This is a genomic window from Bradyrhizobium lablabi (assembly GCF_900141755.1).
Lineage (GTDB): Bacteria > Pseudomonadota > Alphaproteobacteria > Rhizobiales > Xanthobacteraceae > Bradyrhizobium > Bradyrhizobium lablabi_A.
Map to the genome: position 1 here is coordinate 5919391 of NZ_LT670844.1, position 115343 is coordinate 6034733.

General features: G+C 62.0%; 73 protein-coding genes and 1 tRNA gene (2 of these 74 only partly in view). 40 read left to right on the forward strand and 34 right to left on the reverse strand.

The window, feature by feature from the left end:
* The 3 genes in view from B5526_RS27695 to B5526_RS27705 are tightly spaced (each overlapping or abutting the next) and all read right to left on the reverse strand, a layout consistent with a single transcriptional unit that may run on beyond the window.
* Positions 1-380: the 5' portion of an HD family hydrolase gene (locus tag B5526_RS27695; RefSeq protein WP_079542967.1), read on the reverse strand. It extends 238 nt beyond the left edge of the window; only the first 380 of its 618 coding nucleotides appear in the window; the start codon lies at positions 378-380; the stop codon falls past the left edge of the window.
* Entirely contained in the window at positions 377-1003 is a 627-nt protein-coding gene (locus tag B5526_RS27700) for a DNA-3-methyladenine glycosylase I (RefSeq protein ID WP_079542968.1), read from the reverse strand. The genes B5526_RS27695 and B5526_RS27700 overlap by 4 nt, the downstream gene beginning before the upstream one ends.
* Positions 1000-1881: a YgfZ/GcvT domain-containing protein gene (locus B5526_RS27705; RefSeq protein WP_079542969.1), complete on the reverse strand. Its 882-nt coding sequence runs from the start codon at positions 1879-1881 to the stop codon at positions 1000-1002. Before B5526_RS27705 ends, B5526_RS27700 begins: the two co-directional genes overlap by 4 nt.
* A 267-nt stretch (positions 1882-2148) precedes the next feature.
* Here B5526_RS27705 and B5526_RS27710 point away from each other — a divergent pair, with 267 nt between their 5' ends.
* Positions 2149-3483, forward strand: a complete 1335-nt coding sequence (locus B5526_RS27710) for a dihydroorotase (protein ID WP_079545494.1) — start codon at positions 2149-2151, stop codon at positions 3481-3483.
* A 165-nt stretch (positions 3484-3648) separates the two neighbouring features.
* On the opposite strand, the gene B5526_RS27715 is transcribed toward B5526_RS27710, so the two are convergent.
* The 4 genes from B5526_RS27715 to B5526_RS27730 all read right to left on the reverse strand — a co-directional run bounded on the left by B5526_RS27715 (position 3649) and on the right by B5526_RS27730 (position 5472).
* On the reverse strand, positions 3649-3915 hold the full coding sequence (locus tag B5526_RS27715) for a hypothetical protein (RefSeq protein WP_079542970.1): 267 nt from the start codon (positions 3913-3915) through the stop codon (positions 3649-3651).
* A gap of 152 nt (positions 3916-4067) precedes the next feature.
* Entirely contained in the window at positions 4068-4445 is a 378-nt protein-coding gene (locus B5526_RS27720) for a TIGR02301 family protein (protein ID WP_079542971.1), read from the reverse strand.
* Between the two features lie 82 nt (positions 4446-4527).
* Positions 4528-4932, reverse strand: coding sequence for an NUDIX hydrolase (locus B5526_RS27725; RefSeq protein WP_433994666.1), 405 nt, complete (start codon positions 4930-4932; stop codon positions 4528-4530).
* 27 nt (positions 4933-4959) lie between these two features.
* Complete coding sequence (locus B5526_RS27730; protein WP_079542973.1) at positions 4960-5472, reverse strand: hypothetical protein; 513 nt, start codon at positions 5470-5472, stop codon at positions 4960-4962.
* A gap of 62 nt (positions 5473-5534) precedes the next feature.
* Between B5526_RS27730 and B5526_RS27735 the strand changes: the two genes are divergently transcribed.
* Positions 5535-6302 carry an SOS response-associated peptidase gene (locus tag B5526_RS27735; RefSeq protein ID WP_079542974.1) on the forward strand — a complete coding sequence of 256 codons (768 nt, stop codon included), beginning with the start codon at positions 5535-5537 and terminating at the stop codon, positions 6300-6302.
* A gap of 25 nt (positions 6303-6327) precedes the next feature.
* On the opposite strand, the gene B5526_RS27740 is transcribed toward B5526_RS27735, so the two are convergent.
* The 6 genes from B5526_RS27740 to B5526_RS27765 all read right to left on the reverse strand — a co-directional run bounded on the left by B5526_RS27740 (position 6328) and on the right by B5526_RS27765 (position 12008).
* Positions 6328-6966 carry an aspartate/glutamate racemase family protein gene (locus B5526_RS27740; protein WP_079542975.1) on the reverse strand — a complete coding sequence of 213 codons (639 nt, stop codon included), beginning with the start codon at positions 6964-6966 and terminating at the stop codon, positions 6328-6330.
* Positions 6967-7032: 66 nt separating this feature from the next.
* Positions 7033-7614, reverse strand: a complete 582-nt coding sequence (locus B5526_RS27745; protein ID WP_079542976.1) for a GDP-mannose pyrophosphatase — start codon at positions 7612-7614, stop codon at positions 7033-7035.
* A 121-nt stretch (positions 7615-7735) separates the two neighbouring features.
* Complete coding sequence (locus tag B5526_RS27750) at positions 7736-8845, reverse strand: hypothetical protein (RefSeq protein WP_154071487.1); 1110 nt, start codon at positions 8843-8845, stop codon at positions 7736-7738.
* A 253-nt stretch (positions 8846-9098) separates the two neighbouring features.
* Positions 9099-9554, reverse strand: coding sequence for a GNAT family acetyltransferase (locus tag B5526_RS27755; protein WP_079542978.1), 456 nt, complete (start codon positions 9552-9554; stop codon positions 9099-9101).
* The gene (locus B5526_RS27760; RefSeq protein ID WP_079542979.1) at positions 9551-10978 is read right to left on the reverse strand and encodes an FAD-binding oxidoreductase; all 1428 of its coding nucleotides are present in this window, start codon (positions 10976-10978) and stop codon (positions 9551-9553) included. The genes B5526_RS27755 and B5526_RS27760 overlap by 4 nt, the downstream gene beginning before the upstream one ends.
* 37 nt (positions 10979-11015) lie before the next feature.
* A complete protein-coding gene (locus tag B5526_RS27765; protein ID WP_079542980.1) occupies positions 11016-12008 on the reverse strand; it encodes an L-threonylcarbamoyladenylate synthase in 993 nt (330 codons plus the stop codon).
* Positions 12009-12077: 69 nt separating this feature from the next.
* Between B5526_RS27765 and B5526_RS27770 the strand changes: the two genes are divergently transcribed.
* Positions 12078-12154 (forward strand) — tRNA-Pro (locus tag B5526_RS27770).
* 210 nt (positions 12155-12364) lie between these two features.
* Here the strand turns inward: B5526_RS27770 and B5526_RS27775 are convergent.
* Complete coding sequence (locus B5526_RS27775; RefSeq protein WP_349642748.1) at positions 12365-13369, reverse strand: tyrosine-type recombinase/integrase; 1005 nt, start codon at positions 13367-13369, stop codon at positions 12365-12367.
* 1008 nt (positions 13370-14377) lie between these two features.
* Between B5526_RS27775 and B5526_RS38520 the strand changes: the two genes are divergently transcribed.
* Positions 14378-14545, forward strand: a complete 168-nt coding sequence (locus B5526_RS38520) for a hypothetical protein (RefSeq protein ID WP_172842119.1) — start codon at positions 14378-14380, stop codon at positions 14543-14545.
* 385 nt (positions 14546-14930) lie between these two features.
* Here the strand turns inward: B5526_RS38520 and B5526_RS27795 are convergent, their stop codons facing one another.
* Both B5526_RS27795 and B5526_RS27800 read right to left on the reverse strand, forming a co-directional pair.
* Positions 14931-16205, reverse strand: a complete 1275-nt coding sequence (locus B5526_RS27795; protein WP_079542983.1) for a M28 family peptidase — start codon at positions 16203-16205, stop codon at positions 14931-14933.
* Positions 16202-17098, reverse strand: coding sequence for a LysR family transcriptional regulator (locus B5526_RS27800; protein ID WP_172842120.1), 897 nt, complete (start codon positions 17096-17098; stop codon positions 16202-16204). The genes B5526_RS27795 and B5526_RS27800 overlap by 4 nt, the downstream gene beginning before the upstream one ends.
* A gap of 135 nt (positions 17099-17233) precedes the next feature.
* Here B5526_RS27800 and B5526_RS27805 point away from each other — a divergent pair, with 135 nt between their 5' ends.
* The 5 genes from B5526_RS27805 to B5526_RS27825 are packed head-to-tail and all read left to right on the forward strand — an operon-like array spanning position 17234 to position 21737.
* A complete protein-coding gene (locus tag B5526_RS27805; RefSeq protein WP_283807570.1) occupies positions 17234-17995 on the forward strand; it encodes an amino acid ABC transporter ATP-binding protein in 762 nt (253 codons plus the stop codon).
* 17 nt (positions 17996-18012) lie between these two features.
* Positions 18013-18843: an ABC transporter substrate-binding protein gene (locus B5526_RS27810; RefSeq protein WP_079542985.1), complete on the forward strand. Its 831-nt coding sequence runs from the start codon at positions 18013-18015 to the stop codon at positions 18841-18843.
* 29 nt (positions 18844-18872) lie between these two features.
* Positions 18873-19538, forward strand: coding sequence for an amino acid ABC transporter permease (locus B5526_RS27815; RefSeq protein ID WP_079542986.1), 666 nt, complete (start codon positions 18873-18875; stop codon positions 19536-19538).
* On the forward strand, positions 19525-20808 hold the full coding sequence (locus tag B5526_RS27820; protein ID WP_244562071.1) for a M20/M25/M40 family metallo-hydrolase: 1284 nt from the start codon (positions 19525-19527) through the stop codon (positions 20806-20808). The genes B5526_RS27815 and B5526_RS27820 overlap by 14 nt, the downstream gene beginning before the upstream one ends.
* Positions 20805-21737 (forward strand): arginase family protein, encoded by a 933-nt coding sequence (locus B5526_RS27825; RefSeq protein ID WP_079542987.1) that lies wholly within the window; start codon positions 20805-20807, stop codon positions 21735-21737. Before B5526_RS27820 ends, B5526_RS27825 begins: the two co-directional genes overlap by 4 nt.
* Before the next feature lie 308 nt (positions 21738-22045).
* Here the strand turns inward: B5526_RS27825 and B5526_RS27830 are convergent, their stop codons facing one another.
* The 3 genes from B5526_RS27830 to B5526_RS27840 form a co-directional block, all read right to left on the reverse strand.
* The gene (locus B5526_RS27830; RefSeq protein WP_079542988.1) at positions 22046-22846 is read right to left on the reverse strand and encodes an ABC transporter permease; all 801 of its coding nucleotides are present in this window, start codon (positions 22844-22846) and stop codon (positions 22046-22048) included.
* Positions 22843-23448: an ABC transporter ATP-binding protein gene (locus tag B5526_RS27835; protein WP_079542989.1), complete on the reverse strand. Its 606-nt coding sequence runs from the start codon at positions 23446-23448 to the stop codon at positions 22843-22845. The genes B5526_RS27830 and B5526_RS27835 overlap by 4 nt, the downstream gene beginning before the upstream one ends.
* 150 nt (positions 23449-23598) lie before the next feature.
* Positions 23599-25095, reverse strand: coding sequence for a flavin-containing monooxygenase (locus tag B5526_RS27840; protein ID WP_079542990.1), 1497 nt, complete (start codon positions 25093-25095; stop codon positions 23599-23601).
* Between the two features lie 369 nt (positions 25096-25464).
* On the opposite strand from B5526_RS27840, the gene B5526_RS27845 reads away from it, so the two are divergent.
* Positions 25465-25764 (forward strand): HU family DNA-binding protein, encoded by a 300-nt coding sequence (locus B5526_RS27845; protein WP_079542991.1) that lies wholly within the window; start codon positions 25465-25467, stop codon positions 25762-25764.
* A 499-nt stretch (positions 25765-26263) separates the two neighbouring features.
* Here B5526_RS27845 and B5526_RS27850 read toward each other — a convergent pair whose 3' ends face one another.
* The 7 genes from B5526_RS27850 to B5526_RS27880 form a co-directional block, all read right to left on the reverse strand.
* Positions 26264-26506, reverse strand: coding sequence for a DUF2934 domain-containing protein (locus B5526_RS27850; protein ID WP_079542992.1), 243 nt, complete (start codon positions 26504-26506; stop codon positions 26264-26266).
* A 498-nt stretch (positions 26507-27004) separates the two neighbouring features.
* Positions 27005-28018, reverse strand: coding sequence for an alpha/beta fold hydrolase (locus tag B5526_RS27855; RefSeq protein ID WP_079542993.1), 1014 nt, complete (start codon positions 28016-28018; stop codon positions 27005-27007).
* Positions 28019-28040: 22 nt separating this feature from the next.
* Positions 28041-29225, reverse strand: a complete 1185-nt coding sequence (locus tag B5526_RS27860) for an amidase (protein ID WP_079542994.1) — start codon at positions 29223-29225, stop codon at positions 28041-28043.
* Positions 29222-30838 carry an ABC transporter ATP-binding protein gene (locus B5526_RS27865; protein ID WP_079542995.1) on the reverse strand — a complete coding sequence of 539 codons (1617 nt, stop codon included), beginning with the start codon at positions 30836-30838 and terminating at the stop codon, positions 29222-29224. Before B5526_RS27865 ends, B5526_RS27860 begins: the two co-directional genes overlap by 4 nt.
* Positions 30835-31662, reverse strand: a complete 828-nt coding sequence (locus tag B5526_RS27870; RefSeq protein WP_079542996.1) for an ABC transporter permease — start codon at positions 31660-31662, stop codon at positions 30835-30837. Before B5526_RS27870 ends, B5526_RS27865 begins: the two co-directional genes overlap by 4 nt.
* 1 nt (position 31663) lies before the next feature.
* On the reverse strand, positions 31664-32635 hold the full coding sequence (locus tag B5526_RS27875) for an ABC transporter permease (RefSeq protein WP_433994601.1): 972 nt from the start codon (positions 32633-32635) through the stop codon (positions 31664-31666).
* A gap of 3 nt (positions 32636-32638) precedes the next feature.
* Positions 32639-34255 (reverse strand): ABC transporter substrate-binding protein, encoded by a 1617-nt coding sequence (locus B5526_RS27880; RefSeq protein WP_154071488.1) that lies wholly within the window; start codon positions 34253-34255, stop codon positions 32639-32641.
* On the opposite strand from B5526_RS27880, the gene B5526_RS37985 reads away from it, so the two are divergent.
* The 9 genes from B5526_RS37985 (at position 34240) to B5526_RS27920 (ending at position 69430) form a co-directional block, all read left to right on the forward strand.
* Positions 34240-34581 carry a hypothetical protein gene (locus tag B5526_RS37985; protein ID WP_154071489.1) on the forward strand — a complete coding sequence of 114 codons (342 nt, stop codon included), beginning with the start codon at positions 34240-34242 and terminating at the stop codon, positions 34579-34581. The genes B5526_RS27880 and B5526_RS37985 overlap by 16 nt on opposite strands.
* A 74-nt stretch (positions 34582-34655) precedes the next feature.
* Positions 34656-35384, forward strand: coding sequence for a SapC family protein (locus B5526_RS27885; protein ID WP_154071490.1), 729 nt, complete (start codon positions 34656-34658; stop codon positions 35382-35384).
* 255 nt (positions 35385-35639) lie between these two features.
* A complete protein-coding gene (locus B5526_RS27890; protein WP_172842121.1) occupies positions 35640-62234 on the forward strand; it encodes a leukotoxin LktA family filamentous adhesin in 26595 nt (8864 codons plus the stop codon).
* Positions 62231-63877 (forward strand): ShlB/FhaC/HecB family hemolysin secretion/activation protein, encoded by a 1647-nt coding sequence (locus tag B5526_RS27895; protein WP_172842122.1) that lies wholly within the window; start codon positions 62231-62233, stop codon positions 63875-63877. Before B5526_RS27890 ends, B5526_RS27895 begins: the two co-directional genes overlap by 4 nt.
* Positions 63878-64207: 330 nt before the next feature.
* Positions 64208-65524, forward strand: coding sequence for an NtaA/DmoA family FMN-dependent monooxygenase (locus B5526_RS27900; protein WP_079543002.1), 1317 nt, complete (start codon positions 64208-64210; stop codon positions 65522-65524).
* A gap of 31 nt (positions 65525-65555) precedes the next feature.
* The gene (locus tag B5526_RS27905; protein ID WP_079543003.1) at positions 65556-66668 is read left to right on the forward strand and encodes an ABC transporter substrate-binding protein; all 1113 of its coding nucleotides are present in this window, start codon (positions 65556-65558) and stop codon (positions 66666-66668) included.
* Positions 66669-66673: 5 nt separating this feature from the next.
* The gene (locus tag B5526_RS27910) at positions 66674-67765 is read left to right on the forward strand and encodes an ABC transporter ATP-binding protein (protein ID WP_079545501.1); all 1092 of its coding nucleotides are present in this window, start codon (positions 66674-66676) and stop codon (positions 67763-67765) included.
* A gap of 1 nt (position 67766) precedes the next feature.
* On the forward strand, positions 67767-68654 hold the full coding sequence (locus tag B5526_RS27915) for an ABC transporter permease (protein WP_244562406.1): 888 nt from the start codon (positions 67767-67769) through the stop codon (positions 68652-68654).
* Entirely contained in the window at positions 68651-69430 is a 780-nt protein-coding gene (locus B5526_RS27920) for an ABC transporter permease (RefSeq protein ID WP_079543005.1), read from the forward strand. The genes B5526_RS27915 and B5526_RS27920 overlap by 4 nt, the downstream gene beginning before the upstream one ends.
* 653 nt (positions 69431-70083) lie before the next feature.
* Here B5526_RS27920 and B5526_RS27925 read toward each other — a convergent pair.
* The gene (locus B5526_RS27925) at positions 70084-70467 is read right to left on the reverse strand and encodes a DUF1330 domain-containing protein (protein WP_172842123.1); all 384 of its coding nucleotides are present in this window, start codon (positions 70465-70467) and stop codon (positions 70084-70086) included.
* 736 nt (positions 70468-71203) lie between these two features.
* Here B5526_RS27925 and B5526_RS27930 point away from each other — a divergent pair.
* Positions 71204-72178: a Bug family tripartite tricarboxylate transporter substrate binding protein gene (locus tag B5526_RS27930; protein WP_079543007.1), complete on the forward strand. Its 975-nt coding sequence runs from the start codon at positions 71204-71206 to the stop codon at positions 72176-72178.
* 195 nt (positions 72179-72373) lie between these two features.
* Here the strand turns inward: B5526_RS27930 and B5526_RS37990 are convergent, their stop codons facing one another.
* Entirely contained in the window at positions 72374-72514 is a 141-nt protein-coding gene (locus tag B5526_RS37990; protein ID WP_154071491.1) for a hypothetical protein, read from the reverse strand.
* Positions 72515-72876: 362 nt separating this feature from the next.
* Between B5526_RS37990 and B5526_RS27935 the strand changes: the two genes are divergently transcribed.
* Positions 72877-74076 carry an adenylate/guanylate cyclase domain-containing protein gene (locus B5526_RS27935; protein ID WP_079543008.1) on the forward strand — a complete coding sequence of 400 codons (1200 nt, stop codon included), beginning with the start codon at positions 72877-72879 and terminating at the stop codon, positions 74074-74076.
* Between the two features lie 258 nt (positions 74077-74334).
* Positions 74335-75582: a DNA polymerase IV gene (dinB, locus tag B5526_RS27940; RefSeq protein ID WP_079537870.1), complete on the forward strand. Its 1248-nt coding sequence runs from the start codon at positions 74335-74337 to the stop codon at positions 75580-75582.
* Positions 75583-76203: 621 nt separating this feature from the next.
* Here the strand turns inward: dinB and B5526_RS27945 are convergent.
* On the reverse strand, positions 76204-76395 hold the full coding sequence (locus B5526_RS27945) for a hypothetical protein (RefSeq protein WP_154071493.1): 192 nt from the start codon (positions 76393-76395) through the stop codon (positions 76204-76206).
* 180 nt (positions 76396-76575) lie between these two features.
* Here B5526_RS27945 and B5526_RS27950 point away from each other — a divergent pair, with 180 nt between their 5' ends.
* The 3 genes from B5526_RS27950 to B5526_RS27960 all read left to right on the forward strand — a co-directional run bounded on the left by B5526_RS27950 (position 76576) and on the right by B5526_RS27960 (position 85136).
* Positions 76576-78213 carry a recombinase family protein gene (locus B5526_RS27950; protein WP_079543010.1) on the forward strand — a complete coding sequence of 546 codons (1638 nt, stop codon included), beginning with the start codon at positions 76576-76578 and terminating at the stop codon, positions 78211-78213.
* 123 nt (positions 78214-78336) lie between these two features.
* A complete protein-coding gene (locus B5526_RS27955) occupies positions 78337-81648 on the forward strand; it encodes a PD-(D/E)XK nuclease family protein (protein ID WP_079543011.1) in 3312 nt (1103 codons plus the stop codon).
* Complete coding sequence (locus B5526_RS27960) at positions 81645-85136, forward strand: UvrD-helicase domain-containing protein (protein WP_079543012.1); 3492 nt, start codon at positions 81645-81647, stop codon at positions 85134-85136. Before B5526_RS27955 ends, B5526_RS27960 begins: the two co-directional genes overlap by 4 nt.
* Before the next feature lie 38 nt (positions 85137-85174).
* Here B5526_RS27960 and B5526_RS27965 read toward each other — a convergent pair whose 3' ends face one another.
* Positions 85175-86548, reverse strand: a complete 1374-nt coding sequence (locus tag B5526_RS27965) for a tyrosine-type recombinase/integrase (RefSeq protein WP_079543013.1) — start codon at positions 86546-86548, stop codon at positions 85175-85177.
* Between the two features lie 592 nt (positions 86549-87140).
* Positions 87141-87788, reverse strand: coding sequence for a DedA family protein (locus B5526_RS27970; protein WP_079545503.1), 648 nt, complete (start codon positions 87786-87788; stop codon positions 87141-87143).
* 229 nt (positions 87789-88017) lie between these two features.
* On the opposite strand from B5526_RS27970, the gene B5526_RS27975 reads away from it, so the two are divergent.
* From B5526_RS27975 to B5526_RS28000, 6 genes are all read left to right on the forward strand, one after another.
* Positions 88018-88971: a hydrogen peroxide-inducible genes activator gene (locus B5526_RS27975; protein ID WP_079543014.1), complete on the forward strand. Its 954-nt coding sequence runs from the start codon at positions 88018-88020 to the stop codon at positions 88969-88971.
* 158 nt (positions 88972-89129) lie between these two features.
* The gene (locus tag B5526_RS38675; RefSeq protein ID WP_197688370.1) at positions 89130-89588 is read left to right on the forward strand and encodes a hypothetical protein; all 459 of its coding nucleotides are present in this window, start codon (positions 89130-89132) and stop codon (positions 89586-89588) included.
* 213 nt (positions 89589-89801) lie between these two features.
* Positions 89802-90716 (forward strand): ABC transporter permease, encoded by a 915-nt coding sequence (locus tag B5526_RS27985; RefSeq protein ID WP_079543016.1) that lies wholly within the window; start codon positions 89802-89804, stop codon positions 90714-90716.
* A complete protein-coding gene (locus B5526_RS27990; RefSeq protein ID WP_079543017.1) occupies positions 90713-91591 on the forward strand; it encodes an ABC transporter permease in 879 nt (292 codons plus the stop codon). The genes B5526_RS27985 and B5526_RS27990 overlap by 4 nt, the downstream gene beginning before the upstream one ends.
* The gene (locus tag B5526_RS27995; protein ID WP_079543018.1) at positions 91588-92580 is read left to right on the forward strand and encodes an ABC transporter ATP-binding protein; all 993 of its coding nucleotides are present in this window, start codon (positions 91588-91590) and stop codon (positions 92578-92580) included. Before B5526_RS27990 ends, B5526_RS27995 begins: the two co-directional genes overlap by 4 nt.
* Positions 92577-93530 (forward strand): ABC transporter ATP-binding protein, encoded by a 954-nt coding sequence (locus B5526_RS28000; RefSeq protein ID WP_079543019.1) that lies wholly within the window; start codon positions 92577-92579, stop codon positions 93528-93530. The genes B5526_RS27995 and B5526_RS28000 overlap by 4 nt, the downstream gene beginning before the upstream one ends.
* A 66-nt stretch (positions 93531-93596) precedes the next feature.
* Here B5526_RS28000 and B5526_RS28005 read toward each other — a convergent pair whose 3' ends face one another.
* On the reverse strand, positions 93597-95123 hold the full coding sequence (locus tag B5526_RS28005; RefSeq protein ID WP_079543020.1) for an ABC transporter substrate-binding protein: 1527 nt from the start codon (positions 95121-95123) through the stop codon (positions 93597-93599).
* Positions 95124-95272: 149 nt separating this feature from the next.
* Complete coding sequence (locus tag B5526_RS28010) at positions 95273-96295, reverse strand: serine hydrolase domain-containing protein (protein ID WP_197688371.1); 1023 nt, start codon at positions 96293-96295, stop codon at positions 95273-95275.
* Between the two features lie 1330 nt (positions 96296-97625).
* Here B5526_RS28010 and B5526_RS39145 point away from each other — a divergent pair.
* The 4 genes from B5526_RS39145 (at position 97626) to B5526_RS28030 (ending at position 102820) form a co-directional block, all read left to right on the forward strand.
* Positions 97626-98000 (forward strand): helix-turn-helix transcriptional regulator, encoded by a 375-nt coding sequence (locus B5526_RS39145; protein WP_244562073.1) that lies wholly within the window; start codon positions 97626-97628, stop codon positions 97998-98000.
* 150 nt (positions 98001-98150) lie between these two features.
* On the forward strand, positions 98151-100310 hold the full coding sequence (locus B5526_RS28020; RefSeq protein ID WP_079543022.1) for a type I secretion system permease/ATPase: 2160 nt from the start codon (positions 98151-98153) through the stop codon (positions 100308-100310).
* A 5-nt stretch (positions 100311-100315) separates the two neighbouring features.
* Positions 100316-101800 (forward strand): HlyD family type I secretion periplasmic adaptor subunit, encoded by a 1485-nt coding sequence (locus B5526_RS28025; RefSeq protein ID WP_154071494.1) that lies wholly within the window; start codon positions 100316-100318, stop codon positions 101798-101800.
* Between the two features lie 249 nt (positions 101801-102049).
* Entirely contained in the window at positions 102050-102820 is a 771-nt protein-coding gene (locus tag B5526_RS28030) for a helix-turn-helix transcriptional regulator (protein ID WP_244562074.1), read from the forward strand.
* A gap of 634 nt (positions 102821-103454) precedes the next feature.
* On the opposite strand, the gene B5526_RS28035 is transcribed toward B5526_RS28030, so the two are convergent.
* On the reverse strand, positions 103455-104153 hold the full coding sequence (locus B5526_RS28035) for a hypothetical protein (RefSeq protein WP_154071495.1): 699 nt from the start codon (positions 104151-104153) through the stop codon (positions 103455-103457).
* Positions 104154-104240: 87 nt separating this feature from the next.
* On the opposite strand from B5526_RS28035, the gene B5526_RS28040 reads away from it, so the two are divergent.
* The 5 genes from B5526_RS28040 to B5526_RS28060 form a co-directional block, all read left to right on the forward strand.
* Positions 104241-106874 carry a hypothetical protein gene (locus B5526_RS28040; RefSeq protein WP_154071496.1) on the forward strand — a complete coding sequence of 878 codons (2634 nt, stop codon included), beginning with the start codon at positions 104241-104243 and terminating at the stop codon, positions 106872-106874.
* A 144-nt stretch (positions 106875-107018) separates the two neighbouring features.
* A complete protein-coding gene (locus tag B5526_RS38000) occupies positions 107019-107180 on the forward strand; it encodes a hypothetical protein (RefSeq protein WP_154071497.1) in 162 nt (53 codons plus the stop codon).
* Positions 107181-107415: 235 nt separating this feature from the next.
* Positions 107416-108210, forward strand: a complete 795-nt coding sequence (locus B5526_RS28045; protein ID WP_154071498.1) for a hypothetical protein — start codon at positions 107416-107418, stop codon at positions 108208-108210.
* Positions 108211-108717: 507 nt separating this feature from the next.
* A complete protein-coding gene (locus tag B5526_RS28050; protein ID WP_154071499.1) occupies positions 108718-109509 on the forward strand; it encodes a hypothetical protein in 792 nt (263 codons plus the stop codon).
* Positions 109502-115343: the beginning of a hypothetical protein gene (locus B5526_RS28060; RefSeq protein WP_154071500.1), read on the forward strand. Its footprint extends 8684 nt past the window's final position; 5842 of the gene's 14526 nt are visible here — the first part of the coding sequence; the start codon lies at positions 109502-109504; its stop codon lies beyond the right edge, outside the window. Before B5526_RS28050 ends, B5526_RS28060 begins: the two co-directional genes overlap by 8 nt.

Genomic DNA, 115343 nt, shown 5'->3' on the forward strand with positions numbered 1-115343 from the left:
CGGATGTGGATCGCAGACAATAGCCGCTTTTCCACCGTCTTATAGTCGCCGCCCAGCACCGCCTTGAACGGCGAGATCATGTCGCCAATAACATATTCCGGCGCGTCATGCAGCAGCGCGGCAAGACGGAAGGGGACGTCGACGCGCGGCATCTGCTCTCGCATCACGGCTTCGACCAGTAGCGTATGCTGCGCAACCGAGAAAATATGCGCGCCGCTGGTCTGGCCGTTCCAGCGCGCGACGCGGGCGAGCCCATGGGCGATATCGGCGATTTCGATATCGAGCGGCGAGGGGTCCAAAAGGTCGAGCCGGCGCCCCGACAACATCCGCTGCCAGACGCGGGTGGTTGTTGCGGTCTCGGAAAATCGTCGCGCCGTCATTTGGCTTTGAGGCGGGGGCTGCGGTGGTTTTTGGTGCAGGCCTCGTGGCAAAAGCAATTGACCAGATGGTCGTTGACCATGCCGGTCGCCTGCATGAAGGCGTAGACGATGGTTGGGCCGACGAATTTGAAGCCGCGGCCAGCGAGCTCCTTCGAAATCTTGATCGACAGCGGCGTCGATGCCGGCACGCTGGCGGTAGTCTTGAATTGATTGACCTTTGGCTTGCCGTCGACGAAGTCCCACAAATATTTCGAAAAGCCGGGGCCGTCTTCCATGATCTTCAGATAAGATTTCGCGCTTGCGACCGTGCCTTCGATCTTGGCGCGGTTGCGGACGATGCCGACATCGTTCATCAGCGCGTGAAGTTTCTTAGCGTTATATCGCGCGATCTTCTCGGGCTGGAAATCGTCGAAAGCCTTGCGGAAGTTTTCGCGCTTGCGCAAAATCGTGATCCACGACAGCCCGGCCTGAAAACCGTCGAGGATGAGTTTTTCATAGAGCGCGCGGTCGTCATATTCCGGCACGCCCCATTCTGTATCGTGATAGGTCATGTAAAACGGGTCTTCGCCCGGCCATGGACACCGCGTCAGCCCATCTTCATGCAGGCGCGCCGACCGGCTCATGCGACCGTCTGCTTCGGTGCGGCGAGGAGCTGATCGGCTTCGGCGAGGCGGATCGCGATGCCGCCGGCCGTCAGCGGCACGCCGGCGGCGACCGCATCGGCGGCACGGTCGACCCTGATCAGCGCGAGGCCCTCGTCGCCCGCCGTCGAACCCATGGTGCCGACCGATTTGTCGCCGGCGAGGATGACGGCGCCCGGTTCAGGCGCCGGACCGTCGACCATGACGCGAACGGTCCGCGTGCGCGCGGTGCCGCGGTGCTGCATCCGCGACACCACCTCCTGTCCGACATAGCAGCCCTTGTCGAAATCGACGCCGTTGAGCCGGTCCATATTGGTTTCGTGAGGGAACGCATCGCCATACATGAAGTCGAGGCCGCCGCGCGGAACGACGGATGCGATGCGGTGGGCGTCATAGGCGGCGCTTTCGACCAAATCCGCGCCGATCAAATCGGCGACCTTTTGCGCGAGTTCGGACGGAATCAGGATCCGCCAGCCGAGTGTTGCGTTACGCGGATCGGCGAAGGCCAGATCGGGTTTTATCGCGAAATCGCCGTCCCATGCGGCGAGCACGCCGAGATTATCAGACAGATTTTCGATCCCCACCTTGGCGCGTAGCTTGTAGAAACCGAGCTTGTCGGCGAGCGACTGCGCCAGCGCGCGCGGGCAATCGATCAAAAAGCCGCCGCCATGGCCGGCAGGCGCCTCGGTGATCAGGAAATCCACAATTATCTTGCCCTGCGGTGTCAGCAGCGCCCCGAACCGCCCGAGATGAGGGCGAAGCAGCGCAACATCCGTGGTGACGAGGCCATTGAGAAAGTCGCGGGCGCCGTCACCGCTGACCTTGACCACGCCCCGGTCGGGAAGAAACGCCGCTTTCATGCAAAAATCTCTTGTGACATGTTGCTGCGGAACGTAAGCCGCCAAGTCACAAACGACAAGGCCCGCGCGGCCCTGCGGACCTGCTCAGGATGAGGTCTTGCCGGACCCTTATGGTGAGGAGCGCGGCAACGCCGCGCGTCTCGAACCATGTGGCCCTGGGACTCGCGGCCATCCTTCGAGACGCGCGCCAAAGCGCGCTCCTCAGGATGAGGTCGGAGATAGACTCACAAGCCTCTCGGCATGAGGGGCAACCGAATGCGAGGAATGATGAGCCAGAGTTTTGATCTGATTCTAAAGTCCGGCAGCGTCGTCAATCAGGACGGCGAGGGCGTCCGCGACATCGCCATCCGTGGCGGCCGCATCGCCGCGATCGGCTCGCTTGGCCAGGCCTCGGCCGCCGAGGTGATCGACTGCAAGGGGCTGCATATCCTGCCGGGGGTGATCGACACGCAAGTTCACTTTCGCGAACCGGGGCTAACGCAGAAGGAAGATCTCGAAACCGGTTCGCGCAGCGCCGTGATGGGCGGCGTGACGGCGGTGTTCGAAATGCCGAACACCGATCCCTTGACCGTCACCGCGGAGACCTTTGCCGACAAGGTAAAGCGCGGCCATCACCGCATGCATTGCGATTTTGCCTTCTTCATCGGCGGTACCCGCGACAATGTCGCGGATTTGCCGGAACTCGAACGCGCACCGGGCTGTGCCGGCGTCAAAGTGTTCATCGGCTCCTCCACGGGCGCACTTCTGGTCGAGGACGACGAAAGCCTGCGCCGGATTTTCAAGGTGATCCAGCGGCGCGCCGCGTTCCATGCCGAGGACGAGTACCGCCTCAACGAGCGCAAGCATCTGCGCGTCGAGGGCGATCCGCGCTCGCACCCGGTATGGCGCGACGAGACGACGGCGCTGATGGCGACGCAGCGTCTTGTCAAGCTCGCCCATGAAACCGGAAAGCGGATTCATGTGCTGCACATCACGACCAAGCAGGAGATCGAGTTCCTGCGCGACCACAAGGACGTCGCCTCCTGCGAGGCGACGCCGCATCACCTGACGCTGGCCGCGCCCGAATGCTACGAGCGGCTCGGCACCCGTGCGCAGATGAATCCGCCGGTGCGCTCGGCTGATCACCGCGAGGGTATCTGGAATGGCATCGCGCAGGGCATCATCGACGTGCTCGGCTCCGATCACGCGCCGCATACGCTCGAAGAAAAAGCAAAAACCTATCCGGCCTCGCCCTCGGGCATGACCGGGGTGCAGACGCTGGTGCCGTTGATGCTCGATCACGTCAACGCCGGGCGGTTGTCATTGGCAAGATTTGTCGATCTCACCAGCGCCGGCCCGGCGCGGCTCTACAACATCGCCCGCAAGGGCCGCATCGCGGCCGGCTACGACGCGGATTTTACGGTGGTCGATCTCAAGCGCAGCGAGACCATCACCAACCAATGGGTGGCCTCGCGTGCGGGCTGGACGCCCTATGACGGCGTGCGCGTCACCGGCTGGCCGGTCGGCACTTTTGTCAGAGGCCGCCGCGTGATGTGGCAGGGTGACCTCGTGACGCCGTCGGGCGGCGAGCCGGTGCGGTTTCTGGAGACACTGAGGGAGTAGTTCTTTTCGCTCTATGTGAAAAGGCGTCGCACCAACTTCAGCTGTCATCACCCGGCTTGACCGGGTGATCCAGTACGCCGTGGCCCCTCGATTCTCTCGTTGGCGCCTCTGGAATACTGGGTCGCCCGGTCAAGCCGGGCGATGACAGTTTTGGGTGAGGCGAATCTACTGCTTCGCGCGCGTCGTCGAAAACTCGCCATTGCGAACGCGCAGCGGAAGGCCTTCGACGAATTTCGCCACCGCGTCTTCGCCGTAGGTCGCGACCAGTTCGGCGAAGGCCGCGAACAGGCTCGCCTGTGCCAGGCAGTCGCCGTCGACGCCATCGTGCCGCGCCTCCGCCCAGGCCTCGTTGAGATAGCTCAGCGCGGCCTGTTTCTGCTCGTGATCGGGCAGCGGGTCGCGGGCGATGGTGAAAGACGCTGGACGGGTCATGAAACTCTGGCAGGCTTGGCGCGGGTCCAGGGCGGACGCGTCGAATGCGCGAGGTTTAGCATGAGTTAACGGGCCGCCTAGAGCAGTTCTTTAGGAAGGGTTAATGGCGCTGAATAAGATCGGGCCGTATTGGTCCGAACCGGCCGCCGCGCCTAGTTCGCGTAGCGTGCCGTCAGATCCCGCGAAATCTTCGAGCCTTCCTCGATATAACGGCGGATCGCGACGGTGGCCGCCGGCGTGCAGGTCCGGTAGGTCTGCTGAAAACCGTTATAGCCGCGATTAAAACCCGCGATCATGCGGGCTCGGCGGTCGCCCGAGGGGGTTTCGGCATCAATCAGCGCCTGCATTTGGTTGCGCCATTTTGGGCCCTCATTGGTTCCGCAGATGCCCCTGAGGTAATGCAGGGTACCGAGGATTTCGGCGAGCCGCTGCAAATCGCCGTCGAACGGCGCAGCCGCATCCTGGGCCCGCGCGGGGCCGGAAATGCACAGCGAAATGAGGATCAGGGCGGCCAGAAAATGCTTTGACATGAATGGGTCCGGGAACAACCGTGATATGCCTTTTCAATGCGCTGGAAGCAAGGCGCGAGGAGGCCTACGGATATCGACCAGATCAGGGCCGGAGCAGGCGCCGAGCCGCCTCTATGACCTCCGGCAGGCCGCTGGTCAGCTTGAGGTCACCAAGTGCGTCGGGGGCCAGCCATTTGAAATCGTCAAGTTCGTCGTTCAGGACCACCTCACCGGATACCCAGCGCGCCGCGAACGACATGATCAGATAATGTCCGCCGCCTGAGGTTTCCGGCAGCACCTCGCGCCAACCGGCGAGGCCGACAATCTCGATTTTGAGCGCGGTCTCCTCGTCGACCTCACGATGGAGCGCGGCATGCAGGGTTTCGCCGAATTCGACCCTCCCGCCGGGCAGCGAATAAAATCCTTCTGCCGGCGACCGCGCGCGCCGCACCACAAGGATCTTATCGTCGCGAAAGATCGCCGCGCTAACGGCAAGCTGGGGATGCATCGGCTGCAGGGGGGATCCCACGGCGGCTCATTGCGCCATGATGGAGTCGACGTCGGCTTCCCTGGCGCCATTGATGATGCCGCCGGCCAGCGCGACCAGCGGCTTGACCCAGCCGGTGGCCTGTTCGGCGAGGGTTGCGCGGGTCTTGTCCTGCCGGGCCTCGCGCATCGCCGCGCCGACCGCCACAAGGATCGAGGTCATGGCGCTGGTGATATTCTCGAACTCGGAGCGGATGATCTGGTCCGCCGCATCGTAAGCCTCGATCGCGAGGTCGCGCGCCTTGAAATTCGACGCCATGAAATGCTCGCGATAGGACAGCGGCTGCCAGCCCAGGAAATCCTCGGCGCATTCGGGCATGTCCGGAACCATCTCGAGCAGCATGATGGCTTCATTGAAATGGTTCAGATAGTCGGTGGCAAGGCCGGTGCGGGGATTGATATTGGCAGCCTTCAATTGGGCGGCGCGCGCGTCATCGATGCCGCCAACCTTACCAGGTGCCGGGTGATCGGGCGGCGCGGTTCTGGCGGCCGTGGATGTCATCTTCCGCACTCTTAACGGTCGGGGTTAAAAGGTGCTGAACGGATCCCTATCTGGACGACAGAATGTGTGGACGCTTCGTAATCACTTCGCCGCCGGAGGCCGTGAGGCAATTTTTTGGCTATTTCGAGCAGCCCAATTTCCCGCCAAGGCATAATATTGCGCCGACGCAACCGATACCTGTGATTATCGTCGAGAACGGTTCCAGGCATTTCCGCCTGATGCGCTGGGGCCTGATACCCGCCTGGGTAGTAGACCCCCGTAAATTCACGTTGTTGATCAATGCGCGTAGCGAGACGGTTTTGGAAAAACCCGCCTTCAAGAACGCGATGAAACGGCGGCGCTGCCTGATCCCGGCCGATGGCTATTATGAATGGCAGGCCTCCGGGGGGCGCAAGCAGCCTTATTTCATTCATCGCCGCGATGGAACTCCGATGGGGCTGGCGGGGCTCGCCGAGACCTGGATCGGCCCCAACGGCGAGGAACTCGATACGGTCGCGATCGTCACCGCGCCCGCAAGCGCCGATCTCGCGGTGCTGCATGACCGCGTGCCGGTAACGATCTCGCCCGGCGATTTCGACCGCTGGCTCGATTGCCGCGCTGACGATGCGGAGAACGTGATGGCGCTGCTCGGCCCGCCCGGCGAAGGCGAATTCGTCTGGCATGAGGTGTCAAAGAGGGTCAACCGCGCCGAGAATGACGACGCGCAGCTCATCCTGCCGATCACTGACGAACAGCGCGCGGCGGAAGAACCGAAGCCCGCGAAGAAAGCCGCGGCGCGAAAACCGGCGCCGGAGGCGTCGGAGGATGACGGGCAGGGGTCGTTGTTCTGAAACAGGACGCAAGCTTCTTTCGTCGTCAACCGGTGACGGCGAGCAAATCCTTCAGCTTCAGCACGGCGCTATCCGGCGTCGTGAGCACCGGCCGACCCGACGCCTCGGCGACCAGCGCCGCCGCCGGCGCCATGCTGTACTGGGCGAGCGCAATCAGGTCGCAATCCCGCAAATCGCGCGAGGCTTCCGCGACCAGGCGATCGTGTTCTGCGCGTTCACCGCGATCGAGCGCAGCCAGCGCGCCGGTCGCCAGTTTCGGCACGATTTCGACGGAAGCGGGAAATTCCCGTGGCATCGAAGCCAGTGTTGGCGGAAACGTCGAGAGCAAGCCGATCCTGTAACCCCGTGCGGCGGCCTGCTCGATCATCGCTGCATTGGGTTTGAGCACCGGCATCGGCGCGTGCTCGCGCGCGACGGCCTCGATGCAAGGGCCGAACGCCGAACAGGTGAAGAGGATTGCGTCGGCGCCGGTAGAAGCCACATAACGTCCGAGCGACAGGAAACGCTCGGTCATCGCGACCGTGAGGCGGCCATCGCGCGCCAGGTCGGCCGACAGGCTGTCATCGAGCAAATTCATCAAGGTTGCGTCCGGCCAAAGCCGGGCGAATGAGGCCTCGATCGGCACAATCGAATGTTTCAGGGCGTGGATCAGAGCGATGCGCATGTTGTTCAATCTGGCCGCAGCCCGGCGGGGTGTCAACGTGCATCGTTGGCCGCGGCGTCCTTGGTATTACCGGAAAATATTCAGCGCCGCATATTGCAAGAGCATGATGGTCTTGGCGTCGACGATGCGGCCGTCGCCGATCATCGTCATGGCCTGGTCGATCGACAGTTCCAAGACCTCGATGTCCTCGCCTTCGTCGGGCAGGCCGCCGCCGCTTCCGACCCGCATGTCCGGCTGATATTCCGCAACAAAGAAGTGCAGCTTTTCGGTGACCGCGCCCGGGCTCATGAAGGCTTCGAAAATTTTTCGGATGTCGCCGAGCCGGTAGCCGATTTCCTCTTCGGCTTCGGCGCGGATGCGTACCTCCGGCGCCGCGTTGTCCAACAGGCCGGCCGCGGCCTCGATCAGGAGATCGTCGTAGCCGTTGACATAGGCGGGAAGACGAAATTGCCGCACCAGCACCACGGTCCGCTGCGCCAGATTGTACGGCAGCACGGTTGCGGCGTTGCCGCGGTCATAGACCTCGCGCTGCATGGTCTGCCACTCGCCATTGCTGCGCCGCCATTCAAAGGTGAAGTTCTTCAGCGTGTAGTGATTTTGGGAGAGCACGCGGACGTCTTTGATGCGAACGCGGTCGGAGACGGTCATTGTGATTCCTTGCTTCGCAGGGCAACCCGCTTTCATAGCGGTCGCAGTCACTGGCACGGGCTACAGCATCCGGCGATAGGCGACAAGGTTTTGCCGCGCCCAATCGTGCCAGTCCGGCGCCTCAAGTGCACCATACATCCCATGCGAACGCGGTGTAGGGATCGCCGGCGATTTGATCGAGAATGAAGCGTGTCGAAGCGGTATCGAGCGCCAACGCCGTCGCCAAAGCCTCCAACTGTGCCTGGGCAGCGGTCTGAGCGGAATTTCGCGCAGGTGCGGCCGTCCCTGCAGGGGTTGCATCGACTAGTTGATCGTAGCTAAGCAAGGCGTCGTTGAGGGTTTTGATTTCAACGCCGGTACGCAACCCGAATTTCCGGACGGCTTTCATCTGATCGTCATTGAAATACATGCGCACCAGCGCCTGGCCGCAGCAGTCCAAGATAAAGGCGAAATCCATCCCGGACTTGATCGTGAGCGTGACTGGGTCCGCATAGGCGAGCTGTAAATTGGTCTTCACGCCTTCGTCGATGAATCGTTCCGCGATCGGCACGCTGATGCCACAGATTTTCTTGAGCTGCTGAACGCTGTCATCATTGGTGTCGGCATCGAGCTTGAGCGGAACTGCCGCGGTGCGGCGCATGAATTTGAGAACCGTGTCGGTCGGAAAGGCGCCGACGAAAAATGCCAGCGCACCCGAGGTCACCGTGACCCCGGAACCGGGCAGCACGCCGGCGAACGCCGAAACGGCGAACCCAAATGGCAGCGATACCAATAGCCGCAACGTGGCCCGGTTGATATCGGACGTGACGACGTCGTTTTGCCGGGCACGACTAATCAAGTCGAATGTGATCCAGACATAGGCGCCGGCCAGCGCCAAAATCGCGATTTTTGCGGTGCCCTCGCTCGCGACGGCCCAATCGTACGAGAGTACCCAGCTGACACTCAGATAGGTCAGGAAAAACACCGCCACACAGAACGAGATGACCGGAGCCCAGAACAGATGCCGGCCGTAGCGAAGGTCATATTCTTTGGCAAACCCCGCGCCATCGCTGAAATCGGCCCTTGGACAAAACGTCTCCTTGTAGTGAACGATCGATTGGTCGGACAGCCGCGAGACGATCTGTTGCTTTCTCGCCCGCCAACCGAAACACAGGTAATGGCCGACCGGAATCACCGGCAGTGATGCAGCGATCGCAGTGCCGATCAACGTCGTGTTGTACATATTGCTCACCGGAAAAATCCTCTCGCAAATTCGTTTCAGGTAGATCCATTGCTTGATGAACTTGAATCGCTCCGGTAGCGCCGAAGCGGCCGCGGCGATTTGTGTTGGCAATGGATCGCTTGCGCAGAATGGCCGCCGGACGGTCCCGGCCGGCACCTACCCAGAAATATCTGATAATTTAACAACTACAGGGAGAGTGCAAGAAGTTTTCGCCGCCTCGGGCGGGCGCGACCTCAGCGGCAACACCGCCAGCCGGGTTCGGCTACGGCGTCGGATCCCGCCCGTCGAGCCATTTGGCGAACACCACGCGTTCCTGATCGTAGTAGCCGAGCTGTTCGTAGAAGGCGTGGACTTTGGCGTTGTCGCCCCGGACCATGAGCTGAAGCTTTTTAATGCCGCGCGCATGGAGCCAGTTCTCCGCTGCGGTCATGATCGCTCGACCGTAGCCCTTGAAACGATGATCGGGATCGACGGTCACGTAATAGACCCAGCCGCGATGGCCGTCATGGCCGACCAGCACCGACGCCACCACGGTGCCGTCGTGGCGGCCCAGCAACACCGTCGCGTTCGCCTCCTTGCGGGCCAGTGCGATATCGGCGGCGGGATCGTTCCATGGGCGTGACGAGCCGCAACGCTGCCACAGCGCGATCACCTCGGTGATATCGCCGTCTTCGATGGCCGTGACGGTAAGGCCCTGGGCAGGATTTTCCGAATTCACAGCACCTTGCCGGGGTTCATGATGCCAAGCGGGTCGAGCATCGCCTTGATCGACCTCATCAGTTCGATCGCGACCTTGTCCTTGACCTCGGGCAGTTCGTCGCGCTTGAGCACGCCGATGCCGTGCTCGGCGGAGATCGAGCCGCCCATTCGCAGCACGATGGCGAACACCACCGCATTGACCTCGTGCCAGCGGCTCATGAAATCGGCCGTGTCGCCGCCAACGGGCTGGCTGACATTGTAATGGATATTGCCGTCGCCGAGATGGCCGAACGGCACTGGCCGCGCGCCGGGAATAAGTTTCACCACGGCCGCATTGGCCTGTTCGATGAAATCGGGCACCGCGACCACCGGCACCGAAATGTCGTGCTTGATCGAGCCGCCCTCCGGCTTCTGCGCCGCCGACATTTCGTCGCGCAATTTCCAGAACGCCGAGCGCTGGCTCAAATTCGCCGCGATCGCGGCGTCACCGACGATGTCGCCCTCCAGGCCCTGCGCCAGGATCGCTTCCAGCGTGGCGCGGGCGTCATCGCGCGGGGACGACAGCTCCATCAGAACGTACCAGGGATGCTTGGCCGCGAGCGGATCGCGGACATCGATGCCGTGCCGCACGCTGAAATCCACCGCAATGTCGGACAGCAGCTCAAAGCTCGTCAGCGTGCCCGCGGCCTCGTTCTGCGCGATCGACAGCAGTTTTAGGGCTTGCGCTGGCGATTTGAGGCCGACGAAGGCGGTTTCGATCGCGCGCGGCTTTGGAAACAGTTTCAAGGTCGCGGCGGTGATGATGCCGAGCGTGCCCTCGGCGCCGATGAAGAGGTTGCGCAGATCGTAGCCGGTATTGTCCTTTTTCAATTTCGACAGCGTGTTCAATATGCGCCCGTCGGCCAGCACCACTTCGAGCCCGAGCGCCATCTCGCGCGCCACCCCATAGGCCAGCGCCGTAGTGCCGCCGGCATTGGTGGAGAGATTGCCGCCGATGGTGCAGCTTCCCTCCGCGCCGAGCGACAGCGGAAACAACCGGTCGACTTCAGCGGCGCGCTGCTGGGCGATCTGCAGGATCACGCCGGCCGCGCAGGTCATGGTGTTCGACGCGGTGTCGACGTCGCGAATTTTGTCCATCCGCCGCATCGAAATGACGACTTCGCCATGGTGCGGCGTCTGCCCGCCGACCAGGCCGGTATTGCCGCCCTGCGGCACCAGCGCGATTTTGTGTTCGCTCGCGAGCCTGCAGATGGCGGAGACTTCCGCGGTCGAACCCGGCCGCAGCACCAGCGGCGAGTGACCGTGAAACAGGTCGCGCTCTTCGGTGACGTAGGGCGCGATATCAGCCGCATCGGTGACCGCATATTTGTCGCCGACGATCTTGCGAAACCGCGCAATCAGTTCGGACGAAAGCGGTGGCGTTGCAGGCTTTACGATATTCATATGGGTCACTTAAGTTTACGTCAGTCCCGCGTCTACTCTAGTCCCGGCCCGCCGCGGCGCGGCGCAGCCGGTCGTTGATGGCTTCGCCGAGCCCGTGATGCGGCACCGGCATCACCGCGATGGCGCGCGCGCCGATCGCGTCAAGCGCGCGAAGATAACCGAAAAGATTGGCGGCGGCCTCGCCAAGATCGGCTTGCGCGGACAGATTCATCACCGCGACCGCCGCGTCAACTCCCGTGACCGCATTAGAGCCAAACGCCAGCAGCGCTTCGCCGGGCGCGACGCTGGCGGCATCGAGCCGCACCCGGGTTCGCGGCGCGTAATGCGAGGCCAGCATGCCCGGCGCCAGCGGCTGGCCGCTGCCGCTATCCGGATCCTGCGGCGGCTGCTTGAGCGGCCGGCCGAGCAGGCGCTCGATCTCGCCGCGGGGCAGCCCGCCGGGCCGCAGCAGCATCGGCGCATCGAAACATCCGACAATGGTGGATTCGACGCCGACGTCGACCGCGCCGCCGTCGACGATCAGGTCGATGCGCCCGGCAAGGTCGCTTTGCACATGGGCGGCCGTGGTCGGCGAGACATGGCCCGACAAATTCGCCGATGGCGCCACCACCGGACCGCCGAATGCATGCAAGATCTCCCGCGCCAAAGGGTGCGCGGGAAGCCGGATCGCGATGGTGTCGAGGCCGGCAGTGGCGAGATCGGCCACCGCACAGTCCTTTGTCTTCGGCAGCACCAGCGTCAGCGGGCCCGGCCAGAACGCCTCGGCAAGCGCCATAGCGGTCGCGTCGAAGCGGGCGATCTGCCGGGCGGCTGCGATATCCCTGACATGGGCGATCAGCGGATTGAACGAGGGCCGGCCCTTGGCCTCATAGAGCCGGGCGACCGCGGCCGCGTTGGTGGCGTCAGCCCCCAGGCCATAAACGGTCTCGGTCGGGAACGCGACCAGCCCGCCGGCCGCAAGATAGCGCGCTGCGGTTGCCACACTAGCCGCTCCAGCGGGGAGAATCTGCGTTTTCAGGCCTACATTCACAGGCGTTTAAATCCTTAGATTCGGCTTCTTGCGGTGTGCGAAACCCAAGGCTATAAGCCGCGTTCTTGTCGGAGTGTGGCTCAGCCCGGTAGAGCACTGCGTTCGGGACGCAGGGGTCGCAGGTTCGAATCCTGCCACTCCGACCAGAATTCCCTAGGTTTTTTCTTCTGATTTCGATCCTCGGTCAAGTTGACCACCGTTTCGACCACCGAAACGTACCGGCCTTTTTGGCCGATAGCGGTTGGCGCCCCCTGCAGGTAGTCGGGGTGGTGGTGGCCATAGGTGTCCTGTAGCACCTCCGGGGACATGCCCAGGAACCCGGCGGCTTCCCAGATCGGCACGCCGCGCTGCATCAGCTAGGTCGCGGCGGTGTGGCGCAAGGTGTGTGGGGTGACCTTACCCGGCAGACGGGCGAGCCCTACCGCCGTTTTGAAGCCCTTCTTCACTGATGCAACCGGCTTGCCGTTGAACTCAACAAAGCAGGTGGCGATCAGCTTGCGATCCCTCCAGCAAGGCAGGTGAGCAAGCAGCCGCGGCGGTATGGGCGCTGGCGTCTGGCGTTTCTTGGTGACCCGCTTGCCGATCGGCTTGCGATAGAAGATGCCGCGCTCAAGATCGACGTGAGATCGGCCGGGCTCGGCATGGGGCGACGCTGAGGCAATCGCGCCAGCCCGAGTGCCGGTATAGAGGCCGATCAGAATAAATCTGGCGATATGTCTCAGGGGCCGACGGTTTGTGCTTACCGGATCACCCTTTGACGTCCCCGAATGGATCGTCTGCCTCTCCCGATGGCGCCAACAGTGCCAGAGCAGCGCTGCTGCTTCCTTTCGCGTGAGCCACCTGTCGCGGGCCTCGCCCCTAGGCGGTAGCGATACGCGCACCACGCCCCGGTGAAAGCCTTCCTTTGCATGATGGTTGATTGCGGCTCGGAACGTCTCGAGGTCGCGGCGCGCACCGCCACGGTTGCCGCGAAGTTTGACGTAAGCCGTACAGGTCTGAGCATTGACCGCCGACAATTTCTTGCCGCCCCAAAATTCGTTAAGGCGTTCAATCCTGGCCTCGATCTCGAACTGGTCGCCTGGCTCGCCGATATCGGTCAAATAAATCGACAGCACGTCAGCGCAGTCGATGTCCTCGATATCCTGCCGGCGTCGTTCGGGTTGATACTTTCGAGCGATGTAGTCCGCTAAGGTTTGCTCTGCTTCTGCAGGCGGCTTTTTTTCAGACGGGCTCGCAACGCACCCTGTGGCGATATGGCGGTCTCCATCCTTGATGATCCAGACGGCCTGGTGAACGAGTTTTCCATCGTGGAATCTTGCTTTTCGTTTGTACAGCCGAGCTCCTTTGCTTGGACGCGGCATAGTTCCCTCATTCGTTTGATCTCTGCTAGTGTCACAAGATCTTTGTTGGCAATGCGCTCTATTTGTAGCCGGCCGCGCGCGGCTTCGCGCCGCAGCCCCGATGCGGTCATGGACCCATCGGGGAACGCTAACTTCGCTGCTACGGAAAGACGGAGAGGTGCGTCAGGCTCTACGTTCCCGAGTTTCGAATCCATTTAGACCAGTCGTTCGCCGTTACCAGCGGCGAGTGTTTCACGTGACTCGTCTAAAAGACTGAGTGGGGGGAAGCGATCGGCACCTGATGGGGGAGTGGCCCTCGCCTTTTCTCTGTCGCACAATGAGGGGCTATGGAATGACCGCTGTTGGCGCAAAGCGGACACAGCCGAATTCCAAGGGTTAGCGAAGCGCTAGTAGACAGCAAGCCAGAGGGAAATCCCACTCAAGGCCGAGCTTACACAAGACCCAAGCGCTACAATGATTGGTGTCCACGCGGCTGGCGACGGGAAGCACAGAAGATTTTTTATCGGCGCGCAAAGGCAGACCAATTCCCGCCGTAATGTTGTTCAACTTTAGTACGATCGGTAATCGCAGAGTGGGGACTCAGATGCGAATACCCTTAGTGGGGTGCGTTCTCTTGGCGGCCATTCAGCCGTCATTTGCGAAAAAAGCTTCTAACGACTGAGCCATTGATACTCGACGCGTATGTGGTCGTGTTCGTCAATGACGGTTCGTGTTCGGAGGGAAAAATACTCAAGGTCACAGGTGCTATTCGCGGCTTGCACCGCAAAAAGCCCTGCGTACCTGCGAGCAAAGTATCCGAATCATAAGAAGCTGAAGTCTAGGGAGTAAAAATGAAATCAGCCGCCAATTGGCGGCCTCGGAAGCGCGTGCGCAGATGGTGGCCATCACCGTCATGCTGGTGGTCGCGGGCTTCTTTTTTTATTCCCGTTAAGTATCGGCTGACCAACCACCTCCAGCGCATAGCCATTTGCCGCTGTATTTGGACGTTGATTGTTGAGGGGACACAAGATGAAGCAGACTGACTATGTACGCATGGCAGAGAAGTGCGCGCGCGAAGCTGACCGCCTGCCTCCTGGCCCTGAGAGAGACGAACTTCTGAGAAAAGTTAAGCTGTTCGAGTCCTACGCAAAGATAGAAAACTGGATTGCATCGCCGGGCCTGCAGCCGCCAAATTAGGAGTTGGTTATGGGATTGCGGGTGCTCGTTGCAGTATTGCCGGTATGACGCGCGGCCGAACCAAGTTTCCTAGCATCGAATTGGGGCCAGTGCTTTGACTCTGCGGGGAGTCATGGCCCGTATTTGGAAAATCCCCGTTTAGTGCTCGCCACGGCGCATTTCCTGATTGACGTCCTGTTCTAGTACGTCACGCGACCCTATGGTATGACCGCTTGTGGCGCAAAGCGGCCATTAGTGGCCTGGGAACGAAAAAAGCGGTTCTTAAACGGTAGGTCGGAAGTTCGAGTCTTCCTGGGATCGCGACTGCATAAGCCTTACAAGTTCTGCTTGAGAACGCCCGACTGCGAAAATCGTACGCCATGAAGCAGATTCCGTTAGCGTGCCATCACCCCGCGCGCCAACTGGAGGCGGTCGGCCCGTCCACCTGGCATGCGGCAGCGGTGAGGCAGGCGGCGAGTTGAGCGGCGGCCGCGAGTTCGGGTCTAGCCACCTTGTCACGGGTGTCGGCGGCGGTGAGAACGAGCCGCACGAGCGCCGAGGGATCATCATAGCCCGCGACCATGCGGAAAGCAGGGATGCCTGCGATCGCAAAATTGGCGTGATCCGAATTCGTCATCAAGGGGCGCACGCAGCGGAGACGATGACCGTATGCATCGGCCACTGAGAGCAGAAAAGGCTCGAGCGCCGCAAAGCCGCTGGTCAAGGTGGCGAGTCGTAAGCCGCCGGCGACGCTGTCGAGATTGATGTTCAACGCAATACTGCTCCGCTCGCGTTCGCTCAATTGCGCGACATAACGTGCCGAGCCGATCAACCCCCATTCCTCGGCGCTGAAAAAGGCCAGCCGGAGGCCGACGCGCCAGTCGGCGACCAGAGGCGCGAGGGCGCGAACCACGGCGAGAGCCGCGGCCACACCGGACGCATTATCGATAGCGCTTTCGCTCAGGTCATGGCCATCGACATGGGCGCTAAGCACCACCCATTCCTCTTCGCGGCCTGGCATATCGAACAGAAGCGTTCGGGTCTCGGCGTCCTTCTCCTCCGTGTCGAGCAGAAGCGTCGCGCGCGCCCAGCCGCTGGCGGTCCGTGCGAGACGCGCGGCGGTTTCGGGCGCGATGCCGGCCGCTGGAATGCCCGCCGCGCCCTCTTCGCGTCCGGTCGATCCGGCGACAAGACCGCTAGGCAGCGGCCCCGCAATCAAGAAGCCCACGGCACCAGCCTCGCGCGCCATGTCGTATTTGCGCCGCCGGTGAATCGTGCCGGCCGCGAACATCAGTTCATGTCGCACCAGCACGAAGCGCCCGGCGATCTCCGCCCGATGGGCGGCGAATTCCTCCGGTGTGCCGCGGCCGAGGTCGACGACCTCCGCCGTCAGCCCTCCCGATGGGGTTGCGACGGAGCGCACGAGGGGGTGGCAGGCAGCGCGGCTGCCATCGGCGAGCCGCAACTCGGCTCGCAGGGCACGCCAGCCGCCGTAGTTCACTGGAAGGGTTTGGCAGGAAACGCCGCTGGCCCGGGCACCGCGCTCGCCCACGAAGTCCATGGCAAGGCGCTCGCTTTCTGTCCCGGCCAGCCTTCCGCCAAACGAGCACAGCGTCTCGAAGTCCCGCGTCAAATCCGGATCCGCCGCGATGCGTCCCATGAGGTCCGACGAAAGGATCATCGATCAGTCTCCGTGGCTGGCGCGATGAGGCCCTGCAGATGGGCATCGAACGCCTCGAGGAAGGTGCGGCCGATCAGCGACAAATCCTGCTCCGCCGAATGAAAGATCGCGATGTCGTAGGGGACGAGCGGGCGAAACGGACGAATCGCAAGGCCAGCCGCCTGGAACTGCCGCGCAGAGGCTGGATCGACGATCGAGACGCCGACGCCGTTAGCGACTAGCTCACAGATCATCGCGAACAGTTCCGACGCCACCACTACGTTGAGATGGGCCGCCGCCTCCGCGAACACGCTGTTGACGAGATGATGTGCCGCCCACTCCCGAGACATGCCGACAAATGGCAGCCCGGACATCAGTGTCGGCGTGATGATTTCGTGGGCACACAGAGCGTGATCCTTGGGCAGGACGGCCACGCACTCCATGCGATAGCGGGTGACGTTGAGCCCCGTCGGATCGATCGGCAGCTCGGCGATGCCGATGTCGATGGTGCGGGAGGGGAACATGCCGCGCACCAGATCCGAATTGCGAGTGAAGAGCTGGACCCGCACATTCGGCCGCTGCTGAACAAAGGCGGCGATCACCGGCGGCAGCAATGCCACACCCGCCATCGGATGACTCGCCACAGTCAACGAGCCGACTTGTCCCTGTCGGATATGCTCTGCCGCACGGCCGAGATCGTCGATGCGGTCGAGTGTGCGTTCGACTTCGGCCCGGAACGTGACGGCCTCGGACGTCAGGCGCAGGCGATTGCCCGTGCGAGTGAATAGCGAAAAGCCGAGCTCGCTTTCGAGTCGGGCGATCTGCGCGCTGACGGCGGGCTGGGTGATGCCAAGGGAGGAAGCCGCGTGCGTCACCGATCCAGACTCAACCACCGCACGGAATGCTTCAAGCAACCGAATATCCATCTCTGCATAAAATTTGGTTATTGTCTTTTTTGCAAGCCTGTAATGTAATTCAATCCGTCGCTATTCTGTTGATGTTCTAGGCATAACCAATTTTTTTGGTTCTGCCTTAGGCGGGAGTGCTAGGTGCCGTCCACGGGGCCGATCATCGCGGCGAACCAGGTTTCCAAGAGCTTCGGCCCCAATGAGGTGCTGCGGCGCGTGAGTCTGCCGGTCGCGGAAAAGGACATGGTCTGCGTGATTGGGCCGTCGGGCTCAGGCAAGACCACCCTGCTGCGCTGTCTCGCGCTGCTCGAGCAGCCGAGCACCGGCCGCGTCATCATGCGCGGCACCACGATCGCCTCGCCCAAGCCGGATTCAGCCGAGCGGCGTGCGGCTCGGGCGGTGCGGCCCGAAATCGGGATGGTGTTCCAGCACTTTAACCTTTGGCCGCACATGAGTGTCCTGGAGAACCTCATCGAGGCGCCGCTGCGCGTGAAGCGGATGGCTCGCCACGCTGCGGTTGCCATGGCAGAGCAACTGCTCGCCAAGGTCGGCCTCGCCGACAAGCGCGACGTCTATCCGATGCGCCTTTCGGGCGGCCAGCAGCAGCGCGTCGCGATAGCCCGCGCGCTCGCTATGTCGCCTCAGGTCATGCTGTTCGACGAGCCGACCTCGGCGCTCGACCCGGAATTGCGGCGCGAGGTGCTGATCGTCATGCGCCAGCTCGCAGCCGAGGGCATGACCATGCTTGTCGTCACCCACGAAATGGGGTTCGCGCGCCAGGTCGGCACGCGCATCATCTTCATGGATCACGGCGAGATCGTCGAGGAAGCCGCGCCGGACGCCTTCTTCACGGCGCCGAAGACCGACCGCGCGCAACGCTTCCTGTCCCTGTTTGCAGAATAACGAGAGGGGTACCAGACATGCAGAGCCTTGTTCCGATGGGCTTGCCATTTCGCCTTTCGCCCATGCTGTGCGCCGCCGCGCTCGCGGTCGCTCTCGTCGCGCCGTCCGCTGCCGGCGCCCAGGCACTCCAGTCGCGCCTCTTCGAAGTGACGAAATCGAAGAAGCTCCGGGTGTGCCAGTTCCCGCTCTACTACTCAATCTCGTTCCGCAACCCAAAGACCGGCGAGATCGAAGGCATTGACGCGGATCTCTCCAAGGAACTCGCCAAGGAGCTTGGTGCCGAGCTGGAGATCGTCGAATCGAGCTTCGGCACGTTTATCGCCGATCTCCAGGCCAACAAATGCGAGATCGGCATGTTCGGCGTCGGCGCCTCGTTGAAGCGGGCCCAGGCGGTGGAATTCTCCAAGCCCTATCTGATCACCAACATTTACGCCGTCACCCGCAAGGACGGGCCGATCAAGAGCTGGGCCGACGTCGACAAGAAGGGCGTCAAGGCGGCCGTTACGCTCGGCAGCTATATCGAGCCGTTCATGAAATCCTATCTCAAGAACGCCGAACTGGTCTCAGTCGCCCCACCCAATACCCGCGAAGGCGAGCTGGTCGCCCAGCGCGTCGACGTGATTATCACCGACTATCCAACCGCCATCAAAGTCACCGACGAGTTCGACTGGGCAAAGACTATCGTACCGGAAGAGAAGCTGGCGGTGACACCTTACGCCTACGTCGTGCCACAGGGCGATCAGATCTGGCTCAACTACATCAACCTGTTCATCGACACGATCAAGCTTGATGGACGGCTGATGAAATACGCCAAGAAGAACAAACTCGACCCGATCGTCGCGCCCTGAGGCAGACCTGACAGGTCCGGGGGGCGAGCATGCAGACTTACCAATTCCGATGGGACGTCATCCCGAATAACATCGACTTCCTGATGTCGGGGTTGCAGATGACGCTGATCATTTCGGCGACCGCCTTGGTCTTCGCGATGATCGGCGGGTTGCTGCTCGCGCTCGTCGACATGTCGCGCTACCTGGCGGTGAGGGCGATCGGACTGGCGATCGGCGAGGTGATCCGTAATACACCGATCCTGGTGCAGCTCCTATGGGTCTACTACGTGCTGCCGATCGTCTTTAACATCCGCATCTCCTCGTTCGCCGCGATCCTGATCGGCCTGTCGGTCTACATGGCCGCCTTCATGTCGGAGGTCTATCGGAGCGGCATCCAGGCGGTGCCGAAGGGCCATCGCGAAGCCGCGCAAGTCCTCGGCTTAACGCCGTTCCAGAGCTTCCGCCGCATCGTCCTACCGCAGGCGATCCGCTTCACGCTGCCGCCGCTCGCCTCCAATTTTGTGCAACTGATCAAGTTCTCATCGCTCGGCGCGGTGATCTCGGTCACCGAGATCACGCGGCGGGGGATGGAGCTGTCGTCCTCGACGTTTCGGCCGCTTGAAATCTTCTCGTTCATCGCGGTCGTCTACTTCCTTATCTGCTGGCCGCTGTCGATGACAATCCGTATCTGGGAGCATCGCCTTGCGCAACGCTGAGCCAGCCCCGGACGCACGTCACAACATCGCCAACGAGGTCGCCGCCGGTCGCGATGCGCTGATTGCCATGACGCAGCGTCTCGTCGCAGCGTCTTCGCCCAATCCGCCCGGCGACGTGACCCAGGCCGCCGACGTCGCCGCCACGCTACTGGCGGAGATCGACGGAGCGCGCGTCGAGTGGTTCGAGACCGCACCCGGCATCGTCAATCTGGTGGCGATGATCGACAGCGGACGTCCCGGCAAGCGTCTCGTCTTTAATGGCCATCTCGACACGTTCCCGCTCGGCGAGGACCTCGGCTGGACGGTATCGCCGCTAGGGGGAACCTTGCGCGACGGCAAACTCTACGGACGCGGCGTGTCGGACATGAAGGGCGGCATCGCCGCCTCGCTTGTTGCCACACAGGTGCTCGCGCGCCATCGCAACGCCTGGAGCGGTGAGATCGTCGTCACGCTCGCGGGCGATGAGGAGAACATGGGCTCGCTCGGATCGCGCTGGCTGCTGGAGAACATCTCCCACGCCAAGGGCGACGCGATGATCAGCGGCGACGTCGGCTCCCCGCTCGTGGTCCGATTCGGCGAGAAGGGCCTGTGCTGGATCGAGATCGATGCAACCGGCCAGCCCGCACATGGCGCGCACGTCCACAAGGGCGTCAACGCAATAGACCGGCTGCGCACCGCGCTCGAAGGGCTCAAGCGTCTGGAGGCGCTTCCGGTCAATGCCCCCCCGGCCGTCACCGCAGCGATCATGGCCGCAAAGTCCGTATCGGAACCCTTGTCGGGGGCTGGCGAGGCCGACACGCTGCAACGCATAACGGTGAACATCGGCACGATCTCGGGCGGTGTCTCGCCCAACCTCGTGCCGTCCCACGCGCGGGCCGCGGCGGATATCCGCCTGCCGGTCGGCGTCACGCTGGATGAGGTCGAGGCGGCGTTGCGGCGTGAACTCGGCGCAATCGACGGCGTCACCTGGCGCGTCATCGAGAAGTATCCGCCGGGATTCACCCCACCACACCATGAGATCGTGCGCCACACGGTCGCGGCCGCGACCGAGATCCTCGGCCGCGCTCCTGTCGTCAACATGCGCGTCGGCGCATCGGATGCGCGGCTCTATCGCATGTTCGGTGTGCCCAGCGTGGTGTTCGGCTGCACACCATTCGGCATGGGCGGACCGGACGAGTACATTCTGGTTGATGAGCTCGTGCGGGTGGCGCAGGTGCATGCATTGGCCGCGCTCGCATTTCTGAGCGACTCTGAAGAAGGAACGACATGACGGAAGCCCAACTGCTCGCCACGACGTCCGGATTCATGGGCGTACCGTGGGCCACCTCCGCGGCCGGTGCCAAGGCGGCAATCCTCGGCGTGCCATTCGATTGCGGCACGCATGCGTTCCGTATCGGCTCGCGGCAGGGGCCCGCGTCGATCCGTGAACAATCGCGACTGGTGCGCGCCTACGAGTCGGAGGTTGCAGACTACGACGTCCGGGCACAGCTCAAGCTGGTCGATTGCGGCGACGTGGTGCTGACGCCGAGCCGGATCCAGGACGCCTTCGCGCGCATCGAGGAAGCTTCATGGCGGATCGTCGAGGCCGACACGACTCCGATCGGGTTCGGTGGTGACGGCTCGATCTCGGTGCCGCTGGTTCGCGCCGCCGCGCGCAAATGGCCCGACCTGTGCGTGCTGCATATCGACAGCCATACTGACTGCCATCCGGTCAATCCCGATCATCCCTATGACGCGGCGAGCCAGTTCAGCCATGCGGCGCTCGAGCAGCGCATCTCGCCGAGCGCGTCCTATTACGTCGGCATCCGTGGCCCGACCTATCGGTCGGGCGTGATGGATCACACCCGCTCGCTCGGCTACAACGTGATTACGATGCGCGACTACGTGCGGCGCGGCGAGGCAGACGTGCTGGCGGAGCTGCATGATGCGATGAAGGGCCGCCCGGTCTATCTCTCCTGGGACATGGATTCGTTCGATCCCTCCGTGGCACCCGGCGTGTGCACTCCGACCTGGGGCGGATTCACCGCTCGCGAGGGATTGCAATTGCTGCGCGGCCTCGCCGGTCTCGACATCGTCGCGATCGACATCAATACCGTCAGCCCGCCGCACGACGTTAACGGAATGACGGCGCATCTCGCTGCCTATGTAGCTTACGAGACGCTGCTCCTGCTAGAACACCGCGCCGCTCGCGAGTCATGATAAGCGACCGAGTGTGGCGCTTTCATCTCGCATCGATCGGCAAATTCTCCGTTATGCAGTGCATAGTGTGTACCGCCGCAAAGCGTCGCAAGAATTCGCACCCGCGGCGCGGGCGGCTTCCTAAACCGTGGGTGAAGCTTGAGTCTCCCCGGGATGGCAACGCGCCGTCGACGAGAAACGCGCAACGTTGCCGGCAATCTAAGTATGGAACGTCCGCATCTGGCGCGAAGCGGACATTCGCGGAATGTTTGATTTGGAATGTCCGCCCATGGTGGCGAAGCAAAGCAGAACGGGCAATCGCGCCTTGATTAGGATCTATTACTCAGCCGGTCCAGACGTAATCGCTGGCGCTGGTCTGTCAGACGCCACGCCGCCAGATAGGATACGACCAACGCGGACAGTCCGCTGCCACCGGACAACAGGAACATTAGCAAGATTTGATATTTGACAGCCTCGAGAGGATCGAGACCCGCTAGAATTTGTCCCGTCATGATTCCCGGCAGCGTCACAATTCCTGCTGCCGACATTTGATTGATGATGGGTAACAGGCCTCGCCGGATGGCTTCGCGCACCAGCGGCGCGATCGCTTGGCGATAGGCTTCACCGAGCGACAGTCGTGCTTCTATTGCCTGTCGCTCGCGGTGGACCGACCCTAGAAAACTATCCAGCGACAAACTGGCGGAATTCAGAACGTTGCCGAGAATGATGCCCGCCAGCGGGATCGCATAGTGTGGATCGAACCATGGCTGCGGCCGGATCGCCGTCGTCAAGGCAAGGATCGCCGTGACGAAGGTGGCAAAGCCGACACTGACAAACCCGATCACGAGGTTTGTATGGCCCCTGAACCGGCGCTCCGGTCGGGCCGCCACCTCGCGCGCGGCGACGAGCATCATGACGACAACAAGGAGCAGGGTGGCTGCCGGGTTGTTCAGGGAAAAGATGAAACGCAGCACATAGCCTATTGCAACGAGTTGCACGACCATTCTCGCCGCGGCGATAGCGATTTGGCGATGCAGCCGAAGCCTGAGCCAGATTGAAAGCGCCGCATCGAGGATAATCAAGGAGGCGGCGATCGAGATGTCCAGCGGCGTTAGCAGAATTGGATTCATGGCATTTCCAGATGTCCTGCAGCCATTCGATAGTGCTGATTGCCCAAGCGCTCGGCCTGGTTTGGATCGTGAGTGACCAGCAGGATGGATGCTCCCGTTGCCATTCGCTCCCGAAGGAGCGCCTCGACCCGAACGACCGATTCCTCATCTAATGGGCCGGTCGGTTCGTCCAGGAGCAAAACAGGTGGATCTGGCAGTACGGCCCTTATCAGCGAGAAGCGTTGCTTCTCACCGGTAGAGAGCTGCGCAATCGGGGCGTCCAGAAGATCGACGCGAAGCCCAAGACGAGCCGCCAGGCCTTCGACCTCGCTTCGTCTGTTTACGGCGAAGTGTTCGATCACTCTGTCGGTCCACCACCCCGACTCCGCGGACACGTACGTGACCTGCTTTCGCCACGCCGGGGCGGACATCGAAGCGCGTTCCCTTTCATTCAGCCAAACCTCACCTTCGTTGGGGTCGAGGTCGGCGATCATGCGAAGAAAGAGACTTTTGCCAGATCCCGATGAACCGGTAATCACGGCACACGTACCTATGCCGAGACTCAACTCGAACGGCCCGGCGAACTCGCTGCGGAGCTTTTTCACACGGAGTGCCGCTTCCATCGAATTTCCTTGTCTTTCAGCGGCCCTACCTGTGTCGCCAAAATTGCTGCACCTACAATCAAGACTATCCCTCTGTCGAATCAGTTGATGCCACCCGAGCTGCTGTTACGCCGCCGCGGCGATGAGCGCCCTTGACGGCGTGATGCGAAGTTACGACGCGAAAACCCTATAGTCGGGAGCCGACGCCAGGAATCGGGCGTAGGCGTCGGCATCGGGCGGAGTGAATTTTTCTGCCAATGGTTTGCGGCGGCGCAAAGTCGCTCCCATGTCATCCAGAAGCTCATCGAAATGCTTGAAGTGATAGGGCGCGACGCAAAGTCCGCCGTAAACGCCTGCCGCCGGCCTCTCCACGCGTTTAAAGTGCAGCATCATGTCGATATTTTTGTGCATCTCGTCGTCGGTCGGTTGTTTTGCTAATTGACTGTCGGCGTAACGCACGAGCCAGTTGGCGGCCATCTCGGCACAGAGGACCGTGCAGAAGCTCGAATTGAAGCCCACAAAACCCATGTCGGGAAGATCGGGATTGGCGATGAAACGATAGAGCCGATACTGGCCATCGGCTTCTACAAGCTTGGCGCGATAGACGTCCGGTAAGAACGGGACGCCAAGCTTGAAGCCGATAGCGAGGATCGCAACGTCGGCATCAACACGTTCACCACCGGTCATGACGATTGTTTTGCCATCATAGCGTTGGAATGTGCCGCGGATGGCCTTAATCCGGCCATCGGCCACCATCGGAAAGAAGCCGGGCGTTGCGATCGGAACCGAACAATTGACTCCATCCTCGATGCGTCCCGTGGGGACCATGTCGCATTTTTTCAGCTTCAACTGAAACTTCAGGAGGGCCTCAAGCCCACGCCAATTTGCCCACACCAGGGGCTTGGCGATCGCATGGGCCACGCGTGACGCAGCGCTTAGGCCCCAGGCGCGGAACATTTCTTCCTGAGCGCGGATGTAGAGAATACGTTTGAAATTGATTAGCCCGCCGATGAAGTAGGGAATTCGCCAGACCGGTTCGAGGTACACCATCATCACTTCGCTCGCGCCGGCGTTGACCGAGTTGACGGCTATGTCCGTTGCCGATTTCGAGCCCCCGAGCACGACGACCTTCTTGCCTTTGACCAGCATTGAATCGGTATGTTGTGCCGAATGAAGTATTTCCCCGCCTGCGGCCTTGAAATCGTCTTCGCCAGAAATGCTTAGGGTCCGTCGTTCGTTGAACTGGCCTGTGCAAACCGCGACGAAATCGAAGTCTTCCTGGGCGGTGCTGGAATCGGGATTTCGAATCTTCAGCGTCCAGCCGGGCAAACCGGAGTCGCGACGCGCCATGCCAACTACCGTGGTGTTGAAGCGCATACGCGGCATCAGTCCATGGTCTTTGGCGTAGTCGGTCAGATAAGCATGAACTTGAGGCCCATTCGGCCATTCCGGGTAGGAGTTAGGCATTGGCTTGTCGGTATATCGATAGAGATCTTTGGGGCTTTGGGTCTGCACTTCGGGATAGGAACGTGCGGGCTCCCAGACACCACCAAGATCGCGGCTACATTCGAGTATAGTTACATTGTGCCCGCGCGCTTTGAATACCTTTGCTGTGGTAAGGCCTGCAACGCCTGCGCCGATGACGCAAATATTCTTCTGCTTGACCATGACCCCCTCCTAATTCGAATGCAGCGGAACAGATTGCCCGCGTGAGATTTTTTGAAAGATACATCGAAGCTAACCTAACCGGTAAAGGTTACTGTGCGCATCGACTGGTTGCGCCAGTTTTCGGTCACCATCCAGTCGGCGAAAGCAACCCTTGGAGCGAAGCGGCAAGAATCGCTTCCGTGGTTCCCTGGTGCTTCCCCGCCACTATTTGGGAGGGTCAGCCCAAGGGCAGGGGCTGGAAAAGAGGCGGGGCGGTTCGACTTACTTGAGCGACGAAAAACTCGTCAAAGCTCAACAAATCTGTGCAGAAGGCTCTAGGTCTTCTGCCGTTCGTTTATTGTCTCCTCGGTACGAATCAAAGGAGACACGATGCCTACTCAAATGTCCAAATCACAGTTGATTGACAAGATCGCGACCACCACGGAGCTTGCCAAGCGCGACGTAAAGCACGTCATGGATACTCTGACTGATGTCGGTCACAAGGAGCTGAAGAAAAACGGGATCTTTCTCGTTCCAGGTTTTGCAAAGTTCGTCGTCATCAAGAAACCGGCCACCAAGGCGAGGAAGGGCACCAACCCGTTCACGGGTGAGGAAATGATGTTCAAGGCCAAGCCGGCACGGAAGATCGTAAGGGCGAGGCCCGTCAAAGCCGCAAAGGATGCTGTCTAAAGTAAAGGCCCCCTAACGGGGGCCTTTTTGTTCGAGCGTCTTAGTTCCTGAGGAGGAATCAACTCGAACCTGGCAAGTATGCTTTGAGCTCTAAGCATTTTACAAGTCGCCAATGAAGGTTCAAGGTCCTTTCGTCGCTCTTCTTATTCGCTGGTTTACTTTGAGCCAAATCGAACCTCTGTCGGGCTGCATCACCCGATCGTCAGTCGTTCGCTTGATCCACTCCGGGGATTTCAGTGAAGCTTGTTGCGAAGAACTGAGCGCCATCTAGAGTTCTTGCGTGTCAATTGCAGCCTTTCGCAAGTCTGTTACGTCAGTACGGCAAGCGCAGAAACAACAAGTGATCGCACGTCGCTCGTGCCATTATCTTGTAACCTGGAAGTCTCGTTGTACGACCGCTTATGGCGCGAAGCAGTCACTCACCCCGATCGACAGTTTTGAGACGGCGCTGAAGCGTTAGTCGAGCATACCTTCTGCGGCAGCGGGCTGGACCTTTCCTTTAAGCCGCGCGTCGTTTTCCTTTTGCCTTTGAAACAGCTTTAGCCTTCCGCGGCTTTTTGTCAGATGGGGTGGATACGGCGGGTGTCTCCGCAATCGTCACACGGGCGATACCTCCAAGAGATCTCGCCAAGACTTCGCGCTGTGCAGCCAGCCAGTGTGTGTCGGCCCGTCCATCGCGACAACCATCAGCGATCCACAGATGGTACGCACGTTCGCGAATGGACTGTTCCAGATCCTGCATGTGCAGCTCCTACGTTTTCGATGGGAGCAATTTTGGCGGCACACGTTTAACAAAAGGAAAACACGCGAACAGATGGAACGGGCAATCCCGTTCGGGACCAAGATCGGCTACGACAGGGCGTCTTACCTTCATAGGCATCTAAGATGATCTTGAATATTTGCTTGGCAGAATCTTCTGGCCAACCGCGCTGATGTACATCCTTGACACTCGTGCCAATAGCCTCATTCTGATCACGGCCTTGCGCTTTGGCCTGATACGCTGATCGATATATTGGCTCCCAAGCGTGACAATCACTGAGGGGGCCCGTGTCGGCCAAACCGAATGTGGTCACTAGGGCAGGCGCTGATCGACCGGCGGCTCTACCTGCCGGAAAGCTGGGCGCGGGACGCCGAGCGCCGGGCCAAGGCGCAGGTGGGAGCTTTATTGGGGTTCAAACCAAAGCCAAAGCAGGCTGCGTTTGCGGCTCGCGCGTTTCGCTGCTTGCCCAAGAGCCGGGCTTTACCCCAGCAGCAAATCCGCGACCCTCGCCTTGAGAAAGGCGGCATCTGCCGGATTGGCGCTCGGATTGCCCGCGCGATGACCCCACACACTCGGGATTGACCGCAGGGTCCCGGTTGCAAGATGGGGAAGCTCGGCCGCATTATCCGCAACGCGGAAATAGAGATCCGTCTCGCTCGGCATCAGGAGCATTTGCGCCTTTATGGACTGGAGCGCTTGCGTGAGATCGCCGTTGTAAAGAGTGTTGCCGCTGATATCGCCGTGAAACCAAGCGAGTGCCTGCGCATAGAGGTTCGCCGCGCGGCATTGCGAAAACCGCTCGGCCCAATTGGTGCGGACGAAGGTTTCGAGATCTGGCGCGCCAAGCGCGCTTTTGTAGAGGCCGGCACGGTAGAAATCCTGGCTCAGGCCCCAGGCGGCATAAATGTGGCCAAAGGCCTTGAGCGCCAGCACCGGCTCGCTCGAAAAGCGGCCATTGCCGGTATGCTCGGGCGCGGCTTCGAGCGTGCGCAACAGGCCGGACAGAAAAACTTTGTTGTGATCGGCTGTGCGGGCGCTGCCGCAGACGACGAAGGCGCGTTTCACCATTTCGGGGTAGAGCGCCGCCCAATGATAGGCCTGCATACCGCCCATCGAAAATCCATAAACGGCGGCGAGTTTGTCCACGCCGCACATTTCCGTGACGAGACGCTTTTGCGCCCGAACATTGTCGGCGACGGTGACGAGCGCGGGATAATCCGGCGTCTCCGCCGCGCCGGACGATTCCCCGTTCGAGAACATGCCCACGGCGATGATGCACCAGCGCGTGGGATCGAGAATGCCCTCCGGCCCGATCAGCCAGGACATATCCGCGAGACGCGCGGAATAGCTGCTGGGGTAGAGAATGAGATTGTCGCGCTTGTCGTTGAGCGTGCCAAAGCGCTGCCAGGCGAGCGAGGCCTCGCGGATCACGCCGCCTTTTTCCACGGCAAAATCGCCGAGTGCAAAGGTGCCCGTCTCATTCTCCCAATTCAAGGCTCTTCTCCCGGATATCCGTCTACGCCTTTTCGGCGGCCTGCTCCTCGAAAGCAACAGCGACACGCAGAAGATCGAGGTCCGACCCGCGAGCGCCGATGATCGAAAGCCCCACCGGCGCGCCACCGGCCGTTGCGCCCGGAAGATTGACCTGCGGGACGCCGGTGAGGCCGCCCTGGCTGGTCAGGCAGCCGATGCGTTCGCGCAAGGGGTCCAATTGGTGAAGCGGAAGACCTTTTTGGGGCGCCGGAAACGGTGTCGTCGGCAGGCAGAGGATCGTGCCGGGCGGCAGCAGCAGGCGGAGCCGGGCGCGGGCTTCCATCCGCATCAGGCTCGCGGCATTGCGCTCCGCATCGGTCATCATCGAGCCTTGCAACAAGGCCCGCGCCACGCTGAAGGCGAGACGCGGATTATGGCCGTCGAGCCAGGGCTGGAACGTGCGCCAGGCCTCGCTCCCTTGCAAAACACGTTGCGCGCGCTGCCAGATCGAAAGGCCCTGCGGCGCCAATGTGACATCGCGCCTTTGGCCAATCAGCGCCGCGAGACGGCTGACGGCTGGGGCGAGCGCCTGCTGCACATTCTCATCCGCGAAGCCGAAGGCATCCTCGGCCACCAAAAGCGTCGTGGGCAGCGTGACGGGCAAGTCGCTTCCGAACAAAACCTCGCCAACACGCGCGAACGTCGCGGCATCGCGCGCGAACCAACCGCAGGTATCACTGCCTGGTGCCTGCACGGCAATGCCGGTGAAATCGATCCGCCCATGCGTCGGCCGGATGCCGTAAAGGCCGCAAAAGCTCGACGGCACGCGCACCGAGCCGCCCGAATCGGTGCCAAGCGCGAAATCGCAGGCCTTGGCGGCCACGGCCGAGGCCGATCCGCTCGACGAGCCGCCCGGCACGCGGCCGGGCGCCGCCGGGTTCAACGGCGTGCCGTCATGCGCGTTCTCGCCGAGAATGCCGAGCGACACTTCGTCGGTGATCGTCTTGCCCGCGACCGAGGCGCCGGCATCGAGCAGGGTCTGCACGGCCCATGCGTGACGGGCCGGCGTTGGGGCGAAGCGCGGCCAGTCGGGATTGCCGCCGCCGGTCGGCACGCCGGCGACATCGATCAGATCTTTGACCGCGAAACTGAGGCCGGCGAGCGGCCCCGCCGCCGCACCCGGCACATGCGTGCGCGGGCCGGGCACAAAAGCTCCGGTCAAGGTCATGACGCTTTCCGGTCTTGCCAGGTGCCCCCAGGCACGGCGGCGAACAAGGCCTTGGTATAGGAATGCTGAGGATTAAAAAAGATCTCTGCGGTCGGCGCCACTTCGACCACCTCGCCTTGTTTCATCACGGCGATGCGGTCGCAGACTTGCAGCGCGACGCGCAAATCATGCGTCACGAAGAGCATGCTGAGATGCAGCCGCGACTTGATATCAGCGAGAAGAGCCAGCACCTGCGCTTGCACCGACACGTCGAGCGCCGAGACCGGCTCGTCCGCGACGAGCACTTCTGGATGCAGCGCGAGCGCGCGGGCAATGCCGATCCGCTGGCGCTGGCCGCCGCTGAACTCATGCGGAAAACGCTGTGCGGCGGAGGGGTCGAGCCCGACGAGGCCGAGCAGTGCTTGCGCCTCCTTGCGGGCTTTGGCGGGCGGGGTGCCGTGGATGATGGGGCCTTCCGCGATAATGTCGATGATGCGCTGCCGCGGATCGAGCGAAGCGTAGGGATCCTGAAACACCATTTGCACGCGTTTGCGGACCGGGCGGAGCTGGCGGCGCGAGAGCTGGGCGATATCCGCGCCGCCAAGCAGAATTTCGCCGCCGTCAATCGGCATGAGCCGCGTGATGGCGCGCGCCAAAGTGCTCTTACCTGAGCCGCTTTCCCCGACGAGGCCGAGCGTCTCACCGCGGCGCAGTTCCATCGTCACGCCGGCCAGAGCACGCGTGACACGCCCGCCGAACAGGCCTCGCGCGCCATAGGTCTTGGCGACATCGCGCGCCTCGACGATGAACGGTTGCGTATTCGCCGGCCGCGCCGGCGGCGGCACGCGCTTTGGCACAGCGGCGATCAAGGCCTTGGTATAGGGATGGCCGGGCGCGCCGAGCACGGCGGCGGCCGTGCCGCGTTCGACCAAAGTGCCACGCTGCAGCACCGCGACCTCATCGGCAATATCGGCGACGACGCCGAAATCATGCGTGATGAAGAGAACAGATGTGCCGTGCTCGCGCTGCAGCTCGCGGATCAGATAGAGGATTTGCGCCTGGGTCGTGACGTCGAGCGCCGTCGTCGGCTCGTCGGCGATCAACAGGCGCGGATTGAGCAGCAAAGCCATGGCGATCATCGCGCGCTGGCGTTGACCGCCGCTCAATTGGTGGGGAAACGAACGGATGATGCGGCCGGGTTCCGGCAGATGAACGCTGTCGATCAATTCGAGCACGCGGGCGCGGCGTGCGGCTTTCCCGAGCGGCGTATGGATGCGCAGCACTTCATCGAGTTGGCGGCCGATCGTGTGCAGCGGGTTCAGCGCCGTCATCGGCTCTTGGAAGATCATGCCGATTTTTGCGCCACGAATGTCGCGCATCTTGTCTTGCGGCGCGACGGCGAGATCTTGGTCTTCGAACAGGATGCGGCCGCTCCCGACGCGCACATGCGGGCGAGGCAGCAGGCCAAGGATCGAACGCGCAACGAGCGATTTGCCCGATCCGCTCTCGCCGATCAGGCATGTCACTTTGCCGGCGCGCAACACGAGATCGACATCGCTCACCGCATTGGCCCGGTCGGCGCCGGGCGGCAAAGCGATCGTGAGCTTTTCAAGTTCGAGAACAGTCTCGTTCATCGCTCACGCAGCCTCGGATTGAGGGCTTCGTTGAGCCCGTCGCCAATGAGATTGATGCCGAGCACCGTGAGCAGGATCGCGATGCCCGGAAAGGTGCAGATCCACCAGGCGGAGCGCAGCACCGCGCGTCCGGCGCTGATGATCAACCCCCAGCTCATGACATTGGGGTCGCCGAGGCCCAGAAACGCCAATCCGGCTTCGAGCAGGATAGCGGTGCCGATCAGCAGCGAACCGACCGCGATGATGGAGGAGGCGCAGTTCGGCAGCATATGATTGAAGATGATGCGCGCATCGCTGGCGCCGAGGCCGGCGCAGGCCTGCACGAATTCGCGGCCGCCGAGCGAGACGAATTCCCCGCGCACGAGCCGCGCGATGCTTGGCCAAGAGACGGCGGCGATGGCGATGATTTCGCTAGAGACCGAGGGTGAGAGAATCGCGACGATCAACAGAGCGAAAATGAAGGCCGGGATGGTCTGGAAGAATTCCGTGATGCGCATTAGCACGGTCTCGGTCCGCCCGCGATAATAGCCGGCCACCCCTCCGGCCACCGCGCCGAACACAATTGCGGCAAGGGTCGCGCCGACACCGATGATGAGCGAGGTGCGCGCGCCGTATGCGATTTCCGCCGCGACGTCGCGGCCGAGCGTGTCGGTGCCGAGCAGAAAGCGGCCGCCCGGCGGCTGCAAGGCGGGTCCGGCGAGTTTGAACGGATCGTCGGGGTAGATCACCGGCGTGAACACGACGAGCAGGAGCAGGCACAGCAGCACGGCCGCGCCGAACAGTGCCATCCGGTTGCGCGCGAACCGCGCCAAGCCCTGCCCCATGTCAAATCTCCATGCGCGGGTCGAGCATGACGTAGATCACGTCGACGGCGAGGTTGATGACCACGATCAGACAGGCCGACATAAAGAAGATTGCGAGAAGCAAATTGAGGTCGCGCGATTGCAGCGCGTTGAAGGCAAGCGTGCCGATGCCGGGCCAGCCGAATACGGTTTCCACCACGATGGAGCCGCCGATCAGATTGCCGGCCTGAACGCCGGCAATCGTCACGACAGGTAGCAGAGCATTGCGTAGGACATGACCTGTCATGATGCGGCGCTCGGTCTGGCCCTTGGCGCGCGCCGTCGTCACGTAGTCCATGCCAGTTTGCTCTAAAACGGAGGCTCGCATGAGGCGCGCATAAAGCGCGAGGTAAAACAGCGCGAGCGAGACGGCGGGCATCACGAGATGGCGAGCGACGTCCCAAACCTCGGCCCAGCCCTCGTGACCGGCGCCGACCGTGTCGAACCCGCTCGTCGGCAGCCAGCCGAGGCCAATCGAAAAGATCACGATCATCATGAGCCCGAGCCAGAATCCGGGCGTCGCATAGGCGACGAGGCTGATCAGCGAGATGATATTGTCGCGCCAGGAATTGCGCCCTGTCGCGGCAACGAGACCGAGGATGATGCCGAGCGCCACAGCGGTGCCGAAGGCCGTCAACATCAGCAGGCTGGTTGGCCCGAGCCGTTCGAAAATCAGGCTGCTGACATCGGCATCGTTACGGTAGGAATAGCCGAGGTTGAAATGCGCCATGTTCGAGACATAGGTCAGGAACTGCATGCCGAGCGACTGGTCGAGGCCGAATTTATGGCGCAGCGCATCCATATATTCGGGCGTCGCAGCACCACTCTCGCCGGCGAGCACGGAGGCCGCGTCGCCCGGCGCGAGATGGATCAACAGGAAGTTGAGCACAATGATGCCGAAGATCACCGGCAGCGCGGTGACGAGCCGGTATCCCATATAGCGGGCAAATCGCACGGCTTACGTTTCCAGCCAGGCCCGTTCGAAAGCTTGCTGCGTGCCGAGCGGCCCCGTCGTGTGATCGTGAAGCTTTCGATTGAAGACCGAGACATATTGCACGTCGATGAGCCAGACCAGCGGGCAATCCTCGGCAAGGATCTGCTGCGCCTTTTTGTACAGTACGGCGCGCTTGTCGTGGTCCGGCTCGCGCATGGCCTCGTTGAGAATGCCGTCGAATTCCGGATTGGCGTAAAAGCTGTCGTTGACGAAGGTCACACCCTTGCGGATCTGCGACGTGAGATATTGCTTGTTTAGACCGTAGACCGGATCGACGCCCTGGCTCAGGAAGGGCTCGTTAATGTCGTAATCGTAATCGGTATAGACGCGCCGCAACCAGGTGGCGGTGTCTTCCGAGCGTAGCGTCAGATCGATCCCGACGATCGCGAGCGCCTGTTTCAGATATTCGGCCTGGCGCAGCCATTGCTCGCCGAATGAATTGACTTCGAGATGCATGCCGAAGCGCATGCCGTTTGCGCCGCGCGGCAGGCCCGCGCCGTCGAGCAGCTTGTTGGCAATGTCGAGACGGTCGGGCACGTCGTATTTGCGCACATCGTCGGTATAGAACCCGACGGTCTTGAACAGACTGCTGAGCGGGCCTGTGGCCGGCTTGCCGTAGCCATACATGACATCGCGCAGGATCACCTTGCGATCGATCGCATAGGCGATGGCCTGGCGCACTTCTTTCTTGTCGAGCGGCGGGTGTTTGGCATTGAGTTCGAGCACGCTCAAGGCGGGCGTCATCTCATAGCCTTTCATCGTCGTATCGAGCATCGGGTTGGTCTTCATCCGCGCGAGATCGGCGTAATTGACGGCGCTGTACCCGGCGAAATGCGCCTCGCCGGTCTCAAGCGCGGCAGAGCGCGTCGCGGCATCGGGGATGAAACGCGCGATGATATGGTCGAGATAGGGCAGCCCCGGCTTCCAGTATTTTTCGTTGCGGTCGAGCCGCACGAACTGTCCGCGGTCCCATTGCCCGAATTTGAACGGCCCCGTGCCGATCGGCTTGTTGGCCGACGGATTCTGCAGGATCTGCGTTCCCTCGAAAACCGATTTGCACATGATCGGGAGATCGCGCCCAGCGAGTGCCTTCATGAGATAGGGCGCGGGATTGGCGAGAAGCAGAACCGCAGTCTTTTCGTCCGGCGTGTCGACGCCGGTCAGCTCGGCGAGCAGGAGCGGCGCGAAGGGATGATATTTCTTCAATATCTCCATGAAGGAGAATTGGACGTCGGCGCTCGTGAAAGGCTTGCCGTTGTGAAAGACAACGCCTTCGCGCAACTTGAAGGTAATGGACTTGCCGTCGGGCGCGATCTCCCAAGAGGTCGCGAGATTGGGTTGAGGATTCTGATCCCAGTCGTATGTCACAAGACCTTCATAGATCTGCGTGGCGATAGGCGGGATATTGCCGGCGGTCACGGCATAATGGGCAAGCGTCGAGGGCTCGGGCTGCACGATCATGACCATCGTGCCGCCCCGCACCGGCTCATCGGCCTTGGCGAAACCGTTGTAGATCGTGCCGGACGATGCGGCCAACCCGAGGGGCAAAGCCAGAGCGGTACGGCGTGAGATTTTTTTCAAAAGCGGATCGTCAACCAAAATGCGAGCTCCTCGATGGTGCCCGGGATGAAGCAATTGGCGTGCCACTTTTGCCGCTGCGGCAACCGGGCCACGGCAAAGTGAAGCATAGTGATGGCTATTTGGTTCAAGTGGCGAATAGACAGTGCGTCGAATATGTCGAGCCACATCGCAAGGCCATGATTGAGGTGGATTTCGGAAATTCGGTTGCCCGCGTTCCGGTTAGAAGGCCGTTTTTCGCGGAGGGCGAACTATGTGTTAGATTCAATCACGCGTTGCAACCGGAAAATATCGGGTTGATCGATCGTCGCGAAGTTCTTCATGTTTAGCTAGTTGCGGTCATGACAGAAAGAGTGTTTAACTCTTTATAGTCGAAGCAACCAATAGTTGAAGCGACAAACGCTTGTGGGGTGGCGTGCGTATGGTTGATAGCGTTATTTTCTATGGGAATATTATTCCGTTAGATCGCGATAATCATAGAGATTTCGTACTCGATATCGATGATGACCGGTTTGGATTTTCTGCGGGATCTCATCTCGTTCCGGCTGTTTTCGACGAGTTCGTTGCGGCGGCCCCTCATATTCCCGTCGTTTTTCTGCCTGGAGTCAACGCTCCCGTGCCGGTGTTCCTGGTGGGCTTGCGCGCGGGCAAGAATGTGCTGGTGAGCGCCGAGGGTCGCTGGCTCGGGAACTACATCCCGGCTTACGTGCGCCGCTATCCGTTAATGTTCGGCGAGATCGAGGGTCGCGCTCCGATCACCTGCATCGATTCGGCCTATACGCTGCCGAAGGGCAAGTCGGGCGCGCGTATCTTCACCGACGAAGGCGAGGAGATGCCGATTCTCGTCGAGCGCATTCGCCTCATGAACGAGTTCTTCCTCGCGGCCAAGCGCGGCGAGTCGCTCGTCAAGACATTGATCGATCTGGATCTGCTGCGGCCCGTCACGATCGACGCGAAATTCGAGTCGGGCGAGACTCTCGCTCTGCACGGCATGCTGACGGTCGATCCCGGCAGGCTCGACGAGCTTTCGGACGAAGACTTTCTTCGCTTGCGCAGGGAAAGCCTGCTGCCGGCGATCTATGCGCATATTTCGAGTCTTTCCTGCATCGACGCGATTAGAAAACTGAGCTGAACGACGTCGCTACAGCATGGGGCGGGGGAACAGTCCTTGAGGTGGCGAGCCCAAGTAAATCTGGGAACAAATGATTATTCCCCATAAGGGCTGATTATGCTTGCCACCGTCCAACGCGCCAGCAATGCCTCTCGGGGGGGCCGGCGTTCGCTGATGCGAAGCGTCTCGTGGCTTCCTCTCGCGGCAGCAGCTCTGGTTTCGAACACGATTGATGCACACGCTCAGGCGGTGAACATCGGCGGGATGCAGCCGCGGATGCAGGCACGGGTCCGCAGTTTCGATACTACGGTGCCGGCCGGCGTACAGCGGCAATCTCCCGGCAACAACATCGTCACCGACGGCCAGACTGCGACGACCCTGCACGTGCACGGACGCACGACGACAATCACCACGTCGACGATGAGCGGCGGCAACGCGTTCAATTCCTTCAAGACCTTCTCGGAAGGCGAAGGAAACACCGTCAATCTTATCGTGCCGAATGCCGCGGGAAAGCTCGTCAACATCGTCCGCGAAGGCCCGGTCAATATCCAGGGCATCCTCAATTCGTACCAGAACGGAAAGATCGGCGGCAACGTTGTCTTCGCTGACTCCTACGGTTTCGTGGTCGGTGCCTCCGGCAGTATCAATGTCGGCGGCCTGACTGTCGTCACACCGACGAAAGCTGTCATCGACAGGATGATTTCCGGCGGAGCCGTCAACAACGCCCTCGTGGCGCGCGTTGTGACGGGCGACGTTCCGCTATCGCCTGACGGTTCGGTCGTTATCAACGGCCGCGTCAACGCCACGCACTTCATCAAGATCACAGCAACCGATGTGCGCGTCGCTGGCTCGCTGCAAGCGGCTCGCCAAGTTGCCGAGCAGAAGGCCCAATTCGCGGCCACCGTAAACACGCGCGGATGGCAGGGCAGCGGTACGCTCGTCTCGCATAACGGCAGCATATCGATCAGCGGCGCCAACACTGTCGCGATCGATGGCTCGGTCCGTGCCGGTTCGGCGCGGCGTGCCGGTGCTGTCTCGGTGGCGGCCGGCAAGTCGGTTCGGATTGCGGGCAGCCTGACCGCAGAGGGCGCCCCCGGACAGAGCGGCGGCAAGATCAATGTCTCTTCGGGTGGTGAGATCGCCATCGGCTCGACGGCGAAATTCAACGTCGCGGGCGCCGGCCAGGGTTCGAACGCCGGCTCGATCTCCGTAAAGGCCGGCTCAAACCTTTCGGTTGCCGACGGGGCCATATTCAATGCACATGGCGGAACCACGGGAGATGGCGGCTTCGTCGAACTGAGTACCTTAAAGGTCGAAACTCTCGGCAAGATCACTTTCGATCTCGGGTCAACGGCGGGACGGGCCGGCAGCCTGCTGCTCGATCCGGCAGATCTCGTGATCGGCGCCGTCGATCATGGCTATTCAAGCTTCACCCCGAATATCACGACCAACGGCGGCAGCGTCAATTTGCTCGCCGACAATTCCATCACGCTGGCTTCCGACGGCGTCATCGACACCACGTCGAGCAGCGGATCCGGCGCCGTCAGCCTTACCGCCCCACACATCGCCCTGCTCGGTGGGTCCCAGGTCCTGGCAAACGCTGTGGCAGGTGGGGCCGCCGGAAACGTCACGCTGACGTCCGTTGCCCCCGCATCGGGTGATGCAAGCATCGTGATCGGCGATACCTCCGGATCGCGCGCCACGATCACCGGCAAGGATCTGATATTCCACGCCACGGCGAATCCTGGCGGCAGCACCGCGCACGCGACGGTGCTGCTGACTAATTCCGATGTGACCGCGACTGGCACGCTCGACGTCACTGCCCTCGCCAGTGTTAACAAGACGGTCAACTCGGTGGGAGCTCTTGCAACCACCGACGTGCTCGCAGCGGTCGACATCCTGGCCGGCGCCAAGCTTGTCGTTGGCGGCGCTGCAACCCTGCAGGCGACCGCTTCCACCACGGTCAACGCGACAGCCGCACCGAATGCGCTATCTTCCCTGGTGGCCGATGCCTCGGCCGCCGTGGTCAATGTGGGCAGCACGGCTCGCGTTCACATCGGTGGCTCCGCCGACGTCCAGGTCACGGGCGCACTCAACTTGACCGCGAACAATACAGTCTCGAGCACGAGCAGGGCTGACGCCAGCGGTTCGTCGGCCGCAGGTACCAGCGTCGCGGTCAACATTCTGGATGTCGAGACCTCAGCGCTCATTGATGGCGCGGCCAAGATCAAGTCCGGTGCGTTGGCCCTCGCGGCGACTTCCCAGGTTACCGCCATCACCGTCTCCAAGGCAGCGGCGCAAGGTGCCGGGGCACCAGGCAGCGGCAGCACCGCGGGGCAGTATCTTTCCAACACGACGTCGGACCCGGGCAAGAAATATGCCCCCTACGAATCGACAAGTGATGGGGCCGTGAAGGCCGCCGGCGCGCTCTCGATCGCGGACGTCACGTCGAAAACGCTCGCTCAAATGTCATCGTCCGTGAATGCCGTGGTCACCGGCGCGACCAGTCTGACGAGCACGACTGGCAACTCTTCCAACGTCTTGGCGGACGGGTCGAGCGCTTCCGGATCGACCGGCGTCGGGGTCGGGGTGGCTGTCGGTCTGTCGCAAGTCTCGAACAAGGCTTTGCTGCAGCAGCGGATCCAGACGTCCGGCCTGACGCTCTCGGCCACGATGATGGGTACGGCCGCCGATAATAGCTTCGCCGTTAAGGCGACCTCTGGCGCCGCTGCCACCAATGTCGGCGTCGCCGGCGCTTTGGCGACAAATCTACTCGATTCGGAAAGCCTGGCCCAGTTCGGTTCGCCGCTGGCTATTCTCTCACGCGGTTCAGTGTCGCTGACCGCGGCCGACCTTTCGACCGCGACGTCGCTGGCGGGTCCCTCGGGCTCCGGGGCGTCGGGCGGCAAGGTCGGGGTTGGCGCCTCGGTTGCGCTGAACCTGGTGGCGACGCGTTCGACGGCGGAGCTTGCGGACGGCGCGTCGCTGTCGGGTGCCGGCGCTGTGACGCTGCAGGCGAGCGGGGTGCATGGCATCGTGACCCAGGCCGAGCAGGGATCGGCGGGCGGGGTGGCGGTGACGCCGGTGCTTGCGCTGACGCTGGCGTCGGACCGGACGCGGGCGTCGATCGGGGCGCTGGCGTCGATCGGGGCGCTGTCGGGCGGGCTGGACGCGACCGGCAATGTCGAGGTGGATGCGACGCATTTGTCGAGTGCGCTGACGGAAGCGAGCGGGTCGGCGGCGGGCGGCAAGGCGGCGGTGGGGGCGGCGCTGGCGATCGCGGTGCTGGACGAGGAGGCGATCGCGACGACGTCGTCGAGCCTCCGCACCCCGGGTTCGGTGAGCTTCGCGGCCAAGGGCGCGGCGCTGGCGGCGACCGCGGCGGTGGCCAGTGCTTCCGGCGGCAATGGCACCGACAGCGGAGGCAACTCGACCGACAAGGACAGCTCGGCAGACGCCAAGATCAGCAAGGAGACCCAGGGCGCGGGGGCGCGGGAGAGTTCGGCCGGGGTCGGCGACGCCGACCAGCAGGCGACGACGGGGAGCGCGGCCCAGAGCGAGAATGGCCAGGGCAAGACCAGCGACGGTTCGGTGGCGGTGGCGGCCGCGATCGGGGTGACGGTGCTGCAGTCGAAGGTGGAAGCCTATGTGCCGGCGTCGGTTGGCGTGAGCAGCGGCGCGCTGTCGGTGACGGCGGCGAGCAACGCCGATGCCAAGACCAGCGCCGACGGTTCGGCGGTGGGCAGTGATGCCGCGGCGGCGAAGATCGGCATTGGCGCCGGGCTGTCGCTGAACCTGGTGCGGGTCGCGAGCAATGCGCTGCTCGGCGGCGGCACGGCGTGGTCGACGGCGCCGGCCGGGGCGATCCTCGGGGTGACGGCGGATCATTACACGGCCTCGTCGCTTTTGCTGAAGGCGGTGCAGGACGATCTCGGGGTGGTGTCGCCGGTGGTGACGGTGGTGAGCCCGAACCCGGTCGATCCGGCGCGGCTGGCGCAGGCCTCGATCGTGGGTACCGGCGGGCAGCATCTGGACGTGTTCGAGGCCGACGCCTCGGCGGGGGCGGGCGGCTCCAGCGTCGGGGTGGCGGGCGCGGTGGCGCTGAACCTGGTCGATGCGCAGAGCCTGGCGCAGGTCACGGGCGGCGCCACGGTGACGGTGACGGGCAGCGGCGCGGTGGCGGCCACGAGCGACAACGAGACCTCGACGATTGCGCGGGCGATGCCGGCGGGCACCGGGGCGTCGGGCGGCAAGGTCGGGGTTGGCGCCTCGGTTGCGCTGAACCTGGTGGCGACGCGTTCGACGGCGGAGCTTGCGGACGGCGCGTCGCTGTCGGGTGCCGGCGCTGTGACGCTGCAGGCGAGCGGGGTGCATGGCATCGTGACCCAGGCCGAGCAGGGATCGGCGGGCGGGGTGGCGGTGACGCCGGTGCTCGCGCTGACGCTGGCGTCGGACCGGACGCGGGCGTCGATCGGGGCGCTGGCGGGCGGGCTGGACGCGACCGGCAATGTCGAGGTGGATGCGACGCATTTGTCGAGTGCGCTGACGGAAGCGAGCGGGTCGGCGGCGGGCGGCAAGGCGGCGGTGGGGGCGGCGCTGGCGATCGCGGTGCTGGACGAGGAGGCGATCGCGACGACGTCGTCGAGCCTCCGCACCCCGGGTTCGGTGAGCTTCGCGGCCAAGGGCGCGGCGCTGGCGGCGACCGCGGCGGTGGCCAGTGCTTCCGGCGGCAATGGCACCGACAGCGGAGGCAACTCGACCGACAAGGACAGCTCGGCAGACGCCAAGATCAGCAAGGAGACCCAGGGCGCGGGGGCGCGGGAGAGTTCGGCCGGGGTCGGCGACGCCGACCAGCAGGCGACGACGGGGAGCGCGGCCCAGAGCGAGAATGGCCAGGGCAAGACCAGCGACGGTTCGGTGGCGGTGGCGGCCGCGATCGGGGTGACGGTGCTGCAGTCGAAGGTGGAAGCCTATGTGCCGGCGTCGGTTGGCGTGAGCAGCGGCGCGCTGTCGGTGACGGCGGCGAGCAACGCCGATGCCAAGACCAGCGCCGACGGTTCGGCGGTGGGCAGTGATGCCGCGGCGGCGAAGATCGGCATTGGCGCCGGGCTGTCGCTGAACCTGGTGCGGGTCGCGAGCAATGCGCTGCTCGGCGGCGGCACGGCGTGGTCGACGGCGCCGGCCGGGGCGATCCTCGGGGTGACGGCGGATCATTACACGGCCTCGTCGCTTTTGCTGAAGGCGGTGCAGGACGATCTCGGGGTGGTGTCGCCGGTGGTGACGGTGGTGAGCCCGAACCCGGTCGATCCGGCGCGGCTGGCGCAGGCCTCGATCGTGGGTACCGGCGGGCAGCATCTGGACGTGTTCGAGGCCGACGCCTCGGCGGGGGCGGGCGGCTCCAGCGTCGGGGTGGCGGGTGCGGTGGCGCTGAACCTGGTCGATGCGCAGAGCCTGGCGCAGGTCACGGGCGGCGCCACGGTGACGGTGACGGGCAGCGGCGCGGTGGCGGCCACGAGCGACAACGAGACCTCGACGATTGCGCGGGCGATGCCGGCGGGCACCGGGGCGTCGGGCGGCAAGGTCGGGGTTGGGGCCTCGGTTGCGCTGAACCTGGTGGCGACGCGTTCGACGGCGGAGCTTGCGGACGGCGCGTCGCTGTCGGGTGCCGGCGCTGTGACGCTGCAGGCGAGCGGGGTGCATGGCATCGTGACCCAGGCCGAGCAGGGATCGGCGGGCGGGGTGGCGGTGACGCCGGTGCTCGCGCTGACGCTGGCGTCGGACCGGACGCGGGCGTCGATCGGGGCGCTGTCGGGCGGGCTGGACGCGACCGGCAATGTCGAGGTGGATGCGACGCATTTGTCGAGTGCGCTGACGGAAGCGAGCGGGTCGGCGGCGGGCGGCAAGGCGGCGGTGGGGGCGGCGCTGGCGATCGCGGTGCTGGACGAGGAGGCGATCGCGACGACGTCGTCGAGCCTCCGCACCCCGGGTTCGGTGAGCTTCGCGGCCAAGGGCGCGGCGCTGGCGGCGACCGCGGCGGTGGCCAGTGCTTCCGGCGGCAATGGCACCGACAGCGGAGGCAACTCGACCGACAAGGACAGCTCGGCAGACGCCAAGATCAGCAAGGAGACCCAGGGCGCGGGGGCGCGGGAGAGTTCGGCCGGGGTCGGCGACGCCGACCAGCAGGCGACGACGGGGAGCGCGGCCCAGAGCGAGAATGGCCAGGGCAAGACCAGCGACGGTTCGGTGGCGGTGGCGGCCGCGATCGGGGTGACGGTGCTGCAGTCGAAGGTGGAAGCCTATGTGCCGGCGTCGGTTGGCGTGAGCAGCGGCGCGCTGTCGGTGACGGCGGCGAGCAACGCCGATGCCAAGACCAGCGCCGACGGTTCGGCGGTGGGCAGTGATGCCGCGGCGGCGAAGATCGGCATTGGCGCCGGGCTGTCGCTGAACCTGGTGCGGGTCGCGAGCAATGCGCTGCTCGGCGGCGGCACGGCGTGGTCGACGGCGCCGGCCGGGGCGATCCTCGGGGTGACGGCGGATCATTACACGGCCTCGTCGCTTTTGCTGAAGGCGGTGCAGGACGATCTCGGGGTGGTGTCGCCGGTGGTGACGGTGGTGAGCCCGAACCCGGTCGATCCGGCGCGGCTGGCGCAGGCCTCGATCGTGGGTACCGGCGGGCAGCATCTGGACGTGTTCGAGGCCGACGCCTCGGCGGGGGCGGGCGGCTCCAGCGTCGGGGTGGCGGGTGCGGTGGCGCTGAACCTGGTCGATGCGCAGAGCCTGGCGCAGGTCACGGGCGGCGCCACGGTGACGGTGACGGGCAGCGGCGCGGTGGCGGCCACGAGCGACAACGAGACCTCGACGATTGCGCGGGCGATGCCGGCGGGCACCGGGGCGTCGGGCGGCAAGGTCGGGGTTGGGGCCTCGGTTGCGCTGAACCTGGTGGCGACGCGTTCGACGGCGGAGCTTGCGGACGGCGCGTCGCTGTCGGGTGCCGGCGCTGTGACGCTGCAGGCGAGCGGGGTGCATGGCATCGTGACCCAGGCCGAGCAGGGATCGGCGGGCGGGGTGGCGGTGACGCCGGTGCTCGCGCTGACGCTGGCGTCGGACCGGACGCGGGCGTCGATCGGGGCGCTGGCGGGCGGGCTGGACGCGACCGGCAATGTCGAGGTGGATGCGACGCATTTGTCGAGTGCGCTGACGGAAGCGAGCGGGTCGGCGGCGGGCGGCAAGGCGGCGGTGGGGGCGGCGCTGGCGATCGCGGTGCTGGACGAGGAGGCGATCGCGACGACGTCGTCGAGCCTCCGCACCCCGGGTTCGGTGAGCTTCGCGGCCAAGGGCGCGGCGCTGGCGGCGACCGCGGCGGTGGCCAGTGCTTCCGGCGGCAATGGCACCGACAGCGGAGGCAACTCGACCGACAAGGACAGCTCGGCAGACGCCAAGATCAGCAAGGAGACCCAGGGCGCGGGGGCGCGGGAGAGTTCGGCCGGGGTCGGCGACGCCGACCAGCAGGCGACGACGGGGAGCGCGGCCCAGAGCGAGAATGGCCAGGGCAAGACCAGCGACGGTTCGGTGGCGGTGGCGGCCGCGATCGGGGTGACGGTGCTGCAGTCGAAGGTGGAAGCCTATGTGCCGGCGTCGGTTGGCGTGAGCAGCGGCGCGCTGTCGGTGACGGCGGCGAGCAACGCCGATGCCAAGACCAGCGCCGACGGTTCGGCGGTGGGCAGTGATGCCGCGGCGGCGAAGATCGGCATTGGCGCCGGGCTGTCGCTGAACCTGGTGCGGGTCGCGAGCAATGCGCTGCTCGGCGGCGGCACGGCGTGGTCGACGGCGCCGGCCGGGGCGATCCTCGGGGTGACGGCGGATCATTACACGGCCTCGTCGCTTTTGCTGAAGGCGGTGCAGGACGATCTCGGGGTGGTGTCGCCGGTGGTGACGGTGGTGAGCCCGAACCCGGTCGATCCGGCGCGGCTGGCGCAGGCCTCGATCGTGGGTACCGGCGGGCAGCATCTGGACGTGTTCGAGGCCGACGCCTCGGCGGGGGCGGGCGGCTCCAGCGTCGGGGTGGCGGGTGCGGTGGCGCTGAACCTGGTCGATGCGCAGAGCCTGGCGCAGGTCACGGGCGGCGCCACGGTGACGGTGACGGGCAGCGGCGCGGTGGCGGCCACGAGCGACAACGAGACCTCGACGATTGCGCGGGCGATGCCGGCGGGCACCGGGGCGTCGGGCGGCAAGGTCGGGGTTGGGGCCTCGGTTGCGCTGAACCTGGTGGCGACGCGTTCGACGGCGGAGCTTGCGGACGGCGCGTCGCTGTCGGGTGCCGGCGCTGTGACGCTGCAGGCGAGCGGGGTGCATGGCATCGTGACCCAGGCCGAGCAGGGATCGGCGGGCGGGGTGGCGGTGACGCCGGTGCTCGCGCTGACGCTGGCGTCGGACCGGACGCGGGCGTCGATCGGGGCGCTGGCGGGCGGGCTGGACGCGACCGGCAATGTCGAGGTGGATGCGACGCATTTGTCGAGTGCGCTGACGGAAGCGAGCGGGTCGGCGGCGGGCGGCAAGGCGGCGGTGGGGGCGGCGCTGGCGATCGCGGTGCTGGACGAGGAGGCGATCGCGACGACGTCGTCGAGCCTCCGCACCCCGGGTTCGGTGAGCTTCGCGGCCAAGGGCGCGGCGCTGGCGGCGACCGCGGCGGTGGCCAGTGCTTCCGGCGGCAATGGCACCGACAGCGGCGGCAACTCGACCGACAAGGACGGCTCGGCAGACGCCAAGGTGCAGAAGCAGTCGACCGACAGCAACCAGCGCCTGAGCGACGCCAAGATCGGCGACAGCGATCAGCAGAGCACGGTCGGCTCCGAAGGAGCGAGTGCGAACGGCAAGGCGTCGACAAGCGAGGGCGGCGTCGCCGTAGCCGCGGCGATTGCGGTCGACGTATCGACGGTAAAAGTAAAGGCCTATGTGCCGGTATCCGTCGGGGTAAAGGCCGGTCAGGCGCTCTTGGTGACGTCGGTCTCCAACGTTGATGCGAAGACGAGTGCGGATGGATCGACCACGGCTGGCTCAGGCAGCGGTTCGTCGTCGACAAAGGTAGGCGTGGGCGCGGCTGTCGCGGTGAACGTCATCACCGTCGACAATCGCGCTGAATTGGGTACCGCCGCGACTGCGAACAGCGCCGTGCAGATTGTGGGCGTCACGGCGGGGCACTATGACGGTTCTGCACTGAACATATCGGCGCTGAAGACGGATCTCGGCGTTGCCTCACCGACCGCTGTCGGCGGGGCAGACCTGCCTCACGCACCCTCTGCCACCACAGCGCTGGGGCGGCTCGACCAGATTGTCGCTTATGCGAAGTCAGGTTCGAGCGGCGCCAATATCGGCATCGCCGGTTCGGTGGCCGTCAATGCGCTCACCAGCAACAGCGTCGCAGACATCGACTCCGGCGCCATCGTCAACATTGTCCCGACGGGTCCGAGCGGCGGTGGCGTGACCCTCGCGTCGGACAACGAGGCCTATGTGGCGGGGTCGGCGATTCCGGCACAAGACGGTGTGAGCGGTGCGAAGGTCGGAGCGGGCGCGTCCGTCGTTCTCAACACGGTGCTGAATACGAGCGAAGCCTCGCTGGCGCAGAATGCCGGATTGACGGGCGCGAGTTCGCTGGCGGTCACGGCGGATTCGCATTTGGATACCGATGCGCTGGCGCAGGCCGGCGCCAAGGGGGGCACCGCGCTCGACGCCGTGGTCGCGTTCACAATCCTGTCGGAGAAGACCAAGGCCTCGATCGAGTCCGGTGGACTTGTATCGGTGGGCGGTGACGTCACGGTCCGCGCCACCAGCGCGGGTGCGCACAGCGCGATCGCGTCCGGCTCGGCCGCAAGCTCGGGAAGCGGCGGCGTTGCGGTCGGCGGTTCGGTCGCGTTGATCACCGGCACCGGATTGTTCAACGCCATCTCCGGGGCAGGCGGCCCCATTACCACCGACACCGAGGCCAGGATCGCACGAGATGTGACCTCGGCGCACGATCTCATGGTCTCCGCATCGGGCACGCACACCTATGCCGCATCCTCGACCGCGACGGCGGGTGGCGGATCCAGCGAGGACAAGGGCGCGGCCGGCGGTAGCAAATCCGTCAGCTCGAAAACGCTCGGTTCGGCGCCAGCCACCGATTCAATGAACCAGGAGCAATCCGGGTTGAGTTCTAACGGCGGCGGCAGCAGTGGCGGCAAGCTGTCGGTCGCGGCGGCACTCGGCGCGGCGATCGTCGGGGACAGCGTGAAGGCGGGCCTTGGCGACTCGCTGAAGCTGACCGCAACCCGCAATGTCCTGGTCTCCGCGACCAGCACCGACCAGGTCCAGACGCTTGGCAGTGCGGCGGCGGCGTCGAGCAATCAGGACAACGGCATCGGTATCGGTGCCGCCTTGAGTGTCATCGATAACGCCACCAAGGCAAGCATCGGCGATTCCGTGCACATTGTATCCGGCGGCTCGGTCACCGTTCAGGCGACGTCGACCGTGAACAAGGACCTCGGCGGCCTGACCGCGGAGGCGATGTCCGGCGCCTCCGGCAAGAAACTCTCGGTAGCGGGCTCGCTCGCGATCGGCATTTCCACATCGACCACGAGCGCCACCATCGGCAACAATCTCGGGATTGACGTGGTGGGCGATGCGGTGAGCCGGGTTGGCGCGGTATCGGTCACGGCGGACAACACCAGTTCGCTCACCGCGAAAGCCTGGTCGGGCAGCTATTCCTCCCAGGGCACCGGCGTCGGCGCCTCGATCGCGGCGGCGATTTCCAACGACAGCTACACCGCCTCGATCGGCAATTCGTCGACCATCAACGCTGCGAGCGTCGACGTTCACGCCACCAATGAGCGCGTCGACGACATCTTCTCGACCATCAATACGCTCGCCCAGCCGGTATCGACGACCCTGTCGGATATCAACGCCGGTCTCACGGCCAACGCCAACAATGCAAAATCGCTCGTCAGCGATGTCGACAGCGCCTCGGCCGCGTCCGATGCCGTCAGCAGTTTCAAGTCCGGCTTCGCCGACCAGATTACCAGCGACAAGAAAAAGATCCTCGACAGCCTGAAGACGACCGCGGCGCTGGCGCGCGACCTGCCGCTGCTCGGTAGCAACAATTTCTACACCGAAGTGGTTGCGGGTGCGGCCTCGGGCTCGAAGCTTGCCGTCTCCGGCGGTCTGGCGCTGCAGATCATGCTGGAGCACACGACTGCCTCGATCGGCACCAGCGCCCACATCGATGCGACCGGCGCGGTGACCCTGGATGCGCATGACAATGCGGTTTCGCGGACGCTGGTTGGGACGCTCAGCGCCTCCGGCGGTTCGAGCGCGGCGGGCATTTCGCTGGGCATTATTGTCAATTCAGGCGGCGTCGACGCCCATATCGGGTCCAACAGCACGATCTCGCAGTCGGCTTCGATCGGTGTCACCGCCGGTGCACAGCACGAGATCGACCTGTTCGAGGTCAGCGCGGCGGCGGCTGACGCGAACGGCATCGCGGGCATTCTCGGCGTGGTCTATTCGCAGGCCTCGGTTAGCGCTCAGACCGGCGCCGGTAGTTCGCTCACGTCGTCCGGCGCGGTCAATGTGGCTGCGACCAATTCGATCAGCGCCCTCAATCTGGCGGGTGGCATCGCGGTCGGCGGCAACAACGGGATCGGCGGCGTCGCCATTTCGACCACCGTCAAAAATAGCGCGACCGCTACGATCGATTCGAACTCCGGCTCGGCGACGACCGTCGACGCCGGATCGGTTTCGGTGTCGGCCCACACGGCCGAAAAGCTTATCAACGTCGGCGTTGCCGGGGCTGCTGCCGGCTCCAATGCCATTGCGGGCGTGGCAACCCCGCTGATCCAGTTACTCGACACCGAAGCCAGTATCGGCGCCAACGCGACCATCAAGGCCACCGCCGGCGACGTGTCCGTCACCGCGGCCGACGCCACCCTTCTCATCAATGTCGGAGGTGTCATCGCCATCGGCGGCAGCAATGGTGTAGGCGGCGCTGCCGCCGTTGGCGTGCTCACAGATACGATCAAGGCCGGAATCGGCGACGCCGCGACCGTCGACGCCACGGGGGCGGTGATCGTCACGGCCAACGCGAAGGAGACCGTCAGCGACGATGTCGTGTCGGGAGCCGGCGGAGGCAATGTCGGGGTCGCCGTCGCGATCGCATCGTCGGTCATCGTCGACACGACCAGTGCGACGATCGGCCTGGGCGCCAAAGTCGGTACGATCATTCGACCCAATGGGGTGCGGGTAGCGGCCGACGACACCAGCCTCGTCGTCGACCTCGCGGGTACGATCGGTGCCGGCGGAGGGACTGGCGTTGGCGCCGGCGTCGATGCCAACGTCCTCACCAAGACCACGACAGCGACGATCGACAGCAATGCGGTTGTCAAGTCGAGCGGCGATGTGGTTGTGCAGGCAACCAGTGCCGAGACCGTGTTCTCCCTGGTCGCGGGCTTCGCGGCGGGCGGCGACGCCGGTGTCGCAGGGTCGGTCGGCGCATTCGTGCTGACGGGCAACACTCTTGCGACGATCGCAAGCGGCGCCGACGTCCGCGCGGACGGCAATGTCGGCGTGATCGCCAACGATGCCGATGAACTCGACCGACTGGTCGGCAGCGGCGCCGTTGGTGGTACCGCCGGCGTTGGCGGCGCCATCGGCGTATCGGTCGCGCTGCAGAACACCAAGGCGAGCATCGGCGACACCGCCTCGGTCGAAGGCCGGGGCCTGGGCGGGACGCTCGGCGTCACCACCGGCGTTACCGGCTCGTTCTCGAACTATGGCGCGGATACACTCTCGGTGACACCGGCGACGTCCAATCTCTCCGGCACGCTCGGCAGTGATGTCAACGCGGTGACCGTGATGGACGGGAAGGCCGAAGGCGGATCGCTGTTCGTGCTCCAGCGCAAGACCACGCCCGTGGTCCAGCAGGTGCGCGGCGTCGCGGTCGCGGCCTCGGCGACAAGCTTGCTGCGCTCGCTCGCGGTCAGCGGTTCGGTGGGCGGAACCGCGGGCATTTCGATTTCCGGAGATGTGCCTGTCGTGGTCAGCGACACCGAGGCCACGATCGGGGCGGGCGCCCAGGTCAACGCATCATCCGGGTCGGCGCCGGGTGCGAACCAGTCGGTCACCGTCGCGGCCAGCAGCGATCTTTATCACCTCGGTATCGCCGGGTCGGTTGCGGTGGGCGGAACGGCCGGTGTCGGCGCCGGCGCGGAAACCACGGTGTTCAAGAACACCACGATTGCCGCAATCGGCGCAGGGTCGACGGTGAACGCCGCGCGTGACGTCGCCGTCACCGCCAAGGCGAGCGAGAATTTCGCCGGCGCCGCTGTGAGTGCGGCGGTGGGCGGAACGGTCGGTGTCGCCGGCGGCATCTCCGGCTTCGTCTCCGTCAACACGACCAAGGCCACCATCGACAGCAGCGCAGCGAGCGTGACCCACGTGTCGGCGGGCGGCAACGTTGTGGTCGACGCCGAGGACCAGACGCGGGCCATCGTCACCGGCGGCACCGTCGCAATTGGCGGCGCCGCGGCAGGCGTCGGCATCGGCATCGGGCTCGCCGTCGTCATCAAGGACACCGAGGCCGAGATCGGCGCGTTTGCCGATGTGAGGGGACTAGGCAACGGGATCGGGAACGACCTCAGCGAGTACACCGGCGCTGACTTCAGCAGCAGCCAGACTGGTCGCGGCGTCCTGGTACAGGCGAATTCGGGCGAAAGCGTTACTGGCATTGTCATCGCCGGTGCGGGCGGCCTTTATGCAGGCGTGGCCGGAGCGGTGGCCGCGGAAGTGTTTGTCGACCAGACCCGCGCCTTCATCGACCAGGGTGCTACCATCAATGGCAGCAATGGCGGCGCGAACGCCAATCAGGACGTCACCGTTACGGCCCGTGACAGCACCGTGGTGTCGATGACGGAAGGAACGGTCGCGGCGGGCCTGGCCGGAATCGGCGGCGCGGTCGACGTCGCTGTGATCACGGACGCGACCAGCGCCTTTGTCGGCGATAGCACGACCATCAACTCCGCCCGCTACGTGACCGTCGACGCGCTCACCAACCGCCAGACCTCATCGACTGTGGCAAGCGTTGCGGGCGGTCTTGCCGGCGTCGGCGCGGCGATCTCGGTTCTCGCCGTGGCGAACGGTCCGAACGCGGATCAAACATCAAAGACCGACAGCAACGGCTCCTTCACGGATTCGGCGAACCAGAAGCTTTCCGACAACACCATCGACAGCCAGTTCCTGTCCTCCTCCACCAACAGCAACGTGCGCGGGGCCAGCACCCAGGCGCAGAGCTACAAGAGCAAGCTCAATCTGCAGCCGACGCTGCCGACCGGAATCGCCCCGGGCAACTCGGCAACCATAGGCCACGCCACGGTCACCGCCGGAAGCGACGTCAACGTCCGGGCGCGCGACGTCGTCAATGCGGCGATCGCGGACGGCGCCGTGACGCTCGGGGCTGGTGGCGGAGCCGGTATTGGCGTCGCCGTGGTGAACGTCAACAACACCGCGACCGTAACCAACGGCGCCAACATCACCGCCGGGGCGCTCGACGTATCGGCGGTGTCGGACCGGAACTTGAATGGCGATGGCGTCGCGGCCACGGCCGTCGGCGTCGCGGCGGCCCTGATGAGCCTGACCGATACGACATCGACGACGGCTTCGATCGGAGGTTCGACGGTCAGCACCGGCGGCAGCGCGCAGGTCCACGCCACCAATAACGAGCAGATCACCATCGCGACCGCGACACTGGCATCCGGCGCCGCTGGCGGACTGAGTTTGGTGATCGTGAACCCCGATACCGAAGCCAGGATCGACGGCGCGTCGACGATTACGGCTGCCACCGCGGCGAATGGTGACGTCGAGGTTACCTCGAACAACATCATCAACATCAATAGTGGCGCGGCGGGGGTCGCAGTCGGCGGCGGCGGCGTCGGGCTGACCATTGTCGTCGAATTGCCGACGGCCATAGCTATGGTCGGCGCCGGCGACACGATCACCTCCGGTGTCACCGGCGCGAGTGCGACGGCAGGCGATGTGCTCGTCAGCGCGTCCACCCAGGAATCCATGCTCAGCCTCGGCGCCGGCGCCTCGCTGGGCAACGGCATCGGCGGGGCGCTCAGCATCGTCACGCGCACCGAGACCACAAATGCGGAAGTCGAAGCCGCCACGATTACGGCGACAGGCAACGTCGGTGTGGTCGCGACCTCGACAAGCGCCGACGATCTCGCGATCGGCGGTGCCGCGGTCGGCGGCGGCGCGGGCATCGGCGGGTCACTCGGCGTGACGGTGCTATCCTCGACCGTGACGGCCTCGATCGACGCCAATGCCGACGTGACCGCGCTCGGCCTTGGCGCCGATCTGACCTACATCAAGGCCTACCAGACCAACTTCAGCGCCTACGGGTCCGGCGATACGATCAAGGCGGCCACCGTGGAGGGCGTGTCGGGCGGTGCCGACGTTCAGATGCCGGTGACGACCGGCGATGTGCGCCAGATCGGCGCCGACCTGCTGCTGAAAAAAGGGACGGTCAGCGCCACCACGGCCACCGGCCGGGGCGTCGTGGTGAATGCCGCGAAAGCGCAATCGATCCGCTCGATTGCGGTCAGTGGCGGCCTTGGCGGGCTTGCCGGCGTTGGCCTTTCCGGTGACGTCCCGGTGATTTCGGACACAACAACCGCGACCATCGGAGCCAATGCGCAGATCAATCAGCGCCAAACCGGTTCAGCGGGTGCGTTGCAGTCGGCCATCGTCGCGGCGACCAGCGATACTTACTCGCTGAACATTGTCGGCGCGATTGCCGGCGGCGGCACGGCCGGCATCGGGGCCAGCGTCTCGACGGCGATCGTCTCGAACACCACCAATGCCACGATCGGTCAAAATGCGCTTGTATCGGCAAAGAACAACGTCGCCGTCACCGCGCTCGCCGCCGAGGATTTCGCGATGGTCGCCGCGGCCGGCGCCGCGGGTGGCATTGCCGGCATCGCCGGCGGTCTGTCGCTGATCTCGATCGACGACCACACCAAGGCGCTGATCGACCAGGGTGCAATCGTCAAGGCCGATAACGACGTCATTGTAGCCGCGAACGACCTCACCCGCGAGGCGACCTTCGCGGGTAGCATCGTTCTGTCCGGCGGTGCGGGTATCGGCGCAGCGGTGAGCGTGGGGCTCATCAGCAAGCACACCGACGCGGTCATCGATCAGAATGCGCGGGTCTCTGGCCTCGCCAAAGGCTCGGACACCTTCAACGAACTGACGGGATCCGACGCCACCACCACCCGTAACGGACAGGGCGTGCTGGTCGATGCCGAATCGGCCGAGAGCGCCTATATTTTCGCGCTCGGTGCCGGCGGCGCCGGGGTTGTTGCGGCGGCGGGTGCAATCGCTGTCGATGTGTTCAACACCAACACCTTTGCCACCATCAACAGCGGCGCGGTCATCAACGGGGCTGCCGGCGGGACGGCGCAGCAGGACGTCGCCGTCACGGCACGCGACCTGACCGGCATCGTCAGCATGAATCACGGCATCGCGATTTCCGGCGTGGCGAGCCTCGCCGGCGGCGTCGACGTTGGCGTGCTGAACAGCAATGTCGGAGCTTCGATCGGCGACGCGACGGTCAGCGCGGGCCGTGACGTCCTCGTCAACGCGGTGGCCAGCAAGGCCATCGACTCGACCGCCGTCAGCGCCGCCGCCTCCACGATCGCTTTGTCGGCGGGCGTCTCCGTCTATTCGATCGGTAACGGCGTCGATCCGAACGGCAAGGCGACCGACGAACTCAAGACCTCGGATTCCTCCGGCAGCGTCACCAATTTCGCAGGCAGCAGCCTGTCCGTCGGCGGCAAGCTCGGCAGCTCGGCGACCAGCACGACCTCCGCCTCGAACGGCAAGAACTCCGGTTCTTCGACCGCGACGTCGAGCGCCGGCAGCGCCAGCGCAACGCTCAACGCCAAGCTCGGCTCGATCGACGTCTCCGGTAAGATGACCGCGCAGAACGCCGCCGTCGCGGGCACCTCGGCCACCATCGGCAACGCCAAAATTACCGCCGGAGGTGCGGTCAAGCTGAACGGCACCGATCAGGTCGGATACGCCGCACAAACCGGCGCACTGTCCGTCGGCGGTTTCGGGGTCGGCGCCGGCGTCGGCATCTTCACCGACAGCGCCACCACCACGGCGACCATCACCGGCACCGGCACCGGGAATCTCAGTGCCGCCTCGATTTCAGTCCTGGCCAACACCGGCCGTACCGCGAACCTGACCTCCTATGCCGGCTCCGTCGCGCTGCTTGGGGCGCTCGAAGCCGACGTGGCGCTGGTGACTGACAACTCGATCACGCGAGCCGGTGTCACGGGCTACTCGATCACCGACACAGGCGGCTTGACGGTCGAAGCGACATCGAGCCGTCACCTGAACGCGACCGCGTCCGGCGTCGCTGCAGCGCTCGGGGCTGGCGTCGGCGTGTCCGAGGCCAAGGCCGAGATCGGCGGCTCGGTCACAACGACCTTGCAGGCTCTCGCGGTTGGCAACTCAACGACTTCGTCCGGCCTGGTCACGGCGGAAGCACTCTCCAACGATTCCGCCAACGCGACCGCGTCTTCGGCCGCCGGCGGCCTCGGCGGCGCGGGCAGCGGCGCGGAATCCACCGCGACGGTCAATCCGCAAGTGACACTGACCCTGAGCGGCGACACCATCTACTCGAACGATGCGGTGACGTTGTTATCCAGGGCCACGGATTCCGCGAACGCGCACTCCGAAGGCATCGCGGTCGCCGGAGGCCTTTCGGTCGGTGCCTCGATCGCCAACGCCAGCCTGGGGCCGCAGGTGCAAATCACGATCACGGGCGGGGACATCGAGGCCGCCTCGCTGCAATCCGATGCACAAGCCCTTTCAGGCGGCGCGACCGCCTTTGCGTCCGGTGCTTCCGGTGCCTTCATCGGCGTCAATGCGACCGAGGCATCGGCGAGCGATTCGTCGACAGCGAATGCGAACGGCGGTGGCGGCATCATCAACACGACCGGTGCGCTGAACTTCAACGCGAAGACGGACGAAAACAACAATTCCAACGCCACGGGTCTGGCCGTCGGGATTGTTGCGATCGGCGCCAACATCTCGACCGCATCCACGAACACGCAGACCAAGGCGACGTTTACCAACATGTCGAAGCTTTCCGGCGGGTCCATTTCGCTGGATGCGGAGAGCTCGGACAACAATGTTGCGACTTCTACCTCAGGCAGCGGCGGGGTGATCTCGGGTGCCTCCTCGACCGCGAAGACGATCTCGAACAATCTCACCGTCGCCCAGATTTCCGGTACGCTTGGAACGGGCGGGGTCAGGACGATCGTCGATGCCACCGGCGGGACGCTGTCGCTGATTGCGCATCACACCGATGTATTCTCGGGAAGCGTCGACAGCACCCAGGCCGCGGTGGTGGGGGCCAGCGGTGCCAGGCTCTCGCACAGTGTCGGCAGCACGGTCGCTGCCGGCTTCGGCGACAATGTGGATGCCAGCGCCCGTGACCTGACGATCGACGCGGCTAACACGGTTCGGCGGTACTTCATATGCGAAACCGGTTGCGGCATTGCGCCGGGCTCGGTCGATCTGATGGGCTGGGACGTCCAATCGGGCTCGGGTGGCTTTGTGGATGCTCCCGCAGCTACCGGCACGACGACGGTGCAGGTTATCACCTCGGCAAATCTCGGCCAGAGCACGAACGTGCATCTGATCGCGCCGGCCAGCGGCACCGGCCTCGCCAGCATCAGCGCCTCCAACGACGTCCTGGTTCACCAGAAGACCAAGGTCGATTCCGGCGGCGCGATCTCGATCGCCAGCGGCGAGGCGAATGTGACAGTGGCAGCGACGGCGACCGTCGCGTTCGGCGAGTCCAGCAGCCTGGTCGTCGACGTCGGCGATATCCGGGCGGCCGCCTGGAGCAATGTCACCGTCGATGCGCGCACCTCGGTTTCGAGCTATGGGGTCGCCGGCGCCCCGACCGGATCGGCCAAGGCCAACGTGACTGTCAACAACCTGCTTTCGACGGCCAAGAACGTTCGCGTCGAAGCCAGCAACGGGGTGTTCCCGCTTGACGGGACGGTGCCGACCAACGGCACAGTCACCCTGAATGCCGGGCGCAATCTCAGTAACCAGCCCGGGTCGCTGTCGCTCAATACCATCGTCGATCTCTACAACAACACGGTTATCCCGATCCCGACGGCGCCTGACGCCCAGTCGAACCTGACCAGCAATTCGATCATTTCGATCGCGCAATCCGACGCGCCGCCCTCGGGCGGACCGGATCCGCACTACGGCGTCAATGCCGCCGGCGACATCAACGTTTTCGCCGATCAGGGCACCATGTCGACCCGTGCCGACGGCACCGGCACCAACATTTATCTGAAAGCCCTGTCCAAGGTGGCCTCCGCCATCAGCAACCTGTTCGGCGGTGGGGATGTCAGCTTCGACATCAAGGGCGGCTCGACGCAGCAGAACGGCACCAGCGCGCTGGTGATTGACGGTCTGGTCGATACCGGAATCCGCCGGACCAAGTCACTGACCATCACCTACGGACCCGGCAATTGCGATCCCTCGAGCGCCAGCTGCATCCTGCGAACCGGCGATATCGGTTCGACAATCGGCACCTACCAGGCGGGTGGCGCAATTCTCGACCGACTCGGTCAGATTGACGCCCTGCTTACCCAATATTCCAGCGACGTCATCGCCAAGGCGGCGTACCAGAGCGAGAAGACGTTCTTGCAGGCCAAGCTGGTCGCCCTCGGCCTCGCCACCGGGAGCGGCGCGACGTTTGCTCTCAACCCCGGTGTAACGGAAGGCGCGCCGTCGACGAGCGCGGTCCAGAATCTGGCGGCGCTGACGGATGCGCTGAACACGTTCCAGGGCGAGGTGACGACGACGATCGGGACGGTCCTGAACACCGGCCTGACCAACATCTCGTTCGCCTGGAACGGAAAGGACTTGAACGGGAATTCCGATCCCAACGCCGCGGGGCAATCCTACGATGTGAAGACGAATGCTAGTTCGGCGCTGGCCAGTTACGCGAATCTAAGCAACTACTCCGCCATCAACAGCGACGGCGGGGCGGGTGGCAAGGCATTCCAGGACACGGTGCGCGACGTTAACGCCCAGATCGGCGATGGCGACACCGCGCTTACAAGCGCAGTGAGCAAGCTCGCCGATATCAAATCTTCAGCCGCTGATATCACGACACAGGTGTCGGCCATCATCAGCACGGAGCAAGACGTCGCGCAGGGCAAACAGCAATTCTCGGCGGTCCAGTCGACGCTGGCGACCTCATTTGCTTCTATCTCGACCGACCAATCCACCATCGTCAACAAGAATTCGTCGTTGCTGGCATCGGTGCAGGCGATCAAAACGGCCGCCGACACGATCAGCAGCGATCTGTCGTACATTCAGTCCGCGGCAACGCCCGGCAGCCCAACGTCCGGCGACAAGAATATTAACAATGCTGCGACCAGGACCGATTCCAATGCCGCGAACACGGGTTCGATCACCCGGATCAATAACAGTCGCCAGTTCATCAATCTGCAGATCAACGGCGGAACCGTCCCCTCCGGAACCTCCACTCCCACGACCATCATCGGCTTGTCCTCGGCAATCAGCAGCTATGCGACGCAGGTCTCGGCGCCGCCCTCCGGAAAGTCGGTTTCTGCATGGCAGACCGATCTCAACACCAAGGCGCAGGCCGTGTCTTCGTCCGGCACGTCGAGCGCGGTGGGGAACAGTCTCTATGTGCAGCTCGATAACGTCTCCGTTCAGCTCGGCAACGTCTTCCTCGGCGGGCGTTCGGTCACGACCAGCACCGGTACCGGCAAGATCTATGCGCCGGCTGATGCAAGGATCGATATCGTCAACGAAACGGCGGCGACGCTGAAAATCCAGAATCTCAACATCCCGACCAACGACGCCGGTCATATCACCCTCAACAGTGCCGCGGTCTATTCGGTCGCCGATATCGACCATATCACCGGGGTCTCGTCCGGCTTTGGCGCCGGCAACATCCTGACCGCGGCATCCACCGGCCAGCCACAGATCAACATTACCAGCAACTATAATCCGGGGAGTCTTACCTACTACAATCCAGCGAGCCCCAATCTGTACGTCAGCAGATTGCAGATCGCCCCCGACATCATCCTGATGACCGGCAAGGCGATCAACAACCTGAACGGCTCGGTCGCAATTACCAGCCAGGCCGGCAACATCTACATTCAGGGCGGCATCAACGCCGGTTCGGTCTCCGTCGTCGCCCGTAACGGCGACCTGGTGACAAGCTTCGTCAACGGTTTTGACCATGTCGGGGGCGATCCTGCGAGCCAGACGCAGGTCCCAGGATCGGCGGTAACGCCCGCCGATCCGGTGGTGACCGGGCTTGGCATCATTGCCAACGGCCAGATCTTCCTTGCCGCGCGCTACCTCAACATCAACAGTACCGTGCAGAGCGGCATCGCCAGCTGGAACTTGACGCTCAATTCAACGACGCAGCTGGTAACGACCGATGCGACCCGCGTCGCGCAGAGCGCCGCCGACGTGGCCCAAAGGGTCAGCGACTACCGCTTGGCGCCAAACAAGACAATTATTCCAAGCACCTTCAGCTACGCCAATGGGGTGACGCTGAACCTTGCTACGGGCGAGTTGACCTTCTCGATCGCGACCGCCGATTCACAGAATTTCACCGGCGCCTTTAAATTCGTCGACAGCGGCAGCGGGATGTCGAGCGGGATCTACAGTGCCCAGGCGGGAGCCAGCTACGATGCAACCGCCAAGCAGGTAGTGATTGACGGCACCTCGGTGCACGGCGGTTACATCCAGATCTTCGGCCAGATCATCAACACATCGGCCACCGGCGCCGGCAAGCTGAACGTGCTCGACGGCTTCGGCACCATCAACATCACCAACAACATCAATGTTCCCGTGGTGCTGTCGACCCTCAACACCGGCGCGGATCCGACCGGCACGGGACGGGGTACGGCCGGTGTCATCGACATCACCGATGTGCACATCGACAGCATGAACCCCAATGTTGTGGACGCGACCAAGACCATCTTCACCCGCGATCTCGACCCGGTTTCCGGGACCCGCAAGGTAAAAGTCACCCAGCAGCAGGGCATACTCGATCCGAAGACGGGTGTATTCGAGCAGGGCACACTCGATCCGGTGACGGGTCTATTCGTGCCGAATGATCATCTGCCTCTGACGAGCACGGCGTCCTCGACCGGCGATCGAACCGGCACCTACAATCCGATGCTGTATCAGCGTTATGTCTGGACCACGGCCAACGACTATACGGTCACCGACGACTTCCACCTCACGTCCGACAATATCTTCCACAGCGATGATCTGGCCGTGAACAAGTACTCGGCGTTGCAGGACGTGACTTCCTCCCGATCGGTGCCGATCCGCCTGCTGGACGGCACCTACGTATCGGCTACGACCGACACGACATTCCAGTCGATCGACGGCCGAACCCAGATCGTCACCTCGACAACCAACCAATCCGTCTCAAATTCGACGCTCGAAAGCACACTTTTCTCTACCAACCCCGTCAAGTATCAGAAGGGCCCTGCGTCACTCACACAGACGGGCAGGGAGGAGCACTGCAACTGGTACACGCTGTGTATCGCCACAAAGGTGACCGTCTATTATGAATTCGTGGTGAAATATCGCGAGATCACGACCAATTCGATGAAGGCGGATAACCCGATTGCCGTGAACTTCATCGGCGCGGATGCCGGTAGCATCAACGTGACATCCGGCAGCAACATCATCCTCAAGGGCAATATCAACAACGTCGCGGGAACGACAGCCATCACCGCGCAGAACGGCGCGTCGATCATTCAATCCTCGCTCAATCCGGTGATCACCTCGAAATCGGTCAATCTCACCGCCGGCGGATCGGTCGGCGGCGTTCCCAATCCGGGCGACACGTTCATCGGAGTGCCGGTTTCCGTCGCGCTCACCACTATCAATGGCTTGCGCGGTCAACTCGACGCGCATGCCGGCAATGGCGTCGTCTCGATCAGCTCCGCCGCGTATCTGATCATCGGACAGGTGACGGCCGCGGGCAGCGTCACGGCCGGCATGGGAAGTGTCACGCTCTCCGCCGGAACCAACATCATTGGGGCCTCTGCCAGCTCTCTGATCCAGGCCGACCAGGTTTCACTGACCGCGCTGACGGGCTCGCTCGGGTCGGTCGCCGGCGGTACCGAACTGACCGTCAATACCGGCTTCACGACCGACCAGACGTTACGGCCGTTCGGCGATCCGGCCACCACGTCCGGCATCACGGCCTATTATGGCCTCAGCGCCAGCGCCGCCGGCGACATCAATATCCACGCCAAGAGCTGGGCCGACAACGCCAGCGCCACGATCCTGGCCAATTCGATCGTCTCCAAGGGCGGCGACGTGAAGCTGACGACGGCGGGCCAAGTGCTGGACGGCAATCCCCTTCAGCAGTTCGACAAGCGAACCTATCAGCAACTCGTCGACTATTGGAACGCGCTCGGGCTGACCGCGGGCACCACCAACGCCGCGCGTCAGGCGGCATCCATCAAGGCCTTCGAGCAGAGCCAGACCCAGGCCTATAGGCAATATTGGCAGATCCGCGACAGCCAGCCCAACAAGGGCGCTGCCTTCGATCCCACCTTCCAGGTCACCTACACCAAGGGGACGGCTCAGTACCAGAATCTGGACACTTATTATCGCAACCTCGAGATCGCCAATAATGCCGGCGTGGTGCCGGTCGACATCGAAACCCGTGTGGCCAACGATATTTCCAATCAGGCTGCCGCCGACACGGCGCGTTATAGGGCGCTGAATACGCAGGTCGGGTCACTGACCAGCGCCTTTGATACGAACTTCTCTTACACGGCGACCTCCGCCGAACAGGCCAACCTCACGCAGGGAGCGGTGTGGAGCAAGACGGCGCTCGGCTTCTCGCTCTCGGCCGGTGCGCTGAAGACCGTTACCGACACCAACCCGGTGATCAAGGCTCCGAACGTGTCCGGCCGCACCGTGACGATCCTTGCAGATGCCGGCATCGGCGAGTCCGTCGTGATCGCCGGCAACCCGAAGCCGGGCATCACGATCAATCCGACCAACGATCCGGTGAAGGATCTGACCGATGCCCAGAAGGTCGCGCTCGCCACGGCGGAGCGGTCGGATCTTTTGCTCACCATTGGCGGCGTCCAGCTTCCGGCCAACGCGACGGCTCAGCAGACTGCGGCCTACAACGCAGCGGTAGCGCTCGGTATCGCCACCACGTCGACCGACATACATCTCGGCACCGACGAAGCCAACATGACCGCGGTTGAGCGCGCTGCCCTCGATGCGGCGGCGGCGGGCATTGCCACCAACGCCGGGACGCACCTCACGGTGCTGTCGAAGCGTCCCCTCAATGTCGCGGCGTCCCAGACCTTCAACGCGACCGTTACCGATCAGACTTCGATAACGAATATCGATCAGGGCAAGGCCTTCGTGGCCTCGCGCGGCGATCTGGCGCTGGGTCAGGTGGCCGTCACGGACGAAACCAGGATCAAGGTAATCGGGTCGCTGACCAACGCGGCGACGTCGTCGATCCAGACCGGCAACATCGTTCTGGAGGCGGCAACCGGTTCGATTGGCGGCGTCTCGCCGCTCGTTTTGAACCTGCTGCCGAACGCCACCATCACCGCGCGCGCGCTCAATTCCGTGAACCTGTCCGAACTGCCGGGGAGCGTGAACGGGTCGGCGGATGCGATCATCGACACGGCGTACTCGCCGAATTTGGTTACGATCCGGGCGGCTGGTTCGATCCTGAACGCCAACAACGATCTGTTCGTGAACGTGTTGGGCGGCAACGTCGTGCTCACGGCTGATGCCGGCTCGATCGGCTCTCTGGCGAACAGCCTGAATGTCGGCACTTCCCCGGGTGGTAACATCAACGCGACGGCAAGCCATGGGTTGGTGGATCTCTATGGTGTCGCGGGTCTCGACTTCACCATCGGCTCGGATCTCGCGGGCACCTCGACCAAGCTGGTCGCGGCGGTTGACGGCACCATCGATGGGCCGGTCACGGCTGGTACCGATATCGCAATGTCGGCCGGCGGGCGGCTGGTGCTGACGGCGAGCGCCAATGTTATCTCGGGCGCCGGACAGGTGCTGGTCGGCGCCGACACGCTGAAGATGCTCAACGGCTCCAGGATCACCGCCAGCCTGGGATCCGTCCAGATCAACACCGTCAATGATGCGCTGGTGACTGGGATCATTTCCGGCAACGCCGACATCAATGCGATTTCGATCAATGCAGGTGGTCATCTGTTGGCCGGCACCGACCCTGCCCGGCCTTATGATCTAAGCGCTATGACGACGGGCGCCGGCATCAGGTTGTTGGCCGGTCTCGGTATCGGCGACGAGACCGAGGCCGACAGTTTCGCGGTCGACCCGAAGGGCAGTCCGGCCGGCAGCGCCAACCTGATCACCGCGGTCGCCAATCCGCTGATCCTCCGTACCCACGCGATCGACGTCACGGCGACCAAGGGCGATGCCGACCTCGTCACCGCAACGATGATCAGCTCGGGATCGGTCGTGGCGGGTGCCGGCAGTATCAACATCGTCGCCAACCAGGACTTCAACGTGTCCAATCTGTCGGCGACGCAGGGCAACGTCGTGGTGACCGGCGCCGGCTCCATTGCGGTCGCAAACGTCTCAGCGATCAGCGATCCGGCAAAAGGCGGTGGCCAGATTGCCTTGACCGCGAACAACGGCACGCTGGCCGTGGGCACTTCAACATCCTCCGGTTCCGACAGGTTCACGGCCACGGGCGATGTGACTTACACCACCATCACGACGACCGGCACGACAGCCGATCCGGGCAACGTATCGATCACCTCTTTGAACGGTGCTATTGATGGCATGACGCTGACGAGCGCTGGTTCGGCGAGCTTGACCGCGAATAACATCACCTTCGGCACCATCTCCGCCGGGGGGCGCGCCGATCTGCGGTCGTCGGGCTTCATCCATGGCAACAGCATCACGACCGCAGGCGCGCTGACCGAAACGGCCGGCGCCGACATCGATGTGGCCCATACCCGGGCCGCGAGCCTGCAGGTTCAGACGCCGACCAGCATCACCTTTGGTGATGTGACCGTGGACAGCCCCGCCATCATCGCGGCGCAAATAGTTGACATCGGCACGCTCCACGCGGCGCCGGGCCGCAATGCGCCATTCACCTTCACGCTCACCGGCTATCAGGGTGGGCAGGGGCTGCGGGCGAATGTCTATGTCGACGCACCCAATGGGGTTCTGATGCCACTGCTGCGTGAAGGGCAGGCGGACATCAAGACCAATGCGCTGGATTTTGGCATCGCAGATGCCACGATAAACCAGTGGTTGAAGTTAACGACGCCTGATGCGGTCATTTGGGACGATAATCGATCGCCCCGTCCCGTCCTCGGCTTCGATGTCCAGCTGTTCCAGCCGTCTCAGTCGTTCTTCCTCTATCAGAATGGCTTCCGGACCGACACCAATGCAGTCGTTATCCAATACGACGAACGGGCTCAGGTCGTGGAGGAGCGCAACGGCTATGTCATGGCGGGAGGAAGCTTGGTTCGCGATATCGACCGGTTGAATGCGATCAATAATTTTGCGTCGGTCCTGCTGCAGGACGATCCGACGAATTCAAGCGGGCCGTTCTTCCGGGCGGATGCCTTCGAACGCTTTCTGGATTTGTTACGCCAGCGCGGCGTCCATGGGCCAAGCAGCAGTCCCGCTGTGAACCTGAAAGGGCTTGCCTTGGGCGGGTCGATCGGCAAAGGATACCAAATAGTAGTCAGGGGCGGGCCGTGATTCGCAGGTGGAGCCGATGTCCGGCGATCCTACTGTGGATCGTCGCGGGCTGGTCGAGCGTTGATTCTGCGCGGGCGCAGGCGATTCCACCGCCGCCGGATCCGGGCCGCATCTCGAACGAGAATCTGCGCAACCAGAGACAGATCCAGCGTGAGACCGAGCCCCAGTTCGAGGGGCCGCCCGTGGTCGGGCCGGCCGCGCCCCCGGCCGTTATCGGCCCGAGCGGCGGCCCTACTTTTGTTTTGAAGAAGGTCGTGTTTGACCATTCCGAGTTCCTCTCGCCGGCGGAGCTGAATGCGCTGGCGGCGCCCTTCATCGGACGCAAAATCGACAACGCCGATCTGCAGCGGCTCTTGAAGTCGATCAACGATCGCTATGCCGAACGTCACCAGATTACCGCGATCGCCTACCTGCCCAAACAGAACCTCAACAAAGGCGTACTGCATATTGGCATCGTCGAAGGCCGGGTCGGCGACGTGAATATTCGTGGCAGCAGGCAGGTTAAGCCGGAAACAGTGACGGGCGCGGTGCGGCTACTTCCCGGTGAAGTGATCGACGTTCCCAAGCTCGAGCGCGACGTCGCCTGGTTCAACAAAGGACGCCTTGCGCAGATCCAGGCGTCGCTTCAGCCGGGCGTTAGCTTCGGCCTGACCAACATCGATCTCTCCGTCATCGAGCCGCCGGCCAATTTGCTTCAGCTTTTCCTCGACAATCAAGGCGTTTACTCCGTCGGCGCATTCGAAGGCGGATTGAATTTTCAGCACTACGGGTTGCTTGGTATCGACGACAGGTTCACCGCCTATGGCATCGCCGCGCACGGCAATCGCAATATCAATCTCGCCTACGACATTCCTGTCAATCCATGGAGTGGGCGCGGCGGCGTGAGCTTCTCGCTCGGCACGATCGCCGTGTATAAGGGTGCCTATCGCGATCTCAACATAGATGGTCGGTCGCAAAATCTGGCTTTCAACTATAGTCAGCCGATCGTTGTGACTCCCGCCTTTGCCTTTCTGCTCAACGGAGCAGTTTCGGACTCGGTCTCGGCTTCGGACCAGAGCCATATCCCTATCACCGACAACGACACGCAGAAAAAGACTGCTGGCTTCTCGGTCAGTTACACAAGCGAGAAATTCTCCGCGACGCTTTCGCCGAATTACTCATTCGCGCACACCAGCTTCCGGGTTGTCGACACGACGCAGGAGTTTCAGGAGGTCAACGCAACCTATTTCGCGGTTTTGAAGCTACCCTTTGAATTCGTGGTGACCGCGATTGATGTTGGTCAGTGGGCGAATCAGAAACTGCTGGCAGGTGACCAGTTGATCCAGATTGGCGGTCCGACCACCGTGCGCGGCTATCCAACCAGCGGCGTGGCCGGTTACGCCGGCTACTACGGCAACATGGAACTGCATCATAACGTCAATGCGCTGATCAATGGTCTTGATGCCTTCGGCTTCGTCGACTACGGGGCAGTCTACAGCACGTTCCCGAAATCGGTTTACCTGACTTCGGTCGGTCTCGGCCTGAGCTACGATACCAAGAAATATCTGGTGGCCGATATTTCGGCTGGAACGCCGCTCACTCAGGCAATCCCGGACCACCCCAACTATTTCGTTTATTTCCGTGTCACAGCGAAGTTTCAGTAGCTAAGCACGGTGAGCGAGGCCTTCCGCTGCCAGGCGCCGACCAAGCGTTGGCGCCGGCCGGTCACGGGTTACGCAGCGGCACTCAAGAGCATTTCAGTTGGCGCCTCCTCGATTGAGCGAATGGGGATTTGGCAGGAAGCGTGAGCTCGGGTTGTGAGGAATCCAAGCCGACCTGATGCGATTGGGCCGGACCGTCGCCACCACAGACTCCGACCGGAGTGCCGTTTGCGTGCCTCCAGGACTACAACGCATAGGCGGTCGGCACAGTATTTGCTTTTTGCCAGTTCATTAAGTCGATCCCGCCAACTTAATCGCGGTCATGGAGCCCAGATGCCCACCAAACCATTTCACTTGGCCTGGTTCCTTCAGGGATCGAGCGTGCAGGCCTGGGGCGAAGCATGGACCGGTCACATCGGTCAGACCTGGATGGAACCTGAGCTTTTCCTGGACATGGCACGCGCGCTCGAGCGTGCATGCTTCGACTACATATTGCTCGAAGATTCATCCTATGTCGGCGAGAGCTTCGGCGGCTCGACCGAGATCTACCTCAAGAACGGCATTGCCGTGCCGCGGCAGGATCCGTCAGTGGTGGCGGCGTTGATGACGCAGGTGACATCGCGCATCGGCATCGTGCCCACTTTCGGAACATACGCCTATCACCCCTACCTCCTCGCCCGCCTGGTGGCGACGCTCGACCAGGTGTCGGGCGGGCGGATCGGCTGGAACGCCGTCACCGGCAGTTCGGACTTCGCGGCCATGAACTTCGGCATGCAGGGCATGCCGGAGCACGATCTGCGCTACGACATGGCGGACGAATACATGGAGGTCTGCCGCGGCCTGTGGGGCTCTTGGGAGCCAGGCGCTATCGTCGCTGACCGCAAGGGTGGTGTGCTCGTCGACCACACCAAGGTCCACGCCGTCAACTACAGTGGCAAGTATTTCAGCACGCGCGGGCCGCTCAACTGCGGGCCGGCGCCGCAGGGCCAGCCTGTCATCGCCCAGGCTGGCGGCTCGCCGCGTGGGCGCAAGTTCGCCGCGGCTTATGCCGACACGATCGTCGTCAACGCCAAGGGCATCGAGGCCATGCGGGCCTACCGTGAGGACGTCCACAAGCACATGGTCGCGCAAGGCCGCAAGCCTTCCGACTGCAAGGTCCTCTATCTTATCAATCCGATCCTCGGCGAGACCATGCAGGAGGCCGAGGAGCGCAAGAAGAAGCGGGCCGCCATCGCGATGGAACGCATCAACGAGCGGCTCGCGCATTTTGGCAAGGTGACCAACATCGACTTCGGCAAGTTCGATCTCGACAAGCCGCTGCCCGACGAGGTTACCACCAATGGCCACCAGCAGAACCTCGAGCAATTCCGCAAAATGGCGAACGGGCGCTCGATCCGGCAGACGATGGCGAGCTTCAATGCGGTCGACTTGTCGGTCGAGCTCTGCGGCACGCCCGATGCCGTGGCTGCACGCATGGGCGAGGTGATGCAGGAGGTGGGCGGCGACGGCTTCCTGTTCTCGATGCCCAACGTCAATCGGCGCACGCTCGCCGAGATCGAGGACGGGCTGGTGCCGGCGCTGCAGGATCGCGGCCTGATGCGCACCGCTTACGAGCACAAGCATTTCCGCGACAATCTTCTGGCGTACTGATCAACTCGACCTGAAAGGCAGGCAAGCCGTCATGAGCGATCATCGTGCTCCGATAAAGTTCAGCCGCCGCACCGCCGTCGGCCTGCTGAGCGCAGCCGTTGCCGCGCCATTCATCCGCTCGAGCCATGCCGAGACGGCTTGGCCGGAGCAGACGATGATTCCCGACATCTTGAAGGGCAGCGGCGAGGTCCGTATCGCGGGCTTCGGCGGCACGATGCAGGAGACACAGCAAAAGGCCTACTTCGAGCCCTTCGAGAAGATCTCCGGCATCAAGGTGCGTGCGTTTCCCGGCTCGAACCCGACCACGATCAAGGCCATGGTCGAGACCGGCAACGTCGAATGGGACATGGCCCAGCTCAGCCGCGGCTCGATCATGAACCTGCAAAAGCACGGCGAGTACTTCGAGAAGATCGACTACTCTCTGGTAGACGACGGAGTGGGCCCTGCGTACCGGTTCGAATACGGCGTCGAGATGCTGGTGTGGGCGCAGGTGATGGCCTATCGGACCGACGCCTTCAAGGGCGCCGCGCCCAAAGGCTGGGCGGACTTCTGGAACACCAAGACGTTTCCTGGCGACCGGGCCATGATCGGCACTGGCGCCGGCAACTGGCCCGAGCTGGAATTTGCGCTGATGGCGGCCGGCGTGCCGGCCGACAAGCTCTATCCCCTCGATATCGACAAGGCTTTCGCGAGCTACGACGAGATCAAGAAGGCTGTCGTCAAATGGTGGGACACCGGCGCCGTGCCGATCCAGCTCCTGACAGACCGTGAGGTCGCCATGACAACCGTCTGGAATGGCCGCATAGCAGCGCTGCAGGCGGCGGGCGTTCCGGCTGCCATAAGCTGGGATCAGGGGCTGATGAAGCGCGACGCCTGGGGCATCGTCAAGGGCGCCAAGAACGCAGTGAATGCCATGAAGTTCGCCGCATACTCGACCATGGCGATCCCGCAGGCACGCGTCTCTTTCGGAATTCCGTACGGCTCGGTCAACAGTAAATCGAACCAATACATTCCGCCCGAACGGCTTGCCGTCCTGCCGAGCGCCCCCGACATCAAAACTCAGCTCGTGAGCTACAATTACGATTGGTGGATCGAGAATCGCGACACGGTCGTCGGCCGCTTCAACAAATGGCTGCTGACCTAATGGTGATGAACGCAGCTGGCCGCGGCGCGTCGGTATCGCTCAACGACCTGGAAAAGAGCTACGATCGCGCGGCCGCGGTGGCCGGGGTTTCGCTCGACATCGATTCGGGCGAATTCCTGACGCTGCTTGGACCGAGCGGGTCGGGCAAGACGACGACCTTGATGATGATCGCGGGCTTCGAGACGCCGACCCGCGGCGACATCGCCATCGACGGGAAGTCGGTCGTCGCGATGCCGCCGTATCGCCGCAACATCGGCATGGTATTCCAGAACTACGCTCTGTTTCCTCATCTCACCGCGGCTGACAATATCGGATTCCCGCTGAAACAGCGGGGCGTCGGCCAGGCAGAGCGGGCAAAGCTAGTCAGCGAGGCGCTTGAGCTGGTGCACTTGCCAGGCTATGATGAGCGCTATCCGCGCCAACTTTCCGGTGGCCAGCAACAGCGTGTCGCATTTGCACGCGCTATCGTGTTCAAGCCGCGCCTCCTCCTGATGGACGAGCCTCTAGGGGCGCTCGACAAGCAGCTCCGCGAGAACCTACAGCTTGAGATGCGCCGCCTTCATGCCGATCTCGGCATCACATTCATCTACGTGACGCACGACCAGGAAGAAGCCCTCATCATGTCCGACCGCATCGCCGTCATGAACGAGGGGTTGATTGCTCAGGTCGGGCGGCCCGAAGATCTCTACGACCGACCGAGCAGCCGCTTCGTTGCCGCCTTCCTTGGCGAGTCGAATTTCCTGCCGGCCATAGTGCGCGGCATCGAACACGATGTCGTTGTGGTGGAGTGCGAAGGCGCGATCATCCGCGCCCTGTCTCCCAGTCCGCCCGCCACGGGCGAGAAGGTCACGCTCACGACGCGTCCGGAGCGTATCCGCTTCGCCGACGGCGCCTGGAGTTCGACTGCGCTGCAGAACCGCCTCAGCGTCACCGTGACCGAGGCGCTCTTTGCGGGCGAACGCTGCCGCTACATGCTTCAGGCGAGCGACGGTACCGCCATGGTGCTGAAGGAGCCGTCGAGTGCGGCGATCCGCCGTCGCGCGGTCGGCGAGCGGGCAGAGATCGCGTGGTCGGTCGCGGATACGATCCTTGTCTGAGATGGTCGAAGTCCGATCAATCGGACCGGCCGCCACGCGGCAAGTCGGCGTGCGGCGGTCGTGGCAGCCGTCCGTGCCACTGCTGCTTGCGGTACCGCTTCTGCTCTTCATGTTGGCGTTCTACGTAGTGCCGGTGCTGTCGATGTTGATGCGCAGCGTCAACGATCCGGCCTGGACGCTGTCGCATTATGCATCCCTGACAGGCGACACAGTCTTCCTGAAGGTCCTCTCGAACACGCTCTACACCTCGTTGATCGTCACCCTGGGGGCCCTGGTACTGGGTTATCCCGTAGCCCTCTCGCTGGTGCGCGCGCCGCGTTTCGCGCCGGTGATCCTGATCCTGATCCTGCTGCCGTTCTGGACCAGCGTGCTGGTCCGCAGCTACGCCTGGATGGTGCTGATGGGCCGGCATGGCCTCATCAATGAGGCGCTGCTCGCGGTGAACATGATCGACCGGCCGTTGCGCATCCTAAACACGCCGCTGGCGACGCGGATCGCGATGATTCACATCCTACTGCCTTACATGGTTCTGCCGATCGCCAATGCGCTTCGGCAGATCGATCCGTCGTTGGCGCGTGCGTCATCCGGGCTTGGCGCCACGCCGGGGGCGACCTTTCGACAGATAACCCTGCCGCTCTCCATGCCGGGCGTCGCTGCCGGAGTGCTGCTAGTATTCGTGCTGGCCCTCGGCTTCTACATCACGCCGGCCATGCTCGGCGGCCCGCGCGAGATCACGCTGTCGATGCTGATCGCCCAACAGGTCGATCAGCTCAACTGGGCATATGCTGCTACCCTGTCGGCGGTGCTGCTCGCGACAACGCTCGCCATCATCGCGGCCATCTATCGCCTGCCTGGCGTCGGCAACGCGCTCCGAATGAGTGCACGATGACGGTCGCCCGCCTGCTGCTCGCGACAGTGGTCGGGTTGATCCTTCTGTTCCTCGCCTTGCCCATCGTCGTCGTGATGGTGGTCTCGTTCTCTTCGGCGACCTACCTCACCTTTCCGCCGTCAGCCTTCGGTATGCGTTGGTACACTGCTTATTTCACCAGCGACGATTGGCTGCGCCCCACCTGGCTCAGTCTCTGGGTCGCGGCGTGCGTGGTCGTGCTTGCGACGTTCCTCGGCACGCTGGCGGCCATTGGCATCGGCCGCCTGCCCAGAGCGCTGCGCGTGCTGGCCTCTGCTCTCATCGTGTCGCCTTTGATCGTGCCGGTGATCGTCGCGGCGATCGGCATCTACTACGCCTTCGCCCGCTACGGCCTGGTCGGCACGCCGGTTGGCCTGATCCTCGCCCACACTTGCCTTGCGGTGCCCTTCGTGTTCATCAGCGTGAGCGCCAGCCTGGCGGGCATCGACCCCCGCCTGGAGCAGGCCGCCCTTAGCCTCGGCGCCACACCCAGCGGCACTTTTTTCCAGATCACATTGCCGCTTATTCGACCGGGCGTTCTGGCGGGCGCCCTGTTCTCCTTCGTCACGTCGTTCGATGAACTGATCGTTGCGCTGTTCATGTCCGGCTCGGGCGCAGTCACACTGCCGCGCCGCATGTGGGACGATGTGCTCTATCAGATCGAGCCAACCATCGCCGCGGTCTCGACCCTAACCATCGTGGTGACGGTTGTGTTGATGGGCTGCGCCCATCTCCTGCGAAAGCGAGCGCCCACCTGACCCTGGCCAAGCCGAGACGCCGCGGTTATAGTTGACCGTACGGGAATTTCCTTGGACGCCAAAGTCGTTCAATTTCTGTTTGGGCGATCGTCATAAAGGGCCTTGCCAATTAATGAAGCCATTTTTCCCAACGATTGCCTAGCCTCTTGATTTTGTTGCTTTCCCTGGCTTCCCTAGGAAGTCCCACCTTGATCCGACGACGCCTTCAGAAACCGTCGAATCACCTCAAATGATCACCATCAGCGAGTGTCGGTATCGGTGGTCGCGCCTCCCCCAGCTTTCTTCGGGTGCCTCGGAAACGATCGCCGCGTCATCTCTCGTAGCTCTGAAAGTCCGATTTGGCCTTTGGCAACTGGCCGCCGCTAGTCCGATCCATCTTGACGTGAAATCCGAACTCCTTACCCGCGGCTGGCGCGCCGTTGGCAACAAAGGGCCAGAGAAACAGTCCACGCCGCGAACATGACCGGTGACCAAATCATTTAGCAGAACCGGAAACTCGATAGCTTGCGGAAGCGGCGCCGTCGCGAACAACGCGGTGCCGGCGGCAGCCTATATGTGCTGCAGCGTCGCGAGATTTTCGGAGCTTCACCAGTGGTGCGCGTTTTGTAATATTGCGTCGGCCCTGCAGACGGTGACACTCCGCCACCTTCGACTTACGGACTCACGCCCTCGATAGCCATGTCGCGAAACTTGGCGTACTGCTCACCCTTCTTGTGAGCCGCCTGCCACTCAGGGTTATTCCACCATTTCTGCAGCTGGTCCATGTTCTCGAACTGAACGATGACCAGGCGTCCCCTCGGCGGTTCACCGGAGAGCGAAACGGGCTTGCCACGCGCGAGGAAGCGTCCGCCAGCCTCTGCGGTAGTCTTCTCGGCGACGGGCGCGACCACTTTCATGTAGTTGTCTTGATCGTTGACCTCATTATCGGCGACGACATACGCCGGCGGCCTCTTCTGTGCATCAACCGTGTGAACGCCGAATGCTCCGATGGCAATGCCGGCCAGCAATGCCGATGCTGTTGCCCACGCTGTTTTCATCGATCTCCTCCCTTGGATTACGGCGAGACCTGTGCGCTCCCAGCTGTTCCATGATACCAAAACGGGCCGTTGAGTTCGAGTCAAATCTCGCAACTCGGTGCTGCCGCGATCTTTAAGCCACCCAGCAAACCACCACCCCGCTTCAGGCATGACAAAGTCCCGGTTGCATCCTCATTTTCGGTCCGCGACATCGAGACCTTCACGATAGACCGCAATCATTCCACCTTCGTTCGGACTATCTCCGTCACTGACTTCGTAAACTTTGAGATCAACACGCCGCTGCTGCCCAGGGCTGCAGCTTTCGAAAGCGTGACGCTCTTATGTGTCCTTCACTCTTATGAGTCCCACGACAAGGTCCGAAATGGGTACATGGACCGGCCTCGGTTGTCTCAATACAGGTAGTCGAGCCAAGTCCCGTTCAGATAGTCGCAGCGAAGCTTACACGCATCTGGCGCATGGTTCTTTTCTACGAAGATTATTGTTAAGCGGGATCCCGTGGGCGACTAATGAGGTCTCGATTAAGCGGACATTCGTGAGCGACCGCTTTTGGCGCAAAGCGGACATCGACCAAATATCCGATTCTTCGGGTCTATGGTCCCGCTCACTGGTGCCGCGGCTGCTGACAGCCGATCGCGGTCTGGGCCGCCTTGCAGGCGCTGCTCGCCGGTGCCACACTTGGCGTCAAGTCCGACGGCAAAGACCGGGCAAACGGGCATGCGGGACGATAGAGGGAACGATGAAGCTCGCCGCGAACCTGTTCGCCGCCCTGCTTGTGCTGCTCGCGGCGCAGCCGGCATCGGCGCAATCCAGTTATCCGAACCGGCCGGTGAAAATCTTGGTCGGCTTCACACCCGGCACGGCTCCCGACCTTGCGGCGCGCATTCTTGCGGACCGGTTTTCGGAAGTCTGGGGTACGCCGTTCGTGGTCGAGAATATTCCCGGCGCCGGCAGCAACATCGCCACCGAACGCGTCGCCAAGGCGGCCGCGGACGGCTACACGTTGCTAATGGGCGGCAACCCGGCGCTGGTCATCAATCCGAGCTTGTATGAAACACTGCCATTCGACCCGCTAAAGGACTTCGAACCGATCTCGCAGGTATTCATCGCGGCGAACGTGCTCGCCGTTCCGCCCGATCTGCCGGTCAAGACCGTGGCCGAACTGGTGGCGCTCGCCAAAGCGGAGCCCGGCAAGCTTTCCTATGGCCATGCCGGCGTGGGCACGTCGCAGCATCTGGGCGCCGAATTGTTCAAATACATGGCGCATGTCGATATTGCACCAGTGCCCTATCGCGGCACCACGGCGTTAATGCCGGACCTGCTCGCCAACCGAATCAACATGTCGTTCGCCAATATTGTGAACGTGGTGCCGCTCGCGCGCGAAGGGAAATTGCGCGCGCTGGCCATCACCTCGATCAAGCGCTCGGCCCTGGCGCCCGACCTGCCGACCATGGCGGAATCCGGATTCCCTGGCTTCGAGGCCGTGCCGTGGTTCGGCCTGCTCGCGCCGACCGGCACGCCGAAGGATGTTCTGGATAAATTGCACGGCGAAACCGTCAAGGCCCTGGCGATGCCGGAGGTGCGCAAGAAGTTCGACGAACTTGGCCTCGAGCCGGTCGGCAACACGCCGGCTGAGTTTACCGCGATCATCAAGAAAGAAACGCCCGAGTGGGCAAAAGTCATCAAGGATGCCGGCATCAAGCTCGGCAACTAGCTCGGCCTTCCAGGCCCAACACTTTGGAAGATTGTCGACGCGTCGCAATTTGTCGCCTGCCCTGCCGAGGGCAAAACGGACTTTTCAGGAGAGCTGTTTCTGGCGCAAAGCGGCCGTTCGTGCGCAAACAGCATCCCGTGACTAAGGAATAAGTAGAGAATCTATCAGTTTGGAATCAGGCTCGGGGAGGGGCGCTTAGCCGTTCACAGTGGGAAGCCGCGACATCAATGCTTCGGTGGCGCGTGCGAACATCGGGGCGTTCGTCGCAGCCGCTTTCATCCCCTCCGAGCCGAACGCCGCCGTAGCGTCGGCCCACTGCCGCAGATTCTGCGCCATGGCTGGATTATTTTTGGTGAGTTTGTGGTGAGTTTTACTTTAACCGACTTCAGGGGCATTTGACTAAGTAATTGATTTTATGGCGCACCCGACACGATTCGAACGTGTGACCTTTGCCTTCGGAGGGCACGGCTCGAATAACGGCCCATGTTTGACTGAAAGCCGTTCGAATTGCCAAAGGCGAGTTATGGGTTGAAAGGGAGGGCGTGGCGCTACCGCTGCGTCCTCTTGCGCCGGACACGCGGCAACCCACCGACAACCCGATGCGCGCAAACAGATTGCGGCGGACTCCGTTGACGCCGTCGAGCGGGGACACGACATATCCTGTACCGTCGATCCAGGTCACTGCTCAGGAGCAAGATATGAACGCGCCGCCAAGCATCGATCCGGTCACCGCGCATTCTGACAGCGACGTTGTGCACTGGCTGATAAACGACACGCGCGATGAGCGCTTCATTGACAATATTTTCGCAGAACTGTGTGTCCGACTCCAGCGAGCGGGCATTCCCGTCAAGCGGGCGTCGCTTCATGTTCTGATCAACCATCCGCAATGGCTTGGCGCCCGGATTATGTGGGCCGACGGGTTGCGCGAAGCCGAGATTGCGAGAGTCGACTACGATGTCAGGGAGCGATCCGAATACATCGATAGTCCCGCCAACGAAATCCATGACGGTGCCACCGAGGTGCGCGAGAATCTCGAACGCGATCCCTCGCTGGGCCGCAAGCACGCCATCTATGACGAGATGCGGGCGAAAGGCCTGACCGACTATGTGGCGTGGCCGCTGTACCATACGCTCGGCAAGCGGCATATCGTGACCTTTGCAACCGACCGGCCCGGAGGTTTCGACGACGCGCATATCGCCGGCCTGTTGAAACTGTTGCCGGTTCTCGCGCTGGTCAGCGAAATCCGTATCAAGAACCGGCTGGCGCGAACACTGCTCGAAACCTATGTCGGGTCGCATGCCGGCGAACTCATTCTGGCCGGCGCCACCAGGCGCGGAAGCGGGACGACGGTACGCGCCGCCATCATGATCTGCGATCTGCGTGATTTCACCCGGATCTCCGACAACTGGCCGCGCGATGACGTGATTGATCTTCTAAACGGCTATTTCGACGCGATGTCGGAGCCGATTGCGCGACATGGCGGGGAAATACTGAAATTCATCGGCGACGGTCTGCTCGCCATTTTTCCGCTCAGCCAGCCGTCGGCCTGCGCAAATCTACTGCATGCCGTGGCCGAAGCCCGTCAGGCCATGGTTGCCCTGAACGAAAAGAACAGCGAAACCGGTCGTGCGCCGCTGAATTACGGCATCGGCGTCCACGTCGGAGACGTCATGTACGGCAATATCGGGTCGCGCACTCGGCTCGACTTCACCGTCATCGGTCCGGCCGTCAACATGGCTTCGCGTCTCGAAACCCTCACCAAACAATTGGGGAGAACGGTGCTGCTGTCCCGCGCGTTCGCCGACTTCGTCGAAAGCGATTTCGATCTTGAACGCGTCGGCGAATATCCGGTGCGCGGCTTCAACGACCCAATCGAGCTGTTTGCGTATCACGGCTGAATGCCGATCTATCGTCAGGTGCCGAGCCGCCCCCAAGCGGCGCGAACTCGTCAAACGGCCACTATGAGCGAATGTCGGTCTCGGTGGTTGCTAGTCCTCGCAACAAAAGCTCAGACTCTCAAAGACAGGTAGAGCCACGGCTTTCTGTCAGGACTGGTGTCTGCGCGATCTTCACCGATCGCTTGACACTCGTCGTTGTTGTTCCCATTATGTTCTCTCTGCGAGACCTCCTCGAAACGTCATGGGCGAACGGTTGGGATGGCAACGACAGCCACCATCCTCCATGCGGACCTGGATGCCTTCTATGCCTCCGTAGAGCAGCTGCTTGACCCTTCGTTGCGTGGCAGACCCATTGCCGTCGGTGGTGGGGTTGTGCTTGCTGCTTCTTACGAAGCCAGGGCCTTCGGGGTTCGCGGCGGCATGCCGGGACGGCAAGCGTGCGAACTCTGTCCGCAACTCACCTTTGTCAGCGGGCATTTCAAGGAATACCAACGGCTGGGCGACGCCGCCATCAAAGTGATCGGCGATTTCACACCCCTCGTCGAGCGGATTTCCATCGACGAGGCCTTTGCCGACGTCGCGGGCTGCACCCATCTCTTCGGTCCGCCTGCCGAAATTGCAAGGGCAATCCGCCAACGAGTGCGGGCGGAGCTTGGCCTTCCGATCTCAGTCGGTGTAGCGCGCACCAAGCATCTGGCAAAAATTGCTTCGCAAGTGGCCAAGCCCGACGGGCTCGTGGTTGTCGATCCCGACACTGAGCTGAAATTCCTTCACCACCTGCCCGTCGAACTGATGTGGGGAGTGGGTCCGGCCACAAGGGCACGGCTGGCCGAGATCGGCGTGCTAACTATCGGGCAGCTGGCAAAGACACCGGGATGCTCGCTCAAGCAGGTGCTTGGTTCCGCGGCAGGGGCGAAACTCGCTGCGCTGGCGTGGAATCGTGATCCACGAGAAATCAAGACTCACCGCCGGGCTCGATCGGCAGGAGCGCAGTCGGCGCTTGGCAGGAAACCTGCCGAAGAGCGAGTTTTTCGACCCACCCTGCTTCACCTTGCAGACCGAATCGGCAGCCGGCTCCGGGCCAAGTCCAGGCCTGGGCGAACCGTGACGGTCCGCGTTCGCTTCGCCAACCTGAACTCAGTCACCCGCTCGGCAACGCTTGATGCACCAATCTCAGCGACCGTGATCCTTGCCGAGCTCGCCGAGGAGCTGGTGCGCGCACTCCTCGCGGATCACCCTCACGAGAAAACCATCTCGCTCCTGGCGATTTCTGTGTCGCATCTCGAGGAGCACTGGGATGTGGAGTTGGAACTCCCGCTTGGGCTTACAGATGAAGCACGCCGCCCCGGCACCAAAAAAGGCATGGCACGTTGGGCGGCCGACCATGCCGTCGATAGGATCCGCGATCGCTTCGGATGGGATGCTATCGGATATGGATCGGTGGCGCTGGGCACCTCTCCTTCCGTTCCCGACGAGTTTCGCAAACTCGCCGAAAAGGACCTGTGACCGTCACCAGTACATCGTGCGTCCAAGGGTACGCGCTTCTGAGACAAACCGGGCCGCAGCGACCATCGTTCTCCCTGAGAACGCCGCAACGAAATCGCAACGAATTGGGTGAAACGACCGTGAACAAACGTGGCGGAAACACCTGGCACGACAAGAAAAATCAATAACTTAGAAAATGTTCACTGCGTTCGGGACGCTGGTGCCCTCTCGCATAATCAAGCCGCGGATCACACGCTAGCGAGACTAATTCTCAAGTTAAGCAATCACCACGAAAAGCTGAGGAGGCGGCCAACATGGGCGGCGCGATTATCGGGCAGACTGGCGCTCGAATCGCGCATCCGGCGTTACTCATGGTGATCATGCGCGCGTCGCGGAGTGGCGCCGTGTGAAGCCCGACCAATATGCCTAACATTGACGACTTGCCGATTCCGTATCCTTGTCGTGACCGACAATTTCTAAAGTGATCTCAATACCCATGCGGATGACGATCCCTCGCGCAAGAACCTAATGACAGCCGGCGGCTGACTCCCGATTTCAGCAGCAAGATCAAGAGACAGCTCATTTACCAGGCACGTTAGCCGAGACATTCCCTGCTACCGCGTCCTCATACGCCAGTTCGCGTCAGCCGTCCTTCTTCACGATCTGATAGCCGTCGGCCGCAAGGTCCAAGAGGATCACTTTGGTGATCTGCGAACTTTGCTCCGGCGGAATCCACTCATAGTCGAGGTGCGGCCCGCCGTCGCCTTCGGGGTATTTGATAAATGCCGTGTGGATGGCGTTGGTGATCAGCTTTTCTATCGTTTGATCCGACATCATGCCTCCTGCTTTCTGATCTTGGACTAGCACGGCATCCCGCGGCGCACATGCGGGATTGGACAGCAAAACACGATCCTAACTCGTTGATTTGGCGATCGGGCAGACGCCGATGAGTTTGAGCATTTGATCCTTATTGGCCTGGTCTCCGTAAGATTTGGAGAACAAAACTCAGCCAAGATGCAGGTGATCGATGACCAGAGTGACCGTTCGGTGCAACACGAAGAGCGCACAAAGAACGATGACGACTCGATCAGCCTGCGGGCTGCGCAGTACGTGCGCATGTCCACAGATCGACAGATATATTCGACCGAAAACCAGGCAGCGACCATCGCTGCATTTGCCGCTCGCCGCAATCTGACGATCGTCCGAACCTATGTCGACAACGCTCGCAGTGGGCTACGCATCAACAATCGTAAGGGCCTCCAAGACCTGATAAGCGACGTTCGCGACCGCAGAGCGGACTTTAGTTTCATTCTCGTCTATGACGTCACCCGCTGGGGTCGTTTCCAGGATATCGACGAGAGCGCGTATTACGAGTTTATTTGCAAGCAAGCTGGAATCAGAGTTCTTTATTGCGCCGAGCAGTTCGAAAACGACGACAGCTTCGTATCCGCAATAATGAAGAACCTCAAACGAGTAGCGGCCGGCGACTTTAGTCGAGAGCTCTCCGAGAAGGTATTCGCTGGCAGTTGCCGCATGGTCCGATTAGGGTTCAAGCAAGGAGGATCACCCGGTTACGGCCTGCAAAGAGTATTGGTTGACCAGTCTGGATCAATGAAATGCCTGCTCGTGCCCGGCGAACGAAAAGCCCTGCAAACGGACCGTGTCATTCTCCGGCCGGGACGGACGGAAGAAGTTGAGACGGTCCGGCGCGTTTTCCGTTCTTTTGTCCTCGAGCGAAAATCAGAATTGGCGATAGCTCGCGAACTCAATGAAGAGCGCATCCTTAATGAGTTCGGTCGGCCGTGGCGAATGCTGGCGGTGCGTCGGTTGCTTACCTGCGAGAAATATATCGGCAGTTACGTCTACAATCGCAAATCGGGCAAGCTAAAGGGCCGGAGGTTATCAAACCCGCCTGATATATGGGTGCGCTGTGACAATGCATTCGAGGGTATAATCGACCCGGCCATTTTCAGGACGGCAGGAACGATCGTTAGCCAGCGTCCCCGCAGGACCATCCGGGCGTGGCGGTCCAACCAGGAGGTGCTGACCCGGCTTCGCCTTCTGCTCGAGCAAAAAGGACGCCTCACCCACAAGATCATCAACGAAGCCGACGGCATGCCATGCGGTGCGACGTATAGTGAACGGTTTGGCGGCCTTAAGCAGGCCTACCAGCTGGTCGGATACCATCAGGGCCGGTTCAAGCAAGCCGAAGCCAGACGTGAAACAGCTGCGACGGTCGCTAAGCTGGGTGCGGATCTGGTTGCCGGGGTTCAAGGCGCGGGCGTATCTGCCGCTTTTGATCAGGGAAGCAGTGTGCTGACGATCAAGGACACGATCAAAGCCGCTATCTTTGTCGCCCGTTGTCAGCGGATGGCTACCGGATTGCTCCGTTGGGATATCAAGCGGCCGGTTAATCGGGGTTCGCACCTGATAATCGCGGCAAGAATGGATGAGGCAAACAAGGATGCTCTTGACTATTTCCTGATTCCAAAGGGCAAGATGCCCGGCGGCAAGATAAGCTTCAGGGAGAAACACCGGCCGAAGCTTAATCCCTACCGCCTCTCCACTCTCGATGCCCTGGTCGATGCAATACAGCGGTTCGCCGTTAGCCGGGGAGGTCCGTTGGGGGTCCGGCGGCGGTCTAACTCATGAGCATTGCCGGTTCGCGCACAGCAATACCGCAAGTTATGGTTGTAGATTTCGATATTGTCCTTCATTCTCATCGGGTTGCAAAACCCGAGAGAAAAAACTCGGATAAAGGGCGATGCATTCTGAATGTCAGCGGCAATCGCAATCTCCTCCGAAAATAGCCGTCGAATCCGGCGCGCTTCCGTCTGGCTCGAAAATCGAGCGCCCGCCGAAGAAGTCGTGATGGTCGGAGCAAGTCTCGACGCGGCCAATGAGCTCACGCGCAATGTCGTAAAGTACCGAGGTGCGGCATTCGGTTGGCATCGGCTGACCCTTTCCCAACTGGCCGCATCGGTTGCTGCGTCCGAGCTTGCCAACAAGGGGTTGACGCCGGTCAGCCGGATTGCAACCGATGCGATCGTCGCACGATTTCTTCACAATTTGAAAGCGGACGGCAGGCTCGGTCGCTTCCAGCCCATCGCGGAGACGCCGGGATTTCCGCGTAGCATTGCTCGCGTAATCACAGAACTGCGGTTGGCGGATGTCTCGCCAGAGAAGATCAGTGCTGCGGCACCCGATATCGCGCTATTGATTGAGGTTTACGAGGCGGAGCTGCAAAAGGCAGGTCTCATTGACTGGCCGGGTACGTTGATGCTTGCAACCGAGGTCATCCGATCTAGCGGCAGCGCAAGCAGGTTAGTCGGCCTTCCGACGTTGCTGCTCGACGTTCCGGTCGCCAACAATGTTGAACTAGCCTTCGTACGCGCGTTTGTATCAGCCGCCCCCGAGGTGCTGGCAACAATCCCCGCGGCCGATGAATTCTCGATCAATCGCACTTGCGAAGCACTCAAGGTTCAAGCCGAAGATCTTGATCATGAGCACGAGGACGAAGGTGCCCTAGGACCAATCGGCACTTTGGCCAATTTGCAACGACAGTTGTTTCATGAACAACAAGCGCAGCAAGACGTAACCCACGATGGGGCCGTCGAGGTGTTCTCCGCTCCAGGTGAGGGTCGCGAGTGCATCGAGATTGCGCGACGAATCCTTTCAATTGCGCGTGGCGGCCTTCCGTTCGATCGCATCGCAGTGCTGTTGCGCTCGCCGGAACACTATCGCGCGAACCTAGCGGAGGCGTTCGGTCGCGCCGGAATACCTACCCACTTCGTGAGAGGTACGACCCGGCCAGACCCGTCGGCGCGTGCGTTCTGTGCCTTGCTCAAGTGTGCGGACGAAGGTCTGTCGGCCAGCAGGTTTGCCGAATATCTCTCGCTTGGACAGGTTCCCGACGCAGGCCCTGACGGGGCCCCGCCGCAAGCTATCCCGTCGAATGAACGGTGGGTCGCTCCAGATCCCGAGGCAGTAGCGCCGGTGCCGATCATGGAAATCGATGACCCTGTCGAGTTTCCGAAGGCGGCGGCTCCAGGCACCGAGCTTTTTGTGCAGCAGCCCGTCGCAGATGGAAGGCTGAGAGCACCTGGCCGCTGGGAGCGCCTTCTGGTTGAGGCAGCGGTGATCGGAGGCCGAAATCGTTGGCGACGCCGCATCGACGGTCTTGGTGCTGATCTCCGAAGAAAACTCCTGGACGCTGGGCGAGAGGATGAAGCCCGGGAGGCGATGTTTGCGCGCATGCTCGAGGATCTAACCTCGTTTTCAGCTTACGCGTTACCGCTTATTGACACCCTTGCCGATCTGCCGTCTGCGGCAAACTGGGGAGACTGGATCGAACAACTCGGAGCGCTGGCAACGCGCGCGGTTAAACAGCCCGATCGGGTACTTGCGATCCTCGCGGAGCTCGCGCCGATGGCGCCGGTCGGACCTGTCGCCTTGAGCGAAGTGCTGCTGGTGCTTGAAGACTTGCTTCTGGAAGTATCAGTGCCGCCGGCTTCGCCGCGGTACGGCAAAGTTTTTGTAGGTCCACCAGATGCGGCTCGTGGTCTCAGTTTCGAGGCCGTCTTCGTGCCGGGGCTAGCCGAGAAGATGTTTCCAGGAAAGATCGTCGAGGAGCCGATCTTGCTCGATGTCGTGCGCGGGATGATCGATAGCAGCCTTGCAACGAATCAGACCCGGCTCGCAACTGAACGTCTTGCCTTGGCACTTGCGGTCGGCGCCGCAGATCGGACGATCTGTTTCTCTTATCCGCGTGTCGATCTCGACCAGGCGCGGTCGCGAGTTCCTTCTTTCTATGCGCTTGAAGCAGTGCGGGCGGCTGAGGGCTTGCTCCCTGATTTTGCGGGCCTTGCCAAACGCGCAGAGACAGCAATCGTCACCCGGCTAGGCTGGCCGGCACCGCCCGATGCCGCCGATGCGATTGACGATGCCGAGCACGACCTCGCCGTTCTCGGGCGCCTTGTGACTCAACCGCAAGCCGAGGCCAGCGCTGCCCGATATTTGATGACCGTCAATTCCTATCTCGCCCGATCATTGCGGTCGCGCTATCAACGGTGGGGGAGTTCCTGGACGCCGGCCGATGGCCTTATCAGCCGGACCGAAAATATTCGAACCCTTATGGCGCGCCACGGCCTTGCCGTTCGCAGCTATTCCCCGACCGCGCTGCAGACTTTTGCACGGTGTCCATACAAATTCTTCCTTCAGACGATTCAAGGTCTTTCTCCGCGAGAGGTACCGGAAGCGATAGACCAGATGGATCCTTTGCAGCGCGGATCGCTCATTCATGACGTCCAGTTTCAACTCCTCGCACAGCTCCGACAGGAAAGTCTGCTTCCAGTGCGCGCTGCAAATCTCGAAAGAGTGCAAGAGGCGCTTGAACTAGTCATTTCTGCGGTTGCCGTTCGTTACCATGACGATCTTAACCCCGCGATTGAGCGCGTGTGGGAGGACGGGATCAGCGCAATTCGTGCCGATTTGCGCGAATGGCTGAGACTGGCCAGCGAGGACGAGTCAGGCTACGTGCCCGCAAACTTTGAGCTGACATTTGGCATGGAGCGCCCCGACTGGAATCGTGTCGACCCGCAGGCAGAACGCGGTGCCATTCACCTCGAATCCGGCGTCCAGCTTCGCGGTTCAATTGACCTCGTCGAGCAGCACCCAACAGGCATCGCCCGAGTAACCGATCACAAGACCGGCGCTATGGACAGCACGCCGAACCAATTGATTGGAGGTGGTAAGTCCCTTCAACCTTTGTTTTATGCACTTGCGGCCGAGAAACTACTTGCAGGACGGTCACAAGTCCGTTCGGGCCGGCTTTACTTCTGCACGTCGATCGGCGGTTTCTCTGAGCACGTCGTCACCCTCAACGATGAGGCTCGAGCTGCGGCCGTTCAAGTTGTTGAGACGATCGATGCAGCGGTAACGGCACCATTTTTGCCAGCAGCTCCGGATCAGCGTGAATGCGAGTACTGTAGCTATCGGCCAGTATGCGGTCCATACGAGGAACGGCGTGTGACTCGTAAGTCTCAACAGCGCCTTGAACAACTCTTCGCGTTGAGAGAGTCGCGATGAACGAATTGGGAGACGGAGAGGCGCGACGGCGCATCCTGACCGAGTTCGGATTCACGTTTTTCGTGGAAGCTGCCGCTGGTACCGGCAAGACCAGCGCGCTGGTCGGGCGCATCGTTAGTTTGGTTCGAACTGGAACTGGAAGGCTCGAACAGGTTGTCGCAGTGACCTTCACTGAAAAGGCTGCCGGAGAGATGAAGCTTCGTCTCCGCAGTGAGATCGAGAAGGCGCGCGCCCAAGCAACGAGCATTGAGCGCAACAGATTGGATCAGGCGCTCAGAGAGTTGGAGCTCGCGCGCATCGGGACGATACATGGCTTTTGCGGCGATATTCTTCACGAGCGGCCAATCGAGGCGGGGATTGATGCGCTCTTCGCAGTGGCCTCGGAAGACGAGGCTGAAGCAATTGCCGACCAGGCGTTTGACCGTTGGTTTGAGAAGATTCTCGAGGAACCCCCGGAGGGCATTCGGCGCGTACTTCGCCGCCGCGCGCGAGGGCAGCGTCCGCGCGATCAGTTGCGCACCGCGTTTCATACCCTCCGAGGACATCGTGATTTTCCGGCAAGGTGGCGGCGCGATCCATTTGATCGTGATCGCGCAATCGACGCATTGATTGAAGAACTACGGAACGTCGGCGCGCTCGCGACAAGCAGCTCTTGGACGGACGACTATCTTACCCGCAGTCTCACCGAAATCGCGCGGTTTGCGGGAGAATCGACGCGTCTGGAGGCCGTTCGCGGTCGCGACTACGATGGTCTTGAGGCAAGTCTTCGTAGTTTTACAAGACAGCGTAGTTGGTCGTGGAAAGGATGGGCTGGAACCAAATTTGGGATGTTCTCCCGAGATGACGTGCTAAGCCGCCGCGATCGGTTGAAGGCAAATCTGGCTTCTTTCATTGCGGCGAGCGATGCCGACCTCGCTCCCATTCTTCACGAAGTCCTGCAGGATCCGATTGCCGACTATGAGCGACTGAAGGCGAAGGCAGGCAGGCTCGATTTTCTCGACCTTCTAATCAAGACCCGTGATCTTGTCCGTAACGACGCTCTTGTGCGAGGCGAGTTGCAGCGCCGTTATACCCATTTTTTTGTCGACGAGTTCCAGGACACAGATCCTCTTCAATCGGAGATTCTCCTTCTGCTGGCTTCCGAAGACCCGAAGGAAGCCAATTGGCGAGCCGCATACCCGATCCCGGGCAAGCTCTTTCTGGTCGGCGATCCAAAGCAATCCGTTTACAGATTCAGGCGCGCCGACGTCTCATTTTATGAGGATGTAAAGTCGCAGCTTCTCGCACAAGGCGCTGTGTTGCTTCATCTGACGACGAGCTTTCGTGCCCCCCCGTCAATACAAGACTTCGTCAACGGCGCCTTCGCTCCAGCGATGGCGGCCGGGCAAGCGGGCGGCCAGGCGACCTATGTTCCGCTGGGCCATTCGCGGCTCGAGATTGCCGGTCAACCGACGCTCATTGCGCTTCCGGTTCCGCGACCGTATGGCGAGTATGGCAACATTACAAACCGGAGCATCGAAGAATCCTTTCCCGATGCGGTGGGCGGTTTCATCGACTGGCTCATCAACGAAAGCGGATGGAAGATAGAAGAGGAGGGGGCGCAGGTGCCGATCAAGCCCCGCCACATTGCGATCCTTTCCCGGCGCTTTCGAAATTTTGGTGCCGATGTTACTCGCCCCTACGTTCGCGCGCTGGAGTCACGCCGCATTCCGCACGTGCTGATGGGGGGCCGGTCGTTCCATGACCGCGAGGAAGTTATCGCTCTCCGGACAGCGATCGAAGCAATCGAATGGCCGGACGACGAGCTAAAGATTTACGCGACGCTGCGTGGCCCGTTCTTCGCGTTCAGCGATGAAGCTCTCCTTGCATTTCGCCAATATGTAGATGCAGATGGCGTCGTGAAACGTCGACATCTTAATCCGCTGCGATCAATCGACCAATCCATACTTGATTCTGCCGGTGGACAGGTTGCTGACGCCTTGGCGCTGTTACGCCGCCTCCATGCTGGCCGCAACTATCGTCCCATCGCGGAAACAATTGGTATGTTGTTAGAAGCAGTGCGTGCGCATGCCGGCATTGCACTTTGGCCGACCGGGGAACAAGCCCTTGGCAACTGCCAACGAATGATCGACATGGCGCAGCATTTCGAACAGCGCGCCTTCTCCTTCCGTTCCTTCGTAGAGAAACTTGAGACTGACGCCGAACGCGGCGAGGTCGACGAGGCGCCGATCGTGGAGGAAGGTACTGAAGGCGTCCGGATCATGACTGTTCATAAGGCGAAGGGCCTGGAATTTCCGGTGGTAATTCTCGCCGATCCAACTTGCACTGCAACGCGCGACACTCCAAGTAGGCACGTCAACCCGGCCCGGCATTTGTGGCTTGAGTCGATTTGCGGATCGACGCCCGTCGAGCTTCTTGAAGCAGCCGCTGAAGAGTTACAGCGTGACGAGGCAGAGGCAACCAGGCTTGCATACGTCGCGGCAACACGCGCGCGCGACCTCTTGGTCATGCCAGTGACTGGCGACCAGCCATTCGGCGGTTGGCTCAACGTGCTCAATCCAGCGCTCTATCCGGAGAAAAATGGGCGCCGGATCGCTGAACTTGCCCCCGGTTGCCCAGAGTTTGGAGAGGACAGTGTGCTTGAGCGGGGGCCGAAAGGCCGTGCGCCTCCCGAGGGGCCGGTTCGTCCAGGTTTGCATAGACCGATAACCGGCGGCCCGGCGATTGTCTGGTGGGATCCCACGAAGATCACACTCGACGTTGACGAGCTGACCTCGCTCAGACACCAGCGTCTCTTGGAACCGAGTTCAGACGGATCTACCGTATCCAAGAGCGAAGAGGACTATGCCGCATGGAAGAATGCTCGGGAAAAATTACAGCAGGTCAGTTCACAGCCTTCGATAAGCGTGCAGACAGTCACTTCACTTGTTCGTGCTCGATCGTTTGAGGAGTCTCCCGATCAGGGTACCGGCGATGCAACGAGGAGTTATCCAAGCGTTGAAATCGAGGTGCTGGACCGCGGTGCGTTCGAACGGCCGGGCGGACGCCGGTTTGGCGTTCTCGTTCATGCGCTTCTCTCCTCAGTTGAGTTCGATGCCGGCATCGACGCGATTCGATCAGCGGCCACGATCGCCGGAAGGATCGTGAATGCGACGGAGGATGAAGTCAAAGCAGCCTCCGCTGTCGTTCAGGATGCGCTTGAGCATCCGATCCTGCGAAGGGCTGCAGCCAGTGGCGGGAGGGGGAAGCTCCGCCGCGAGACGCCGGTATTGCAGAAACGAAAAAATGGCACCCTCATTGAAGGCGTAATCGATCTCGCATTTCAGGAGGAAGAATCAACCTTTGCAGGGTGGACGGTGCTAGATTTCAAGACTGACCGCGAGTTCGATCGATCTTCGGAACGGTATGTTGACCAAGTGAGGATGTATGCTGAGGCCGTTGCAGCCGCGACGGCAACTTCAGTTAGAGGTTTCGTGTTGGTCGTTTGAACAACTCGTTGGCTCAGCTCGCTCGACCCCATATCGGGTCAGGCGGCCGGTCGAATGGTCACTTGCTTCCCCGCGACGCAATCGCTCGAGTTGATCGGTGCATCCAAAGTAGCTCGTCGGCTTGCACCGCGGCCCAGCCAACCTCGGAGACGTTGATGTTCAGTCAGTGAGGTTCCTAGGCCAGCAAATACAGCGCTGCTGATTGCTTGTTGCTGGCAGCGCAGGTGGTTCTCAAGAAGCTTGTGTCGAGTAATGTAACCGGCATTCACGCCGGGAATGGCGTGGTTCATTAGCAGCTTTGCGTCGAACTCGGACACGCCGGCTGCAGTCGCGATGGTTCGGAAGCTCTGGCGAAGATCGTTGCCCCACTTCGACAGCGTGGCTCGATCTTCCTTTCCCTCGGCTAAATGCCCTGATGCACTGTCGCCTGGGAATAACCAGTCTCCGCCGTTCGACGGATACATTTGGCGGCTAAAGCGAATCGCCCGTATGAGGCACAGGATCATCTCGCGCGATAACGGAATATCGAACGCGCGCTTGACGCCGCCCTTAGGCTTAGGAATGTGGACTATGCGCCGCCGAAAATCGATATGGCTGGGCTGTATCTCCTGCAATGCCGCAGGACGACAGCCAGACAGCAGCGTGAACAGATGGAATTCACGCCGGACTGGATTTTCGATAGCCGCCAACTCAGCAAACCAGCCTTCCAGGTCGCTGGTGCCCATCCCAGTATCGCGACGCTTCTCTTCGTTCCAGTCAATTGCGTCTGCCGGGTTGTCGGAAGGCAGCGACTTGTTGGTCTTGCTGGCATGATTATAAACAGCACGTAAAGTTCGCATGCTTCCATTAGCCATGTAAGGACCATTTTCATTGGTGATCTCGTCGTGTCTCTTCGCCACACGAGCCGGATCTGATGCAAGCTCTTGCAACGGCGTATCGAGCCAATCCACGAAAATTCGCTCTACGTGATCGCGGTAACCTTCGATGGTGAGCTCGCTGCGCCCCTTCCGAACTAAGTGAGCGTCCAGATATCGCTGCCAGGCCTCCTTAAGTGTAACACCTCGCAACGTCGCGGCCGTCTTATTTCCAGCCGTTTCGGTCTGACTGGTCCTTGGGCTTCCCTTCTCATCCTTCGGATGCTGTCCTCGACTGATTAGGGCCAAATACTCCTTTGCGGTAGCGCGTGCACTCCGTGTCGATATCTCATCGGTGCCACCAATCGCCACCCTAATGGATGATGCGCGCTTTCCGTCCTGCCTGAGATCGCCTTGGACCGTGAATGTCCTCTTCCGCTTACCTACGACAACGAAGAAGCCCTTCAGTTCGGTATCTCGAACCAAATACCAACCATCCTTTGGGGTTGGTAATCGAGCGATCGTCTTGTCAGTCAGCAGAATCCGGAGGTCGGCCATGGAAGCGTCTCGGGCAACTAAAACGGTTTTAAAACGGTCTTGGCGAGGCGGGGAGTTCGAAGGTGTGCATTCGACAGTATGCGAAACTATACGAGAAATGCCCTATAATGAAAGACTATTTGAATTTCGATCGCAGCGTAGCGTGCATTTAAGAACTGCAGCGCAGACCGATTTTTTAACTCTTAATCATCGGGTCCCAGGTTCGAGCCCTGGTGCGCCCACCAAGCTTTTCAAGAATTTGGCATCAGATGCCACTCGGCCAGAAGGCTTCATTTGATTTTGCTTCAGTTTTGGTGAGGCTCGACGAGGTTCGTTGTAATCCGAATGGATGGTTTCTGGTGCGAAACTGGCGCGGCGCACGCTTGGTCGTTGTGCTGACGAACTTCCGCTCAATCGGCCGGATCTAGAACTGTCGCGTAATGAATGCACATGCCAACGCACTACGCAGCTCGCGCCAGCCACAGCTCCTGAATGTTGCTTGCGTCGCCAGTCGGCTATGCGGCGTTGTTTCGAAGCAAGGCAGCTAATGGCGGCTGCAAAGCGGACATTTGCCAAAATATCGACGTCGGCAAAGTGCCATTGCGGCTGTAAGTCATCCGCACGAATGATCTGACAGGACTACTTCCGCTCGACGGCGTAACGTGACTTCATTTCGTCGAATGAAAATTGAAAATGCATATCCCGCCGCAATAAACAGGACCAATGAGATCACACTCAGTACTCCGGAAATCTTGTAAATTTCGCCGCCGACCGCATAAGCGCCGAAGCCGAACAGACACGCCCAGCAGACTCCACCAGTTATATTGAAGAAGAAAAATCGACTTGGCGGCATGCAATTGGCGCCTGCAAGCAAAGCCGCAAACATTCGCAGCACTGCAATGAAACGCCCAAAGAACACGACGGCGTTGCCATACTGAAAGAAAAGATATCGACCGATCAGCAATCGATCCTCATCGAGGCGGATGTACCGACCGTATCTGCGAAGAAAGGGCAAACCAAGGCGACGCCCGACCATGTATCCCATACCGTCCCCGACAATCGCACCCGCTGCAGCTGCCGCTACAACGACGACGATATTGATCTGACCGGTGGTGGCGGCAAGCAGTGCAGCGGCAATGAGAACTGTCTCTCCGGGGAGAGGCACGCCGGCACTTTCTAACGCAACAATACCAAAGATGATCCACGGGCCGTAGATCGGGATCAAGCTAATCAAGACATCGGACAAAGAAGCAAACTCCATCTCAAGACACGACAACAAGCCTCGCGGCGAGTTGCCTTGATGTTGGATTCGAAATGTTGACGGTATTTCATACTGCTTCACCGGATAGTGAGATGTTGCAAGTGAACGATTTGTAACTAGCCGGCCATGGAAAGGTCATCCGCCGGCTCATATCTCTGTGGGCGCAGGGTCCGTCATTCTTTGCCATTGGTCCAATGGATAAAAACGCACAGCTTCATTGGACATTCCGATGGCCATCCTGCCCAGTCTTCAACAACTCCGCTTTCTGTGCGCCCTGGCCGAGCAATGTCATTTCGGCCGCGCCGCGGAAAGTTGTGCCGTCACGCAATCGACGTTGAGCGGAGGGATCAAGGAGCTCGAGGTACGGCTGGGCATAACGCTATTTGAGCGCAGCCATCGCCACGTGATGCTGACGCCTTTGGGGAAAGAGATCGCGACCCGCGCCCAGCGCCTGCTGGTCGACGCCGAAGAACTGGTCGGGTTGGCCCGCAACGCGCACGAGCCGTTGTCCGGGCCGCTCCGGTTCGGGGTAATACCGACGGTCGGACCTTATGTCCTGCCCCCACTGCTGTCGCACCTAGGCACTGCGTTGCCGAAGCTCAAGCTGCAAGTGCGGGAGGCTCCGACTACAGTCCTGCTGGACAAGCTCGCCAGAGGAGAGCTCGACGTTTTGCTGGTGGCCGTTCCTTACGAGCTTGGCGATGTCCAGACGATGCAAATCGCGGAAGATCCAATCGTCGTGGCGATGCCGCGCAACCATCCTCTTGGCCATCACAAGGTGGTCAACCGCGATGACCTGGCCCGCGAGCAGGTTCTCTTGATCGAGGACGGACACTGCCTGCGCAGCCATTCACTCCAGGCGTGTCGGATCGTGAATCCGGTTCGCAATGAGGTCTTCCAAGCGACCAGTCTGCGAACGCTTGTTCAGATGGTCGCCGCGAATCTTGGTATCACGCTTATTCCCCAGATCGCGGTGGATTCGGAACTCGCTTCAACTCGCGATGTTGTGATCCGACCGCTCTCTCCAGACAGGCCGTACCGGACACTGGTCCTCGCCTGGCGGCCGACATCCTCGCGCGGCGCCGAATTCAGGATGCTCGGAAATCTTATCCGAGAGTGTCTGACTGGTCCCAAGAAAGCATTTGCGCCTGACCGGGACACTGCAGCTCTACCAGCGCGCTGACCGCCATCGTCCTTTTCTGCGCTGATAACAGCGCAATCGGCTGCTCCGATTACTGTCTTCGAAATTTCCCGTTAGCGATCCGCAGTCGGGCAACGATATGAGGCCGGGCAGGAAGTTCGATGATCACTGATGGCTCCTGCCCATCGAAAGGAAAATTCATGACTGTACGAAGAACGACGATGGTATTGGCAACCGCCCTGCTTGCCGGATCGCTGCTTGCGACGGGTGCGCAGGCACGCGGCGGTGGTGGCGGAGGCGGTGGCGGCGGTGGTGGCGGCGGTGGTGGCGGACACGGTGGCGGCGGCTTTAGTGGCGGCGGCTTTGGCGGAGGAGGTCACATGGGCGGTTTCGGCGGAGGTCACATGGGTGGCTTCGGCGGAACTCACATGGGAGGGTTTGGCGGAGGTCACATGGCGGGCTTTGGCCGAGGTCACTATGGCGATGGAAGGGGTCACTATGGCTACGGCTATGGAAGACATGGCTATGGCCATGGACGATATGGCTACGGCTATGGACGACGTCATTTCGTTGGCGGCGGCTTTTACGACTACGACTACGGCCCTGGTTGCTCGTATTACACCCCCTACTATTCGCCATACAGCTGCACCTACTACTGAATGGTGGGCTGTGCGAAAGCCGCCGCCGCGCGGCTTTCGCAATTTCAAGGGGCTCACCTGGCGAACAAACCGCTCTGCCAGGTGAGCCACCAACCCAACTCGGGGCATATTGGCGAGTTTGTTGGCGCAAGTGCAGAAAAGACAGGCAAATGGCCCTGCCTCTAGTCTTGATCCGAACTTGCAGTAACCGGCTCGCTATCGTAGTCCTCGACCATGTCACTGTTCATCATCCGAAGACTGTGGCTGGCCGCCTTGGTGTGCCTCACCGTTCTGGTCGTCAGCTTCATCTTGACACGCCTTTCCGGCGATCTGGCCGCTTCGATCGCAGGTCCGAACGCGACCGCGGCCGATATCGCGATCATCACCAAGAATTACGGCCTCGATCGGCCGCTGGTCGTGCAGTTTCTCGATTGGGCCGGCCACGCTGCCGAAGGCGACCTCGGCCGATCCTTCCTCTACCATGCGCCGGTTTGGGGACTGATCCGTGATCGGCTGCCGGTCACCCTGACGCTTGGTCTGACCGGCCTTGCGATCGCGCTGTTGGTCGCGCTGCCGCTAGGGATTCTGGCGGCGGCGCGGGAGGGCTCGGCGATGGACCGCGGCATCATGATGGTGGCGCTGCTGGGGCAAGCGATGCCGGGCTTCTGGTTTGGTCTGGTCCTGATCGTGCTGCTTGGCCTGGACCTGCAATGGTTGCCGATTTCGGGCGTGGACACCTGGCAGGGCTACATCATGCCCGGGGTCGTGCTGGCCTTCTCGGCAATCCCGGCGCTGATGCGGCTGACCCGGTCGGGAATGATCGACGCATTGGCTGCGGATTACATTCGTACCGCGCGCGCCAAGGGGCTGAGCCGGGCGAGCATCGTCCTCAAGCACGCGCTCCGCAATGCGGCGATGCCGGTGGTATCGATCGCGGCCGTGCAGCTTGGCTTCATGCTGGGAGGGTCGGTGGTGATCGAGTCGGTATTCGCACTGCCGGGCGTCGGCTATCTGGCCTGGGAATCGATCACCAAAAACGATTTTCCGGTCGTCCAGGCCGTGGTGCTGTTCCTGGCCGTCATCTACATCGCACTGACCTTGCTGGCCGACATGATGAATGCGGTGCTCGATCCGAGGCTTCGGGGATGAGCGGTGATGTGATTGTGCAGACTGTGCCGGGGCGCCGGCGATTACCCGCCTTTCGTCACCTGGCCACGCTGCTCGGGGCTGTCATCGTGGGCACCGCGCTGCTGGTCGCGATTTTCGCACCCTATCTGACGCCGCACGATCCATTCGCTCAGGATCTCAACCTGCGCCTCATCCCGCCGGTGTGGATGGACGGCAGCCAGCCGACGCATCTGTTGGGCACCGATCAGATCGGGCGCGATTACCTCTCGCGCCTGATCTTTGGCACGCGCATCTCGATGCTGATCGGCGTGCTGACCGTCATCACATCCGGCCTGATCGGCGTCACGCTCGGGATCGTCGGCGGGTTCTATGGCGGGCGGACCGACGACTTCGTCATGTTCCTGATCACCTCCCGCCTGTCGATCCCGCTGATATTGGTGGCGCTGACGGTGGTGGCGCTGGTTGGCAGTTCGCTTGCGGTGGTTATCCTGACGCTGGGACTATTGCTGTGGGACCGATTTGCCGTGGTGGCGCGTACCACCACAATGCAAGTGCGTAACCTCGATTACGTCGCCGCGGCGCAGGCGGCCGGTGCCTCGCGCGTGCATATTCTGGTGCGCGAGGTGCTTCCCAACATTGCCAATCATTTGGTGGTGGTGGCAACGCTGGAAATGGCACTCGCGATCCTGCTTGAAGCATCGCTGTCATTTCTCGGCCTTGGCGTGCCGCCACCATTGCCGAGCTGGGGTCTGATGATCGCCGAGGCCAAGGAATACATGTTCTTCAGCCCGTGGGTGATCATGACTCCAGGCGTCGCGCTTTTCGTGCTGGTGCTCGGCATAAATCTCCTGGGCGACGGGCTGCGCGACCTGTTGCGAGCGGATCTGCGGCGATGACTGCCTTGGTACCAGACCCGGTTCTCAGCGTCGCCAATCTGCGTGTGTCGTTCTCCCAGACGGAAGCGGTGCGCGGCGTGTCGCTGTCGGTTGAGCGCGGCGAAACGCATTGCCTGGTCGGCGAGTCCGGCTGCGGCAAATCAGTGACCGCGTTGTCGGTGATGAACCTGCTGCCGCGCGGCAGCATCCGCACCGCCGATCACATCCGCTTTCACGGGCAAGATCTGCTGGGCATGTCGGAGCGCCAGATCGCACGGCTGCGCGGCGACAAGATGGCGATGATTTTTCAGGAACCGATGACGAGCCTGAACCCGGCCTACACGATCGGGTCGCAAATGTCAGAAGTGCTCGAACGCCACCGTCGGGCCACGCGGCGCCAGGCGATGGACAGGGCGGCCGAATTGCTGGAGCGCGTCGGCATCACCGCGCCGGGCATGCGGCTCGCCCAATATCCCCACCAGCTCTCCGGCGGCCTGCGCCAGCGCATGATGATCGCCATGGCGCTGATGTGCGAACCGGAGCTCTTGATCGCCGACGAACCGACAACGGCCCTCGATGTGACGGTGCAGGCGCAGATTCTGCGGCTGCTGCAGAAGCTGCAGCGGGAGTTTGGGCTGGCATTGCTGCTGATCATGCATGATCTCGGTGTGGTGGCGCGCATGGCGCAGCGAGTCTCGGTGATGTATGCGGGCGAAGTGGTTGAAACCGGCACGGTGGCCGAGGTGTTCGCCAAGCCCACGCACCCCTACACGCGAGGGCTATTGGACTGCATTCCCGTGCCAGGCATGACGCGGACCGGCGAGCCCCTGGGCAATATTCCGGGCGTGGTACCTCGCATACCGCCTGGCTTCGTGGGTTGCGGGTTTCGCGACCGCTGTACTTTGGCGATACCGGAATGTGCCCAAACCGTGCCGCGGCGCGATGCCGGCGGCGATCATTGCTATCTCTGCCGGCTGCCGCCGGATTGGAAGCGAGCTGCCGCGGCATGACGCATGCGATCGAGGTTCGGAATGTGTACCGGGAGTTTCAGCAGCGCAGCGGTGCGGGCGCGCGTCGCCCGGTGCGCGCGGTGGACGGGGTGACGTTCTCGCTTCCCTCGGGCGATGTTCTGGGTGTTGTGGGCGAGTCCGGGTGTGGCAAGTCAACGCTGGCCCGCCTCATCATGGGCTTATTGCCACCAACTTCGGGCGAGGTGCTGGTGGATGGACGGAGCCTCGCCGGCATGGACCGGCGCGAACGCGCCCGACTGATCCAGCCGGTGTTTCAGGACCCGTTCTCCTCGCTCAACCCGCGCCAGCGCATTCGGGAGATCGTCGGCCTGCCGCTGGCCGCGCAGGGCGATCTGCCAAAAGCGCGGCAGGCCGATCGCGTCATGGAGATGCTGGCGCGGGTTGGAATTTCCAGCGAGATGGCCGAGCGCATGCCCGGCCAACTCTCCGGCGGCCAGCGGCAGCGTGTGGCCATCGCGCGTGCCCTCGTGCTCCACCCGCGCATTGTGGTGTGCGACGAGCCCACCAGCGCGCTGGACGTGTCCGTGCAGGCGCAGATTCTCAATCTGCTGGCGGAATTGCGGCGGGAGCTTGGACTGACCTATCTCTTCATCAGCCACAATCTGGCGGTGGTGGAACACATCGCCACGGAAGTGGCGGTCATGTATCTCGGCCGGATCGTCGAACAGGCGCCGGTGCACGAGCTGTTCCGCACCCCCACCCACCCCTATACACAGGCGCTATTGGCCTCCGTGCTGACACCGGATCCTGCGCTAGGCATTCCCGATGTCGGCCTGGGTGACACCTACCCGGATCCCACGAATATCCCGCCGGGCTGTCGTTTCCACCCACGTTGCCCGAGCGCATTCGCGGAATGCGCGGCAACGATGCCCGACAACATCCGCAAGGATGGCCGTTTGGTCGAATGCCTGCTGGCGGTTCAGCCATAACGCAGTCGCCGGCCGTTCTGTATCGGGTGCGGCTGCGCCGACCGGTTAAAACCCCGCCAATTCCTTTCACTTCCAGCTGGACAAATAGAAGCGCGGCACATCGTCCGGAAAACCCTGGAAATTCAGCTGCTTTGAAAATGCGACATAGCGGACGTCGCTGAACAGCGGGATGAAATCGACGCGTTCAGTGGCGAGGCGGATCGCCTCGCTATAGGCCTTGCGGCGCAGCTCGGAATCGACGGTGGTGCCGGCCTGTTTCAACAGATTTTGCACGTCGGCATCGTGGGCGTAATCGTCCAGTCCGCCACCGAGCCAGTAGGGCATGAATGCCGAGACATCATTGATGGAATTGCTACCCCAGCTCCCCGCATACATCGGCGCCTTGCCTGCTTCCGCCAGCTGGATGGCAGCGCCGATCTGGAGCTGGTTGATGCGCAGGTTGATGCCGACCGCCTTGAGATAGTTCTGCAGCGCCGCGCCAAGCGCCGTTGGGGCATAGGATACGACCTCCGTGTCGAAGCCGTTGGGATAACCTGCCTCGGCCAGAAGCTGCTTGGCCCGGGCGGGGTCGTATGGATATTTCACGGCTGCCGATACGTCGCAACCGAACTGGCTTGGGAAACAGGGCGTATCGATGACGTGCGAGTCGCCCTGGATCAGCTGCTTGGCCATCGTGGCGCGGTCGATCGCCGAGATGATCGCCTGCCGCACCTTCAGCTTGGTCAACGGATTATCGGCGCCTGAACGGCCAGCGCCGTCGATGGTCATGAAATGGACCCGCATGGTGCCGAACCGCACCGATTCCAGATTCGGCATCCGGGCGATATTCGCGAACTGGTCGGCGTTATAGCCCCAGATCCAATCCGCCCGTCCGCCGAGCAATTCGGTCAGCTCGGTGGTAGCGTCGGGCACTTCGTGGATCTTGATGTAGCGGATGGCGGGCCGGCCCTTCGGGCTATCGGCGTAGTAGCCATCATACCGCTCCAGATCGATCTCGGTGGTGCCGTCGACCTTGGTGATCTTGTAAGGGCCGGTGCCGATCGGGGCATGGGCGTACGCATCGGCACCGATTTTCTCGCGATAGGTTTTCGGCCAGATCGGCGTGACCATCGCCAGGTACTCCATCACGGCCGGCGACACACCGGTCAGCTTGAGACGCACGTGAAAGTCGTCGATCTTCTCGGCGCCGGCGAAGGACGCGTAATAGGCGGGGATTGCCACCTGTTTGTCGTGGATGATGTCGTTGATCGTGTACACCACGTCATCGGCAGTAAACGGGTCGCCGTTCTGGAACGTCACGCCCTGGCGCAGCGTGAAATCGATCGTGGTCGCATCGACCTGCTTCCAAGAGGTCGCCAAGGCAGGCTTGATTTCCATGGTCTGGGGATCGCGATACACCAGGCAGTCGAAGGCCTGGAACGCCACGACCATGCCGGTGCGCTGCGAGTTGTAATAGGGGTCGACATCGGGAATGGCATCGCGCCAGGTGATGCGGAGCGTGTCAGCCGATTTTTGCGCAAACGCCGGGGCCGCCATTACCAGTGTCGTGCAGGCGGCCAGCAGCGCGCCGCGGAGCCAGGTATCCGATCGCATTTATTTTGTCCTTTCAATTCCCAAACGCAGATGACCCATACGACGCCGGGAATCTACGGCGCCGGAAAACAGAGGCAACCCGCATGCCAACACGCTGGCTGGCGGGCCGGTCCCGCACCGGGCGGTCTTTACCGAAGCGGTGACCTGATCTACCCGTGATCGATGGCCGCGAGCAACCGTTTCAGGAAACCGTCGACGGCCTCACCATCGATCCAGCGAACCACGGCCACGAGATCATGCTCCGGATCGACATAGACCATGTTGGTGCCGTTGCCGACGTGGGCGAATGCGGTGGGCGGTGCACTTGGCCAGCGCTTCCGATCGGTGTTGAGAAACCAGTTCATATACCCATAGATCGGTTCGGGCTTGGTCGGCGTGCGTGCCTGATCGATCCATCGATCCGAAAGCAATTGACAATCTTTCCACTTGCCGCCACGCAGCGTGAGATAGCCGAAGCGGGCCATGTCGTAGGCATTGATATACATGCCGCCGCCCCAGTGCCCGCCGCCGGTCACCGACTGCATCAGGCTGCCATCCAGCACCACCCATGAATTCTCGTAGCCGAACCAGCGCCAAGTGTTGGAGGCACCGATCGGGTCCATGATGTTTTCCTTCAGGACCTGCGGTAGCGGCTGTCGCCAGACGTTGAGGGTTGCGAGCGCCAAAACATTGGTGCGGACATCATTATATTTGTAGAAGGTGCCCGCCTTGTTGCGTGGCGAAGCCCCCCATTCCGCCGGATTGTCGCTGGGCCGGTCCGCCCAATCCGGCTTCCCCCACAACGTGCCTTCCCAATCGCTGGTCTGCCGCAACAGATTGTCCCAGGTGATCGTGCGGTTGTGCGGCGATTCAAACAGGAACAGCAGATCGGGCGTGGTGAGCCGATCCGATTTGTTGGTGGTCGAGGGCGGAGCGAAGAGCTGGATCGGGGCGACATAATCCCTTACCGCGTCGTCGACGCTCCTGATCATGCCCCGCTCGACGGCAATTCCGACGACGCTGGAAAGGAAGCTCTTGGTAACGCTGTGGGTCATATCTACCCTGAGCGGATCTCCCCATTCAGCGACGATGTAACCCTTGTGAATGATGATACCGGTCGGATCACCGCGTTCCCTGATCGGCCCGATCGCGTAGCCGAACGGTTCGCGGCCGAAGTTTTGATAGTGGTTCATCACGAGATCGCGGGGCGCCTTTGTCTCCCCGGCGATGGCAAAATCGATTGCCTGCTTCAGGAGATCGGGACTGACGCCCGATTCTGAAGGCGTCCTATGCTGCCAGGTTGCATCCGGGTAATAGGTTGCACCTGGATTTGCGTCTCTGTCAGGTTGATCGGCTGGCCCACGCAGACTGGAACAAGAAGCCATTACTTTCCCTTCAATTAAGATTCTTCAGGTGCCCGACCGCTGGCTGACAGGGCTTCAGCAACGATATCCTCCGTACCCTGACCGCCTACCAGTTGGTCGGAAGCTTGGGCCTCGAAGCCGCCTTGGATCAGGCCGCGGTGCTGTTATCGACAATGTGAACGCGGAAGTCACGTCTGGCAAAATCAAATTTTACCCAGCGACGTTGCAACAACGCTATGGGTCCGGCCGAGTCCGGTATTGGCGGATACTGTTGAAAAAGTCGAAAACCAAGGGGCTCCGAAAATCTCGCGAATGTTGAATGTTGGTGATCTCAGCCGCTGTAAGGCTCTGCAGAACCGATACGAGCGTCAGTGGTTGCCTTTGCGCTAATCGATGTGGTCCCTCCCATCGCAGCACGTGAGACGCACCAGTGGTCCTGAGAATTTTCTGTCATCAGCCAAAAAGGACTTCTTCAACACTATCGGCGCAAAGCAGACCTTCATTGGGCTGATTTCGGCGAGCGCGTCGGCGGTCGTCCCTGCGCATACACGAGGAATCTTGCGGCATAGACCGCGTCCAATTGACGTCCCTGGTGCCGAGACGCATCGTGTGCTGAGCCCACCCATTCGATCCAGAACTGCTTCGCGCATTTTTCGCAACGTCATCCGGAATTCGCCCGCGGTGCTACGATGCGCCCAACGAAGCGCAATCGGATCGTCAAAAAGGAGGCGCGATTGCAGCATTCTGCGCGGAACCGGGTTGTCGAGCTTGGACGAATCTCCAAGAACGATGTCGCATTCGTCCGTTCCGATCCGGATCTCAACGCTTGGGTTCAGGCGCTGCGTTTGCTTCCGGCGACGCCGGTTTCGGAAGCCGACGTTGTTGCATGGGTCGAAGGACCGCTGCGACGATTCTTCCCGTTCGAGAGATTCGGGGGCGCCTATGGGAACCTGCTGGGCGGTCGAATCCGGATGGGCTTATTGCTGTCGAGCGGGCATTCGCCGGAATATCTCGCAAGTCTGCGAAGCACTTTCGATTTAAAAATGCTGGGCTGCTTTGCGTGGTAGGTGTCCAACCGGAAGCCCTTCATATTTATGAAACAGGCGCGCTCGATGAACCAGGGGTGCGAAGGTTCGCAACAAGGCAATCACTCGAAGAGATGAAACGGTTCTCGCTGGGCGTCGTCGCTGCACACGGCGTCATCGATCCGTTTGTCAATGCTGGTACCTATATCAGCTTTTCAGGTGTGCCCGGAACTCAACCGAAGCGGACGCTTGCAGCGCTCGATTTGATCGCGCCTGTTCTACACACACTCTTCCTCCGAACAAAACAGGCCGAGGAATCAACGATCGATTTGATGGTGTTGACGGATCGGCAGAGAGAATTGGTTGATCTCGCCGTGATGGGATTGTCCGATAAGGCGATTGCCTCACGCTTGGCGATTTCGGATCACACGGTCGGGAATCACTTTCGCGCGATCTATGCCAAGCTCGGTATCGGCAAACGTAGCCAGCTCATCGCACTGCTGAAATAGTCTGTTGAATAGTACGAACGTGCTATCGATCTGATGACCGGATTCATGCTGTTAATGCGCGCGCTCAACCGTCACGGTTGACGCGGGGTTGCTGGAACTACAGCGGGCAATCCGTTTAATCTAAAGTGATGTCGGGTTGGGGTTGGATTAATGGTCGATGCTGGAGGCGTCGCCACTGGTCAGCGCGCGCCTATGGCACCGCTGACGTCGGTCGATACGGGCCTCGGCTGCCTTGGGCTGGTTCTGGCGCTGTCCGGGGAAGCGTTCGATCTCGATCGGGCGCGCCGTGAGTTTTTGGCTGATGGCAGCCTCGCCAGCTGCGATGATCTGGTCCGCATCGCACGGGCGCAGGGCCTAAAAGCCCGCGTCAGCCGCTCCTCCGTCAAGCGGGTTCGGGCGATTTCGCTGCCGGTGATCGCACGCGGCCGCGACGGTGCATTCTTCGTGATCGGGCGCCTGATCGAGACCGGCGTGCTGGTCGGCCACGCCGGCGGTCCGCCGGTCGGCTGGACCTTGGAACAGCTGGAGCGCGAATGGACCGGTGAGGTCGTGCTGGTCGCCAAGCGCGACCGGCTCCCCGGCGAGGTCGCGCGCTTCGGGCTGCGCTGGTTCATTCCGGTGATCAAACGGTTCTCGAAAGTGCTGGCCGAAGTGCTCGTCATTTCGGTGTTCATTCAGCTCGTGGCCCTGGTATCGCCGCTGTTCTTCCAGGTGGTGATCGACAAGGTGCTGGTGCATCGCGGGCTCACTACGCTGGAAGTGCTGGTGATCGGCCTTCTGGTCGTCAATGTCGCCGACGCGCTTCTGAACTGGCTGCGCACCTACGCCTTTGCCCATACCACGAGCCGGATGGACGCCATTCTCGGCTCGCAGCTGTTCCGTCATCTGGTCGCGCTGCCGATCGGCTATTTCGAGAGCCGCGCCACCGGCCAGACCGTGGCGCGGGTGCGCGAACTGGAAAACGTGCGGCAGTTCATCACCTCTTCGGCGCTGACCCTGGTGATCGACGTGGTGTTCGGCCTGATTTTTCTTGCCGTGATGTTCTGGTACAGCCCGCCGCTGACGCTCGCGGTGGTGATCTCGATCCCGTTTTACGCGGTGATCTCGCTCGTGATCACGCCGGTGCTGAAGGCGCGCGTGCAGGAGAAATTCCAGCGCGGCGCCGCCAACCAGTCGCTGCTGGTGGAGAGTCTTGCCGGCATCCAGACGCTGAAGGCCTGCGCGGTCGAGCCGCAGATGCGCCAGCGCTGGGACGAGCAGCTCGCCGGCTATATCGGCGCGTCGCTGCGGGTGGTGACCTTGGGCGCGGCTGGCTCGCAGCTGGTCGGCCTCGTCAACAAGGTGACGAGCGCCGCGATCCTGTGGTTCGGCGCCCAGGCGGTGATCGGCAATCAGCTCACCATCGGCGAGTTCGTCGCCTTCAACATGCTGGCCGGCCAGATCAGCGGGCCGGTGCTGCGGCTAGCGCAGCTATGGCAGGACTTTCAGCAGTTCCGGCTCTCGATCGAGCGGCTTGCCGACATCATCGACACCCCGACCGAGCCCAACAGCATCAGCGCCAAGCAGAACCTGCCGCCGATCCAAGGGCACTTGCGATTCGAGAACATCGTGTTCCGCTATCGCGCCAGCAGCCCGGAAATCCTGCGCGACCTCTCGCTGGAGATCCGCGCCGGCGAGGTGGTCGGCATTGTCGGCCGCTCCGGCTCCGGCAAGTCGACGCTGACCAAACTGCTGCAGCGGCTCTACATGCCCGAGCGTGGCCGCGTCATGGTCGACGGCCTCGACATCGCGCTCTTGGATCCGGCCTGGCTGCGCCGGCAGATCGGCGTGGTGCTGCAGGAGAACGTGCTGTTCAACCGCTCAATCCGCGAGAATATCGCGCTGGTCGATCCCTCGATGCCGCTGGAGCGCGTGATCCACTCGGCCCAGCTTGCTGGCGCCCATGAGTTCATCCTCGAACTGCCGCATGGCTATGACACCATTCTGGAAGAGCGCGGCGCCAATCTCTCCGGCGGCCAGCGCCAGCGCATCGCGATTGCCCGGGCGCTGGTCACCAATCCGCGTATCCTGATCTTCGATGAGGCGACCTCGGCGCTCGACTATGAGAGCGAGCGGGTGATCCAGAGCAATATGCGCGCAATCTGCCAGGGCCGCACCGTGCTGATCGTGGCGCATCGGCTCTCGACCGTGCGCAGTGCCGACCGCATCCTGGTGATGGAGCGCGGCCAGCTCGCCGAGGCCGGCACCCATGATGCGCTGATGCATCATGACGGCCTCTACGCCAATCTCGTGCGCCAGGCGACGGGGTGAGCGCGATGGTGCAACCGATTCCGCTGCGTCCAGGCGACGCCTCACCCAAACCGGGGGCGCCGGCATCCAGCCCCCCGGCGCAGCCGCGACTCAAGGTCGTGCCGCGCCTCACCGCCGAGGAGCGCGAGTTTCTTCCGGCCACCATCGAGCTGATCGAGACGCCATTGTCGCCGACGCTGCGATTTACCTCCTGGGCGCTGTGCGGGCTGATCGCCGCCAGCGTGACCTGGGCCTCGCTGTCGCACATCGACATGGTCGCGGTCGCCGACGGCAAGGTGGTGCCGCTCGGCCAGGTCAAGGTGGTGCAGCCGCTGGAGACCGCGATGATCCGCGCCATCCATGTCGACGAGGGAGACCATGTCACGGCGGGCCAGTTGCTGGTCGATCTCGATCCGACCGAGGCGCGCGCCGATCTCGATGCCTTCGTTTACAATCGCGCACAAGCGGCGCTCGACGCCGAAGTGGCGCGCGTGCTGCTCAGCCGCGATCCCGACGAGCCGTTCCGCGGCCCGGACGACGCCGATCCGGAGCTCGTCGAGCAGAGCCACAGCCAGGCGCAGCGCGAGATCGAAAAGCATCTCGCCGCCATCGCCGGCTTCGAGGCCGACATCGCGCAAAAGGAAGCGGCGCTGCAATCCAACGACGCCCAGATCGAACGCGCCCGGCTGACCTTGCCGCTGCTGCAGGAAAAGAACGAGACCGCCAAGGGCCTCTACGACAAGAAGTTCGGCACCAGGCCGCCGGTGCTCGACAGTGAGCAGCAGCTTGTCGAAAAGCGCGCCGAGCTGAAGACCGCCGAGCATAACGTGCACCAACTCGAGGCCGAGCGCCGCTCGATCCAGGCCAAACTCGCCGAGGCCAGGGCCGGCTACATGGCTGATGCCACCGACCGCCGCAGCAAAGCGCTGTTGAAGATCTCGCAGCTCAATCAGGACATCACCAAGGCGCGACAGAAGGAGAGCTACCGCCGCCTGGTGGCGCCGGTCGACGGCACCGTGCAGGGCCTCAAGATCCACACGTCAGGCGCCGTGGTCACCACCGCCGATACGCTGATGACGATCGTGCCCGACGGCACCGGCATCGAGGTCGACTGCCTGGTGCCGAACAAGGACATCGGTTTTGTCGGCGAGGGCCAGGATGTCGAAGTCAAGCTCGAGGCTTTTCCGTTCACCCGCTACGGCCTGGTGCAGGGGCGGGTGCGAAAACTCGGCCGCGACGCCGCCACCAATCCGAATGCCGCGCCACCCGGCTCGATGGCGGCGATGGCGCAGACGCCGCAGTCAGCCACCTCAAGCGCGCCCCCGGCGGAGCTCGCCTATCCCGCCAAAGTGACGCTGCTGCAGGACTCGATCCTGGTCGACGGCCGCCACGAAAAAATCCGCGCCGGCATGCGCGTCTCCGCCGAGATCAAGACCGGCGACCGCCGCGTGATCGAGTATCTGCTGTCACCAGTGGTGCAGGCGGTGCAGGAAGCGGGGAGGGAGAGATGATTTTTGGAGCCAAAAGATGAAAGTGGCTTCTGATCTATTCGGTCGGCTTTCGGTTGTCGTTGTCGGCATTGCCCTCGTCCCTGTCATGGCCATTTTTTTGATCGATGTGATGCCGCGCGCGCGAGGCTGCTGTTTGCGATTATGTGCTCCGGAATGCGTTTAGAAGTTGCAAAACTGGGCAAGCCTGTGGCATTCTAGCCATAATATCCTACCTTCGGCATTCGTCGCCCACCTGCAGGACTTCTCATTTTGCCCGGACAAACGGAGAGGGGCGACGTCGGATCGGGCAGTTCCGATCCAGATCTCAACGCCTGGATTCGTGCGTTCCGTTTGCTTCCGGCAGCGCCGGTGGCGGAAGCCGACGTTCTGGCATGGGTCGAAGGACCGCTGCGACGATTTTTTCCCTTTGAAAGATTTTTGGGCAGTTATGGAAGCTTATCGGGCGGTCGCATCCAGATGCGTTCATTGGTAACGAGCGGGCATACACCAGAGTTCCTGGCAGGCCTTGAAAGGACATTCGATCTGAAATCGCGTGGCTGCTTTGCGTGGTGGGTGTCCAATCGGAAGGCCTTCATTCTGGATAGAACCGGCGCGCTGGATGAATCGGGGGTACCAATTCCTGCAACCAGGAGCGAACTCGAGGAGATAGAGCGGTTCTCGCTGGGCGTCGTCGCGGCGCACGGCGTTATAGATACGTTTGTCAATGCCGGTACATATATCAGCTTTTCAGGTGTGCCGAGGACTGAGCCGAAGCGAACCCTGGCGGCGCTCGATCTCATCGCACCCGTTCTACACACGCTTTTCCTCCGCACAAAACAAGCCGATCAATCAACGGTTGATCTGACGGCGTTGACGGATCGGCAAAGAGAATTGGTTGATCTCGCTCTCACGGGATTGTCCGACAAGGCGATCGCCTTACGCTTGGCGATTTCCGATCATACGGTCGGGAACCATTTTCGCGCAATCTACGCCAAGCTCGGCATCAGCAAGCGCAGCCAGCTCATCGCCCTGCTGAAATAATCTCCCATAGTACGAACGTGCTATCGCCTCGATGGTCGAATTCATGCTGTTACATTGGAGCGCTCAACCGTAACGATGGGCGCGAGATTGCCGAAGTACAGCGGGCAGTCGTTTGGTCCGAAGCGATGTTGGGTTGGGGTCCATGGTTGGTGCTGGGGGCATCGCCGACAATCAGCGCGCATCTGCGCCGACGATGCCCGTCGATATGGGCCTCGGCTGCCTTCGGCCGGTTCTGGCGCTAGCTGCTTGTCCCGCCAAGGTGACGATGTTGCAGGACTGGATCCTGGTCGACGGCCGCCACGAAAAAATCCGCGCCGGTGCGCGTCTCCGCCGAGATCAAAACCGGCGACCGTCGCGTGATCGAGTATATTCTCTCGCCCGTCGTGCAGACGGTGAAGGAAGCGGGGAGGGAGAAATAAGCGTGGCGTTGTCTCAGATGCTGCTTCTTCCTCGTACGGCGAAACGGCTAAAGCAAACGCCAGATGCAAATTTTCAGCGACCGAAGCTAACCGGATTTGATGATCCGGCTAACCGCGCGCACCCTGGCGTTTACGTGGTGATCGCGCCAAGCCGGTTGCCACGCGCTCGGTCGCGGCAGCTACGGCTGAAGCAGAGACATTGTGAGGTTGCCAAGTTACCGAGGCCTGCCCCGCGGCGGCCCTGTCTCTCCGTACACGTCCACCAGATGGGCCAGGTAGCCCGGGCGCATTTCCGGGGACGGCGGCAGACCACTGAAAAGATTGTCCTGGCTCTGGATGTTGGAGCAGGTCAGGTAAATGTATTCAAACGGATCAAAATACGGCTTACGCCGCGATCCTTCGATATCAATTCCGATCCCGCCAATGTTCACCTCCGGCCGCAGCGGTTCACCCGGAGCGGCACCTATGAATCCCATCCAGCGGCATCTGGGATTCTTGGCAATGATACATTCGCCAAAGAAGAGGCCGAGGTCGAAGATGGTGTTGAGTCCGCGCAGGCGTCCTGTCCACGGCATCCTCCAACGATAGAACGCCTGTCGAACCGTCTTGTTCCGAAGCCCCGCGACCAGCAGGGCCGCGTGGCCAGGAAACCACGCCGACACAGCCTCGAGACCAGGACCTTCCAGCGCCAACTCAACGTCGAAGGCGCGCAGCAAATCGCGCAACGCTCCGATGCGCTCGGGCCGATGCTCGAAGAAATAGCGTTCGTTCTCTTTGGCGGAGTCGAAGTCCAGGAAGGCCGAATTCTTGCTGTGGGGAGGCGCGAAGAGCGGATAGTCGGACAGCGCTTTGCGCAGGCGCCGCGCGCGCCCCCATGCGCTCGGTCGCAACAGGTATGGCTGACGTAGAGACATTGCGAGTGTGCCAAGGTTTGCCGAGAGAACAAGCCCCTTCGGGCAAGCAGGATGTAGCAGAGTTTATACTGAAGAAGGAATGCCGACATGGCGTCGTCTGATCAAAATACAAATTTTGGGTTCGGTCCCGTAATTGTCACGCCTTTCGGGCTCATGGTCGTCGGAAACGGACAACTTAACGTCACGCTATTCCCGGACATCATGTTGCCGAGACGAGACTTCTTCATGAGTTCGCTCAACGGCTCCATTGGTCCCGGCACCACGCTCAGTGCTGTCCTGCCTCCCGATCAGTTTAACGTGCAAACCTATTCCAATGTCGCACCGCGCTCGGTGACATGGACAGACGCTCAGGCGCAGGGGCTCAACTATTGGCAAACGATCAATAGAAATGGGGCTGCTGCCGAAGCCGAATCACGCAGTTTGGCGGTGGAAGATCGCGGTGCTTCTTCGGTCATTTCTAGCCAGGACTACAGAAATCCCAACGGGAGCGGGCAGTTTTGGCGCCAGATCGACAGCCAGGCTGTTTACGGGTCTTTCTTGCGTTTGAACGGGAACGCGATCGAGCAGATCGAAAGCAAGGCAGGGGAGCCCACCGGTCAAGCGCTTGTGCGCGCGCAAGCCCAAGCCGTGTTCGACACCCAGCAGGTGCAGATCCCGGTGTCGATGGCCGATCAAATGCGGGCAAATGGTTTCGCAATCGATGGGGTCGTTTCGCAACAGGGCGACGGAATCCTCATTCCCGCTGCGCGAGCTGGCGACATCACGGCGGCGCGGGAAGGCGGACTTGAGACCCGCGCCATGGGCGGTTTGTTGACCGGTGCCGGGTTCGGCTTGGACGCGATGAATTTCGCCGCGGCGCAGTTGGCGGACGGAGGCACGTTCGGGTCAAACACTGAAGCCTTTCTTTCGCAAGCCGCACCAGCGTACATTGGAATCGGTGGTGGGGCGATAGCGGGCGCCATCTCAGGCGGTGAGTGGGCAGCCGCGGCAAGGTGGGCGGGTATCGGTGGTCTCGGCGGCAGCGTCTTGGGTAGTGCCTTGACGCAAGCCGCGGCGTTTGTCGGCGACAATTATCAGTTCGGACCGCAATCCCAACAAGCGCTTACTAACAATGCCGTTGGCTGGGGAGGCGCGTTCGCTGGCGGCGGATTGGCCTGGTCGCTCGGAAGCACCTTCGGCAGTGGATTCGGTGTCGGCGGCCTTGTAACTGGAGGCGCTCTTCTCAATTTACAGATGTATCAGAGTATCGCCGCCACGGATCCACAACGGGCTGTAAATTTGCAGGCTGCGGCAGCAGGGGATATTCAAGCGGCGGGTGGAGTCTATGATCCAAATGGTCCCTTCTACGTATCGCCGGATCCGGTGTTGCAGCCACAGCCGTTCAACCCCGGTCCACGGCCTGGGGAACTTGCGCCAGTAGTTCCGGCGTTTCAACCCGACGCGCAATACGACGCGTTGGGAAATTTCCTTGGAAATTACCCAACACCCTCCGTTGACACAGGCGCGAACCAAATTCCGTATTGGTCCGGCGCGACGGTTCCCACAAACCCGCTGACTGCCAACGGCATCACGCCGGGCTTCAGTCTTATCAATGGCGCGCTCCTAAACACCCAGAGCGGGCAGCTAGCGTTTGGAACGCCGAACGGACCATCCAACACCACCACCAACTGGCCCGGCTTTTTTTCCAATAACACTGGCTCCACGCCCACGATCGATGCCAACGCGTTGAACGGGCTGAACCTGACTGCGCCGCTGACTGAATTTAACAATGCGACAGCTGGGATGAATTACATCCCGACTGATAACTCCGTTTGGAACAACGTCCCCACCGACGCACCGTATACCTACGCCCCTGGTCCCACCGTCTCCGGCGAACCCGTCGTACTCGACCTGACCGGCAACGGCATCAACATCACCCAGCTCGGATCGAGCGGCCAGTTCCACGACATGACCGGCAATGGCTATCAGAACCGCACCGCGTGGGCGGGCGCCGGCAATGGCGTGCTGGCGATCGATCTCAAGGGCACCGGCAAGATCGATTCGCCGAACGAGTATCAGTTCACCAACTGGGATCCGACCGCGACTTCGGACATGCAGGCGCTGCGCGACGTGTTCGATACCAACCACGACGGCAAGCTCGATTCGGGTGACGCCGACTGGAGCAAGTTCGGCGTGCTGGTGACCAACGCCGACGGCACCACCACGTTCGAGACGCTGACCCAGCTCGGCATCACCTCGATCAATCTCACCACCGACAACAACAAGAACGTGCTGGCGGATGGCTCGGTGATTTCAGGCCAGAGCACCTATACCAAAGCCGACGGCACGACCGGCGCCGCGGCCGACGTGTCGCTCGCCTACGACGCCAACGGCTATGCGACATCGCAGACCGTCACCAAGAATGCCGACGGCTCGACCACGATCGACGTCAAGGCAACCAATCCCGACGGCAGCCTCGCCAACGAGACCGTCTCCACCACCAGCGCCGACGGCGCGTCGCGGACGTTTCGTCGACGCCTGCCACGAAAAAATCCGCGCCGGAATGCCCGTCTCCGCCGAGGCCGAAATCGGCGATCGCCGCGCGCTCATCGCCCTGCCGAAATAATCTCCCATAGTACGAACGTGCTATCGCCTCGATGGTCGAATTCATGCTGTTACATTGGAGCGCTCAACCGTAACGATGGGCGCGAGATTGCCGAAGTACAGCGGGCAGTCGTTTGATCTGAAGTGATGTTGGGTTGGGGTCCATGGTGGGTGCTGGGGGCATCGCCGACAATCAGCGTGCATCTGCGCCGGTGACGCCCGTCGATACAGGGCTCGGCTGTCTTGGGCCGGTTCTAGCGCTAGCTCGCCTATCCCGCCAAGGTGACGCTGCTGCAGGACTGGATCCTGGTCGACGGCCGCCACGAAAAAATCCGCGCCGGCATGCGCGTCTCCGCCGAGATCAAGACCGGCGACCGCCGCGTGATCGAATATATTCTCTCGCCTGTGATGCAGGCGGTGAAGGAAGCGGGGAGGGAGAGGTGAATTTTTGGACCCGAGAAAAATGCGGACTAACGAGCGTTTTGCGACAGTCTCATTGGCTCAAACGGATTTGTTCGAACGGTTTTTGCGTCGGTTGCAACGCCGGATCATCCCTTGAGGCAACGTGTAATCTGAGATTATCGCGATGACCCAATCTCCTTTTGGAACAGCGGGTGCGCTCACAGGATTTCGCCTCTATTCCTTCGGAACCGTCCTTGTCGTTCGGATCGAGGCGTAGATGCTTCTGCCTCACATGTGGCTAAGAAAATTCTGGCTGCGGCGCGCGATGCGCGACTACCCACTGTACGATCCGCCGCACAAGGTCGAGGAGTATCTTCTTTCCAGAGAGCAGGCGACGGAGAACTTCGACTACTTCATGCGCGTGCGGTTGGAGCGCTTTGCGTATTTTCAAAATTGGCTCCGGCGCTACTTCTGGGTGGCGATCACGTCGGATGAAAGAGGTGTCAAAGCGCTCAGCCGCTGGGGCAACAGGTATGCCGGGCTCTTGCTCGTCATTGGTCCTGATGGCGATCCAACGGATTCCTATTTCACCTACGATCCGCCATGGACGGGCGAGAACGCTGGAAACAACGTCGTGTTCGACATGGGCATCGCGCTCGGCGAAATCATCATCGCCAATTGCCCGAAGCTGCATTGGGCCCTCGAGCCGACGTCCGCGATCCTGCCCCGCAGATCGAAGATGCTCAAGCGATCGTCCGGCATGAGTTTCCAGAGACCGAAGCTGACCGGTTGGGATGATCCCACCTGGACTTCCTCATCGCTTCATGAGGCTGAGGCTGTCGCGCGTCAAATGATGCGGTACATGACGACGTTTAAGGGACGCAGTCGCTTCAACCGATGCCACAAGGCAGATCGGCTTCTGATCCGCGACCAGCTTCTAAATGGATTCAAGGGGACACTTCGGGATTATCCCGCGGGGGACCCCTACAAGCTCCGCGGCCAGATGTCAGCGGACGACTATGCCAGACTGGTTGATTCAGAAACAGACGAAGAGGACAACGGCGATGAGTGATTTCAACAATCGGAGTCTGAGCTATTCCTTTGGAGGCAGCCTCTACGGTACGGGCATCGGCGTACTGAACGTTTATCCTTGGGCAGAAGGTGCTTATCGGTCTTACCTCGGCAGCGCCGATACGGTAACGATCGCGCCTGCTCTCGAAAAGGCAATTACAAACGCCGGGCATGCGCGTCTCCGCCGAGATCAAGACCGGCGACCGCCGCGTGATCGAATATTTGCTCTGGCCGGTGGTGCAGGCGGTGAGGGAAGCCGGGAGGGAGAGATGAGTTCTTGGCCCTGGAAAGAAGTCTGGACTAACGAGCGTCTTGCGGCAGTCTCATTGGCGGAAGCGGATTTGTTCGAACGGTCTTGCGTCGGATGCGGTGTCGATGCAGCCCTTGGGGCAACGTGTAATCTGAGATCATCGCGATGACCCAATCTCCTTCTGGCGCAGCGGTTTCACTCACAGGATTTCGCCTGTATTCCTTCGGAACCCTCCTTGTCGTTCGGATCGAGGCGTAGATGCTTCTGCCCCAAATGTGGCTAAGAAAATTCTGGCTGCGGCGCGCCTTACGCGACTACCCGCCTTACGATCCGCCGCACAAGGTCGAGGAGTATCTTCTTTCCAGAGAGCAGGCGACAGAGAATTTCGACAACTTCATGCGCGTGCGGCTGGAGCGCTTCGCGTATTTTCGAAATTGGCTCCGGCGCTATTTCTGGGCGACGATCACGCCGGACGAAAGAGGTATCCGGGCGCTCAGCCGCTGGGGCAACAGGTATGCCGGGCTCTTGCTCGTCATTGGTCCTGATGGCCATCCAACGGATTCCTATTTCACCTACGACCCACCATGGACCGGCGAGAACGCCGGAAACAACGTCGTGTTCGACATGGGCATCGCGCTTGGAGAAATCATCATCGCCAATTGCCCGAGGCTGCATTGGGCCCTCGAGCCCACGTCCGCGATCCTGCCCCGCAGATCGAAGATGCTCAAGCGATCGCCCGGCATGAGTTTCCAGAGACCGAAGCTGACCGGCTGGGATGATCCTACTTGGGATGCGTCACCACTTCATCAGGTCCATAGCTTTGCTCATGAGATGCTCTATCTGTCGACCTACCCGAGCGCCTGTCGTTACTACCAGCGCAGCAAAGAAAGTCGCCGCAATGTCCGGGAATGGCTTCTAAACATGTTCAAAAGCATACTTCGAGACTATCCCGCAGGTGATCCTTACAAACTCCGGGATGAGATGTCGGCGGGCGATTATTCGAGGCTGATGGATTCAGAAACAGAGGAAGAGGACAACGGCGATGAGTGATTTCAACAATCAGAATCTGACCTATTCCTTTGGAGGCAGCCTCTATGGAACAGGCGTCGGCGTACTGAACGTTTATCCTTGGGGAGAAGGCGCTTATCGGTCTTATCTCGGCAGCGCCCCGACGGTGACGATCACGACATCTCTTAGAGATGCAATCGCAAACGCGGGAATGGATTTCGATCCAGTCGGCAGAAGAGCCGATCCCATTCTGCGCACGGACCCCTATTATTCCAACACCTCCATTGGCCGGCAAGGAAACGCGGCGACGATCGACGCCCGCAATGTTGTTACCTCGCAATACGGGCGCAATGTCACCAATTTGAGGATGGATCTGGCGGGGTTTCCGCAGAATAGGGTTACGCTGCCAAGCGGCGAAATCGTTCGGATTGATCTTAGCTACAGAACCTTTTCGCTTTGGTCGGGCGGCACAGAGCACTACGACGAAGTGAAAGCTGTTTCCGATCTCACGGGCGAGGTAAAAAATATCACGCAAGCCGAGCAATACGGCCGCGCCATCTCCGGGGTCCGAGGCGCGTCGAGCAGCATGCGTGCGGTGGGAACGGTGCTTCGTAACGGTGGTGCCGTCGTTGGCGCCGTAGGCTTCGGCTTAGACGGTTATTTCACATACGGTCAGATCAGCCAGCAACTCGCCGCTGGAGATACTTCGGGCGCCGGACTTTCCGGGGCGCAGTTCCTTGGGCGCGGCGGCGGAGGTCTGGCGGGCGGAGCGGCGCTGGGAGGACTTCTCGCAGGCGCTGAATTGTTTGGAACCGCGGGGGCTGTCGCGGGCACTGTCGAGCCGGGTCTCGGCAATATCCTCGGCGGTTTCGCCGGCGGTATCGTGGGCGGTATTGCCGGGGCCTACCTCGGGGAAGCTGGCGTAACCGCACTCTACAACTCGATCGTTAGCACGCCATCGCTGGGTCGGCAGCAGCCGAGCCCCCAAACCTCGCTCAACAACCGATGGGGCAATTTCGCCCCGGTCGGTTGGTCGGCATCAAGTGCGTCGCGAGCCTCGATAAGCGGCGCGAGCGATGGTTGGCTGGCTGGCTCGGCGCTTTCTCCGAGCAGCGCCGAACACTTGAAAGGTGGAGACGTATCGTTTGATACGACACCCCTTAACGGAACAATCGTCGATCCAGCCTCTGTCGGCGCGGTTCTGCTTGGGCCCGCGGTCAGTTATGACAGTAATGGTGTAACGCGTCTTCACATCTACGGGGGTAGTCGCGACGGTTATCATGACGAGACCGTTGGCAACACGGTCTACTCCGTGCCGGACGGCAAGACCCTAAGCCCTCCCGATTCTCCATTAGCCAACGGCGCGACTGACCCCACCATTCCCCAAACCGCCAATGGCGTCGCGCCGAGCGACACGGTCATTAACAGTTCGACGCTAAATACCCAGAATGGCCAGATGGCGTTTGCGTCGCCGGACGGTCCGTCCGGTACGACCGCGAACTGGCCCGCCTATTTCCCAAATAATGTCGGCAGCCCAACCGGTACCGACGCGCCGACCGTGCTGATCCAAACCGCTTCGCCACCCGCGGATTCGGGGATCATCTCGGGCGATAACAATCAAATTCAGGATTTCAGCGGGGACAACGTCCCCACCGGCTCCGGCAATCCCGTCGTCCTCGACCTCACCGGCCACGGCATCAACATCACCCAGCTCGGATCGTCGAGCCAGTTCCACGACATGACCGGTGACGGCTACCAGAATCGCACCGCGTGGGCGGGCGTCGGCAATGGCGTGCTGGCGATCGATCTCAAGGGCACCGGCAAGATCGACCAGCCGAACGAGTATCAGTTCACCAACTGGGATCCGACCGCGACCTCGGACATGCAGGCGCTGCGCGACGTGTTCGACACCAACCACGACGGCAAGCTCGATTCGCGCGACGCCAATTGGAGTAAGTTCGGCGTGCTGGTGACCAACGCCGACGGGACCACCACGTTCGAGACGCTGACCCAGCTCGGCATCACCTCGATCAATCTCACCACCGACAACAACAAGAACGTGCTGGCGGATGGCTCGGTGATCTCCGGCCAGACCACCTTCACCAAAGCCGACGGCACGACCGGCGCCGCGGCCGACGTCTCGCTCGCCTATGACGCCAACGGCTATGCGACATCGCAGACCGTCACCAAGAATGCCGACGGCTCGACCACGATCGACGTCAAGGCATCCAATCCCGACGGCAGCCTCGCCAATGAGACCGTCACCACCACCAGCGCCGACGGCGCGTCGCGGACGATAAAATTCAACCACAGCGGCAGCGGGATTTTCGACCAGACCCAGACCATCGTTAACACCGCTAATGCCGACGGCAGCACGACCAATACGATCGCCAATTTCGACGCCACCGGCGCGCTCAGCAACCGGACCGTCACCACCACCAGCCCAGAGCCTGCCCCCGCGCAGGCGGGGGGCCAGACGGTGACGATCGCGCGCGACCTTCACGGCAACGGCCGCACCGACCAGACCGAGCTGCACGTCACCAATGCCGACGGCAGCAAGACCATCACCGTCTCCGATCTCAACGCCGACGGCTCGCTCAGGGATCGCACGGTCTCCACCACCAGCCAGGACGGACTGACAAAACTGCTGCAAACGGATTCGACCGGCGCCGGCGTGTTCGATCAGACCCGCAGCGACGTGACCGTGGTCGCCGCCGACGGCAGCCGCAGCGAGACCGTCAAGGATCTCTATCAGAACGGCTCGCTGCGCGACAGCTCGGTCACGGCGACCAGCGCCGACGGCCGTACCAAGACGACGCAAAGCGATCTCGACGGCAACGGCACGATCGATCTGACCACGGCATCGGCGATCGTGGTTGCCGCCGATGGCAGCTCGGTGACGACGCAGACCGATCGCAACGCCGATGGCTCGCTGCGTGACCAGACCGTCACCACGCTCAGCGCCGACGGACTGTCGAAGACCGTAGCCCGCGATCTCGACGGCAACGGCACATTCGATATCACGACTTCGGACGTCACAATTGCCAATGCCGACGGCAGCAAGACCGAGACCGTGATCGATCGCAACGCGAACGGTTCGCTGCGCGATCAAACCACGACCGTGCGCGGCGCGGACGGCCGCTCGCGCACGGTGCAAGCGGATACCAATGGCGGCGGGATCATCGATCATACCGAGACCATCGCCGTCGCCGCCGATGGATCGAGCGTCGACACCGTCAGCGATCTCAACGCCGATGGCTCGCTGAGGGATCGCACGGTCACCAGCGTCAGCGCCAGCGGACTTGCGACCACCACTCAGCAGGACTTGACCGGCTCCGGAACCTTCGATCGCACCCACGCCGATGTCATCGCGGTCAACGCCGACGGCAGCCGCACCGAGACGGTGGTTGACAGCAGCGCCAATGGCGCGCTGCTCGACCGCTCGGTGACCACGACCAGCGCCAATGGGCTGTCCATCACCACCCAGAGCGATACCATCGGCAGCGGCAGCTTCAATCGCACCCGGCTAGATGTCACGACGCTCAATGCCGACGGCAGCAAGACCGAGACGGTGAGCGATCTCAACGCCGATGGCTCGCTGCACGACCGCACCGTCGTCGTTACCAGCGCGGACCGGCTGACGGTGTCGACAGCCATCGATGCCAATGGCGACGGTCATGTCGACCAGATCAAGACCCAGACCACCAGCGTCGCCGGCGTCGTGACGACTGATGTCGCCGACCTCAATCTCGACGGTTCGCTGCGGGACCGCACCGTCACCACCACCAGCGCCAACGGCCTCTCGGTGACGACGCAATCGGACTCGACCGGCGCCGGCAGCTTCGACCGGACCCGGAGCGACGTCACGACACTCAACGCCGACGGCAGCCGCACCGAGTGGGTTGTCGATTTCAACAGCAACGGCTCGGTGAAAGATCGGACTGTCACGACAACGAATGCGAATGGTCTATCGATTGCAACGCAGCAGGATGTGTCGGGTTCTGGGACCTTCAACCAGGACCGAACCGACGTCACCGTGCTCAATACCGACGGCAGCCGCACCGAGACCGTTACGGATATCAACAGCAACGGCTCGGTGAAAGATATAACTGTCACGACGACAAGTGCGAATGGCCTATCGATCACGACGCAGCAAGATGTGTCGGGCTCCGGGACCTTCAACCAGACCCGGGACGACGTCACGCTGCTCAACGCCGACGGCAGCCGCAGCGAGTGGGTTACCGATCTCAACGGCAACGGCTCGGCGAGAGATCAGACTTTCACGACAATCAGTGCCAGCGGCAACTCGGTTTTGATCTTTCGGAACACCAACGGCGCTGGTGCTTTCAATCAAACCGAGGCGGACGCGTTGATTGCCAACGGCAGCAAGGTCCACGCCGTCTCCGATTTCAATGCGGACAGGACGCTCAGGGATAGGCTCGTTGTGACGACGAGCGCAAGCGGGCTGTCGACGACGACGCAGCGGGATACGACGGGGGCCGGTACATTCAACGAGACACGAACGGATGTGACGGTTCTGAATGCGGACGGCAGCCGGACGGAGACGGTGGCTGACCAGAGTGCGAACGGCACGCTGCTGGACAAGAAGGTTGTCACGATCAGCGCCAACGGGCTGTCGAACACCAAGCAGGAAGACACCACAGGAGCCGGCAGCTTTGACCTGACCGAAACCGACGTTACCGCCCTCAATTCGGACGGCAGCAACACCGAGACCGTCACCGATACCAACGCAAACGGCTCGCTGAGGTCGAAAGCGGTGACAACGGTCAGTTCCGATCGTCGGACCACCACGAAGCAAATCGATTCGCATGGCGTTGGCCATTTCGATGAGATTCAGACCCGCGTGTTGAATGCCGACGGCAGCGTGACGTCGACCGTCGCCGATTACAGCGCCAACGGCTCGTTGAAAGATCGGACTGTCACGACGACGAGTGCGAATGGTCTATCGATCACGACACAGCAGGATGTGTCGGGCTCCGGGAGCTTCAACCAGATCCGGAGCGACGTCACGGTGCTCAACGCCGACGGCAGCCGCACCGAGCGGGTGACTGATCTCAACAGCAACGGCTCGGTGAAAGATCAGACTGTCACGACGACGAATGCGAATGGTCTATCGATTGCAGCGCAGCAGGATGTGTCGGGTTCTGGGACCTTCAACCAGGACCGAACCGACGTCACCGTGCTCAATACCGACGGCAGCCGCACCGAGACCGTTACGGATATCAACAGCAACGGCTCGTTGAAAGATCAAACTGTCACGACGACAAGTGCGAATGGCCTATCGATCACGACGCAGCAAGATGTGTCGGGCTCCGGGAGCTTCAACCAGACCCGGGACGACGTCACGCTGCTCAACGCCGACGGCAGCCGCAGCGAGTGGGTTACCGATCTCAACGGCAACGGCTCGGCGAGAGATCAGACTTTCACGACAATCAGTGCCAGCGGCAACTCGGTTTTGATCTTTCGGAAAACCAACGGCGCTGGTGCTTTCAATCAAACCGAGGCGGACGCGTTGATTGCCAACGGCAGCAAGGTCCACGCCGTCTCCGATTTCAATGCGGACGGGACGCTCAGGGATAGACTCGTTGTGACGACGAGCGCAAGCGGGCTGTCGACGACGACGCAGCGTGACACCACCGGCGCCGGGAGCTTCAACCAGACCGACACGGACATTGTCGTTCTGAATGCCGACGGCAGCCGCAGCGAGACCGTAACCTGCCTGAACGGCGACGGCACGCTGCGCTACAAAACCGTCACGGCCACCAGCGCCAACGGCCTTTCGAAGACCATGCAATGGGACGACCGCGGCTCCGGACTGTTCGATCTCACCGAAAGCGATGTCGTCGCGCTCAATG

Excerpts from the sequence above, each read along its gene's own strand:
- B5526_RS27700 (WP_079542968.1), bottom strand. The coding sequence starts at position 1,003 with ATGAGCCGGTCGGCGCGCCTGCATGAAGATGGGCTGACGCGGTGTCCA.
- B5526_RS27705 (WP_079542969.1), bottom strand. The coding sequence starts at position 1,881 with ATGAAAGCGGCGTTTCTTCCCGACCGGGGCGTGGTCAAGGTCAGCGGT.
- B5526_RS27710 (WP_079545494.1), top strand. The coding sequence starts at position 2,149 with ATGAGCCAGAGTTTTGATCTGATTCTAAAGTCCGGCAGCGTCGTCAAT.
- B5526_RS27715 (WP_079542970.1), bottom strand. The coding sequence starts at position 3,915 with ATGACCCGTCCAGCGTCTTTCACCATCGCCCGCGACCCGCTGCCCGAT.
- B5526_RS27720 (WP_079542971.1), bottom strand. The coding sequence starts at position 4,445 with ATGTCAAAGCATTTTCTGGCCGCCCTGATCCTCATTTCGCTGTGCATT.
- B5526_RS27725 (WP_433994666.1), bottom strand. The coding sequence starts at position 4,932 with ATGCATCCCCAGCTTGCCGTTAGCGCGGCGATCTTTCGCGACGATAAG.
- B5526_RS27730 (WP_079542973.1), bottom strand. The coding sequence starts at position 5,472 with ATGACATCCACGGCCGCCAGAACCGCGCCGCCCGATCACCCGGCACCT.
- B5526_RS27735 (WP_079542974.1), top strand. The coding sequence starts at position 5,535 with ATGTGTGGACGCTTCGTAATCACTTCGCCGCCGGAGGCCGTGAGGCAA.
- B5526_RS27740 (WP_079542975.1), bottom strand. The coding sequence starts at position 6,966 with ATGCGCATCGCTCTGATCCACGCCCTGAAACATTCGATTGTGCCGATC.
- B5526_RS27745 (WP_079542976.1), bottom strand. The coding sequence starts at position 7,614 with ATGACCGTCTCCGACCGCGTTCGCATCAAAGACGTCCGCGTGCTCTCC.
- B5526_RS27760 (WP_079542979.1), bottom strand. The coding sequence starts at position 10,978 with ATGAATATCGTAAAGCCTGCAACGCCACCGCTTTCGTCCGAACTGATT.
- B5526_RS27775 (WP_349642748.1), bottom strand. The coding sequence starts at position 13,369 with ATGCCGCGTCCAAGCAAAGGAGCTCGGCTGTACAAACGAAAAGCAAGA.
- B5526_RS38520 (WP_172842119.1), top strand. The coding sequence starts at position 14,378 with ATGAAGCAGACTGACTATGTACGCATGGCAGAGAAGTGCGCGCGCGAA.
- B5526_RS27795 (WP_079542983.1), bottom strand. The coding sequence starts at position 16,205 with ATGATCCTTTCGTCGGACCTCATGGGACGCATCGCGGCGGATCCGGAT.
- B5526_RS27810 (WP_079542985.1), top strand. The coding sequence starts at position 18,013 with ATGCAGAGCCTTGTTCCGATGGGCTTGCCATTTCGCCTTTCGCCCATG.
- B5526_RS27815 (WP_079542986.1), top strand. The coding sequence starts at position 18,873 with ATGCAGACTTACCAATTCCGATGGGACGTCATCCCGAATAACATCGAC.
- B5526_RS27825 (WP_079542987.1), top strand. The coding sequence starts at position 20,805 with ATGACGGAAGCCCAACTGCTCGCCACGACGTCCGGATTCATGGGCGTA.
- B5526_RS27830 (WP_079542988.1), bottom strand. The coding sequence starts at position 22,846 with ATGAATCCAATTCTGCTAACGCCGCTGGACATCTCGATCGCCGCCTCC.
- B5526_RS27835 (WP_079542989.1), bottom strand. The coding sequence starts at position 23,448 with ATGGAAGCGGCACTCCGTGTGAAAAAGCTCCGCAGCGAGTTCGCCGGG.
- B5526_RS27840 (WP_079542990.1), bottom strand. The coding sequence starts at position 25,095 with ATGGTCAAGCAGAAGAATATTTGCGTCATCGGCGCAGGCGTTGCAGGC.
- B5526_RS27845 (WP_079542991.1), top strand. The coding sequence starts at position 25,465 with ATGCCTACTCAAATGTCCAAATCACAGTTGATTGACAAGATCGCGACC.
- B5526_RS27850 (WP_079542992.1), bottom strand. The coding sequence starts at position 26,506 with ATGCAGGATCTGGAACAGTCCATTCGCGAACGTGCGTACCATCTGTGG.
- B5526_RS27860 (WP_079542994.1), bottom strand. The coding sequence starts at position 29,225 with ATGACCTTGACCGGAGCTTTTGTGCCCGGCCCGCGCACGCATGTGCCG.
- B5526_RS27865 (WP_079542995.1), bottom strand. The coding sequence starts at position 30,838 with ATGAACGAGACTGTTCTCGAACTTGAAAAGCTCACGATCGCTTTGCCG.
- B5526_RS27870 (WP_079542996.1), bottom strand. The coding sequence starts at position 31,662 with ATGGGGCAGGGCTTGGCGCGGTTCGCGCGCAACCGGATGGCACTGTTC.
- B5526_RS27890 (WP_172842121.1), top strand. The coding sequence starts at position 35,640 with ATGCAGGCACGGGTCCGCAGTTTCGATACTACGGTGCCGGCCGGCGTA.
- B5526_RS27900 (WP_079543002.1), top strand. The coding sequence starts at position 64,208 with ATGCCCACCAAACCATTTCACTTGGCCTGGTTCCTTCAGGGATCGAGC.
- B5526_RS27905 (WP_079543003.1), top strand. The coding sequence starts at position 65,556 with ATGAGCGATCATCGTGCTCCGATAAAGTTCAGCCGCCGCACCGCCGTC.
- B5526_RS27910 (WP_079545501.1), top strand. The coding sequence starts at position 66,674 with ATGAACGCAGCTGGCCGCGGCGCGTCGGTATCGCTCAACGACCTGGAA.
- B5526_RS27915 (WP_244562406.1), top strand. The coding sequence starts at position 67,767 with ATGGTCGAAGTCCGATCAATCGGACCGGCCGCCACGCGGCAAGTCGGC.
- B5526_RS27920 (WP_079543005.1), top strand. The coding sequence starts at position 68,651 with ATGACGGTCGCCCGCCTGCTGCTCGCGACAGTGGTCGGGTTGATCCTT.
- B5526_RS27925 (WP_172842123.1), bottom strand. The coding sequence starts at position 70,467 with ATGAAAACAGCGTGGGCAACAGCATCGGCATTGCTGGCCGGCATTGCC.
- B5526_RS27930 (WP_079543007.1), top strand. The coding sequence starts at position 71,204 with ATGAAGCTCGCCGCGAACCTGTTCGCCGCCCTGCTTGTGCTGCTCGCG.
- B5526_RS37990 (WP_154071491.1), bottom strand. The coding sequence starts at position 72,514 with ATGGCGCAGAATCTGCGGCAGTGGGCCGACGCTACGGCGGCGTTCGGC.
- B5526_RS27935 (WP_079543008.1), top strand. The coding sequence starts at position 72,877 with ATGAACGCGCCGCCAAGCATCGATCCGGTCACCGCGCATTCTGACAGC.
- dinB (WP_079537870.1), top strand. The coding sequence starts at position 74,335 with ATGGCAACGACAGCCACCATCCTCCATGCGGACCTGGATGCCTTCTAT.
- B5526_RS27945 (WP_154071493.1), bottom strand. The coding sequence starts at position 76,395 with ATGTCGGATCAAACGATAGAAAAGCTGATCACCAACGCCATCCACACG.
- B5526_RS27950 (WP_079543010.1), top strand. The coding sequence starts at position 76,576 with ATGCAGGTGATCGATGACCAGAGTGACCGTTCGGTGCAACACGAAGAG.
- B5526_RS27955 (WP_079543011.1), top strand. The coding sequence starts at position 78,337 with ATGTCAGCGGCAATCGCAATCTCCTCCGAAAATAGCCGTCGAATCCGG.
- B5526_RS27960 (WP_079543012.1), top strand. The coding sequence starts at position 81,645 with ATGAACGAATTGGGAGACGGAGAGGCGCGACGGCGCATCCTGACCGAG.
- B5526_RS27965 (WP_079543013.1), bottom strand. The coding sequence starts at position 86,548 with ATGGCCGACCTCCGGATTCTGCTGACTGACAAGACGATCGCTCGATTA.
- B5526_RS27970 (WP_079545503.1), bottom strand. The coding sequence starts at position 87,788 with ATGGAGTTTGCTTCTTTGTCCGATGTCTTGATTAGCTTGATCCCGATC.
- B5526_RS27975 (WP_079543014.1), top strand. The coding sequence starts at position 88,018 with ATGGCCATCCTGCCCAGTCTTCAACAACTCCGCTTTCTGTGCGCCCTG.
- B5526_RS38675 (WP_197688370.1), top strand. The coding sequence starts at position 89,130 with ATGACTGTACGAAGAACGACGATGGTATTGGCAACCGCCCTGCTTGCC.
- B5526_RS27985 (WP_079543016.1), top strand. The coding sequence starts at position 89,802 with ATGTCACTGTTCATCATCCGAAGACTGTGGCTGGCCGCCTTGGTGTGC.
- B5526_RS27990 (WP_079543017.1), top strand. The coding sequence starts at position 90,713 with ATGAGCGGTGATGTGATTGTGCAGACTGTGCCGGGGCGCCGGCGATTA.
- B5526_RS27995 (WP_079543018.1), top strand. The coding sequence starts at position 91,588 with ATGACTGCCTTGGTACCAGACCCGGTTCTCAGCGTCGCCAATCTGCGT.
- B5526_RS28000 (WP_079543019.1), top strand. The coding sequence starts at position 92,577 with ATGACGCATGCGATCGAGGTTCGGAATGTGTACCGGGAGTTTCAGCAG.
- B5526_RS28005 (WP_079543020.1), bottom strand. The coding sequence starts at position 95,123 with ATGCGATCGGATACCTGGCTCCGCGGCGCGCTGCTGGCCGCCTGCACG.
- B5526_RS28010 (WP_197688371.1), bottom strand. The coding sequence starts at position 96,295 with ATGAACCACTATCAAAACTTCGGCCGCGAACCGTTCGGCTACGCGATC.
- B5526_RS39145 (WP_244562073.1), top strand. The coding sequence starts at position 97,626 with ATGAAACGGTTCTCGCTGGGCGTCGTCGCTGCACACGGCGTCATCGAT.
- B5526_RS28020 (WP_079543022.1), top strand. The coding sequence starts at position 98,151 with ATGGTCGATGCTGGAGGCGTCGCCACTGGTCAGCGCGCGCCTATGGCA.
- B5526_RS28025 (WP_154071494.1), top strand. The coding sequence starts at position 100,316 with ATGGTGCAACCGATTCCGCTGCGTCCAGGCGACGCCTCACCCAAACCG.
- B5526_RS28035 (WP_154071495.1), bottom strand. The coding sequence starts at position 104,153 with ATGTCTCTACGTCAGCCATACCTGTTGCGACCGAGCGCATGGGGGCGC.
- B5526_RS28040 (WP_154071496.1), top strand. The coding sequence starts at position 104,241 with ATGGCGTCGTCTGATCAAAATACAAATTTTGGGTTCGGTCCCGTAATT.
- B5526_RS28045 (WP_154071498.1), top strand. The coding sequence starts at position 107,416 with ATGCTTCTGCCTCACATGTGGCTAAGAAAATTCTGGCTGCGGCGCGCG.
- B5526_RS28050 (WP_154071499.1), top strand. The coding sequence starts at position 108,718 with ATGCTTCTGCCCCAAATGTGGCTAAGAAAATTCTGGCTGCGGCGCGCC.